General features: G+C 33.1%; 117 protein-coding genes and 2 tRNA genes (1 of these 119 running past the window's edge). 78 read left to right on the forward strand and 41 right to left on the reverse strand.

Annotated elements, in window-relative coordinates; genetic code table 11:
• Nucleotides 1-330: 330 nt before the first annotated feature.
• The 10 genes from ABD859_RS19260 (at nt 331) to ABD859_RS19305 (ending at nt 7,188) form a co-directional block, all read left to right on the forward strand.
• Nucleotides 331-894 (forward strand): Crp/Fnr family transcriptional regulator, encoded by a 564-nt coding sequence (locus tag ABD859_RS19260; protein ID WP_345146276.1) that lies wholly within the window; start codon nt 331-333, stop codon nt 892-894.
• Between the two features lie 66 nt (nt 895-960).
• Complete coding sequence (gene lpxA, locus ABD859_RS19265; protein ID WP_345146277.1) at nt 961-1,752, forward strand: acyl-ACP--UDP-N-acetylglucosamine O-acyltransferase; 792 nt, start codon at nt 961-963, stop codon at nt 1,750-1,752.
• 117 nt (nt 1,753-1,869) lie between these two features.
• Entirely contained in the window at nt 1,870-2,463 is a 594-nt protein-coding gene (locus ABD859_RS19270; protein ID WP_345146278.1) for a YdeI/OmpD-associated family protein, read from the forward strand.
• A gap of 42 nt (nt 2,464-2,505) precedes the next feature.
• Nucleotides 2,506-3,069, forward strand: coding sequence for a DUF4256 domain-containing protein (locus ABD859_RS19275; RefSeq protein WP_345146279.1), 564 nt, complete (start codon nt 2,506-2,508; stop codon nt 3,067-3,069).
• Nucleotides 3,070-3,086: 17 nt separating this feature from the next.
• Nucleotides 3,087-3,587 (forward strand): endonuclease V, encoded by a 501-nt coding sequence (locus ABD859_RS19280; RefSeq protein ID WP_345146280.1) that lies wholly within the window; start codon nt 3,087-3,089, stop codon nt 3,585-3,587.
• Between the two features lie 105 nt (nt 3,588-3,692).
• Nucleotides 3,693-4,499, forward strand: a complete 807-nt coding sequence (locus ABD859_RS19285) for an SDR family oxidoreductase (protein WP_345146281.1) — start codon at nt 3,693-3,695, stop codon at nt 4,497-4,499.
• A gap of 11 nt (nt 4,500-4,510) precedes the next feature.
• Nucleotides 4,511-4,816: a hypothetical protein gene (locus ABD859_RS19290; RefSeq protein WP_345146282.1), complete on the forward strand. Its 306-nt coding sequence runs from the start codon at nt 4,511-4,513 to the stop codon at nt 4,814-4,816.
• A gap of 1 nt (nt 4,817) precedes the next feature.
• Complete coding sequence (locus ABD859_RS19295) at nt 4,818-5,732, forward strand: helix-turn-helix domain-containing protein (RefSeq protein WP_345146283.1); 915 nt, start codon at nt 4,818-4,820, stop codon at nt 5,730-5,732.
• A 68-nt stretch (nt 5,733-5,800) separates the two neighbouring features.
• Nucleotides 5,801-6,370: a Crp/Fnr family transcriptional regulator gene (locus ABD859_RS19300; protein WP_345146284.1), complete on the forward strand. Its 570-nt coding sequence runs from the start codon at nt 5,801-5,803 to the stop codon at nt 6,368-6,370.
• An 80-nt stretch (nt 6,371-6,450) separates the two neighbouring features.
• Nucleotides 6,451-7,188 carry an SDR family oxidoreductase gene (locus ABD859_RS19305; protein ID WP_345146285.1) on the forward strand — a complete coding sequence of 246 codons (738 nt, stop codon included), beginning with the start codon at nt 6,451-6,453 and terminating at the stop codon, nt 7,186-7,188.
• Nucleotides 7,189-7,255: 67 nt separating this feature from the next.
• On the opposite strand, the gene ABD859_RS19310 is transcribed toward ABD859_RS19305, so the two are convergent.
• Together ABD859_RS19310 and ABD859_RS19315 are read right to left on the reverse strand one after the other, a co-directional pair.
• A complete protein-coding gene (locus ABD859_RS19310) occupies nt 7,256-9,679 on the reverse strand; it encodes an ABC transporter permease (protein ID WP_345146286.1) in 2,424 nt (807 codons plus the stop codon).
• Between the two features lie 4 nt (nt 9,680-9,683).
• The gene (locus ABD859_RS19315; protein WP_345146287.1) at nt 9,684-10,394 is read right to left on the reverse strand and encodes an ABC transporter ATP-binding protein; all 711 of its coding nucleotides are present in this window, start codon (nt 10,392-10,394) and stop codon (nt 9,684-9,686) included.
• Nucleotides 10,395-10,673: 279 nt separating this feature from the next.
• Here ABD859_RS19315 and ABD859_RS19320 point away from each other — a divergent pair, with 279 nt between their 5' ends.
• Together ABD859_RS19320 and ABD859_RS19325 are read left to right on the forward strand one after the other, a co-directional pair.
• Nucleotides 10,674-12,023, forward strand: coding sequence for a sigma-54-dependent transcriptional regulator (locus ABD859_RS19320; protein WP_345146288.1), 1,350 nt, complete (start codon nt 10,674-10,676; stop codon nt 12,021-12,023).
• 1 nt (nt 12,024) lies between these two features.
• Nucleotides 12,025-13,359, forward strand: coding sequence for a sensor histidine kinase (locus ABD859_RS19325; RefSeq protein ID WP_345146289.1), 1,335 nt, complete (start codon nt 12,025-12,027; stop codon nt 13,357-13,359).
• Between the two features lie 205 nt (nt 13,360-13,564).
• Here the strand turns inward: ABD859_RS19325 and ABD859_RS19330 are convergent, their stop codons facing one another.
• Nucleotides 13,565-14,308, reverse strand: a complete 744-nt coding sequence (locus tag ABD859_RS19330; protein ID WP_345146290.1) for a hypothetical protein — start codon at nt 14,306-14,308, stop codon at nt 13,565-13,567.
• 330 nt (nt 14,309-14,638) lie between these two features.
• Between ABD859_RS19330 and ABD859_RS19335 the strand changes: the two genes are divergently transcribed.
• Nucleotides 14,639-15,001: a MerR family transcriptional regulator gene (locus ABD859_RS19335; protein WP_345146291.1), complete on the forward strand. Its 363-nt coding sequence runs from the start codon at nt 14,639-14,641 to the stop codon at nt 14,999-15,001.
• Between the two features lie 33 nt (nt 15,002-15,034).
• Here the strand turns inward: ABD859_RS19335 and ABD859_RS19340 are convergent, their stop codons facing one another.
• From ABD859_RS19340 to ABD859_RS19360, 5 genes are all read right to left on the reverse strand, one after another.
• On the reverse strand, nt 15,035-15,934 hold the full coding sequence (locus ABD859_RS19340; RefSeq protein WP_345146292.1) for an alpha/beta hydrolase family protein: 900 nt from the start codon (nt 15,932-15,934) through the stop codon (nt 15,035-15,037).
• Between the two features lie 232 nt (nt 15,935-16,166).
• Complete coding sequence (locus tag ABD859_RS19345; RefSeq protein ID WP_345146293.1) at nt 16,167-16,574, reverse strand: helix-turn-helix transcriptional regulator; 408 nt, start codon at nt 16,572-16,574, stop codon at nt 16,167-16,169.
• A gap of 107 nt (nt 16,575-16,681) precedes the next feature.
• Nucleotides 16,682-16,759: transfer RNA gene (locus tag ABD859_RS19350), tRNA-Val, on the reverse strand.
• Between the two features lie 155 nt (nt 16,760-16,914).
• Nucleotides 16,915-16,989 (reverse strand) — tRNA-Val (locus tag ABD859_RS19355).
• 178 nt (nt 16,990-17,167) lie between these two features.
• On the reverse strand, nt 17,168-18,394 hold the full coding sequence (locus ABD859_RS19360; protein WP_345146294.1) for a bifunctional folylpolyglutamate synthase/dihydrofolate synthase: 1,227 nt from the start codon (nt 18,392-18,394) through the stop codon (nt 17,168-17,170).
• 131 nt (nt 18,395-18,525) lie between these two features.
• On the opposite strand from ABD859_RS19360, the gene ABD859_RS19365 reads away from it, so the two are divergent.
• A complete protein-coding gene (locus ABD859_RS19365) occupies nt 18,526-19,221 on the forward strand; it encodes a MotA/TolQ/ExbB proton channel family protein (protein ID WP_345146295.1) in 696 nt (231 codons plus the stop codon).
• 3 nt (nt 19,222-19,224) lie between these two features.
• A complete protein-coding gene (locus ABD859_RS19370; protein WP_345146296.1) occupies nt 19,225-19,620 on the forward strand; it encodes an ExbD/TolR family protein in 396 nt (131 codons plus the stop codon).
• Nucleotides 19,621-20,010: 390 nt separating this feature from the next.
• Here the strand turns inward: ABD859_RS19370 and ABD859_RS19375 are convergent, their stop codons facing one another.
• From ABD859_RS19375 to ABD859_RS19385, 3 genes are all read right to left on the reverse strand, one after another.
• Nucleotides 20,011-20,916 (reverse strand): energy transducer TonB, encoded by a 906-nt coding sequence (locus ABD859_RS19375; RefSeq protein WP_345146297.1) that lies wholly within the window; start codon nt 20,914-20,916, stop codon nt 20,011-20,013.
• 329 nt (nt 20,917-21,245) lie between these two features.
• Nucleotides 21,246-22,472: a Glu/Leu/Phe/Val dehydrogenase dimerization domain-containing protein gene (locus ABD859_RS19380; RefSeq protein WP_345146298.1), complete on the reverse strand. Its 1,227-nt coding sequence runs from the start codon at nt 22,470-22,472 to the stop codon at nt 21,246-21,248.
• Between the two features lie 142 nt (nt 22,473-22,614).
• Nucleotides 22,615-23,190, reverse strand: coding sequence for a chalcone isomerase family protein (locus ABD859_RS19385; RefSeq protein ID WP_345146299.1), 576 nt, complete (start codon nt 23,188-23,190; stop codon nt 22,615-22,617).
• A 485-nt stretch (nt 23,191-23,675) separates the two neighbouring features.
• Here ABD859_RS19385 and ABD859_RS19390 point away from each other — a divergent pair, with 485 nt between their 5' ends.
• From ABD859_RS19390 to ABD859_RS19405, 4 genes are all read left to right on the forward strand, one after another.
• Nucleotides 23,676-24,818: an acyl-CoA dehydrogenase gene (locus tag ABD859_RS19390; RefSeq protein ID WP_345146300.1), complete on the forward strand. Its 1,143-nt coding sequence runs from the start codon at nt 23,676-23,678 to the stop codon at nt 24,816-24,818.
• 142 nt (nt 24,819-24,960) lie between these two features.
• The gene (locus tag ABD859_RS19395) at nt 24,961-25,935 is read left to right on the forward strand and encodes a M20/M25/M40 family metallo-hydrolase (protein ID WP_345146301.1); all 975 of its coding nucleotides are present in this window, start codon (nt 24,961-24,963) and stop codon (nt 25,933-25,935) included.
• A gap of 35 nt (nt 25,936-25,970) precedes the next feature.
• Complete coding sequence (locus ABD859_RS19400; protein ID WP_345146302.1) at nt 25,971-26,648, forward strand: SDR family NAD(P)-dependent oxidoreductase; 678 nt, start codon at nt 25,971-25,973, stop codon at nt 26,646-26,648.
• Between the two features lie 81 nt (nt 26,649-26,729).
• Nucleotides 26,730-27,326: a SprT-like domain-containing protein gene (locus ABD859_RS19405; protein WP_345146303.1), complete on the forward strand. Its 597-nt coding sequence runs from the start codon at nt 26,730-26,732 to the stop codon at nt 27,324-27,326.
• A gap of 97 nt (nt 27,327-27,423) precedes the next feature.
• Here ABD859_RS19405 and ABD859_RS19410 read toward each other — a convergent pair whose 3' ends face one another.
• The 6 genes from ABD859_RS19410 to gcvP all read right to left on the reverse strand — a co-directional run bounded on the left by ABD859_RS19410 (nt 27,424) and on the right by gcvP (nt 35,074).
• Nucleotides 27,424-28,188 carry an ABC transporter ATP-binding protein gene (locus tag ABD859_RS19410; protein WP_345146304.1) on the reverse strand — a complete coding sequence of 255 codons (765 nt, stop codon included), beginning with the start codon at nt 28,186-28,188 and terminating at the stop codon, nt 27,424-27,426.
• Nucleotides 28,188-28,934, reverse strand: coding sequence for an MlaE family ABC transporter permease (locus ABD859_RS19415; protein WP_012022541.1), 747 nt, complete (start codon nt 28,932-28,934; stop codon nt 28,188-28,190). Before ABD859_RS19415 ends, ABD859_RS19410 begins: the two co-directional genes overlap by 1 nt.
• 81 nt (nt 28,935-29,015) lie before the next feature.
• Nucleotides 29,016-29,864 (reverse strand): glycosyltransferase family 2 protein, encoded by an 849-nt coding sequence (locus tag ABD859_RS19420; protein ID WP_345146305.1) that lies wholly within the window; start codon nt 29,862-29,864, stop codon nt 29,016-29,018.
• Nucleotides 29,865-29,983: 119 nt separating this feature from the next.
• Entirely contained in the window at nt 29,984-30,505 is a 522-nt protein-coding gene (locus ABD859_RS19425) for a methyltransferase (protein WP_345146776.1), read from the reverse strand.
• A 283-nt stretch (nt 30,506-30,788) separates the two neighbouring features.
• Nucleotides 30,789-31,847, reverse strand: a complete 1,059-nt coding sequence (locus tag ABD859_RS19430) for a 3-oxoacyl-ACP synthase III family protein (protein WP_345146306.1) — start codon at nt 31,845-31,847, stop codon at nt 30,789-30,791.
• A 377-nt stretch (nt 31,848-32,224) separates the two neighbouring features.
• Nucleotides 32,225-35,074: an aminomethyl-transferring glycine dehydrogenase gene (gene gcvP / locus ABD859_RS19435; RefSeq protein ID WP_345146307.1), complete on the reverse strand. Its 2,850-nt coding sequence runs from the start codon at nt 35,072-35,074 to the stop codon at nt 32,225-32,227.
• A gap of 196 nt (nt 35,075-35,270) precedes the next feature.
• On the opposite strand from gcvP, the gene ABD859_RS19440 reads away from it, so the two are divergent.
• Entirely contained in the window at nt 35,271-36,083 is an 813-nt protein-coding gene (locus ABD859_RS19440) for a UbiA prenyltransferase family protein (protein ID WP_345146308.1), read from the forward strand.
• A 274-nt stretch (nt 36,084-36,357) separates the two neighbouring features.
• On the opposite strand, the gene ABD859_RS19445 is transcribed toward ABD859_RS19440, so the two are convergent.
• The 5 genes from ABD859_RS19445 to ABD859_RS19465 all read right to left on the reverse strand — a co-directional run bounded on the left by ABD859_RS19445 (nt 36,358) and on the right by ABD859_RS19465 (nt 40,135).
• Entirely contained in the window at nt 36,358-36,810 is a 453-nt protein-coding gene (locus tag ABD859_RS19445) for an SRPBCC family protein (RefSeq protein WP_345146309.1), read from the reverse strand.
• Nucleotides 36,811-37,015: 205 nt separating this feature from the next.
• On the reverse strand, nt 37,016-37,921 hold the full coding sequence (locus ABD859_RS19450) for a TIGR01777 family oxidoreductase (protein WP_345146310.1): 906 nt from the start codon (nt 37,919-37,921) through the stop codon (nt 37,016-37,018).
• Nucleotides 37,922-37,984: 63 nt separating this feature from the next.
• A complete protein-coding gene (locus tag ABD859_RS19455) occupies nt 37,985-38,803 on the reverse strand; it encodes a thiol-disulfide oxidoreductase DCC family protein (RefSeq protein WP_345146312.1) in 819 nt (272 codons plus the stop codon).
• A 29-nt stretch (nt 38,804-38,832) separates the two neighbouring features.
• The gene (locus ABD859_RS19460) at nt 38,833-39,570 is read right to left on the reverse strand and encodes a YqjF family protein (protein WP_345146314.1); all 738 of its coding nucleotides are present in this window, start codon (nt 39,568-39,570) and stop codon (nt 38,833-38,835) included.
• Between the two features lie 61 nt (nt 39,571-39,631).
• Complete coding sequence (locus ABD859_RS19465; protein ID WP_345146315.1) at nt 39,632-40,135, reverse strand: GbsR/MarR family transcriptional regulator; 504 nt, start codon at nt 40,133-40,135, stop codon at nt 39,632-39,634.
• A 298-nt stretch (nt 40,136-40,433) separates the two neighbouring features.
• Between ABD859_RS19465 and ABD859_RS19470 the strand changes: the two genes are divergently transcribed.
• From ABD859_RS19470 to ABD859_RS19490, 5 genes are all read left to right on the forward strand, one after another.
• The gene (locus tag ABD859_RS19470; RefSeq protein ID WP_345146316.1) at nt 40,434-41,993 is read left to right on the forward strand and encodes a hypothetical protein; all 1,560 of its coding nucleotides are present in this window, start codon (nt 40,434-40,436) and stop codon (nt 41,991-41,993) included.
• A 102-nt stretch (nt 41,994-42,095) separates the two neighbouring features.
• Nucleotides 42,096-43,655, forward strand: coding sequence for a hypothetical protein (locus ABD859_RS19475; protein ID WP_345146317.1), 1,560 nt, complete (start codon nt 42,096-42,098; stop codon nt 43,653-43,655).
• Nucleotides 43,656-43,926: 271 nt separating this feature from the next.
• Nucleotides 43,927-44,340: a DUF1842 domain-containing protein gene (locus tag ABD859_RS19480; RefSeq protein ID WP_345146319.1), complete on the forward strand. Its 414-nt coding sequence runs from the start codon at nt 43,927-43,929 to the stop codon at nt 44,338-44,340.
• Between the two features lie 316 nt (nt 44,341-44,656).
• On the forward strand, nt 44,657-45,919 hold the full coding sequence (locus tag ABD859_RS19485; protein ID WP_345146320.1) for a cation:proton antiporter: 1,263 nt from the start codon (nt 44,657-44,659) through the stop codon (nt 45,917-45,919).
• Between the two features lie 461 nt (nt 45,920-46,380).
• On the forward strand, nt 46,381-46,731 hold the full coding sequence (locus ABD859_RS19490; RefSeq protein ID WP_345146321.1) for a type II toxin-antitoxin system HicB family antitoxin: 351 nt from the start codon (nt 46,381-46,383) through the stop codon (nt 46,729-46,731).
• A gap of 17 nt (nt 46,732-46,748) precedes the next feature.
• On the opposite strand, the gene ABD859_RS19495 is transcribed toward ABD859_RS19490, so the two are convergent.
• The 9 genes from ABD859_RS19495 to ABD859_RS19535 all read right to left on the reverse strand — a co-directional run bounded on the left by ABD859_RS19495 (nt 46,749) and on the right by ABD859_RS19535 (nt 56,360).
• Nucleotides 46,749-47,408 (reverse strand): SanA/YdcF family protein, encoded by a 660-nt coding sequence (locus ABD859_RS19495; RefSeq protein WP_345146322.1) that lies wholly within the window; start codon nt 47,406-47,408, stop codon nt 46,749-46,751.
• Between the two features lie 142 nt (nt 47,409-47,550).
• Nucleotides 47,551-49,578: a M3 family metallopeptidase gene (locus ABD859_RS19500; protein ID WP_345146324.1), complete on the reverse strand. Its 2,028-nt coding sequence runs from the start codon at nt 49,576-49,578 to the stop codon at nt 47,551-47,553.
• A gap of 120 nt (nt 49,579-49,698) precedes the next feature.
• Nucleotides 49,699-49,968 carry a type II toxin-antitoxin system RelE/ParE family toxin gene (locus tag ABD859_RS19505; RefSeq protein ID WP_345146326.1) on the reverse strand — a complete coding sequence of 90 codons (270 nt, stop codon included), beginning with the start codon at nt 49,966-49,968 and terminating at the stop codon, nt 49,699-49,701.
• Complete coding sequence (locus ABD859_RS19510) at nt 49,969-50,196, reverse strand: hypothetical protein (protein WP_345146328.1); 228 nt, start codon at nt 50,194-50,196, stop codon at nt 49,969-49,971. It abuts the gene before it with no gap.
• A 136-nt stretch (nt 50,197-50,332) separates the two neighbouring features.
• Complete coding sequence (gene purE / locus ABD859_RS19515) at nt 50,333-50,818, reverse strand: 5-(carboxyamino)imidazole ribonucleotide mutase (protein WP_345146329.1); 486 nt, start codon at nt 50,816-50,818, stop codon at nt 50,333-50,335.
• An 85-nt stretch (nt 50,819-50,903) separates the two neighbouring features.
• Complete coding sequence (locus ABD859_RS19520; RefSeq protein WP_345146330.1) at nt 50,904-52,061, reverse strand: 5-(carboxyamino)imidazole ribonucleotide synthase; 1,158 nt, start codon at nt 52,059-52,061, stop codon at nt 50,904-50,906.
• 145 nt (nt 52,062-52,206) lie between these two features.
• Entirely contained in the window at nt 52,207-52,767 is a 561-nt protein-coding gene (locus ABD859_RS19525; protein ID WP_345146332.1) for a hypothetical protein, read from the reverse strand.
• Nucleotides 52,768-52,791: 24 nt separating this feature from the next.
• The gene (locus tag ABD859_RS19530; protein WP_345146333.1) at nt 52,792-54,882 is read right to left on the reverse strand and encodes a TonB-dependent receptor; all 2,091 of its coding nucleotides are present in this window, start codon (nt 54,880-54,882) and stop codon (nt 52,792-52,794) included.
• Nucleotides 54,883-55,085: 203 nt separating this feature from the next.
• Nucleotides 55,086-56,360: a PQQ-dependent sugar dehydrogenase gene (locus tag ABD859_RS19535; protein WP_345146334.1), complete on the reverse strand. Its 1,275-nt coding sequence runs from the start codon at nt 56,358-56,360 to the stop codon at nt 55,086-55,088.
• A 186-nt stretch (nt 56,361-56,546) separates the two neighbouring features.
• Here ABD859_RS19535 and hpt point away from each other — a divergent pair, with 186 nt between their 5' ends.
• The 4 genes from hpt (at nt 56,547) to obgE (ending at nt 60,204) form a co-directional block, all read left to right on the forward strand.
• Nucleotides 56,547-57,077 (forward strand): hypoxanthine phosphoribosyltransferase, encoded by a 531-nt coding sequence (gene hpt, locus ABD859_RS19540; RefSeq protein ID WP_345146335.1) that lies wholly within the window; start codon nt 56,547-56,549, stop codon nt 57,075-57,077.
• Between the two features lie 74 nt (nt 57,078-57,151).
• Nucleotides 57,152-57,724 (forward strand): adenylate kinase, encoded by a 573-nt coding sequence (locus tag ABD859_RS19545; RefSeq protein ID WP_345146336.1) that lies wholly within the window; start codon nt 57,152-57,154, stop codon nt 57,722-57,724.
• A gap of 68 nt (nt 57,725-57,792) precedes the next feature.
• Nucleotides 57,793-59,067 carry a hemolysin family protein gene (locus ABD859_RS19550; RefSeq protein WP_345146337.1) on the forward strand — a complete coding sequence of 425 codons (1,275 nt, stop codon included), beginning with the start codon at nt 57,793-57,795 and terminating at the stop codon, nt 59,065-59,067.
• A 135-nt stretch (nt 59,068-59,202) separates the two neighbouring features.
• Nucleotides 59,203-60,204, forward strand: coding sequence for a GTPase ObgE (gene obgE / locus ABD859_RS19555; protein WP_345146338.1), 1,002 nt, complete (start codon nt 59,203-59,205; stop codon nt 60,202-60,204).
• Between the two features lie 115 nt (nt 60,205-60,319).
• Here obgE and ABD859_RS19560 read toward each other — a convergent pair whose 3' ends face one another.
• Nucleotides 60,320-60,850 (reverse strand): outer membrane beta-barrel protein, encoded by a 531-nt coding sequence (locus ABD859_RS19560; RefSeq protein WP_345146339.1) that lies wholly within the window; start codon nt 60,848-60,850, stop codon nt 60,320-60,322.
• A 313-nt stretch (nt 60,851-61,163) separates the two neighbouring features.
• Between ABD859_RS19560 and ABD859_RS19565 the strand changes: the two genes are divergently transcribed.
• Nucleotides 61,164-63,308, forward strand: coding sequence for a S46 family peptidase (locus ABD859_RS19565; protein WP_345146340.1), 2,145 nt, complete (start codon nt 61,164-61,166; stop codon nt 63,306-63,308).
• A 94-nt stretch (nt 63,309-63,402) separates the two neighbouring features.
• Here ABD859_RS19565 and ABD859_RS19570 read toward each other — a convergent pair whose 3' ends face one another.
• Nucleotides 63,403-69,915, reverse strand: a complete 6,513-nt coding sequence (locus ABD859_RS19570; protein WP_345146341.1) for an alpha-2-macroglobulin family protein — start codon at nt 69,913-69,915, stop codon at nt 63,403-63,405.
• A 131-nt stretch (nt 69,916-70,046) separates the two neighbouring features.
• Here ABD859_RS19570 and ABD859_RS19575 point away from each other — a divergent pair, with 131 nt between their 5' ends.
• From ABD859_RS19575 to ABD859_RS19595, 5 genes are all read left to right on the forward strand, one after another.
• Complete coding sequence (locus tag ABD859_RS19575; RefSeq protein WP_345146342.1) at nt 70,047-70,733, forward strand: tetratricopeptide repeat protein; 687 nt, start codon at nt 70,047-70,049, stop codon at nt 70,731-70,733.
• A gap of 64 nt (nt 70,734-70,797) precedes the next feature.
• Complete coding sequence (locus ABD859_RS19580) at nt 70,798-72,153, forward strand: UDP-N-acetylmuramate--L-alanine ligase (protein ID WP_345146343.1); 1,356 nt, start codon at nt 70,798-70,800, stop codon at nt 72,151-72,153.
• 140 nt (nt 72,154-72,293) lie between these two features.
• Nucleotides 72,294-72,983 carry a RadC family protein gene (radC, locus tag ABD859_RS19585; protein ID WP_345146344.1) on the forward strand — a complete coding sequence of 230 codons (690 nt, stop codon included), beginning with the start codon at nt 72,294-72,296 and terminating at the stop codon, nt 72,981-72,983.
• A gap of 3 nt (nt 72,984-72,986) precedes the next feature.
• On the forward strand, nt 72,987-73,673 hold the full coding sequence (locus tag ABD859_RS19590) for a YjjG family noncanonical pyrimidine nucleotidase (protein ID WP_345146345.1): 687 nt from the start codon (nt 72,987-72,989) through the stop codon (nt 73,671-73,673).
• A gap of 2 nt (nt 73,674-73,675) precedes the next feature.
• Entirely contained in the window at nt 73,676-74,413 is a 738-nt protein-coding gene (locus ABD859_RS19595) for a hypothetical protein (protein WP_345146346.1), read from the forward strand.
• Nucleotides 74,414-74,527: 114 nt separating this feature from the next.
• On the opposite strand, the gene ABD859_RS19600 is transcribed toward ABD859_RS19595, so the two are convergent.
• Nucleotides 74,528-75,805, reverse strand: a complete 1,278-nt coding sequence (locus ABD859_RS19600; RefSeq protein ID WP_345146347.1) for a replication-associated recombination protein A — start codon at nt 75,803-75,805, stop codon at nt 74,528-74,530.
• Nucleotides 75,806-75,965: 160 nt separating this feature from the next.
• Between ABD859_RS19600 and ABD859_RS19605 the strand changes: the two genes are divergently transcribed.
• Together ABD859_RS19605 and ABD859_RS19610 are read left to right on the forward strand one after the other, a co-directional pair.
• Nucleotides 75,966-76,727, forward strand: a complete 762-nt coding sequence (locus tag ABD859_RS19605; RefSeq protein ID WP_345146349.1) for a rhomboid family intramembrane serine protease — start codon at nt 75,966-75,968, stop codon at nt 76,725-76,727.
• On the forward strand, nt 76,724-77,296 hold the full coding sequence (locus ABD859_RS19610) for a hypothetical protein (protein ID WP_345146350.1): 573 nt from the start codon (nt 76,724-76,726) through the stop codon (nt 77,294-77,296). The genes ABD859_RS19605 and ABD859_RS19610 overlap by 4 nt, the downstream gene beginning before the upstream one ends.
• 8 nt (nt 77,297-77,304) lie before the next feature.
• On the opposite strand, the gene ABD859_RS19615 is transcribed toward ABD859_RS19610, so the two are convergent.
• From ABD859_RS19615 to ABD859_RS19640, 6 genes are all read right to left on the reverse strand, one after another.
• Nucleotides 77,305-78,105, reverse strand: a complete 801-nt coding sequence (locus ABD859_RS19615; protein ID WP_345146351.1) for a DUF2490 domain-containing protein — start codon at nt 78,103-78,105, stop codon at nt 77,305-77,307.
• Between the two features lie 41 nt (nt 78,106-78,146).
• Entirely contained in the window at nt 78,147-78,881 is a 735-nt protein-coding gene (gene rlmB / locus ABD859_RS19620) for a 23S rRNA (guanosine(2251)-2'-O)-methyltransferase RlmB (protein ID WP_345146352.1), read from the reverse strand.
• 99 nt (nt 78,882-78,980) lie between these two features.
• Nucleotides 78,981-79,799, reverse strand: a complete 819-nt coding sequence (locus tag ABD859_RS19625; protein ID WP_345146353.1) for a hypothetical protein — start codon at nt 79,797-79,799, stop codon at nt 78,981-78,983.
• Between the two features lie 17 nt (nt 79,800-79,816).
• Complete coding sequence (locus ABD859_RS19630) at nt 79,817-81,283, reverse strand: SusD/RagB family nutrient-binding outer membrane lipoprotein (RefSeq protein ID WP_345146354.1); 1,467 nt, start codon at nt 81,281-81,283, stop codon at nt 79,817-79,819.
• 3 nt (nt 81,284-81,286) lie between these two features.
• Complete coding sequence (locus tag ABD859_RS19635) at nt 81,287-84,538, reverse strand: SusC/RagA family TonB-linked outer membrane protein (RefSeq protein ID WP_345146355.1); 3,252 nt, start codon at nt 84,536-84,538, stop codon at nt 81,287-81,289.
• 475 nt (nt 84,539-85,013) lie between these two features.
• Nucleotides 85,014-86,714, reverse strand: coding sequence for a ShlB/FhaC/HecB family hemolysin secretion/activation protein (locus ABD859_RS19640; protein ID WP_345146357.1), 1,701 nt, complete (start codon nt 86,712-86,714; stop codon nt 85,014-85,016).
• A 181-nt stretch (nt 86,715-86,895) separates the two neighbouring features.
• Between ABD859_RS19640 and rpsL the strand changes: the two genes are divergently transcribed.
• From rpsL to ctlX, 37 genes are all read left to right on the forward strand, one after another.
• Nucleotides 86,896-87,279: a 30S ribosomal protein S12 gene (gene rpsL, locus ABD859_RS19645; RefSeq protein ID WP_007136570.1), complete on the forward strand. Its 384-nt coding sequence runs from the start codon at nt 86,896-86,898 to the stop codon at nt 87,277-87,279.
• A 24-nt stretch (nt 87,280-87,303) separates the two neighbouring features.
• Nucleotides 87,304-87,780: a 30S ribosomal protein S7 gene (gene rpsG / locus ABD859_RS19650; RefSeq protein WP_024981505.1), complete on the forward strand. Its 477-nt coding sequence runs from the start codon at nt 87,304-87,306 to the stop codon at nt 87,778-87,780.
• 10 nt (nt 87,781-87,790) lie between these two features.
• A complete protein-coding gene (gene fusA / locus ABD859_RS19655) occupies nt 87,791-89,947 on the forward strand; it encodes an elongation factor G (RefSeq protein ID WP_345146358.1) in 2,157 nt (718 codons plus the stop codon).
• 10 nt (nt 89,948-89,957) lie between these two features.
• The gene (gene rpsJ, locus ABD859_RS19660; RefSeq protein WP_007803605.1) at nt 89,958-90,263 is read left to right on the forward strand and encodes a 30S ribosomal protein S10; all 306 of its coding nucleotides are present in this window, start codon (nt 89,958-89,960) and stop codon (nt 90,261-90,263) included.
• A gap of 404 nt (nt 90,264-90,667) precedes the next feature.
• The gene (rplC, locus tag ABD859_RS19665; RefSeq protein ID WP_057124294.1) at nt 90,668-91,285 is read left to right on the forward strand and encodes a 50S ribosomal protein L3; all 618 of its coding nucleotides are present in this window, start codon (nt 90,668-90,670) and stop codon (nt 91,283-91,285) included.
• Nucleotides 91,285-91,914, forward strand: coding sequence for a 50S ribosomal protein L4 (gene rplD / locus ABD859_RS19670; protein ID WP_057124293.1), 630 nt, complete (start codon nt 91,285-91,287; stop codon nt 91,912-91,914). The genes rplC and rplD overlap by 1 nt, the downstream gene beginning before the upstream one ends.
• A 7-nt stretch (nt 91,915-91,921) precedes the next feature.
• Nucleotides 91,922-92,212 (forward strand): 50S ribosomal protein L23, encoded by a 291-nt coding sequence (gene rplW / locus ABD859_RS19675; RefSeq protein ID WP_345146359.1) that lies wholly within the window; start codon nt 91,922-91,924, stop codon nt 92,210-92,212.
• A 9-nt stretch (nt 92,213-92,221) separates the two neighbouring features.
• Nucleotides 92,222-93,046, forward strand: coding sequence for a 50S ribosomal protein L2 (rplB, locus tag ABD859_RS19680; protein WP_035650459.1), 825 nt, complete (start codon nt 92,222-92,224; stop codon nt 93,044-93,046).
• Nucleotides 93,047-93,052: 6 nt separating this feature from the next.
• Nucleotides 93,053-93,331, forward strand: coding sequence for a 30S ribosomal protein S19 (rpsS, locus tag ABD859_RS19685; protein ID WP_008464288.1), 279 nt, complete (start codon nt 93,053-93,055; stop codon nt 93,329-93,331).
• 8 nt (nt 93,332-93,339) lie between these two features.
• A complete protein-coding gene (gene rplV, locus ABD859_RS19690) occupies nt 93,340-93,753 on the forward strand; it encodes a 50S ribosomal protein L22 (RefSeq protein ID WP_007803631.1) in 414 nt (137 codons plus the stop codon).
• Between the two features lie 5 nt (nt 93,754-93,758).
• Nucleotides 93,759-94,517, forward strand: coding sequence for a 30S ribosomal protein S3 (gene rpsC, locus ABD859_RS19695; RefSeq protein ID WP_012022487.1), 759 nt, complete (start codon nt 93,759-93,761; stop codon nt 94,515-94,517).
• Between the two features lie 19 nt (nt 94,518-94,536).
• The gene (gene rplP / locus ABD859_RS19700) at nt 94,537-94,962 is read left to right on the forward strand and encodes a 50S ribosomal protein L16 (protein WP_008464295.1); all 426 of its coding nucleotides are present in this window, start codon (nt 94,537-94,539) and stop codon (nt 94,960-94,962) included.
• 12 nt (nt 94,963-94,974) lie between these two features.
• Nucleotides 94,975-95,166: a 50S ribosomal protein L29 gene (gene rpmC, locus ABD859_RS19705; protein ID WP_008464297.1), complete on the forward strand. Its 192-nt coding sequence runs from the start codon at nt 94,975-94,977 to the stop codon at nt 95,164-95,166.
• A gap of 17 nt (nt 95,167-95,183) precedes the next feature.
• Nucleotides 95,184-95,444 (forward strand): 30S ribosomal protein S17, encoded by a 261-nt coding sequence (gene rpsQ / locus ABD859_RS19710; protein ID WP_007803646.1) that lies wholly within the window; start codon nt 95,184-95,186, stop codon nt 95,442-95,444.
• A 2-nt stretch (nt 95,445-95,446) separates the two neighbouring features.
• A complete protein-coding gene (rplN, locus tag ABD859_RS19715) occupies nt 95,447-95,815 on the forward strand; it encodes a 50S ribosomal protein L14 (RefSeq protein WP_007803649.1) in 369 nt (122 codons plus the stop codon).
• Between the two features lie 12 nt (nt 95,816-95,827).
• On the forward strand, nt 95,828-96,142 hold the full coding sequence (gene rplX / locus ABD859_RS19720) for a 50S ribosomal protein L24 (RefSeq protein ID WP_008464300.1): 315 nt from the start codon (nt 95,828-95,830) through the stop codon (nt 96,140-96,142).
• Between the two features lie 2 nt (nt 96,143-96,144).
• A complete protein-coding gene (rplE, locus tag ABD859_RS19725; protein ID WP_345146363.1) occupies nt 96,145-96,696 on the forward strand; it encodes a 50S ribosomal protein L5 in 552 nt (183 codons plus the stop codon).
• Nucleotides 96,697-96,699: 3 nt separating this feature from the next.
• The gene (gene rpsN, locus ABD859_RS19730) at nt 96,700-96,969 is read left to right on the forward strand and encodes a 30S ribosomal protein S14 (protein WP_008464305.1); all 270 of its coding nucleotides are present in this window, start codon (nt 96,700-96,702) and stop codon (nt 96,967-96,969) included.
• Nucleotides 96,970-97,047: 78 nt separating this feature from the next.
• On the forward strand, nt 97,048-97,446 hold the full coding sequence (gene rpsH / locus ABD859_RS19735) for a 30S ribosomal protein S8 (RefSeq protein ID WP_008464306.1): 399 nt from the start codon (nt 97,048-97,050) through the stop codon (nt 97,444-97,446).
• 18 nt (nt 97,447-97,464) lie between these two features.
• Nucleotides 97,465-98,007, forward strand: coding sequence for a 50S ribosomal protein L6 (gene rplF, locus ABD859_RS19740; protein ID WP_012022483.1), 543 nt, complete (start codon nt 97,465-97,467; stop codon nt 98,005-98,007).
• 11 nt (nt 98,008-98,018) lie between these two features.
• Nucleotides 98,019-98,369 (forward strand): 50S ribosomal protein L18, encoded by a 351-nt coding sequence (gene rplR / locus ABD859_RS19745; protein ID WP_083572173.1) that lies wholly within the window; start codon nt 98,019-98,021, stop codon nt 98,367-98,369.
• A gap of 3 nt (nt 98,370-98,372) precedes the next feature.
• Nucleotides 98,373-98,897, forward strand: a complete 525-nt coding sequence (gene rpsE, locus ABD859_RS19750; protein WP_085949269.1) for a 30S ribosomal protein S5 — start codon at nt 98,373-98,375, stop codon at nt 98,895-98,897.
• 11 nt (nt 98,898-98,908) lie between these two features.
• Nucleotides 98,909-99,091, forward strand: a complete 183-nt coding sequence (gene rpmD, locus ABD859_RS19755; protein ID WP_012022481.1) for a 50S ribosomal protein L30 — start codon at nt 98,909-98,911, stop codon at nt 99,089-99,091.
• Between the two features lie 11 nt (nt 99,092-99,102).
• Nucleotides 99,103-99,555, forward strand: coding sequence for a 50S ribosomal protein L15 (gene rplO / locus ABD859_RS19760; RefSeq protein WP_012022480.1), 453 nt, complete (start codon nt 99,103-99,105; stop codon nt 99,553-99,555).
• A 13-nt stretch (nt 99,556-99,568) separates the two neighbouring features.
• On the forward strand, nt 99,569-100,915 hold the full coding sequence (gene secY / locus ABD859_RS19765) for a preprotein translocase subunit SecY (protein ID WP_012022479.1): 1,347 nt from the start codon (nt 99,569-99,571) through the stop codon (nt 100,913-100,915).
• Nucleotides 100,916-100,923: 8 nt separating this feature from the next.
• Complete coding sequence (gene infA / locus ABD859_RS19770; RefSeq protein ID WP_007136545.1) at nt 100,924-101,139, forward strand: translation initiation factor IF-1; 216 nt, start codon at nt 100,924-100,926, stop codon at nt 101,137-101,139.
• A gap of 12 nt (nt 101,140-101,151) precedes the next feature.
• Nucleotides 101,152-101,268 carry a type B 50S ribosomal protein L36 gene (ykgO, locus tag ABD859_RS19775; RefSeq protein WP_002987490.1) on the forward strand — a complete coding sequence of 39 codons (117 nt, stop codon included), beginning with the start codon at nt 101,152-101,154 and terminating at the stop codon, nt 101,266-101,268.
• A 2-nt stretch (nt 101,269-101,270) separates the two neighbouring features.
• Nucleotides 101,271-101,645: a 30S ribosomal protein S13 gene (gene rpsM, locus ABD859_RS19780; RefSeq protein WP_012022478.1), complete on the forward strand. Its 375-nt coding sequence runs from the start codon at nt 101,271-101,273 to the stop codon at nt 101,643-101,645.
• An 8-nt stretch (nt 101,646-101,653) separates the two neighbouring features.
• Nucleotides 101,654-102,037 carry a 30S ribosomal protein S11 gene (gene rpsK / locus ABD859_RS19785; protein ID WP_012022477.1) on the forward strand — a complete coding sequence of 128 codons (384 nt, stop codon included), beginning with the start codon at nt 101,654-101,656 and terminating at the stop codon, nt 102,035-102,037.
• Nucleotides 102,038-102,128: 91 nt separating this feature from the next.
• Nucleotides 102,129-102,734 (forward strand): 30S ribosomal protein S4, encoded by a 606-nt coding sequence (rpsD, locus tag ABD859_RS19790; protein ID WP_008464326.1) that lies wholly within the window; start codon nt 102,129-102,131, stop codon nt 102,732-102,734.
• A gap of 21 nt (nt 102,735-102,755) precedes the next feature.
• Nucleotides 102,756-103,748 (forward strand): DNA-directed RNA polymerase subunit alpha, encoded by a 993-nt coding sequence (locus tag ABD859_RS19795; RefSeq protein ID WP_008464329.1) that lies wholly within the window; start codon nt 102,756-102,758, stop codon nt 103,746-103,748.
• A gap of 63 nt (nt 103,749-103,811) precedes the next feature.
• The gene (gene rplQ / locus ABD859_RS19800; RefSeq protein ID WP_345146365.1) at nt 103,812-104,303 is read left to right on the forward strand and encodes a 50S ribosomal protein L17; all 492 of its coding nucleotides are present in this window, start codon (nt 103,812-103,814) and stop codon (nt 104,301-104,303) included.
• A 238-nt stretch (nt 104,304-104,541) separates the two neighbouring features.
• Nucleotides 104,542-105,660: a glutamine-hydrolyzing carbamoyl-phosphate synthase small subunit gene (gene carA, locus ABD859_RS19805; protein ID WP_345146366.1), complete on the forward strand. Its 1,119-nt coding sequence runs from the start codon at nt 104,542-104,544 to the stop codon at nt 105,658-105,660.
• 102 nt (nt 105,661-105,762) lie between these two features.
• Nucleotides 105,763-107,055, forward strand: a complete 1,293-nt coding sequence (gene eno / locus ABD859_RS19810) for a phosphopyruvate hydratase (RefSeq protein ID WP_184165573.1) — start codon at nt 105,763-105,765, stop codon at nt 107,053-107,055.
• A gap of 155 nt (nt 107,056-107,210) precedes the next feature.
• Nucleotides 107,211-108,488, forward strand: coding sequence for a citrate synthase (locus ABD859_RS19815; RefSeq protein WP_345146367.1), 1,278 nt, complete (start codon nt 107,211-107,213; stop codon nt 108,486-108,488).
• 62 nt (nt 108,489-108,550) lie between these two features.
• A complete protein-coding gene (locus ABD859_RS19820; RefSeq protein ID WP_345146368.1) occupies nt 108,551-109,465 on the forward strand; it encodes a dimethylarginine dimethylaminohydrolase family protein in 915 nt (304 codons plus the stop codon).
• Between the two features lie 76 nt (nt 109,466-109,541).
• On the forward strand, nt 109,542-110,477 hold the full coding sequence (ctlX, locus tag ABD859_RS19825) for a citrulline utilization hydrolase CtlX (protein ID WP_345146370.1): 936 nt from the start codon (nt 109,542-109,544) through the stop codon (nt 110,475-110,477).
• 76 nt (nt 110,478-110,553) lie between these two features.
• Here the strand turns inward: ctlX and ABD859_RS19830 are convergent, their stop codons facing one another.
• The gene (locus ABD859_RS19830; protein WP_345146372.1) at nt 110,554-111,183 is read right to left on the reverse strand and encodes a MarC family NAAT transporter; all 630 of its coding nucleotides are present in this window, start codon (nt 111,181-111,183) and stop codon (nt 110,554-110,556) included.
• 151 nt (nt 111,184-111,334) lie between these two features.
• On the opposite strand from ABD859_RS19830, the gene ABD859_RS19835 reads away from it, so the two are divergent.
• The 4 genes from ABD859_RS19835 to ABD859_RS19850 all read left to right on the forward strand — a co-directional run.
• Nucleotides 111,335-111,700, forward strand: a complete 366-nt coding sequence (locus tag ABD859_RS19835; protein WP_345146777.1) for a CoA-binding protein — start codon at nt 111,335-111,337, stop codon at nt 111,698-111,700.
• Nucleotides 111,701-111,868: 168 nt separating this feature from the next.
• Complete coding sequence (recR, locus tag ABD859_RS19840) at nt 111,869-112,489, forward strand: recombination mediator RecR (protein ID WP_073409060.1); 621 nt, start codon at nt 111,869-111,871, stop codon at nt 112,487-112,489.
• 71 nt (nt 112,490-112,560) lie between these two features.
• Nucleotides 112,561-113,346 carry a polysaccharide biosynthesis/export family protein gene (locus ABD859_RS19845; RefSeq protein WP_345146374.1) on the forward strand — a complete coding sequence of 262 codons (786 nt, stop codon included), beginning with the start codon at nt 112,561-112,563 and terminating at the stop codon, nt 113,344-113,346.
• Nucleotides 113,347-113,360: 14 nt separating this feature from the next.
• Nucleotides 113,361-115,343: the 5' portion of a polysaccharide biosynthesis tyrosine autokinase gene (locus ABD859_RS19850; protein ID WP_345146375.1), read on the forward strand. 468 nt of this gene lie beyond the right edge of the window; the window shows 1,983 of its 2,451 coding nt (coding positions 1-1,983); the start codon lies at nt 113,361-113,363; the stop codon falls past the right edge of the window.

A 115,343-nucleotide genomic window follows, 5' to 3' on the forward strand; every position in this document is an offset into this window, starting at 1 on the left:
TGTGGGAGAGTATGTCGTCGCCTTTCTTTTTAAAAACCCTATCCAATTCGGATAGGGTTTTTTGTTTTAGACAAATTCCTTAGATCCTTTTTCTAAATCGATTCTTCTGTATGATTTATAAAATGATTTATTGTTTTCAGTTTATAATATCATTTTAAACTGTTTTCATTGTTTATTTTGTGGTTTTTTAAAGCTGGAATGTTTCTGGTCGTATTTTTAAATTTAACTGCTTAAAAATGCTTATTTATTTTAGTACTTTCTGTTTCTAGTTTTTATAGTTGTTATAATCATTTTAATTATCGGTAAATTTGCTTTATAATCATTCATTTTATGCAACAGCTTATCGATGTCATTAACGATTTTCAGAAATTAGATTTAGAAACGGAAGAAGCAATAAAGAAATACTTCATTATTGAAAAATTTAAAAAGAATGAATTTATTGTAAAGCAAGGTAAGATTTGTAATAAAGTCTATTTTATAAAATCAGGAACCGTGCGCAGGTTTTGTTTTGAGAATGAAATAGAAATTACAAAATGGATTTATACCGATAATCAATTTGTAACTTCTCTCAGCAGTTTTTTTGAACAAAAACCTTCCTTTGAAAATTTTCAGGCTTGTGAATATACAGAGCTTTATTCTTTATCTTATTCAGATGAACAAATTTTGTTAGATTATCCTCTTTTTTCACAGTTTCATATTAAGCAGCTCCGCCTTTATCTTTCTAAGATTAATGAATTTCATCATTTATTTAGGGTAATGACTGCACAGCAGAAATATGAATTTCTTCTAAGCTCTTTTCCTCAGATTATTATTAAAGCTAAACTAAAACACATTGCATCATTAATAAATGTAAGCCAGGAAACTTTAAGCAGGATTCGTGCTTCAATTTCTTGATATTACATCAAATAAAATCAATATTTTTTTTTCAAATTTTGCTGTCTATTTTATAAAAGTTAAAAATTGAGAAATTATATTATTAAAAAGGGTGCTATTATTGGTGAGAATGTTCACATTGGAAATTTTACCACAATCGAAAGCGATGTTACAATTGGAGCTAATACTTGGATTGGCAATAACGTTACTATTTTGAATGGAACAAGAATTGGACAAAACTGCAAAATACATTCAAATTCTGTTTTAGGCGGTATTCCTCAAGATCTTAAATATGATAATGAATACACAATCCTGGAAATAGGTAATAATACTATTATTCGTGAGTTTGTTACCATAAATAAAGGTACTAAATCAAAGTATAAAACTTTAATTGGGAATAATAATCTAATTATGTCTAATGCTCATATTGGGCATGACTGCATTATTGGAAATAATTCTATTATTGGTTTTAGTGTTGGAATTGCCGGCGAAGTTATAATTGGTGACTGGGTCAATATTAGTGGTTTAACAGCTATTCATCAATTTTCGTTAATTGGCGATCATACCATGATCAGCGGGTTAAGCAGGGTTGTTAAAGATATTCCGCCCTATATTACAGCGGGACGAGAACCTTTAAGTTATGCAGGAATAAATACAGTTGGATTAAAACGCAGAGGTTTTCAGTCTGATAAAATTGATGAGCTAAAAATGATTTATGGGATGTTATTTCAACAAAAGAAAAATATTAAAATAGCATTAAACTTAATCGAAACGCAATTTGAGCAAACATTTGAAAGAGATGAAATTTTGAAGTTTGTTCGCGATTCTAAAAGAGGAATTCTAAAAGGTTTTGGATCAGAATCGGAAAATGAAGTTTAAATATCTTTAAACTTTAATTTGCTTTTGTAAGATTTGTTAAATTTGAAGTAAATAAAAATCTATCCCAATTAGATTTTGATGTTTAAATTGCTTCAATATTAATTAAAAGAAAATATTATGTCAGAAAATATGAAAAATCCAAAAGTTGATTTCTTTTTTGATAAAGCAAATAAATGGAATGAAGAATTAGTTTTAATGCGAAAAATTGCTCTTGAATGTCAATTAACTGAGGAATTAAAATGGGGGAGTCCCTGTTATACTCTTCAAAATGCAAATATTGTTTTAATTCATTCTTTTAAAGAATACTGTGCATTTTTATTTTTCAAAGGAGCTTTATTAAAAGATACAGATAATATTTTAGTGCAGCAATCAGATAATGTTCAGGCAGCTCGTCAAATACGATTTACAAATCTTAGAGAAATTACTGATTTAAAAGCTGTTTTAAAAACTTATATTTATCAGGCAATAGAAATTGAAAAAGCAGGTTTGAAAGTTGATATGAAGAAAACTTCTGAGTTTCCTGTTTGCGATGAATTTCAAAAAAAACTGGATGAAATGCCAGAACTTCAAAAATCTTTTTCAGCATTAACTCCCGGACGACAAAGAGCTTATCTTTTAAACTTCTCACAGCCTAAACAGGCTAAGACAAGAGAATCAAGGATTGAAAAAAATATCCCAAATATATTAAACGGAAAAGGACTTAATGATTGATAAATATAAAAAGGTTTAATTTATTGTAAAATAAAACTAAGTATGACTCAGAAAAATAAATTATCGGCAGATCAGCAAGAATCTTTATTAAATGTTCTTGAAACCCGTTTTGAAAATAATATGCATCGCCATAAAAACATTGAATGGAGAAAAGTTCAGTCAAAACTCGAAGCTAATCCTGAAAAACTTTGGTCTTTAGATGAAATGGAAAGAACTGAAGGAGAACCAGACGTTGTAGGCTTTGATGAAAAAACAAACGAATATATTTTTTATGATTGTTCTGCAGAAAGTCCAAAAGGGCGAAGAAGTATTTGTTACGATCACGAAGCTTTAGAAAAAAGAAAAGAAAATAAACCAAAAGACAGTGCCATTAATATGGCTTCTGAAATGGGAATTCAAATTTTGAATGAACAAGAATACCGCGAACTTCAAAAACTTGGAAAATTTGATACCAAAACGTCGAGCTGGATTTTAACGCCTGACAATATTCGAAAATTGGGAGGCGCAGTTTTTTCGGATTTTCGTTATGATACTGTTTTTGTATATCATAACGGCGCGGATTCGTATTATGCTGCAAGAGGTTTTCGAGGTTCCTTAAGAGTCTAAAATAGTAAAATACAAAAATGATATTAGCCTTTGATACTTATTATTTCGATAATAAAGCAAAAACAGTTTGTCTTGAATTTAATGAATGGAATGAAAGCAAAAACTTTAAAGTTCATACTGAAATAATCGACAATGTTGCAGAATATATTCCAGGAGAATTTTACAAAAGAGAATTACCTTGTATCATCAGTTTATTGAATAAAATTGATTTAAAGAATATCGAAGCGATTATAGTCGATGGATTTGTGTATTTGGATGACGATAAAAAATACGGTTTGGGCGGTCATTTATACGAAAAGCTAAATAAAGAGATTCCAATAATTGGAGTTGCCAAAACTAACTTTGCCAGTATCGAAAAAGATAAAAAAGCATTATTTCGAGGTGACAGTATTAAACCATTATACATAACTTCTATTGGAATTGATTTGGAAGAAGCTTTTCAAAAAGTTGAAAACATGGCTGGCGAATTTAGAATGCCGACTTTATTAAAAGAATTAGACCGTCTAACGAAAGAATAATTTATTTTTCTGATCGTCATTTTGACTAATCAATTGTCCAAAATGGCTAAAGGCAACTTCACACTTCAGCTGATCTTTGCATTATAATTTTAAAACAATTAAAAAATGCAAAAGACAATTTTTATTACAGGAGCTTCTACAGGTTTAGGGAAATCAACAGCAAAATTATTTCAAAGTAAAGGCTGGCAGGTAATTGCCACAATGCGAAATCCCGAAAGAGAAACAGAATTAACGTTACTAAATAACGTTATTGTTTTACCGCTTGATGTTACAGATTCGGAACAAATTAAATCAACCATTCAAAACATCATAGAAAATTATTCTGTAGATGTTGTATTAAATAATGCTGGTTACGGATTAATAGGTGCTTTAGAATCGTTAACCGAAGTGCAGATCGAACGCCAGATTGTAACGAACTTGTTTGGAGTTATTAGAGTTTCAAAAGCTTTTACATCTTATTTCCGTGAGAAAAAAAGCGGTACTTTTATAAATGTCACTTCTACTTTTGGATTAATCGGATTTCCAACTTGTTCTATTTACAGTGCAACAAAATTTGGTGTTGATGGTTTTTCAGAAAGTCTGGCTTCAGAATTAACTCAATTTGGAATTCAGGTTAAGGTTGTAGCGCCTGGCGGAATGAAAACTGATTTTGCTATTCGTTCTATGGAAGTTGGACAGCACCCAGCTTATGAACAATTAATCGCAGAAGTCAGTAAAGGATACAGCCCGGAACAATTAGAAAATTATACAAATGCAGATGATGTTGCTCAAATTATTTATGAAGCAGCAACAGATAATAAAAATCAATTGCGATATATTGCCGGAAACGACGCCAATGCTTTATATAATGAAAGATTAAAAAATGGTGCTGAGACTCAGGTTCAGAATATTAAAGCAATGTTTACTTTTTAATTTAAATCAAGATGAAAAATCAAGCGATAGAATTAACGACTTTTAAATTAAACGGTTATACAACACAGCAATTTATTGAAGCTAATGCAGCAATCGACGAATTTTTAAAACGTCAAAAAGGATTTTGTTCCAGAACTATTTTTGAATTAAAAAAAGGAGTTGTTTACGATATGTTAGTCTGGAATAGTGCAGCAGAAGGTACTGATGCCATGCATAAATTGATGACAGAACTCAGTGATTCTGTTGTACACGATATGATTGACCAAAGTATTGTGAGCTGGAATATTGCACCTGTAGAACATTTTATAAATTTGTAAAATGAAAAATCAGCCTAAAAATTTCAAAAGTATTTCAGAATTGCACAAAGCTATGGGACAGCCAAAGCCGGCGCATCCCCTTATTAGTATTTTGAATTATGGCGAAGCTGTATTTGATCCCAAAGATTTTGAAAACGGAATTATTCTAGATTTTTATAAAATCTCTTTTAAAACTCATTTTTCTGGAAAACTTCGTTACGGACATGGTTTTTATGATTTTGAAGAAGGAGGAATGTCATTTGTTTCGCCGGGCCAGATTTTAAAAATGCAGGATGAAGAAGCGGATTACAGCGGAATGTCGTTAAATATTCATCCGGATTTTATTCGGCCTTATACTTTAAATTCGAATATAAAGAAATACGGATTCTTTTCCTACTCAGCATCAGAAGCTTTGTATTTATCAGAAAATGAAAAAGAAACCATTTTAGGCATTTTTGCTAATATTCAAAATGAGCTCAAAGAGCGAATTGATAATTTTAGTCAGGATGTGCTTATTTCTCAAATTGAGCTTTTGCTAAATTACAGCAACCGTTTTTACAACAGACAATTTATTACCCGAAAAGCAGTCAATAATGATGTGCTTTCAAAATTAGAAATTGTATTGGAAGATTATTTCAACAGCGAAAAATCTCTTGAAAATGGTTTGCCAACCGTTCAGTTTTTGGCAGATGAACTGGGTTTGTCTGCCCGATATTTAAGTGATCTTCTTCGTAATCTTTCGGGACAAAACACACAGCAGTTTATTCATGATAAATTGATAGAAAAAGCAAAAGAATATATCACAAACGGCAGTTTATCAATATCTGAAATCGCTTTTAAATTAGGTTTTGAGCATCCGCAGTCCTTTAATAAATTATTTAAGAAAAAGACCAATTTAAGTCCGGTTGCTTTTCAGGAATTATTTTATAAAAATTAAAATTACGAGACCGATAAAATTTGCCAAATGGCAAATGCCGCGCAAATAACTTTGCTTAACTTTCCTCTATGAAAGAATTTATAGATTATATATTGCAATTTGGGAGTTTGAATCAGCAGCAGCTGGATTTAATTTCAAGTAAAGCCACAGAATTAGAACTGCGAAAAGATGAATATTTTTCGGAAGCGGGAAAAATTGCGCAGCAAGTAGGTTTTGTTTTAGACGGAATTATTCGCGTTTGTTATTATAACAATAAAGGCGAAGAAATTACCAAGTATTTTATCGACGAAAATAATCTCGTTGTTGATCTTGAAAGTTTTGATAATGATATTTGTTCGAACGCTTATGTGCAGGCGATTACTGATTGTAAATTACTTGTTTTTTCTAAAAAAGACTGGAAAGAACTTTTAGAAACCATTATTGGCTGGGATGCTATTGTGCATAGAATTATATCAAAGGCATTGAGACAAAAAGTAGAAAGAAGAAGTCCTTTGGTTTCTGAAGATGCAACAACTCGTTATTTAATGTTTCTCAAAATTTATCCTAATGTAATCAATAGAATTCCGTTATCGTATGTTGCTTCTTATTTAGGAATTACACAATCATCCTTGAGCCGAATTAGAAAAAATATTAAGTAAAAAATGCTTTTTGCCAAATGACAAATGATTTCATTTTTAAAGTAAGCAACTTTGCTGTAATAATTTAAAACAATAGAAAAATGGATTCAGTATTAATAACAGGCGCAAATAGAAGTATAGGATTAGAGTTAACAAAACAGCTTTCAAAAAAAGGATTATTTGTTTATTTAGGAACACGTGATCTTGAAAAAGGAAATGAAGTTGTAAAAGAATTAAATGAAAATGGATTTCAAAATATCAAAGCCATTCAAATTGATGTTACCAATTCAGATTCAATTTTAGCAGCAAAAAATATTGTTGAGAAAGAACACGGAAAATTAGATATCCTGATTAACAATGCAGGAATAAGCGGTGAATTACCTCAAAATGCTTCTAACACAAGTATTACCCAAATTAAGAAAGTTTTTGAAACGAACTTTTTTGGTGTAATAAGCGTGACACAAACTTTTCTGGAACTGCTTAAAAAATCAGAAAAACCAAGAATCAGCAACATTACTTCGGGATTAGGATCTTTGACTTTGCACAGCGATCCAACTTGGAAATATTATGATTTTAAAACAGCTGCTTACGGAACTTCAAAAACAGCTTTAAATGCTTACACTGTTACATTGGCTTATGAATTAAAAGATCTTCCGTTTAAAGTAAACGCTATCGATCCGGGTTATACAGCTACAGATTTTAATCATCATAACGGACCAGGAACTGTAGAAAGTGCCGCATCTTTCATCATAAAACATACAGTAACCGATGAAAACGGACCAAGTGGACAATTTTTCAGCAATGATATTGAAGATGAAACTGGAATAAGTCCTTGGTAAAAAGTTTCAAAATAAAATAAAAAAGACTCCAGTAATTCTGGAGTCTTTTTTATTTTAAGACATTTTATTACTCATATTTTAAGTACTTTAAAACATCAACTTTTGTTGCCTGATAGGCTCTGCTCAGCACAACTAAAAGCGTTAAAGTAAGTAAAGCGATAAATCCAATTATAAAAGGAGATACAGAAATGGTGATTCTGTATGCAAAATTTTCCAGCCATTTATTGAGCAGATAATAAACAGGAAGCAGCGCAATTAAAAAACCAATAATGCTGAAAAACACATATTGTTTGCAGAGTTCCTTTAGTAAAACGTTGGTTTCGGCGCCTAATGTTTTTCGAATAGCGATTTCTTTCATTCGTCTTTCTATAGAATACGAAGCCAAAGCAAATAACCCGAAAAGTGCAATTGTAATGACAATAATATTTAATAAAGAGAAAAGATTTTTTTGCTTGACATAATCGCTGTATGACTTTTTATATTCTTTATCTACAAAATCATATACAAACGGATAATCCGGATCTACTTTTTTTGTCCAAAGATCTTTTATATCTGCAATAGTCTGCTGCATGGTTTTGGCATTGGCCGTAATATAAATATTGTTTAAAAGACTGTTAAACCAAAGAACCGTTTTAAAATGTAAAAAAGACATAGGCGGTATTGGTTCTCCCGGATTTCCTGAATTAAAATCTTTTACAATTCCTACGATAATAGATTCGTGGCCATTCCAGTCTATTTTTTTGCCTATCGGATCTTTTTCATTCAACAGTTTTAAAGCGGTTTCATTAATTAATATGGAATTAATTGTATCCTGAGCAAATTTTGGATCAAAATAACGGCCTTTTACCATTTTTATTTTCATCATTTCGAGCAGTCCAAAATCAATAGGCATATTATTTCCATCAACACTTATGTCTTTATATTGATATGATATAACTGATTTTGCACCATTTCCAAAAACAAAACCTCCGGCAGAAACCTGCTGCACACCTTTTATTCGCTGTAAATCATTTTTAATAGTCGTGTATCTGTTATAACGGTCAAGATCCGTAATTCCTTCACCAAAAACATTTCGGTAAGAAATATTCAAAACCTGTTTACCGCTAAAACCTAAATCCTTTTCATTCATAAGGTTTATTTGCTCATACACAATGTAAGATCCAATAATAAAGAAAGACGCTACGGCAAATTGAAAAATCAGCATACCGTTTCGAAGCCAGATACCGCTTTTACTTCTTCCAAAATTTCCTTTTAAAACTTTTAGCGATTCAAAATTAGAAACATAAACCGCCGGAAAAATTCCTGCCAGTATTACGGTTATTATAAATATCCCAATAAGCTGTAAGTAAAACTGACCGCTTTGCAATACAAGTGTTTTTCCTAAAAACACATTATAATACGGCAGCGAAAGCTCGACAATAACAAGTGAAATCAAAATTGAAATCAACGAAATAACGGCAGTTTCAAAAATAAACTGTTTAATTATATCTGATTTTGAGGCTCCGATAATTTTTCGCACACCAACTTCTTTGGCTCTTTTTATGGCATTTGCCGTTGCAGAATTGACATAATTAACAATTGAAAGACTTAGAATTAAAACAGACAGTCCGACCATGATAAGTAAAAACTGAAAATTACCTTTTGGTTCTGCCAAACCGCCTGTGTTTGTATGAAGATGAACCGATGATAAGGGTTCTAAAACAGGTTTAACCTGTCCGAATTTTTTAATAAATTCCTGCGGATCCATTCCTTGCGCTTTTGCTCGGCGAGCCACCATATTTTCAAAATACAGATTTTTAAGTTTGTCTGTTACCGCTTTTTGGTCATTCACATTTTTTAATTTCAGCATCAGGACAAATTGAAAATTTCCCCAAAACTGAATGTTTCCCTTTATTCGCTCATCCATAAAATTAATAACGCACGAAGGATTGTAAACCGATTTTTTATCGAGTTTGTAAACACCTCTTACAATCAGACTTTTATTTTGAAGAATAATCTGTTTACCTAAAGCAGTTTCATTTCCAAAAATACGTTCGGCTAAATCTTCAGATAGACAAATACTGTTTACATCCGGCAAAGCTGTTTTTGAATTTCCCTCGATAAACGTATACGGGAAATAATCGAAAAAGTTTTTTTGAGCAACGATAATTTTATTCGTTTGCACTTTCTTGTTTTTAAAACGAATAATTTCATCGCCGTAATCACCGCTCAAATAACAATAAGATTCAACCTCAGGACTTATTTCTTTTACCGCACTTCCAACCGGTGCCGAACTTGAAGACCAATAAGTAGTTGGATCCATTTGATTGGTGAGTAAAAATATATTGTCTTTATTTGGATTCCATTGGTCATAACTCTGCTCGTCGTTCCAATATAAAATGGCAAAAATTAAACCCGCAATTCCAATACTCAACCCCAAAACATTCAAAGCCGTAAAGACTTTGTTATTTTTAATATGGTAAATAAATATGTTTATCCAGTTTTTCAGCATCACCTTAGTTTTTAGCAGTTACTAAAACATCTACATTTTTATGATTTAATTTTTCAGAAAGAATCATTCCGTCTTTCATCAAAATGGTTTTCTGCGAAAAAGAAGCATCATAATCAGAATGCGTTACCATTAAAATTGTGGCGCCGCCGGCATGAAGATCCGTTAATAATTCCATTACTTCATTTCCGTTTTTACTGTCCAGATTTCCTGTAGGCTCATCGGCAAGAATAATTTTCGGACTATTGATTAATGCTCTTGCAACTGCCACACGCTGCTGCTGACCTCCTGAAAGTTGCTGCGGAAAATGTTTCAAACGATGTGAAAGACCTAATATATTGGCCATATCTTCTACTTTTTTCTTTCTTTCAAAAGCATGAATTTTGTTGTAAAGCAGCGGTAATTCAATATTATCATAAACCGATAATTCATCGATTAAATTAAAATTCTGAAATATGAAACCAATATTCTTTTTTCGGGCTTTTGATTTCAGGTTTTCTTTTAATCCAACCATTTCCTGATCGAGTAATGTATAGCTTCTGTCTGTAGCACTGTCTAATAATCCAATAATGTTTAATAAAGTTGATTTTCCGCTTCCGGACGGACCCATAATCGAAATAAAATCGCCTTCGTTTATGGTTAATGAAATGCTGCTTAAAGCTTTTGTTTCTACTTCTTCGGTTCTAAAAACTTTTGAAAGATTTTTGATGTTGATCATGATTGATGTTTTAAAATTTGATTGATGTTCGTTTTTTGATCTCTCAGAAGTAAAAGAAACACAGCCGAAAATTAAGATAATTAATAATGCGATTGTTAGATAATTATTTTGTTATTTTTACTTCTGAAAGGCTTTAATAATTAATGATTTACACATAGAAATGTGATTTTCGTGCCAAAAATTTAAAAACTTGTAACTGCCTTATTTTTACATTTTTATTTTTTGAGATTTACAAAGAGTGTCCAAAAATGGACAGCTTTCGTCCAAAACCGAACAACAATGAAAAAAACAAATGCTTCGATATTAATCATCGACGATCAGGAAGACATACTTTTTGCGTCGAAAGTGTACTTAAAAAAGTATTTTGAAGAGATTTATACACTCAATAATCCTAAAAATATTGTCGAATTATTATCGCAAAAAAAGATTGATGTTGTTTTGCTCGACATGAATTACAGAATAGGTTTTGAAGACGGAAGAGAAGGTTTGTATTTATTAAAAGAAATAAAAACGCTTTCGCCAAAAACCGTTGTGATTTTAATGACCGCTTTTGGAAAAGTAGAAACAGCTGTTGAAGGTTTAAAATCCGGCGCTTTTGATTATATCCTGAAACCGTGGGAAAACAAAAAACTTTTAGAATCTGTAAAACAGGCCGTAGACAAAGCTCGTAAGGAACAAAAGAAAAATAATGAAGTTGAAATTGAAAATGACTTTTTTATTGGAACTTCAGATAATATAAAAAAAGCATATTCGCTGGCAGATAAAGTAGCAAAAACCGATGCTAATGTTTTGATTCTGGGCGAAAACGGAACAGGAAAATTTGTTTTGGCACATCATATTTTTAAACAATCAGAAAGAAAAAACAATCCATTTATTGCCGTTGATTTAGGTTCGCTGAATTCGAATATTTTCGAAAGCGAATTATTCGGTTATGCAAAAGGTGCTTTTACCGATGCTAAAACAGATACGCCCGGACGTTTTGAAATGGCACAGAACGGAACTATTTTTTTAGACGAAATAGGAAATGTGCCCTTGCATTTGCAGTCAAAATTATTGCAGGTTATTCAAACCAAAACCGTAACAAGATTAGGCGAAACAAAACCAAGACCTTTAAATGTGCGCATTATTACGGCAACGAATTTGAATTTAAAACTAGAAGCAGCCGATAAAAATTTCAGGGAAGATTTGTATTATCGAATCAACACAATGGAAATTGTTCTGCCTCCGCTTCGAGAACGAAACGAAGATAAAATTCCGCTTGCCGAATATCTTCTTGAAAAAATGACTGAAAAATACGGAAGAAGTGAAATTACTTTTGACAAAAAAGTTTTAGAACAAATTGAAAAACATGCCTGGAACGGAAACATCCGCGAAATGGAAAACAAAATAGAACGTGCTGTCATTCTATGTGAAAATAATAAAATCACGGTTTCAGATCTGGATTTAGAAATCATAACGCCTTATGATGAAAATCCGGATGATATTCAGCTTTCTTCTGTAGAAAAAACTGCGATCGAAAAAGCACTTCTTAAACATGGCAGTAATATCAGCAAAACTGCCGAAGAATTAGGCTTGTCACGAGGTGCTTTGTACAGACGATTAGAAAAATATAATATAAACATTAATTAGTATGTTTAAAACACTTCAAACTTATAAACTGCTTTTTTTTAGATTGCTGGCCATTGTTGCGGCGATAGAAATTTCGATTTATGTTTTTAAAATCGGATTGTTGTTTACAGGAATATTTGGGCTTTTTATAGTGTTTCTGCTTATTCGCGAAATGTATTTTTATGTCCGAAATTTTGTTTTGCTTTACGATAAAACAATTGCTTCGATACTTCAAAACGACTTTTCATCAGATTTTACAAAACATAAAACAAATAACAGCTACCGTGAATTATTTCAATTGTACGATACTTTAAAAAGCAGACAAAACGAACAAATTTCAAAAGATATTATTTACCGTTCTATTTTAAACAATATCGAAACCGGAATTGTCATTTTGCAAAAGCAAGACAATGACTGGGATATTTTTTTAATGAACGAATATTTTTCTTCTCATTTTAATGTTCCAAAAGTATCGAAATGGAAATATCTTAAAAATCAGCTTCCGTCGCTTTGCGAAATTATCGAAGCAGATGATTTTCATGAAACAAAAACATCCGTTGAAATCAGTATTAACGAACAAAACAAGCAGACATTTGTTTTACAGGCTTCAAGAACAGAGATTTTTGAAAAAGATTATTATATCGTTTTAATCGATTCGATTCAAAATGTAGTCGAAAAGAAAGAAAAAGATGCGTGGGTAAATTTGATGAAAGTGATTTCGCATGAACTTTTAAATTCAATAACACCTATTCGTTCCATTTGTCAGAATCTGCAGGATTTGGTAGAACAAGATTCTTTGTCTGCAGAAGATTTAGAAGATATTAAAAACAGCGTTATTACGATGTTAAGGCGAAGTGACCATTTGCAAAAGTTTGTAGAAGGTTATAGAAAACTGGCAATGCTTCCTTCTCCAAAAAAAGAAAAAACAGAATTATCGCATTTAATTGATAACTGCTTGCAGATCATGAATCCGTTATTCAGGAAAGACGATATTGAAGTTGTAAACTCAATTTCTTTAAAACGCTTAATAAACGTCGATCAGCAGCAAACAGAACAGGTTATTATTAATCTTTTGACCAATTCAATAAATGCTCTAAAAAACACAGTCCAAAAACAGATTTTAATTTCGGCGGAAGCCAAAGAAAACCGAATTTTTATAAGAATAACCGATAACGGAAACGGCATTGAAAAGGAAATCGAAGACAAAGTTTTCCTGCCATTTTTTACCACCAGAAATGAAGGCGCCGGAATTGGTTTAACCTTATCCAAAAATATTATTGAAGCACACGGCGGTTATATTTCTTTTAAAACCGAAAATGGAAAAACAGTTTTTGAGATTTGTTTAATTGAAGGATAAATATTTAGCTTTAATTAGAGTTAAAATAAATTTAGACTATTTCTTATATTCGTTTAAAAAAGCTAATACTGAGAAATTCAAAAATGAGGCAAGATTTATTGAATACGATTTATGAAACAATTTTGAAATAAAATCTATTGAAGTTAATCAAAAAAACTCTTTAAGAAATTAAAGAGTTTTTTGATTTTTTATAATAGTCTATAAATTATTTTTCTCGATAAATTATTTCCCATTCCGGTTCAAATACTAATTCGTTAAAGTCAAAATCATGTATGTTTTTGTCTTTATATATACCACTTGCAAAAGTGTCCTGAATACCATTTCTAAAAGTCCAGTTTCCTGCTTTTTCAGGTTTATTCCATCTTCTTGTTTTTAATATCGTTGCTTTTGAATTTATTTTTTCTGAAAACTCTTTTACAATGGTTTTAGAATCAATTTTTGAATCTTTTGCAATCGCAATAACTATAAAATAATCAAATTGAATGTTAGTTTTGTTTTCAAAATCTTGTTGATTTGATATTGTAATGTAAATATCCGGCGGAGATTGTTTTTTCTCGCAAACAGTCCATACAGGCGTCCAAAGTTCAAAATTTTGAAAGTAAATTTCAGTATTATCCGGTATTGTCCATTTCTCGTGCGACTTTTCGTCCCATTTAAGTCGGCCGAGTTTAACTTCTGAATGATATATAAATTCTTCGTTGTTTTTAGAAATTCTTTTTTCAGGTATATATTTTAATGCTCTGATTCCAGTTTCTTTACTGTTTTCCGTTTTTTTAATCAGTGCATCAAAATAAGTTTCAAAATCAGATTTCCAATTAGAAGTTATCCAGGGAAATTTGTTTTCGTCAGTTTGTCCAAAAATCAAATAGAAATCATAGATTCTGTTCCAGCCGGAATCGGTTTTTGTTAAACTGTTGTAGAGGTTACTAAATTTGTTTAGTAAATTCATATTTAATTGATTTTGGATTCTTAATGCCTTAAAAAAAACAATAAATGCTTCACGATATTTTGAGTGAAAATTATACTTGACTATTTTTATTGAGGGTGTTTGACAAAAATACAATTTTCAGATAATTTTTTCATTTTTGAATGGAAAGCCTTAAATCGAAAGTAATAATCTCAAGTTTTTTATTCAGGCTGTTTGTTTTATAATTTTCACGGTTGCTCATTTCGAGTGTTTTAAAAATTTAAAATGTAAAAATAATTATTACATTTGCAACTCATAAGTATAGACTATGCTCTATACTTTGTTGTTTTTTTGTGTTAAAAAATAAAAGCTATGCTGATAAACGAATTATCTAAGAAAACAGGACTGTCAATCCATACCATAAGATACTATGAAAACCTAGGGATGATCGAGGGATTATCGAATGAAAAGGTGAAATCTAACAACTACAAACATTATAATGATAATGTGGTTGAACGTTTAGAAATAATTATAGAAGCAAAAGAAGTAGGTTTTACTTTAGCAGAAATAAAAAAAATATTGACTGCCTGGTTCGAAAGCATCGATTCGAAACCAGAAACACTGGAACTTTTTCAAGCCAAAATAAAAGAGATTGATGATAAACTTAAATATTTCAAGCAGACCAAGAAACTTCTTGAAAAAGTTTGTGAAAAACTACAGAATGATGAGTCGTAGACTTTTTTAGAATAAGAAAGTGCTTTCTCCTAATTATTTTGATGCTTTAGTTTTCTTGCTGTTAAAAACATGCTGCTTTATCCATTGAACTGAAATATCGAAAGGTGTTGTGTCGTTGTCAGAAACAGTATTGTGTCCTAATTTGGGAAACAAAGTGTATTCAAAAGGTTTGCCTTGAGCTTTTAATGTGTTTAATTGTTCAATGCATAATTTTACTGGTATCTGTATGTCTTTTTCTCCAAAAAGCCAAAGACCGGGAATAGAAAGCGTGTTTAAAGAAGTTTTTGGATCGGTGGCAGTAAATTGATATTTGTCCGGATCATTTTTAGTGTGTTCGCGGGCATCTGAATCTGTATGATTTTCCCAGAAATTATTGTTTCCATTGGTGTAAAACTGAAAACGGAGCTGTTCTAGAGTTGTAATAGTTGGACAGCTAAATAAAACCATAAAATTTATTTGTGGATTATTACTTGCGGCAATTGGCATTATCCATCCCGCTTGACTAAAACCAACTAACCCAATTGGTAGTTTTTTGTTTTTCAATTGAGATTGAAATGTTTTTACTGCCGAATTTGCATCTTGAGATAATAAATTAAGATTAGTAGTATCAATATTATTTGTGCCAACAGTTGGACCTACATATACACCTTCAGATTCTCCCACTCCGCGTTTGTCATATGTCAATACAGCGATGCCTTCTTTTGCAAGACGTTTTGCGAACTCCATTTCTCGTTTTACAGGATCAGATCCATGAACTATTACAACTGCTGCAAGTGTTTTTTTAGGCATTAAAATTGAACCTGCAAGAGTGATTCCCTGACTTTCAAATTTTACGTCCTGAATAGTAAAGTCAGAAGACTGAGGAAATACCATTTCTGGTAAAACTATTAAAAATAAACAAAGAAAGAAGTTGGAGAAAAAGTTATTGTTCATTTGAGTTTAATATAAAAACGTTTTGAATGGTTCTTGGGGTAGTGTTTCCATGTGTAATTACTACAGCGGATTTAGAACTAAATTAGCTTGTATTTTTTTATTTGCAAAATTAAATCAAAAGTTAGTTTAATTTTCTGATTTAAAGTATTTTAAAAAAACGATAGACATGTGTCTGAATCAAAAGCATAAAAAAACTCCATTAGAAATAATGGAGTTTTTTTACTTAAAAAGGTTATTTTCCTTTTATTATTTTTTCGAGATATTCAACTTTATCTTTTTCGGCTTGGATTAAGCGTTCGTAAAGTTTTATTTGTTCTTCGTGAGCCTGAATTAATTTATCTAAAGGATTGAAAGTGCAGCCATAATTTACAGCGGAAGAATTATCTACATTATAAGTATTGCCAATAATATTTAAAACAGCTTCCTCTGAAAAATTTTTAATAGCTTCAACGCTTACTCCAAGTACTTTTGCAACTTCGGCTAGTTTTACATCATCAATTGTTTCGCTGTTTTCCATAATCGAAATTGCCTGCTGATTCGTTCCTAATGCCAGTGCCAATGCTTCCTGCTTCATATCACGAAGTTCGCGAATACGACTTATTTTTCGCCCTATATGATTTGGTCTTGTTTGTGTGCTCATAATCCAAAGATATTTAAAATTTATGAGATTTTTTTAGATTTTGTGATTTACAGTATTGTCGAAAAGAAAAAACTCCAAAATCAAATGACTTTGGAGTTTTTGGAAATTGGTGGGCGATGAGGGGTTCGAACCCCCGACCCCCTCGGTGTAAACGAGGTGCTCTGAACCAGCTGAGCTAATCGCCCTATTTTATTAGGCTGCTATCGTTTGTGATAACGAGTGCAAATATACGTTTGTTTTTGAGTTCTGCAAAGAAATTTAAACTTTTGTGAGTTTTTAATATTCTTTTTAGCCTTCATATTTAAAAGAAAACTCCTTAATTTCTTAAGGAGTTTTTTTGTGGGCGATGAGGGGTTCGAACCCCCGACCCCCTCGGTGTAAACGAGGTGCTCTGAACCAGCTGAGCTAATCGCCCTATTTTACTAGGTTGCTATCGTTTGTGATTGCGAGTGCAAATATACGCTAGTTTTTGAGTTCTGCAAAGAAAAACGAAGAAAAGATAAAACTTTTCTAAAAATAAATTATATCTATTTGTTTATGAATTTGTTATTAAAAATGATTTTTTAGAGTTTTTTCTAAATCTAAAGAGTATTTTAATCTAAAGGCAATTCGGCAACGACAAAAGTGCTTCCGCCAACGTAAATAAAATCATTTTTTGAAGCGTTTTGCTTCGCTTTCGCGAAAGCGCTTTCAACAGAATTGTATTTTTCTCCAATTAAACCGAATTTTTCAGCAGCATTTTGCAATGTTTCAGTCGGAAGACCTCTTGAAGAATTAGGACTGCAGAAATAATATTGAGCTTCTTTTGGAAAAAGCGGTAAAATAGAATCCAGATCTTTATCGTTTACAACACCTAAAACAATATGCAGTTTTTCATACTTTTCGTTTTTCAGCTGATTCATTACAACCGATAAACCGTGTTTGTTGTGCGCCGTATCGCAGATAATTTTTGGGTTTTCTCCCAATTGCTGCCATCTGCCTTGTAAACCGGTATTTTTTACAACATGCAGCAAACCTTCTTTTAACTGCTCAGTCGAAACTTTAAAATCAGTTTGATTATTCAAAATTGCAATCGTCTGCTGAACGGTTTTTTTATTATGAAACTGATAATCGCCAATTAAATCCGACAAATAAATCTGATCGATTAAATCAGACGCAAAAGAAATAGGCGCATTGTTTTCTTCGGCTTTAGCCAAAAATACAGGCTGTGTTTCAGGAGTATATTCGCCAATAACAACCGGAACATTTGGTTTTATAATCCCTGCTTTTTCGCCTGCAATAGCTTCAAGCGTATTTCCTAAAAATTGCGTATGATCTAAACCAATATTAGTAATTACAGAAACTAATGGCGTAATAATATTCGTGGCATCTAATCTTCCGCCTAAACCGACTTCGATTATCGCAATGTCGACTTTTTCTGAAACAAAATAATCAAAGGCCAAACCAACTGACATTTCGAAGAAACTCATATCATTGGCTTCAAAAAAATCTTTATGTTTTGCGATAAATTCACACACAAAATCTTCGGTGATTTCCTGACCGTTTATTTTAATTCTTTCTCTAAAATCTTTTAAATGCGGCGATGTGTACAAACCCACTTTATAAGCTGCTTCCTGCAAAACCGAAGACAACATGTGTGAAGTAGAACCTTTTCCGTTAGTTCCCGCAACATGAATCGTTCGTAAATTTTTCTCTGGATTACCAAGATGTTCTGCCAGTAACTTGATGTTTGTCAGGTCTTCTTTATAGGCCGAAGCACCCTGAAGCTGATACATTGGTAATTGATTAAACATCCAGTTTGTTGTTTCCTGATAGTTCATTTTATTTGGATAAAATAGTTGGTAATTGAAATAATTTTCGGTTTTTTTAGTTTAATATTACAATGAAAATTATCTTTATTGCAAAATTGGAATATTTTTTAGAATTAATTATTAAAAACCAGAATTAAAATATGTTTAGCTACATTCAACTACAAGCTGATACTCTCGCAAATGCTTCTAATGTGGTAATCGAAAAGGTTGCTCATCCTGAAACTGAAATTTCTGTTTTAGGATTTATCTTAAAAGGAGGTTTCTTTTTAATACCAATCGCGCTTTTATTGTTTTATACGATTTACGTAATTTTCGAACGTTACTTATATATTAAAAAAGCATCCAGAATCGATTCCAGATTAATGCAGGATGTGGGCGATAAATTAAATGCCGGAAATATCGAATTGGCCAGAACTATTGTAGAAAGAAGCGATACAGCTGTTGGAAATATTTTAAAAGAAGGTGTTCTGGTTATTGGAAGACCAATTGCTGAAATCGAATCAAACATGGACCGAGCTGCCGATATTGAAATTGGTGAAATGGAAAGACGTTTAGGTCATTTAGGACTTATTGCCGGTATTGCACCAACTCTTGGTTTTATTGGAACAATTTCCGGGGTTATCAAAATTTTCTACAGCATTTCGGTTACAGAAAATATTAGTATTGGAAACATTTCAGGTGGTTTATACGAAAAAATGATCAGCTCTGGTTCTGGACTTATCGTGGGAATTATTGCCTATAGTGCTTACCACTTATTAAACGGAAAAATTGATGATTTTGCTTTAAAAATTCAGAAACAGATATTAGAATTTGTAAACATAATTCAAAGATCATAAGGTATGTCAATTAAAAGAAAAAGAAGATTTCATGCTGAGGTTGCGACTTCATCATTAAGTGACATTATGTTTTTCCTGCTGTTGTTTTTCCTGATAATCTCAACACTGGCAAATCCAAATGTTATTAAGATGACGCTTCCTAAAGCAAAATCTAATGAAAAAACAAACAAGCAGTTAATCAGTTTATCGGTTACAGAAGATAAACAGTTTTATATAGACAAGCAGCCCGTAGCTTTTGAAGAATTGGAGACCACTTTAATGAACAAAATGGGAGCCGACAAAACACAAACTGTTGTCGTTCGAATTCCGTTTAATCTGCAAGTTCAGGATTTAGTAGATGTTTTGCAGATAGGAGTGAGGAATAATTTAAAATTTGTAATTGCAACGAGTCCTAAATAGATTTATTTTTAGGGCGTGACCACAATAAAAAAATGGGCAGATCAGCATAACGTTGATTCGCCCATTTTTTTATTGCGGTCGGGCTATCCATGCTACTTCGGTAGCTTATTCCTATCCCTCACGCGAGCAAAAGCATATAAAAATTCCAACTTTTTAAATTCCAAATTCCAAATCGAATTTTGCGTATAGTTTGTCATTTTGAGGAACGAGAAATCTCCGCGAGTTACTCTACAATCTGAATCAAACTTTACGGAGCTTCTTGCGAAGATTTCTCGTTCCTCAAAATGACAAATCATACTGGAAATAGATAAAAAATAAAAAAGCTTTCAGATTTCTGAAAGCTTTTTTTATGAGAATAGGATTCGAGTAAATCCATGAAATTCGTGTTTTTTAATCCAAACTAAAATTATAAATAATTTTTCCTGTTTGTTTCGCAGGAGCATCATTGTCAGATTCCCATTTGGTATTCATTGCAGCTAATTTTGCCTGATCTAGTAAACATCTAGCCGTGTTAGTTGTGCCTTTTACACCAGGAGTAGCGCTGATTGTTTTTCCATTTTGATCTACCGTAACTTCTACAACAACTTTTCCTTCTTCGTTACAAGTATATTTTGGAGCTGGTTTAGAAAGTGCTTTTCTGTTTCCTAACGAATATCCGGTTCCACCGCCTGAGCCTCCACCGGTTCCGGCTCCGTATCCGCTTCCTGTGCCAATACCATTTCCGGTTCCGTTACCGCCTCCGGTTCCTCCGCCGGAACCTCCCGATCCATAATAGCCGTTTGAGTTTAAATTTCCGTTTGCTTTTCCTTTATTTCCGGAAACTTTATCATCGCCATCTCCGCCTTTGTTTGATCCTTTTAAAATGCTTGATAAAGCATCGTTGGTAGAATTAGAAACTTTAGGTTTTTCCGGAACAGGTTTTTGTGTCGGTTTTTCAACAGGAGTTGGTTTTTTAGGTTTTTCTTTAGTCGGAATCACCACATCTGTTTCGTCAGCCGCCGAGTTTTCCTGAGAAAGAATAGATTCTTCCGGCGCTGCTTTTGCAGGTGCTTGTTTTACATCGTTTTTTACATCCAGAACTTCGCTTTTATAATTCGCTCCTGATCCTAAATCACTGTCGCCAAAATTTACCGTTACACCGCCGCCGCCACCGCCGCCTTCTGCAAGAGCAACATTATTTTCAGGATTATATGGAGGCCAAAAACGGATAAAAAACAGCAATAGAATAATTACCGCATAAATTGCAGTAGTGAATAAGAGTGATTTCTTTTGGTCTGAAGAAATAGAAGAACTCATTTAATTCTGAATTTTGAAATGTATTATTTAAAAACGTTTAAAAGTAGTAAAAATTGTTTAGAATGAAAGAGTACGGCAGAATTTAACCGCAATCCCGATAGTTATCGGGAGCAAAGGTTTACGCAAAGAGCGCAAAAAGTTTTTTATAAGATTTAAATAAAATTCAAAAGTTCGCAAAGCTTTATACTGAAGCTTTGCGAACTTAATATTTAAATATTGATTACGCTCTAAATTAAAATAACTTAGCGTGCTTTGCGGTTGAAAAAACAATTCAAAAAAAAATGAGTCAAATATTAATCTGACTCATTTTAAAATTGAATATTATATGTTTATACCAACTGTTTCAATGCAATTTCAAAAGCTGTTGCGCTGATATTTGTTTTTGATGAACTTAAAGAATGCGCTTTTACAATGGCATTTTTAATAGTTTCTGATGTGTCATTAAAAATTGCCTCATCTGTCATTTGTACTTTTTTCTCCATGAAATAAGCAAAAACTCTGGCCATTCCGCAGTTTGAAATAAAATCAGGAATCAAACTTACTTTTTGGTCAACTTGCTCCATAATAGATCCAAAGAAAATTTCTTTATCAGCAAAAGGAACATTTGCACCGCAAGAGATAACTTCTAATCCGTTTTCAATTAAGTTGTCAATTTGTGCCTGAGTTACTAATCTTGAAGCTGCACAAGGCGTGAAAATCTCAGCACCAATCGTCCAGATTTTAGAATTAATTTCTTCAAACGGAATCATATTGTCAGCAACTAATTTGTTTCCGTCTTTGTTTAAGAATAAAGTTCTGATTTCTTCAAAAGAAAAACCTTCTTCTTTGATTAATCCGCCGTCGCGATCAATAATTCCGACAACTTTTGCTCCCATTTCTGCTAAATAAAAAGCAGCTGCGGAACCTACGTTTCCAAAGCCCTGTACAATTGCTTTTTTACCTTTGATGTCTCCGCCGTAAGTTGCATAAAAATGACGAACTGCTTCTGCAACGCCATAACCGGTAATCATATCAGCAACTGTATATTTTCTGGTAACATCTGGTGAGAATTTTGGGTTTTCGATAACTTTAATTACACCTTGACGCAACTGACCGATTCTGTTAATTTTATCAGCTTCTGTTGGTTTAAAGTGTCCGTTAAAAACACCTTCCTGCGGATGCCATACACCACATTCTTCTGTCATTGGGATTACTTCATGAATCTCATCAACATTTAAATCTCCTCCAGTTCCATAATAGCTTTTCAATAACGGAGAAACGGCTTTGTACCAACGCTGCAAAACACCTTTTTTGCGAGGATCGTTTGGATCAAAGTTAATTCCAGATTTAGCTCCTCCAATTGCAGGACCAGAAACTGAGAATTTAACTTCCATTGTTTTTGCCAATGACAAAACTTCATTCATGTCTAAGCCTTTTCTCATTCTTGTTCCTCCACCCGCAGCTCCTCCACGAAGTGAATTAATAACAGTCCACCCTTCGGCTTCTGTTTCTGAATCTTTCCAATTGAAAACAATTTCAGGTGCTTTGTTTTCAAATTGTTGTAATAAATCTTTCATTTTGTTGTGATATGTTTATTTTGCGTAAATGTATAAAATAGAATAATGCGAATAATGTATTTTGCATCAAATTTATAAAACAAAAAAGAAAAGCCGAAAACTATTTGGTTTTCGGCTTTCGGTATATTCAAAAAATTAAGAATTATTGTCCTAATAAATGTTTTTTCAAAGTTTCGTCAACTGGTTTATCAGAAAGCCAGATTCCAAACAAAGCTTTTTTGAAATCAAATCCCTGGATTTTTCCTTTTAAAACTTCGTTTTTAGAAACGTAAACATTTTGATCAAGCGGATTGTATGCTAAAACAAAAACATCTTTTTCTGTAATGACATCGCTTAAATAGCTTTTGAGCTGTTCGATTCTTGGGCGAAGTTCTTCAAGATTGCTTCCTGCAGATTTTTCAAACCCGGTATTCATTGCTTTTGTTAATTTGTTTGATGAAACCATAGATGAGGTAATCTCAATACGAATGGCCATTTCTGTATCGCTGTCAATAATAAATTGCGGATCCTGACTTAATTGTGATAAGTACAATGCCTGAACATAAACTTCTAACCACATTTTAGATCTTCCGCCAGCACCATTAAGCTGCAAAGTTTTGCCTTGAAACTCTATTTTTCGCGGAACAGTAACTCCGTTTACTTCTAAGTGAGTTTGTGCAGAAACTTCAGAAAACAGTAAACTTAATAGGAGTGTAAGTACTAGTAAAATCTTTCTCATACTCTGTCAATTATTTAATTTTTGGTCAAAAATAATGTTAATTTATCAATTTTGTCGTCATTTTAGTAAAGTTTTTTTCTGTGACTTTTTTAATTTTTTTCTTCTATTTCTTTAATAATCAAATTAGTAAGACTTGTTTTACGTAGATTTGCTCGTTTTGGGAATTGTTTAATCTTTTACTGATAAGAATTGTCTTAGAAAAAATAATTTTTGAGATCAATTTTAGTATTTTTTGAATGTTGAATTTTAGAAAAATCGCTGCAGGATTATTGCTTCTGTATTGCAAAAGGTGAATATTTACGAAAACGTTATCGTTATTATTGACGATCTATTAAATTTGTATGCATGCATTGTAAATTACGCTTTTAAAAATTATCTTTGAAAGCCTTTTGAAGTAAAATTGGCATTTCAAAAAAACAAAAAATAAAAAACCACGTAAACTGGATTTGAAATTCGGTTTAGAAAAAAACAATAAAATAAAAACTATGGATTTTAATCTTACCGAAGAACATTTAATGATTCAGCAGGCAGCTAGAGATTTTGCTCAAAATGAATTATTGCCAGGAGTTATTGAACGCGATGAAAAACAAATTTTTCCAGCGGAACAAGTTAAAAAAATGGGTGAACTTGGATTCATGGGAATGATGGTTGATCCAAAATACGGCGGCAGCGGTCTTGATGCGATTTCATATGTAATTGCTATGGAAGAAATTTCTAAAGTAGATGCTTCGGCTTCTGTAGTAATGTCGGTAAATAATTCTTTAGTTTGCTGGGGATTGCAGGAATTTGGAACCGAAGAACAAAAACAAAAATATTTACCGGGACTTGCTTCCGGGCAAATTCACGGAGCTTTTTGTTTAAGCGAGCCAGAGGCAGGAAGTGATGCTACATCTCAAAAAACAACTGCAATTGATATGGGAGATCATTATTTAGTAAACGGTACTAAAAACTGGATTACTAACGGAAACACAGCTTCTGTATATTTGGTAATTGCGCAGACACATCCAGAATTAAAGCATAAAGGAATTAATGCTTTGATTATGACCAAAGATATGCCGGGTTTCGAAGTGGGACCAAAAGAACAAAAAATGGGAATCCGCGGTTCAGACACACATTCATTAATGTTTACTGATGTTAAAGTTCCAAAAGAAAACCGAATTGGAGAAGATGGTTTCGGATTTAAGTTTGCCATGAAAACTTTAGCAGGAGGTAGAATTGGAATTGCTTCTCAGGCTTTAGGAATTGCTTCTGGAGCTTACGAACTAGCTCTAAAATATTCTAAAGAGCGCAAAGCTTTTGGAACAGAAATCTGCAACCACCAAGCCATTGCTTTTAAACTGGCAGATATGGCTGTAAATATCGAAGCGGCGCGTCATTTGTGTATGAAAGCGGCTTGGGATAAAGATCAGCATAAAAACTATGATGTGAGTGGTGCAATGGCAAAATTATTTGCTTCGCAGGTTGCTATGGACACAAGTGTTGAAGCAGTTCAGATTCACGGTGGAAATGGTTATGTAAAGGAATACCACGTAGAGCGTTTTATGCGTGATGCAAAAATTACCCAGATTTATGAAGGAACTTCAGAAATTCAAAAAATCGTAATTTCAAGAGCTGTTATCGCAGGATAAATTGTCTTTAAATATATTTGAAACCCTTTCTTACTTTTTAGTTTGAAAGGGTTTTTTTATGAATATTCTATTACTTTTCATAAGTTTATAGTTTCAAGGAAAATTATACTTTCTACCATCAATAAACTAACCACAAAATACTATGAAAAAACTATATTTTTTACTTCCGTTTGTTTTTCTAGCTTGTAAGTCAGGAACGTCAACAGTAGCCGTAAAAGAGTCAAAAGCTGAATCGAAACCAGTTGAGATTACTTATAAGGTCGAAGAATCTGAGGTGTCAGATTTTTTAAAATACCTTTCTTCAGATGAATTAGAGGGACGTGATACGGGAACAAAAGGAATTGAAAAAGCGGCTGTTTTTTTAGAAGATTTTTTTAAGAAGAATAATATCAAACCTTATTTTAAAACATACCGCGATACACTGACTAATTTTAAATTACCGGCGTTTAACATTGTTGGTGTTTTAGAAGGAACAGATCCTGAACTTAAAAACGAATTTGTTGTTTTAAGTGCGCATTACGATCATATTGGGATTGAAAAGAAACAACAGCCGGATCAAATTTACAATGGTGCAAATGATGATGCATCTGGAGTAACTGCTGTTGCACAGATGGCGAAATATTTCAGCGAAACAAAATCAAATAAAAGAAGTATTTTGTTTGTGTTTTTTGCCGGAGAAGAAAAAGGTCTTTTAGGATCAAAAAGCATGGCTCCTAAACTTAAAGCAAAAAACTTCAATTTATATGCCCAGCTAAATATTGAAATGATTGGTGTTCCTATGAAACGTGATTATTTGGCATATATAACTGGTTTTGATAAATCGAATATGGCCGATAAAATAAATGAATATACAGGAAAAAAGACAATCGGATTTTTACCAAAAGAAGCCGAGTATAAATTATTTTACAGATCTGACAATTACTCGTTTTATGATGTTTTCAAAAAGCCATGCCAGTCTATAAGTACTTTTGATTTTGAAAACTTTGATTTTTATCACCACGTTTCAGATGAATTTAAAGTAATGGATATTCCGTTTATGACTTCGTTTATTCAGGAATTACTTCCGGCTGTGACTAAAATAAGCACTACGCCGACACAGGAAATTACAATGAAATAACGGTTCTTTATTTTGGTTTTCCTTATTTTTGCTTTATGAAAAATATTATAGTTACCGGAACAAGCCGAGGTATTGGTTATGAATTGGCTTTGCAATTTGCCAATGCCGGAAATCAGGTTTTAGCGATTTCGAGAAAAATTCCAAAATCACTTTTAGAACATCAAAATGTTACCTGTCTGTCTATTGATCTTGCAGATGAATCTGCTTTAAGCGAAGTAGAAAGTTTTCTTTCGTCAACATGGAAAAAAGTAGACGCACTTGTTCATAATGCTGGAGCTTTATTATTAAAACCTTTTGCAGAAACAACTCAGGCAGATTTTGAAAGTATTTATAAAGTAAATGTTTTTGCTGTTGCAAACTTAACCCGAATTTGTCTGCCGTATTTACAAAAAGGAAGCCATGTTGTAACCATTAGTTCAATTGGCGGTGTACGAGGCAGTTTAAAATTTGCCGGATTAGCAGCTTACAGCTCAAGTAAAGGTGCTGTAATTACTTTAACTGAATTACTGGCAGAAGAATATAAAGAACGCGGTATTTCGTTTAATGTTCTGGCTTTGGGTTCTGTTCAGACTGAAATGCTTAATGAAGCTTTCCCTGGTTATCAGGCTCCAATTTCGGCAGAAGGAATGGCAGCGTATATTTATGATTTTACGCTTAACGGAAATAAATATTTTAACGGAAAAGTGTTGGAGGTTTCTTCTACGAATCCGTGATTAAATTCCAATATAAAAATTCCAAATCACAAATTGACAGTAGAAGGCATCTAACTTTTTACAAATAACATTTAACTTAAATTGAGCGCAACATTAGCTAAATACATTCCTGAGCATGCGGTAAAACCCGTTTTTGATTTGATTGTGACCAACCAAGTTCACTTGAAAATTGTAAACGAGCGTCAGACACGTCATGGTGATTACAGGCGCGGACCAAGCGGAAAGCATGAAATTACAGTTAATGCGAGTTTAAATAAATATCGTTTTTTAATTACGCTGATTCATGAAATTGCACATTTGGTTGCTTTTGAAAAATTTGGACGTAATATAAAACCACATGGAAACGAATGGAAATTTACTTTTCAGCGTTTGATGGTTCCGTTTATAAGACCGGAAATTTTTCCGAGTCAGATATTGCCTTTATTAGCCAGACATTTTAAAAATCCGTCGGCAAGCAGTGATACTGATACAACTTTGTCTTTGGCATTAAAACAATACGATGCCGACAGCGATAAGAGTTATGTTTTTGAAATCCCGTTTGGAAGTGTTTTTAAGATACAAAACGGAAAAGTTTTTAAGAAACTGGCCGTAAGAACCAAACGTTTTGAATGTATCGAAATAAGCTCTGGAAAAACATATCTTTTTAATCCAAATGCAGAAGTTGAACTTCTGGATTAAAATTAAGCCTCAGAGAGATTTACAAATAATAAAAAATCCCAAATTCCAATTATATATATTTTGGAATTTGGGATTTTTTATTTTAGAATTTAAAAAATTACAAGCCTTTTAAATAAGCTTCACGTACTTTTTTAAATAAGTTTGAAGAATAAACGAACTTAACGATGGCTTCATTATCAGTTCTAAAGATTTCTTCTTTAGTTCCCTGCCATGCTTTTACTCCTTTTTTTAAGAAAACAATATTTTCGCCAATCTCCATAACCGAGTTCATGTCGTGAGTATTGATTACAGTTGTAATATTGTACTCTTTTGTAATTTCCTGAATAAGGTTGTCAATTAAAGTCGAAGTGTTTGGATCTAAACCAGAGTTTGGCTCATCGCAAAATAAATACTTCGGATTGTTTACAATTGCACGGGCAATCGCCACACGTTTCTGCATACCTCCGGAAATTTCAGAAGGCAGTTTTTTATGTGCATCTACAAGATTTACTCTTTCTAAAACAAAATCAACACGTTCTTTGATTTGTGCCTTAGTATTGTTAGTAAACATTTTTAGCGGGAAAGCCACATTTTCTTCAACCGACATCGAATCAAATAAAGCGCTTCCCTGAAATACCATTCCAATTTCAGTTCTCAAGTCACGTTTTTCGTCCTTGTCTAAATCAGAATAAACTCTTCCGTCAAATTCAATTGTTCCTGAGTCCGGGGTGTGAATTCCTAATAACGTTTTTAATAAAACTGTTTTTCCAGATCCACTTTGTCCAATAATCAAGTTGGTTTTGCCAGTTTCAAATACCGTTGAAACGCCTTTTAAAACTTTGCTGTCACCAAATGATTTTTCTATATTTTTTACTTCTATCATTATCCTAGTAATAATTGAGTTAATATATAATTTAGGAGAATGATAGTCACAGATGTCCATACAAACGATGTTGTACTTGCTTTACCAACTTCTAATGCGCCGCCTTTCATATAATAACCATGAAAAGACGGGATTGTTGCCAATAACATGGCAAAGATTAAAGTTTTGATAAATGCATAAGTAATATGAAACGGTATGAAATCTTTCTGAGCTCCCATAATAAAATCGGCACCGGTTGAAAATCCTCCGTAAGCACAAGCAAGCCATCCTCCAAAAATTCCTAAAAACATACTGATACCAATTACAAAAGGGTACATTAATAAAGCTATGATTTTAGGGAAAACAAGATAGTTTACAGAGTTAACTCCCATAACTTCTAAAGCATCAATTTGTTCTGTAACGCGCATTGTTCCAATACTTGAAGTAATGTAAGATCCCATTTTTCCGGCCATAATTACCGAAATAAAAGTAGGGGCAAACTCCAAAACTACAGATTGGCGTGTCGCGAAACCAATTAAATATTTTGGAATTAAAGGATTGGTTAAATTTAAAGCGGTTTGAATGGCAACAACTCCTCCAATAAAGAAAGATATAAAGCAGACAATTCCAAGGGAGTCAATAATTAAGTCATCAATTTCTTTGAAAATTAAATTTTTCATAACAGGCCATTTAGTCTGTTTATTGAAAATTTCTTTCAGCATTAAAAAATATTTTCCTATTTGGGATAAATAACGAATTAGCATCATAAGTTTTACAAATATTGGCTAAGGTAAAAATAAGTTATGAGTTTTGGGTAATGAGTTCCGGTTTTTCGAGTGTTTTAGCAATCAAATTAACTTTTGTTTCATTTTTTCAAAACGATATTTCCTAATAAATTTAGCCTGTTCGGGTGTAACTAATAAAGGTGTTTTGGCTTTTTTTGCTTTCCAGAAACCTTTTATATAATCTAAAAAAAGAAATGGTTTTTTCTTCATCATTGCCAGTTTTGCAGAGGCAATTGCTGTAATCCAGAATCCATATCCTAAAGTGTAAAAAGCTTCGCCTTGTTTATAACGAGCTGTCTTGTTGTAATTTGCTCCGGTTGGTTTTAGATGTTTTACGTGTAAAGATTCATCGGTTACAATTTTCCAGTCGTAATATTTACAAAGTAATTCATCAACCGTATCCCAGCCCATTGCAGGGCGTAAACCCCCAATTTGCTTAAATGTTTCTTTTCGATACGCTTTTAAAGCGCCGCGAATGTGATCTTTATCGGTTAGATTTTCTAAAATCCATTCGCCATTTTTATCAATATAACAGAATCCACCAACCATTCCAACTCTTGAATCCGATTCGAAATGTTTGATAATGGTTTCGAAATAGTTGGGAGGGAAAATTAAATCACCATCGATTTTTACAATAATATCGTAATCGGAATCCAGCGTTTCAAAACCTTTCTGAAAAGCCTGAATTACCTTGCTTCCCGGCATGTGAATTGCATCTGAAGTTTTATTTACAACTGAGATGTACGGATTCTCTTTTGAAAAGCTCAAAACTACTTCTTCTGTTTTATCAGTCGAATTATCATTTACAACCACAACTTTTGCAGGTAAAACAGTTTGAGTTACCAAAGATTGCAAAGTAAGACCAATAAGATCTTGCTCGTTGTGTGCGGGTATAACAATGTAATATTTCATAAAATTTCAATTTAAATTCCAATCCCTAAGTCTCGGAATAAATTCCAAATTCCAATCAAACTGGGTTCAATTGGAATTTGGAATTTATTTTTTGAGCTTTCCAAAGTTGGAATTTGCCGTTAGGCTCTTTCAGCCACAACAATATAATATCTTGGAGTGAAATATCTTAATAAAGGTCTTAATCCAAACTTTTTTACCGGATGTGTAAATTGTAAACGGTCGGTAATTTTCCAGCCTGTTTTTTCTAAAAGCCAGTCTAACTGCCAGTCTTCAAATTCATGGTAATGTCTGTCCCACATATCAGTTTTAGAACGATATGCCGGCGAAAACCATAAACGCAATGGGATTGAAATTAAAAGTTTATCACATTTTACGTTTTGTAAAATTGTGTATGGATTTAATAAATGTTCGAAAATTTCAAATGCGGTAAAAACAGTATATTCTTCCGTTTGCAATGCCGTCTGATCGTTGTCTAAATCTTCGCCTTTTGTGTTTTTTACGGTATAGCCATTTTCTTCCATTATTTTAGAAAACGGATTTGGAACTCCAAAATCAAAAATGGTTTCTGATGTGCTAACGTGCTTTTGTAGAAACTCTAAGGTAAGTTTAAATCTTTTATTCGGAAACGTTTTTTCGTACATAGTCATTGCGAACGAATCAATCTCTCGTTCTTGATTTTAATTAGGTCGCAAATATACTAAAAAAGTAATCAGTGTTCAGTTTTTAGTGTTCAGTTGTGGAGCTAGTTTAAAATGAATTTCTTCCAATGACGTGAAGTCATAAAGTATTGATCAAAAAAATAAACCATATAAGTAATATAAGTTCAATTAAGAGAAAACTTAAAAATATCTTATATACTTATATGGTTAAAAAAACTTTGCGATTTCGCGCTTTTTGCGAGATTATTTTACTCGGCTTTAAATTTTAATATCTATAAACAAAAGCATTAATGTTCATTCCGGCTCCAACTGAAGCAAAAATGATTACATCGCCTTTGTTGATTTCCTGGTTTTCTATTTTACCTTGTAAAATCAAATCGTATAGAGTAGGAACGGTTGCAACACTGCTGTTTCCTAAATCATGAATACTCATTGGCATAATATCTTTTGGAGCTGTTTTATCGTAAAGTTTGTAGAAACGTTCGATAATGGCTTCGTCCATTTTTTCGTTTGCCTGATGAATAAGGATTTTTTTCACTTCGTCAATTGAAATACCGCTTTTATCTAAACAGCTTTTCATTGCACACGGAACATTGCTTAAAGCAAATTCGTAAATTTTACGACCATACATTTTGATGTATTTAATATCCGGATCTAAATCTGGATTGTATGATTTTCCGAAGAAAAGATAATTGGCTTCATCATTTGCGTAAGTAGCACTTTCGTAAGATAATAATCCGGCTTCATCAGTCGAGGCTTCTAAAATTGAAACTCCGGCTCCATCAGAATAAATCATGGAATCGCGATCATGGTCATCTACAACTCTTGATAAAGTTTCGGCACCAATTACCATAACTCTTTTTGCCATTCCGGATTTAATGAAAGCATTTGCCTGAAGTACGCCTTCAATCCAGCCAGGACATCCAAAAAGAATATCGTAAGCCACACATTTTGGATTTCTGATTCCTAATTTGTTTTTTACACGTGTTGCTAAACTTGGTAAAATATCGGTTTGATGCGTTCCTGTTTTTACATCGCCAAAATTATGGGCGAAAATAATATAGTCTAGAGTTTCGGCATCGATTCCTGCATTTGCAATTGCTTTTTGAGCTGCAAAAAAAGCCAAATCAGAAGCAGTATATTGAGGTTCTGCATAACGACGGTTTTGAATTCCGGTAATGCCTTTAAATTTTTTAATTACAACTTCATTCGGATAACCAAAAGGAGTTCCGTCCTCATTTAAAAAAACATGTTTATCAAAATCTGTGTTTTTTACTTCTAAATTAGGAATGTAACTCCCAATTCCAATAATTTTTATTTTCATTTTTGCCCGTTATTTTCCGATAAATTTCATGCTAAAGTATAAATAAAAATATGATAACTATCATAAAAAATACTATGCACGCATATAATTATGAAATAACGATTTTTTGAAAGATATATTGTTTATTTTCTAATGATTTTTTGCTTTTACCGAGATTTCAAACGTTTGAGATTGCTTAAGGAACTTATTTTTATTTCATTACTATATTCTTAAATGTTATAAAATTGAGTCATAATTTTAAGAATGTTATAAAATTAAAAAGCAGTTATTTAAGTCAAAAACAATTGAGTGAAGTTTATTCTGCTCAACTGTCAAATAAAACAAAACCCGGCAGATTTTAAAATCTACCGGGTTGAATATGTAAAGAAAACTTATTTTTAGTTTTCCATGTAAGCTTCGATAGGAGCACAGCTGCAAACTAAATTTCTGTCTCCATAAGCATCGTCTACGCGACGAACAGATGGCCAGAATTTATTTTCGGCGATGTAATCTAATGGATACGCTGCTTTTTCTCTTGTATAAGGGAAATCCCAGTTATCTGTAGTTAACATTGCTAATGTATGCGGTGCATTTTTCAATACGTTGTTTTTATCATCTGCTTTTGCTTCTTCAATCTCTTTTCTAATTGAAATCAATGCATCACAGAAACGATCTAACTCTGCTAAATCTTCAGATTCTGTAGGCTCGATCATTAAAGTTCCAGCAACTGGGAAAGAAACCGTTGGAGCGTGGAAACCGTAATCCATTAAACGTTTTGCGATATCACCCACTTCGATTCCGTTTTCTTTAAATGCACGGCAATCTAAAATCATTTCGTGAGCTGCTCTTCCGCATTCTCCTGTGTAAAGAATTGGGTAGTGACCTTCGAAACGTGCTTTCATATAATTCGCATTTAAGATCGCGTGCTCTGTAGCGCTTTTTAATCCTTCAGCTCCCATCATAGTGATGTAACCGTAAGAAATTAAACAAACTAAAGCAGATCCGTAAGGTGCAGAAGAAATAGCGGTAATTGCCTGCTCACCACCAACATTTAAGATTGGGTTTGTTGGCAAGAACGGAACTAATTTTTCGTTCACACAGATTGGTCCAACACCAGGTCCGCCGCCTCCGTGAGGAATCGCGAAAGTTTTGTGTAAGTTTAAGTGACAAACGTCGGCACCAATTGTAGCCGGATTTGTTAATCCAACTTGCGCGTTCATGTTTGCACCATCCATATATACTAATCCGCCGTTATCGTGGATTAATTTTGTGATTTCAATAATAGAAGATTCGAAAACTCCATGAGTAGAAGGATACGTTACCATTAAGCAAGATAAATCATCTTTGTGCTCAATTGCTTTTTCTCTTAAATCTTCTACGTCGATGTTTCCTTCCGGAGTAGTTTTCGTAACGATGATTTTCATTCCGGCCATCGCTGCAGAAGCAGGATTTGTTCCGTGAGCCGATGATGGAATCAAACATACATTACGGTGTCCTTCGTTTCTTGACATGTGGTAAGCACGAATCGCCATTAAACCAGCATATTCTCCCTGAGCTCCAGAGTTTGGCTGTAAAGTTGTTCCGGCAAAACCTGTAATTACATTTAATTGTTGCTCTAATCTTTTTAGCATTGTTAGGTAACCTTCAACTTGGTCAACTGGTGCAAACGGGTGAATGCTGTTCCAGTTTGGCATAGATAAAGGCAGCATTTCTGAAGCCGCGTTTAATTTCATTGTACAAGAACCTAATGAAATCATCGAATGATTCAACGATAAATCTTTACGCTCTAATTTTTTGATGTAACGCATCAACTGGCTTTCTGAATGATGATTGTTGAAAACATCATGCGTTAAGAAAGAAGATGTTCTTTCTAAAGAAGCCGGTAATTGACTTGCTGCACTTAATTCAGAAACTGTGAAAGTTTCTTTTCCTAAAGCTTCAGCAAAAATCGAAATGATTTGGTTGATGTCTGCAACAGAAGTTGTTTCGTTAAATGAAATCGAAACACTTTCAGCATCAGGATAGAAGAAGTTTACTTTGTTTTTCTCAGCAGCAGCTTTTACTTTTTGAGCGTCAGCTTTTACTAAAATAGTATCAAAGAAAGCTGTGTTAGTTTGGTAAACTCCTAATTTATTTAAAGCTTCAGCAGCAGTAACTGCAGATGCGTGAACTTTGTTTGCAATATATTTCAAGCCTTTTGGTCCGTGGTAAACCGCGTACATTCCGGCCATAACAGCTAGTAAAACCTGAGCCGTACAAATGTTTGAAGTCGCTTTTTCACGTTTGATGTGTTGTTCACGAGTTCCTAACGCCATACGTAAAGCGCGGTTTCCATTTGCATCAACAGAAACTCCAATGATACGACCCGGCATAGATCTTTTGTATTCGTCTTTAGTTGCAAAATAAGCAGCGTGTGGACCACCGTAACCCATTGGTACACCAAAACGCTGTGTAGTTCCAACTACAACTGCCGCTCCCATTTCTCTTGGAGAAGTTAAAGTTGCAAGTGATAAAATATCAGCAGCAAAGGCCACTTTGATTTCGTTTTCTTTTGCTTTAGCAACAAAAGCGCTGTAATCATTTACCTGACCGTATTTTCCAGGATATTGTAAAATCGCTCCGAAAAATTCTGTAGAAAAATCAAAGTTTTCGTGGTTTCCAACAACCAATTCAATTCCAATTGGAGTTGAACGTGTTTGAAGTACAGATAAAGTTTGTGGTAAAATTTCTTCAGAAACGAAGAATTTGTGTGTATTGTTTTTCTTTTGGTCGCGAGTACGAACGTCAAATAATAACGCCATAGCTTCTGCAGCAGCCGTTCCTTCATCTAATAAAGAAGCATTTGCGATTTCCATTCCAGTTAACTCGATAACGGTAGTCTGGAAATTTAAAATAGCTTCAAGACGTCCTTGAGCAATTTCTGCCTGATAAGGAGTATAAGCTGTATACCATCCCGGGTTTTCAAAAATGTTTCTTTGAATTGGAGCCGGAACGATAGTTGGGTGATAACCCAAACCAATGTATGATTTAAATGTTTTGTTTTTCTTCCCTAATTCGCGAATATGATTTGCAAATTCGAATTCTGTCATTGCAGAATCTAAATTCAACGGCGCTTTTAGACGAATATCATCTGGAAGTGTTTCATAAACCAGTTGTTCAATAGAGTCAACTCCAATAGTCTTCAACATAAATGGAAGATCGGTTTCTCTTGGGCCAATGTGTCTTAAAGCAAAAGCATCTGTTCTCATTTGTAGCTATCTAAATTTTTAGGTCAATGCAATCAGCCTCAGTTTTATGGGCAAATCACATTTGAAAGTAAATGTGTTGTTTTTTTGTGGCGCAAAATTAAGTATTATTAATAATTTAATAGGTATTTTTAACTTCATTTTTTATCAAATTTCTAACTAATGATATGATTTGTTAATAAATGATTAGATTTGAGAGATGAAACTTCTAAAGCAAATTTTTGATTTTTATTTAAACAGCAGTATTCACGTGGCTTTGTCGTGTTTCGCTTTGGTGCATATTACTTTCCATGTGTTTCATATTCAATATGATGAACCTATGGCGCTTTTTGTTTTTTTCGGAACTATTGTAGGATATAATTTCGTAAAATATGATGCGCTTGTTCGTGTGAAGAAAAATCCAATCTCAACACAGTTAAAAATTATCGCTGTTTTGAGTTTTATTTCGGTTGTTTTGGTTGGCTATTATTTTTTTCAATTAAAAAGAGTTACACAAATCGTCTCGTTCGGAATTTTTGCTGTAACAGCTTTATATACTTTACCCTTTTTCCCGAATAGAAGAAATGCCAGAAACTGGGCGGGCGTAAAAATCTATATTGTGGCGATTTGCTGGGTCGGTGCGACTTTGGTTTTGCCTTTAATAAATGCCGAAATTCCGTTTACAACAGATTTCTTTATAAAATGTATTCAGCGATTTGTTTTGGTTTTTGTGCTCATTTTGGTTTTCGAAATTTTGGATTTAGCCAATGACGATCCGCATTTACAAACTGTTCCGCAGACAATAGGAGTGAAGAAGACTAAACTTTTAGGGTTTTTACTTTTAATTCCGTTTTGGTGTTTGGAAATCTTTGTTTCAACGTTTAATTATCATGATGCGATTATAAATTTGATTATGGTAATCATGTTGATGCTTTTCATCTTTTTTGCAAACACTAATCGCTCCAAATATTACACTTCCTTTTGGGTAGAAGCCGTACCGATTTTTTGGTGGCTGATGATTGTTTATTTTTAGTAATAAGTATATTTTGGGCGTGACCCCGATCTGGTAAACGGGCAAACATTCTTTGCGCTTATACGCCCGCTTCCCAGATCGTGGTCGGGCTATCCGCGCTACTTCGGTAGCCAGCTCCTATCCCTCACGCGAACCGTAATATGAGAAAATTCAATTTCAAAAGAAAGTCAATCAATTGTCTCCAGCTTTAGCCAAATTTAGTTTTTTGGCTAAAGCCATCAATTATTCCTAATTACATTCCTCCAGCTAAAGCTGAAGGCAATTGAAACTTTGTTTACTGTATTTCCGAAACCTCTTTCAAAACCTTATTTCTTTCCAGAAGAAAATTCGTCAAATGCTTTTCTAAAAACAAAGCATCAAACAGCTTTCCGAAAATTCCATACGGAGTTTCATATTTTAAATAATCCTTCATAATTGTAACTCCGTTTATTTCTTTAAAATAATGTTTATGTCTAAACGATTTGAATTTTCCTTCTTCCATTTCATCCAAAAAATAATCGTAGAAATTCATGACGGTAATTCGGCTTTTGTGCGTCAAATAAAACCCGAAATGTTTTCCGCGCCACGTTACCGTTTCATTTAAATTAATTAAACCGGAAGTTGTTCCATCAATTGCTTTTTCTTTTGATTTACTAGCCGATTTTTGATGAACATCTATATTTCTTGATGCATCAAAGACAGTTTTTATTGGAGCGTTTATTTTGGTTACGATGTGAATTGTGGTCATGATTAGGAAAATTAGTTTTAAAGAATAAAGCTCCAGCGGAGCTAAATATTTATAGAATATACAATTGATAATCGGAAAAGAGCCCTGGAAGGGTGACATATTTATAACAGGGAAATGTGTCGCTCCGCTGGAGCTTAAATTCTGGATGTGTATTTCTTCTCTATAAATATTGAGCTCCTCCGGAGCTTTTAAATTATTACTTTTATTATGCTAAATCCTGAAAAGCCTCATCAATATTTCCAAACTTAAATTCAAATCCATTTTCTAAAAGTCGTTTCGGAATCACATTTCTACTTTTCAAAACCAATTCAGTTTCGGTTCGAATAAAAAAAGAGCCAATTTCCAAAAGTGTTTTACTTAACGGAATTCCGAATGGAAAATTAACTGCTTTTCTCAATTTAGACATAAAATCGACATTTCGAATTGGTTTTGGAGAAACGATATTTATTTTTCCCGTAAGTTCCTTTTCAATAATAAAATCAACTGCACGAGCAAAATCTTCTTCATGAATCCAGCTCACAAACTGATTTCCTTTTCCTTGTTTTCCGCCAAAGCCGATTTTAGCTAAACGCTGCAACGGAATAAAAGCACCGCCATTTTTCCCTAAAACAATAGAAGTTCGCAAAGCCGTTTTTAAAGTTTTCGGAGTTTCGGTTTTAAAAAAGGCTTTTTCCCAAGAAAGTGCCACATTTATAGAAAAGTCATTCCCGATTTCACCTTCAATTTCATCCATTTTTTTATCCAAAGAAAATCGATAAATAGTTGCTGTTGAAGAATTCAGCCAATGTTTCGGCGGATTTTGACAGTTTAAAACGGCTTCATTTAAGATCTTCGTACTTTTAATTCGTGACCACAAAATATCTTGTTTGTTCTTTTTTGTGTAACGACAATCCACAGATTTTCCAACAAGATTAATTAAAACATCGGCGTTTTCTAATTCTTTTTCCCAGCCAGAAAAAGTTTTGGCGTTCCAGTTTACATATTTTATTCTGTCGATTGTTTGAGATTTTCCTCTGGTCAGAATTACAATTTCGTCAAATTTGTTTTTAAAATGATGGACTAAAACCTGTCCTAAAAATCCAGTTCCGGCTGCTATGATGAGTTTGCTCATTTTTTTAGTTTTTCGAGTTAAACCTGACAGGTTTTTAAAACCAGTCAGGTTTCCGTAAAGTGATTAATTTAAAATTAAAAACAACGCGATAATTCGATACAAAATCCAAGTGAAAGTTAGGTAAAAAGGAAGTTTTAAAATTTTAATTCTTCGAGTATGTTCTAAAAACATTATGCAAACTGTCGCTGTAAACCAACCTAAAATTATCGTTTGCGGGACATTAACTAGCTGACTCAAAATCAAAATCGGACTTAATATTAAACTTCCCATTAAAGAAACTGTCATTAAATTTCCGGCGTAATTCAGAATCGTTTGTTTGTCCACTTTAATTAGAAACAAACTTTGAAAAACAATTTGTCCGAAAGCTAAAGCAAGTTCTCTTGTAATGTTGCTTTTTGGAAAATTCAGAATCAAATTAGAATACCCAAACAAAATGAAAGTCGTTACAGTCAAAGCAAATCCGATAAACAGAAATCTATATTTATAATTGAAATCAGGTGTGCATTGCAATTTGTTTTCTTCTTTTGCATTTCCAGGGATAATTACTTTTCGGTTATAAGAAACAAAAGAATACATTTTTTTGAGTATAAAATGAATTGGTTTTAAAGTCGCGATTTTTTCAATTAACGGAAAAGAAAAACCAATGACTTTTATTAAACTATCAATTCCGTAAGTTACCGTTTTGTTTTTATTGTCGACTAAAGCAATTTCGTTTGGAGCGCGTTTTAGGTCTACAAAGTTTTGTTCTTCGGCAGATAATTCGCAATATGATTTTCTTCCGTTTTCGTCTAACATGCCGCTTTTTACAAAACCAGTTGTGTACAAACTGCAAAGCGGACAATCTTCATCATAAAGTAAAGTTTGGTTTTCGAGCGTTTTCATAATTTTGGTTTTTTTGATTAAAAAATAGCTTAATACATTTCTTCTAAAACGGGTGTTATTTGTAGTTTTCTTTTATTCTTGACTCCAATTTTTGAACCTTTAGCCAGAAAAACAGAAGTTGGTTTTAGGTTTTGAAGAAATGCAAAATCGCTTCCGTATGTGTTTTGAAAATCAATATCGATTTGATGATTTAAAACTTCAAATTGTTCCCATCTTGGATGTGTAACTTCGTATTCAAAAGTGCTGTCTTCATCAATTTTAGTATATCCGAAATAATGTTCTGTAATAAATTCAGCTTCAGAATTGACTTCGATCTCACTTAAAATATTTTTGGTTTCTATTTGAATGGTATTCCAGTTTTTATCATTTTTCCATTGATACATAAAAGTGTTTGTATTTTTATTTTCAATGATTTCATGTTTCATTTTTAGTGTTTCGTAATGTTCCTGATACCAGGTATTTGCAATAAAAGTGATGGCTTTTTTAGGAACAATTTCTTTTATGAAAACCACGCCTCGTTTCCATTCGCCGTTTTCAAAACGTTTTACATAGAATCTCAAATTGACTTCTTCAAAATCGACATGAAACGGCACTTTCAATCCTAAAACTTTTGTTTCTTTAAAAAGAAATCCAACTAAACTCACGTAACATTTGCCATTCCAGATATCAATTTCGGTTCCTGCAGGAACATATTTTTCCAGAACTTCACGATTAACCTCATAATTAAATAAGGCTAAATTTTTCCATTGTGCATTTAAGAAATTCATGTCAATTATTTTTTAAAGTTTTAAACTTTCAGAAAAAATTGAAAGTATTGATTAAATTTTTTTACTTCATCATTTTGATAAACAATTTTCCAAGCCAGTTATCATTTAGTTCAGTCATTTTATCCAAAACATTATCAGCTTTTAAAACAAAATCATATAATTTGGAAGTTTGATCTACAAAGTGTTTTTCTTCAGCAGAATCTTTAGCTTCAATTGTCGAAACTTCTTTTAGAATTTTAAGTGCCGGTTTGATTTCTCTTTTACTTCTTTCTCTAGAAATTTTTACGGCTAATTCATCTAAATCTTTTTCGGCTGTAAAGAATTCTTTTCTTTCTCCAGCTTTAAATTCTTTGTAAACAATTCCCCAATCCATTAAAGCACGAAGATTCATACTGGCGTTACCGCGGGAAATTTGTAATTCTTCCATAATGTCTTCCATAGAAACAGCTTCGTTTGAGACCATTAATAACGCATGAATCTGTGCCATGGTTTTATTAATTCCCCATTGAGAACCTAAAGCTCCCCAAGTCTGAACGAATTTATTTTTTGCTTCTTTGAATTCCATGGTTCAAATGTAAGTAAAAGTTTTTAAACTTTCAAAAATAATTGAAAGTTTGTTTTTATTTTGAATTAATTGTGTGTAGGAATATTTCTATGATATACTTTTAACTGTTTCATTACTAATATTTTGCGTTCTGTGACATTTTTTCGGCTAAGGGAATTGTTCTAAGGTAAATTTGACGCTGAAAATTTAAAAAGCTAGCAAAGTTTATTTTCAATTTTAATGTGGAGCAGAACCCACTATAAAAAACGAGGCGGAATCTGAAAAGCCTTACGAGTAAGAACCCAAAAACAAATTTATCATGGAAACTTTACAAGAAATTCTAAAAGAGAATGCAACTTTGAAAACTATTGGTACGCCTGCAGAATATGAAGTTTATGCTGAATATATGTCAAATATCATTAAGCAGCTTCCAAATCCAGGTAAGTTGAAATTATTAACCAATACTTCGAGCGCACAAGCTTCATTTTATTTTTTAGATGATGCAACTAGTGCAGTTAATTCGACTTTGTACAATAATGTATTGAATCAAAGAATTGAAGGAGAAGGTACTGTAAATGGAATCGATCAGGTTGGACTGGCACAAGATTCTTTTACTAACAGTTATCTGAGTGTTTTTACAAAATTAAGATATCAATTATCTCCAAATGACAAAGCTACTCAACAAAGAGTTAATGCTGATGTTGCTTCTACAGTAAGAGCACTTATTCCTGTTTGGAATGCATGGTATGAAGCAATTGAGCCAAAGGATGTTAAAAAGTTAAATGCTACTAATACAGACATCGCTTTGATTCAAATGACTAATACTTTAAATACGGTTTGGCTTAATCCAAAATTTAAAGAAATTATACAAAAAGATTCGTCTTATCCTTATACTCACTTAAACGACTTTAATACCATTTATAGTAATATACCGGTATCTGTATCTAAACAAATGAGAGACTATATGATTGAGGTGTTTAATAAATCCGGGGCTGCCGGGGCAATTACTGCAGATATTGCTAACGCAACTCAAACTCTTGCGGGTATTATTGACAATATTCAAAAACCAACCACAGGGGACGATGGTAATGGCGGAATGACTATTACAGGATCTGATAAAGCAGTTCCGGGATTGGTATTTGAGCCAGCCAGACCAAATGCAATTGTAGAACAGTTAAGTACTAATCCGCCTTCTTCAGTTTTTAAAGTATCAAAAAGAGTAACTAAATCTACTGAAACTACATTAAATGTACAGGCTTCTGTAAGTGGCGGAATATCTATTCCTATTTTATCTTTCTTTTCAGTAGGAGTAAACGGCGGTGCTAAAACGAGTATTTTTGAAAGAGACTATTCTGGTTCAAACTTTACTGTTGATGTAGTGGTTAATAATGCTACTGTTAGTCCGCTTATGAGCAGCAGTCCATTACTGTATAATATTTCAACAAGACAAGGATGGATGTCAACTTCTCCGGTAAAAGATGCTATTAAAAACGGATATCCGGCGCCAACAGGTATTACAGGTTACGTATTTAACAGCAATCCAAATTTTGATTTTAGAGAAGGAGCCGATTTTGGATATGTTAATTCATTAATCTTTAGTCAATTTCTTGAAATAAATATTGGTTTTGATAAATGTGACAGTAAACAGGTTAGAAAGTATTTTGAAGAGCACACAGACATGGGGGTATATTTCTTAGGCATTCGTTTAGGAGGAGCAAGCCAGTCAGCAAGCTACAGCTATTCTTTCAGTGATGAAACCGCGACTTCAATCAGAGTTACTATAAAACCAGAAGCGCCTGGTTATGTTCCTGGTACAGATAGTATCAATCAATCATTGTCTCAACTAGTTGCTGTAGGAGTTGTATATCCTTTTGCTTAAGCATCTAGATTAAATAACAAAAAGAGGGTTGTTAATTATAATGATTAATAACCCTCTTGTTTTATTGATTATCAATTTTACTCTTAATTTAAATAAGCAATAATGGAAAATCTTATATCGAATGCTGATGATGGAATATTAATTGAAAATGAAACTGATAATTCTGTCGAAAACCAAACGTATGCCGAATATATGTCGAACATTATTCTACAGTTGCCAAATGCTGAAAAATTGCAGTTTCTAACCGGAACATCCAGCAGTCAGGCTTCTTTTTATTTTATGAATAATAGTAGAGAAGTTAATGGCAGTTTATATAATAATTTTTTAAACCAAAGAGCAGCGGGACAAGGAATTCAATATGGAGTTAGGCAGGTGGGCTTAACATTAGATTCTTTTGTGAATAGTTATTTAAGTGTTTATCTCAAATTAAGATATCAATTATCTCCAGACGATAAAGCTAAACAATTAGAAATAAGCAGTAAAACAGCATCTGCAGTAAAGGATTTGATTCCTTTATGGAATGCTTATGTAGACAAGTATCTTCCGGGAAATATTAATAAGTTACATGAAACCAATACCGATATTGCTTTAATTCAGGTTACAGATACCCTAAATACCGTGTGGATTAATCCTGAATATATGTTAGTTTTAAAAGATGAACCTTCATATCCGTACACTCATATTGATGATTTTTCCAAAATTTACAACAGGATTCCTAATCAGGAGGAGTTTATTCCTGATATGAAGAAATTAATGGAGGATATCTATCGTTTATCTGGCGCGTCTGGCGCTGTCACGGCAGAAATTGCTTATGCGGTTCATACTTTAGCAATTATAATTTATAACCTTCTTTATCCTAGTGAACAAAATAAAGGACTTTCATTAACCGGATCAGAAAATTTAATTCCCGGATTACAGTTTAATCCTTCTAATCCTGAGGAAGTTTTGAATCAATTAAGCAGAGTTCCAGTAGATTCATACAGCAACAATAATAACGTACTTAAATTATCTTCGGAAGTCTTAAAAATAAAAATTTACGATTCGGAAGAAATTACGATTTCACCATTACAATTATTATCTAATGTTTTAGAAGACGGCAGGATAAATAGTGTTTTTAAAGAGACATTTTCTGGAACCAGTTATGTAGTCGAAGCCATTGTTAATAATCCTGTTATTAATCCGCAGTTAATGGTAAATCCAGTTCCGTTTGATATTATTACAAATACGGGCTGGATGCTTTCTGAACCGGTAAAAAATGCGGTAAAAAATGGATATCCGCCTCCATCGAATATTACGGGATATGTTTTTAACAGCAAGCCAAATTTTGATTTTACCGAAGGCGGAGATTTTGGATTTATAAGCTCTCTTGTTTTTAGTCAGTTTCTTGAATTATATATAACCTTTACTAATTGTGATACAGGAAAAGTAAAAAACTACTTTGAGAAGAATAAATTTTCAAATTTTAATTTTCTAGGACGTTCAATAGGAAACCCATCTCAACCAACTTCATATTCCTGTCAGGTTGTAAATAAAAACACTAATAATAATTCTACTTCAGTGGTGGTAAAACCTAATCCGCCCGGATATATACCGCCAACAGCTGATATTACAGATTCTTTGTGCCAATTAGCAGCAGTTGAAATTATTTATCCATTTGCATAATCTTTTCCAGGTGTTTTTACCCGCCTTTTTTTCTTATGTCAGTTTTTGTTCGATTCATGTCATAAAATTGGCATTTCATATCATTTTTTCAATTACGCCTGCTTATCTGCTATAGTTTTGATATAGAAATAAACCATGAAATTATTATTTAAAATGTTGGTTAAAAAAACAATTAAATAATAAAAAAATCAAATAAGTGGAGCAGAACCCACTAGAAAAAACGAGGCGGATCCGAAAAGCCATACGAGTAGGAAACCAAAAACGAAAAGTTATGTCAGATTTATTAGCAGGTGCTTACTTAGCAAAAGGCACAATCGGAAATGTAGGAACACCAGGTGCTCCAATCGCAACATTTAGTTTAGTAGTTGTACCATCACAACATTCTGTTACTGGTACAGTTATAATTACTCAGGCAGTACAAGGACCGGACAGTCATATTGTGGTTCCTGTAACAGGTAAAATATACGCAGCTGGATTAGGTAAATTTACACAGCTGGTAAGCTTAAAAGGACAGTATGTACATTCTGTTCCACCTCCTGCGATTGGTTCTTTTTTAGCAGAATTCAATGCTCATTTCGCAATTGATAATGCCTGGAACGGAGTAGGCGGGTTTTCATACTATCAACATAATGTTGAGAATGTACCAGTTGCTGCTGCAAAAAATTTACAAACAGAGTTGGCATAAAAACTTGCCCCAGATTTTAAACAACTCAAAGAAAAATATAATTAGGATTAATAGATCTCCTGATTTGGTTACTGCTTTGATTTAAAGGGTCGTCTGGTGTAGACGGCCTTTTTTTTACCAAAAACAAAAAAATCACAAAGAAATTAAAAGCTGAAGATTCTTTCAGCTTTTTTGTTTTCGTTTTATTCTTTTTAAAAATTGAAGAAAAGTTAGAAACTTAACGAATCTTGTTCTAAGAATTATAAAGTTATGTTAATTCAGGTCTAAAAATTTTAGATTAAATAATGAGAAAGATATTTTTGTAAAAATCACTTTTATGGAATTATACTACACTTTTTCAGTACTCATTGTACTGGCCTCTTTCTTCGCCTATTTGAATTTACGATTTTTAAAACTTCCGGGAACAATCGGAATCATGATTATTGCCATGCTGGTTTCAGTAGGAATACGCCTTTTAGGAGATTCTTATTTTCCGGCAACTACCAAGCATTTTTTCGATTTAATAAAACAATTCGATTTCAATGAAATATTAATGGGAGCAATGCTAAACTTTCTTTTATTTGCCGGTGCACTGCACGTAAATATGGCAGATCTTAAAGAACAAAAAGTTCCTATTATGATTTATTCTACAGTTAGTGTAGTATTATCAGCACTGATTATTTCTATGCTTTTGTATTACATTGCGCCACTTTTAGGAATTCATATCCCTTATGTATTTTGTTTAGTTTTTGGAACTTTAATTTCTCCAACAGATCCCATTGTAGTTTTGGGAGTTTTAAAAGAAGCGAAAGTGCCTAAAAGAATTGAAACCAAAATTGTTGGTGAATCTTTATTTAATGATGGAGTAGCGGTAGTAATGTTTGCCGTGGTCCTGAAAATGGCAACTGATCCAACTTTTGATGTAAGTTTTGGTTCTATCGCCTGGCTTTTTGCGAAAGAAGGAATTGGCGGACTTTTATTAGGGGCTGTTTTCGGATTTACGGCGTCAAAAGTTATGAAGAAAATCGACGATTATAAAGTTTCGGTTCTAATAACGCTTTCTATAGTAACAGGAGGGTTTTTGGTTGCACAAAGTTTACACGTTTCTAGTCCGCTGGCAATGGTTGTTGCCGGATTAATTATTGGAAATTATGGTAAAAAAGTTGCCATGAGCGAAGTTACTAAAGATTACTTGGGGAAATTTTGGGAACTTATTGATGAGATTTTGAATGCCGTTTTATTCCTTTTTATCGGTTTCGAATTGTTACTGCTTCCAGATTTGAATAAACAATTATTAACAGGTTTTGTAGCCATTTTTATTGTACTGTTTTCAAGATTAACTTCTATCGTTTTACCTTGGAAATTCTTTGATATCTTTAAATTCTTCGGAATCAGATCGGCTTATAACAAAGGTTCTTTAATGGTTTTGGTTTGGGGAGGAATCCGGGGTGGAGTTTCGATCGCACTGGTGCTTTCTATGCCAGAAGGAGAATATAAAAATCTATTATTGGAGGTAACCTATATTGTTGTTTTATTTTCAATCGTAATTCAGGGATTAACCGTTGGAAAATTAGCCAAACGAGTTTTAGAAAAAGAGTAAGACAATATAGAGAAATAGCAAAGAAGCAAGATTTCTTTTTTGTTTTTTAATTATGTATAAAGAGCCTGTAATTTGTTTTGCAGGCTTTTTTATAATCCGTTTGTGATCATGCACCTTTTAAAATTTGTATTATTTGAGAGATTTTTCCTAATTTTGAAGTGTAATTTAGTATGTAACTAAGATGTAGTTGCAAGTTAAATGTTTAATGATAAATTTGTATGAGTAAAATTGATAAACTTATTGAAAGGTTAAAATCAAAACCAAAAGATTTTTCTTGGGATGAAATGCTGAAAGTTCTAAAACATTTGGTTACGAACAAATCTCACAAGGGAAAACAGGTGGTCAAGAAGGAAATTTGTAAATGAGAATAAGCGGATTATAAGTCTGCATGAACCACATCCTCAAAAAGTTTTTAAAGGATATCAGCTTGATATTATTATTGAACATTTGGAACAGTAAAGATGAAAAACTATTTAGAATATAACGGATATATTGGAACATTAGAATTGTCTGCAGATGATAAAATATTCTTTGGAAAAATTCAAGGCATAACTGATTTAGTAACTTTTGAAGGTGCTTCGGTTACCGAATTGGAGGAGTCTTTTAAAGAGGCTGTTGAGGACTATTTAGAAACATGTAAATTATTGAATAAAGTTCCAGAAAAAATCTATAAAGGATCTTTTAATGTGAGAGTATCACAGGAGTTACATCAAAAGATTGCTCTTTTGGCTGTTAAAAAAGGATTGAATTTAAATGAAATTGTAAAAGAAGCAATATCTTATATTGTAAAACATGAGGAGGTTTTAAACTAAAAAGTTAAAGATTATTTTTATCGCTTATCGTCTTTCGAATAATTTGAATCGCCATTAATATTAATTTCAGTTCCTAAAAACTTAGGCTCACGATTTCTTAAAACATCAAAAAAGGATTTAAAAATCGAAAGATATTCTCTAAAACATACATATTTATAACCCAAATATTCGCCTTGATTAGCAGAATAACCAGCAGATTTTATTCCCATTTGATTTCCAATATAAATCGCACGATTCAAATGATATTCCTGTGAAATCAAAGTAGCTCTTTTAATTTTGAAAATATGTTTTGCACGATACATTGTCGAGTAAGTATCAAAGCCTGCATAATCAACAAAAATTTTTGTGGTATCAACACCATGGCTGTAGCAGTAATTTTTCATAACGGTTAGTTCATCATATTCGTCACGGCCGTTATCTCCGGAAAGTAAAATTTTATTGATACGTTTTGCTTTATACAATAAGATTCCGGCATCTAATCTGTCTTTTAAGTATTTACTTGGCTGGTTTCCATTTATTCCGGCACCAAAAATAATTCCCACATCATTCTTAGGGAATTTTTTTATCGAATAATAAATCTTGGTTTTGGTTGAAGATTTTACGTAGTAATTCACCGAAATAACGGCAATCAATCCAATAATGATAAGATAAAATGCTATTTTAAAATATTTTTTCACAGCGTATTTTTGTAAGATTAAGATTTAAAAAATGCGAAGATAATTAAATTTACTTTTAGACAAAATACAATAAAAAAACCGAAGCGGAAAACTTCGGTTCTGGTATCTCTAAGATGCTTAGTAGCTTAGTGTCTTAGCAATTTTATAATAATCCTGCTCTTTTTAATAAAGCTTCCGGTTTTGGTTCCTGACCTCTAAAACGTTTGTACAAAGTCATTGGATGTTCTGTTCCTCCTTTAGAAAGTACATTGTCTTTAAATTTCTTCGCCACTTCTGCATTGAAGATTCCGTTTTCATGGAAATATTCAAAAGCATCTGCGTCAAGAACTTCTGCCCATTTGTAACTGTAATATCCAGAAGAATATCCGCCTTGGAAAATATGAGAGAATGCTGTACTCATCGCATTTTCTTTTACATCAGGATACAATTGCGTGTTCGCGAATTGTTCAGTTTCAAAAGCTTTTAAATCTGTAATGCTTGTTGGGTCTTGTCCGTGCCAAGCCATATCTAATAATCCAAAACTTAACTGTCGCAATGTTGCCAAACCTTCTTGGAAACTTGCACTTTCTTTAATTTTTTGCACATATTCAATCGGAATAATTTCTCCCGTTTCATAATGATTTGCAAACAAAGCCAAAGCTTCTGGCTCGTAACACCAGTTTTCCATAATCTGACTTGGTAATTCTACAAAATCCCAGTAAACCGAAGTTCCGGATAAACTTGGATAAACCGTGTCAGCCAACATTCCGTGTAAACCGTGTCCAAACTCGTGAAATAAAGTCGTTACTTCATTAAAAGTTAATAACGAAGGTTTTGTTTCCGTTGGTTTTGTAAAGTTGCAAACGTTCGAAATATGTGGTCTTTCGTTTATCCCGTCTTTTACATATTGTGATTTGAATGAAGTCATCCAGGCACCGTTTCTTTTTCCTTTTCTTGGGAAGAAATCTGCGTAGAAAATCGAAACTAATTTATCATCAGCATCGCGTACTTCGTAAGTTGTAACTTCTTCGTGGTATTTGTCAATATCAAAAACTTCGGTAAAAGTTAAACCGTATAGTTTTTTAGCAACTGTGAAAGCACCGTCTAAAACTTTTTCTAATTGAAAATAAGGTTTTAGTTTTTCGTCATCTAAATTAAAAAGCTGTTGTTTTAATTTTTCAGAATAATACGCGCCGTCCCATTTTTCTAATTGTTCGATTCCGTCCAGCTCTTTCGCGAAAGCAGTTAATTCAGCAAATTCTTTTTGAGCGGCAGGTTTTGCTTTTGCTAATAAATCATTCAAAAAAGAAAAAACTTTCTCCGGACTTTCGGCCATTCTTTCTTCCAAAACAAAATGTGCGTGGGTTTTATAACCTAAAAGATTGGCTCTTTCGTGACGAAGTTTTGCAATCTTTAAGACATTTTCCTGATTGTCAAATTCGTTTCCTTGAAAAGCTTTTGCACCAAAAGCAATCGCCATTTTTTTACGCAGTTCGCGATTATCAGCATACGTCAAAAACGGAACGTAACTTGGATGATCTAAAGTGAAAATCCAGCCTTCTTTTTCCTGATTTTTAGCTAATAATCTTGCTGCTTCGATGGTTCCTTCCGGCAAACCAGAAAGATCTTTTTCGTCAGTTAAATGCAATTCGAAATTGTTGGTTTCTGCCAAAACATTTTCGCCAAACTGCAAACTCAGTTTTGATAATTCTTTGTCAATTTCTCGTAACTGATTTTTTTTGTCTTCCGGAAGATTGGCTCCGTTTCTAGAGAAACTTTTGTATTTTTTATCTAATAAAGTAGTTTGTTCAGGGTTGAGGTTCAAACTTTCTTTTTGGTCATAAACTGCTTTTACACGCGCAAATAAATCGGCATTTAAACGAATATCATTTCCGAATTCTGAAAGCCAAGGCGAAACTTCCTGCGCAATTTTCTGCATTTCGTCATTCGTTTCAGCTGAATTTAAATTGAAGAAAACACTGGAAAGACGATCTAAAATATCGCCAGAAAAATCCACCGCTACAATGGTGTTTTCAAAAGTCGGTGCGTCTGGATTATTTACAATGGCATCAATTTCAGCTTTAGCCAATTTGATTCCTTCCTGAAAAGCCGGAACGTAATCTTCTATTTTGATCTGCGAAAAAGGCGCTGTGTTATGTTTGGTGTTGAAATATTGTGTTAATACGCTCATGATTTATGTTTTAGTATTCAGTGTTCAGTTTTTTAGTATTCAGTTTTATTGCGACCAAGGCTGATCACTAAAAACTGACAACTGACCAATATTTTATTTGTTTTTATAATTTGAAATTTTCTAAATCCTGAAAATTATTCCAAAACCGAAGTAATTCAATTTATTGTTTTCGATTCTGTAGTAAAGTGAAATATGTTTAGTAATGACAACTTTGTAGACATTCTTGTAGTTTGTTTTTACAAATAGTACGCTGTCATTTTTTAAAAAATCGATCGTGGTATTTACTTTTTCAATGAAATTTAGAACAATTTTTTCAGACCATTCGGCTTCAAGGTAATCAATATTGTTCCAAAAGTCTTTTTTAGCTTGTGGAGACCAGATCACATTCATCTATTTAAAGTATTTTGAATAACGATTTTTGGTTTCTTCCATAACCTTATCATGAGAGATTCCTTCATTATTATCTAAAGAATAAATGGCTTCGTCTATTTTTTGTTTTTGAAGTTTCGAAAGACCTTCTTTAGACGAAATTAAATCGGCTATTTCCTGAATAAGATCAGGATTATCGATGTCTAAAACAATCTTAGCCAATTCTATTTTAGAAGTTTGAATATTCATTTTTTTACTTTTTCTCAAAGTTAAGTTTTTCTTTCAAAAAAGAATAATAAAGATAAGTTAAGTATTCAGTGGTTGTTTTTTAGTGTTCAGTCTGAATTAAAACTAAATACTAAAAAACTGACCACTGATCACTAATTTATTTTTTAAGACCTTCAGCCGCTTTATTAACCGCAGCTTTCAATTCTTCTTTATAAGCAATTATAGAATCTAAAACAGTTTTATCAGAACTTCCAATAATTTGTGCCGCTAAAATTCCAGCATTTTTTGCTCCGTTTAAAGCTACAGTTGCAACTGGAACCCCGCCCGGCATTTGAAGAATTGATAAAACAGAATCCCAGCCATCAATAGAATTGCTTGATTTTACAGGAACTCCAATTACAGGAAGCGGAGACATAGATGCTACCATTCCTGGTAAATGCGCAGCACCGCCCGCTCCGGCAACGATAACCGAAATTCCGCGATTGTGTGCATTTTTACTGAAATCGAATAATTTTTCCGGAGTTCTGTGTGCCGAAACAATATCTACTTCAACTTCAACATTAAATTGTTTTAATATGTCGATTGCATCCTGCATAACTGGCATGTCTGAGATGCTTCCCATTATAATAGCTACTTTGCTCATTTTTTTTATTTTTGTTGTGTTGGTTTCATGTTTAAAGTTTCAAGTTTTGGAAACTGTAAACTGTGACTAAAAACTGATCACTAAATTACTGATGACTGATGACTTTAATTGTATTTTTAACCTGTTCAGCAATTTTTCTCGCTTCAACCATATTTTCGTTTACGATAGTTACGTGACCCATTTTTCTAAAAGGACGCGTTTGTTTTTTACCGTAAATATGAGGTGTAACGCCGTTCCATCCTAAAATGGTTTCGATGTTTTCATAAACAACGTTTCCTGAATAACCTTCGGCGCCTACTAAATTTACCATAACTCCGGCAACTTTACTATCTGTATTTCCTAACGGAAGACTTAAAATAGCGCGTAAATGATTTTCGAATTGTGAAGTATAACTGGCTTCGATAGAATAATGACCAGAATTGTGCGGACGCGGTGCAACTTCGTTTACCAAAATCTCATCGTCCTGAGTTTGGAACATTTCAACAGCCAAAAGACCTACGTGATTAAATTTTTCTGAAACATTCAATGCAATTGCTCTTGCTTTTTCGGCAACTTTTTCATCGATTCTTGCCGGGCAGATTACATATTCTACTTGGTTAGCTTCTGGGTGAAATTCCATTTCTACAACCGGATAGGTTTTGATTTCGCCTAACGGACTTCTGCAGACAATTACCGCAAGTTCGTTTTTAAACGGAACCATAGTTTCGGCAATGCATTCTACATTTGGAAGATTATCTAAATCTGAAATCTGACGGATTACTTTTACTCCGTTTCCGTCATAACCAAATTCAGTGCATTTCCACACAAACGGAATTGTGATTTCGTTATTTCCAACTGATTTTTGCAAATGTTCCGGACTTTCAAATCTTAAATATGAAGCCGTTGGAATATTACTTTGAGTATAAAAATCTTTTTGAGTTCCTTTATTTTGAATTCCTTTTAAAGTTTTTGGAGACGGATATACTTTTACGCCTTCGTTTTCTAATTGCGTTAAAGCTTCAAGGTTTACCAATTCGATTTCAAAAGTCAAAACATCGACTTGTTTTCCAAAGTTGTAAACCGTTTCATAATCCATTAAATCGCCTTGGAAAAACTTGTTGCAGGCAATTTTACTCGGCGCTTCGTCACTTGGATCAAGAACGTAAGTTTGTATATCAAATTTTCTGGTGTCAAACAAAAGCATTTTGCCTAATTGTCCGCCGCCTAATATTCCTAATTTAAAATCAGAAGAAAAATAATTCATTTTGCGTTGTGTTTTTGCAAAGATACTTTTTAATCTTTTTTCAGCCAAAATTTAGTTTTTTGCCACAGATTAAAAGGATCAAAATGATTGTATGTTTTTCTTTTTTGCCTCTCTAATTCTTTTAATCTGTGGCAGACCAAAAAAATTATTTCTCGATTTTTTTTAAAACTTCGCGGGCAACAGCTTTGTATGCCGCTGAGTGATCTCCGTAATCTTTGTTTAAAATAACCTGTAGTTCCGGATGAATCCAGTCAAAGTGATTTCCTAAAACATATAAAGTTCGTATCGAATAGGCTTTTGTAGCCACTTTTACATCATTAATCAGCCAGTCAAAACTTGCTTCTATGCAATCCTGCAGGTTTTCTTCGGATAGAGAAATGCTGTTTTGATCTTTTTTATAATGAGATTTTACTAAAAGCTGCACTACTTTTGCAATGGGCCGAATGGAACTTTCATCTTTTAAAACTTTTAGATTTGAAAAGAAAAAATCAAGGTGAGGCTGAAGCCAAAGTAATTCTTCATACGATACAAATTCTAAAATCCAGCAGGCTTTGTGATTGTTTTTATCTTCTGGTGAAAAACATATTGAAATCAATTCTTCAAATAAATACGGATTTTCAAGAACATCCTGAGCACACTTTAAACGGTTTTCCCGATAAGCACTTACATAATCCAGTTTTTCCTGCAGTTCAGAAATTGTTGTCATTGAATTTGATTTGGTTTCGAGCATCTAAAATAGATAATTTAATGAAACAGTTCCATAATAATTTACAGGAAGTCCGGGATAATAATATCTTGGCGATGAGTTTCCTGCCGGCACTGCATTTGGCAGAATCAGCGAAGCATATTTTTCGTTTGTGATATTATTTACTCCAAAAGAAAAATGGCTGGTTAAATCACGCAGAATCTCAAATTTGTAACCTGTTTTTAAATTGATAATATTGTAAGCATCTGAATAAGCGGTATTGGCATCATTCATTTGAATTTCGCCTGTAAATTGATAATCGGCACTTAGGTAAATGCCTAAATCTGTGTTTAATGTTATTCCAGCATTAATTTTCTGCGGAGGAACTCCTGTTAGTTTATTTCCTGAGAAATCATTGCCGCTGTCAATAAATTCATTGAATTTGTAATTTCCTATAGATCCCGCCAAATAAGAGTTCAACGCCAAAAAGCGATTAATGGGCCAATTGTGATTTAGAGTAATTTCGATTCCTTCGTGAATTGTTTTTCCGGCGTTTACACCCACATATTGATCATCGCCGACTCTTTTGGCAACCAGTAAATCTTTAATTTCCATTCGGTATAAGGAAATCTCGGTATAGAGTGTTTTGTTGAAAAAATAGAATTTTCCGCCAGCTTCAAAATTATATCCATTTTCTGGTTTTATATCAGGATTAATCGTGCCTTGGCTTGTTAATGTTTCTTCGGTAGCCGGAAGTGAAAATCCCCGGCTGACAGAAAAATAAAGTGTTTTTAAAGAACCCGGTTTGTAAAGAAATGAAATTTGAGGCGAAAAAATACCATCATAACTATATTTCTCATCGATGTTTTCTGTGTAATTGTGAAGGCTGAATTGGGTTTTGTTATAATTTAAACCTGCCTGAATTTCAAAGTGTTCAGAAAGCAAGGTTCGCAATTGAGAAAAAATATTGTAAAAATGCCTTTTTTGGTCAGTTTCTGTAAGCTGATTTCCCTGCAGACTTCCCAAACCATTGTTTTGCTGATACAAGTTTTGAAATGTATTTCCGTTATAAGTATCTGTAAAATATTCAGCCCCCGCAATAAACTGATTTTTGATTTTTCCAATTAAAAAATCTCCCAAAAATTGAGTTCTGGCACCTGTTGCAAAAGTATATTGACGAAGAATATCAAACGGGCGCGGTTCGTTGCTGTCTTTGTAATTGATAAAAACTGAAGTTGAGTTTTTTAGATTTTCATTAATCCTGAAATCATATGCTAATCCGCCCAAAACTGATTTGTATTCTTTATATCCTTTTGAAGCAGCCCATGTTGGTGCCGCAGCTTTTGGGTTTGTATTAAAAACTTCTTTACTGATAGAACTCGGAATAAAAGCGTTTAAATACGTATAGTTTGAAAAATAAGTCAGTTTGCTGTTTTCTTTTCTAGATAATTCTCCTGCAAGCGTAATTCCTTCGCGCTTATAAGCACTGTTTTCACGCCAGCCATCGGCTTTTAAATTGTGATAGCTGATATTTAAACTTCCCTGCTTTTTATCTAAACTAAAATTAACGCTGTTTTTTAATAAACCATATGAACCAAACACAGAACTTATACCAGCACTTTGATTTCCATTTTTAGAAAGCTGTGGTGAAATTAAAATAGCACCGCCCAGACCTGCTCCATAAATGCTTGAAAGCGGACCTTTAATAATTTCAATCTGGTTGAGGTTTTCAAGATCGATATCATCAATTACAGTTTCGCTGTTTCCGGAAGTGAGCGGGATACTGCCGTAAAATGCCCTGATTTTATTGGTTCCGTAAGGCGTTCTGGCACCAATACCGCGAATTGAAATTCGGGTTGTGGTAAAGTTTGAAGACTGCATAAATACACCCGTAATAGTATTTATGACTGTTGTAATATCGGTTGTACTGTTTTGGAGTAAATCTTTTTTTGAAAGAATTCCTATTGAGGCTGGCGTGTTTAATAAATTAGTATCAATATGAAGCGGACTTATAACAACTTCTTTTAGTTTTTCTGTTTTAAGGGAATCAATGGTTTTGCCTTCTTTTTTTTGTGCCGATATAGTTTGGAAAATTAAATAGAGAAAAAACGAAAAACAATATTTTCTTAAGATCATAAAATGCGATTAAGGCGTCATAATTTTAACACATAGAAATATAGTATTGATTGAGGCAAAAAAGGCGTTTCAATTATAAAAGCCACACCGGAAAAACCAGTGTGTGAAAAACGAGTTTTCTATTATCAAACTTCTTTTTAAGCAAAAATCTATATTTCTATGTGTTTAAATTTCTTTTTAGCTTGGATTTGAAAAGTTGGCGTTTATTTATTGGCTGTTACTTTCCAAATAGTATTACTGCTGTCATCGTTTACTAAAAGAGATCCGTCATTCATAACTGTTACGGCAACCGGACGTCCGTAAACTTCAGCCTTATTTTGATCAGAAATAAAACCCGTTAAAAAATCTTCTGGTTTACCTGAAGGTTTTCCATCTTTAAACGGAACAAAAAGGACTTTATAGCCCGAAATTTTAGAGCGGTTCCAAGATCCATGCTGACCAACAAAAGCTCCGTTTTTATATTTTGCAGGGAAAGCATCTTTTGTGTAAAAAGCCAATCCTAAAGATGCAGTATGTGAGCCAACCGGAACATCCGGAACAATGGCTTTTTCAACTAAATCTTTTCTTTCGCCTTTCATTCTTGGATCAGGAATACTTCCAAAATAAGAATACGGCCATCCGTAAAAACCATCTTTTTTTACACTTGTAATATAATCTGGAACTAAGTCGTCGCCCAGTTCGTCGCGTTCGTTTACAGCTGTCCAAAGTTCTTTTGTTATAGGATTCCAGTCCATTCCAACAGGATTTCGTAATCCCGAAGCATAAATTTTTTCACCCGTTCCGTCAGGATTTATTTCCAGAATTCCGGCACGGCGTATTTCTTTGTCAACACCATGTTCGGCATTGTTACTTCCTGAGCCTACAGAAACATAAATTTTGCTTCCGTCGGCACTAGGCAATAAATTTCTTGTCCAGTGATTGTTGTAACCTCCGGCAGGAAGTTCAAGAATTTTTTCGCCTTTTGTTTCCAGTTTCAACGGATTGTTTTTATACGGATAACGGTATAATCCATCGGTATTGGCAATGTAGAAAAAGTCTTTTAAAACCAGCATTCCAAAAGGTTTATTTAGACCCGAAATAAAAACTTCGCGGGTTTCAAATTTTCCGTCTTTGTCTTTATCTCTTAAAACTGTAATTTGATTTTTACTATTTCTGGTGCCGCTTTCAACAACAAAAATATCCTGATTTGGCGCAATATAAGTCCAACGCGGATTTTCAAATCCGTCAGCAAATTTAGTTACGGTAAAACCTTCGGGTGCTTTGGGTGTTTTGTCTTTTGGCCAGCCAATAACTTTACTATTGTTTGTTTTCGATTCAGTTGCATAGGGTGCAGGAAGTGTAATATCTCCAATAGCAGTTTTTACAACATTGCCCGGCTGTTTAGCAAGGGCTTCTTTTTCTTCTTTTTTTACTTGTCCATTACAAGCAGTCATTAATGCAAATAAGGGTATTGAAAACAGGACTAAGGATTTTTTCATTGGTTTTTTGGAGTTAAATAATTATATAACAACAATTTACTTAAAAAATGATTACTGATAAGAAAATATTTGTAAACATTAACTGATATTTAACATTCTTAAAAAATATGCCGCAGGAGCTTATTTTGATATAAACTGTTAAGTTCTAATTCTGTATCTTTGTCCATTATTTTAAAAAGAAAAATAATGATACAACTTCACGATAAACAATTTGTTCCGTTTATTTCGGCTAAAGAAATTGATTTCGCTTTAACTAAAATCGCAGCTCAGGTAGAAGACGATTTTGGAGATGATACGCCAATTTTTATTGGAGTCTTGAATGGAGCTTTTATGGTAGTGTCGGATTTTTTAAAAAAATACAAAAAACCGTGCGAAGTTTCATTTATCAAAATGGCATCGTATGAAGGAACAGAAAGTACTAATTCCGTTAAAGAATTAATAGGAATCAATCAGGATCTTTCGGGAAGAACTGTTGTTATTATCGAAGATATTATTGATACCGGAAATACAATCGAGGAACTGAAACATTTGTTTAAAGCACAAAATGTAAAGCATTTTAAAATTGCAACATTATTCTTTAAACCAGAAGCCTATAAAAAAGATATTAAGATTGATTATGTTGGAATTCGTATTCCAAATAAATTTATCGTTGGTTATGGTTTAGACTACGATGGTTTAGGCAGAAATTTAACCGAAGTTTACAAGTTAGCAGAATAAAAAAACAAAACACAACTATATATTCATTTAAAACTTCTTAAAAAAAATAAGAGGTCACAACACGTACATTCATTATGATTAACATCGTTTTATTTGGAAAGCCTGGTGCAGGAAAAGGAACTCAGGCAGAATTTTTAAAAGAAAAATACAATTTAACACACCTTTCAACAGGAGATATTTTTCGTTTCAATTTAAAAAATGATACTGAACTAGGAAAAAAAGCAAGAGTTTTTATGGATAATGGAGAATTGGTTCCATGCGAAGTAACAACTGCAATGTTAATTGATGAGGTAAAAAAACATCCTGATACGGCTGGATTTTTATTCGACGGTTACCCAAGAACTTTAAATCAGGCAGAGGCTTTAGATAAATTTCTTCCAACAATTGGTTCAAGCGTAACGGCAACAATTGCTTTAGAAGCAGATGATGAAATTTTGGTTAAGCGTTTACTTGAAAGAGGAAAAACAAGTGGAAGAGCTGATGATCAGGATGAAGATAAAATTCGTGTAAGATATCAGGAGTACAACGAAAAAACAGCTCCATTAATTGGATATTATAAAGAACAAAATAAATTTTACGCTGTAGACGGTATCGGAACTATCGATCAAATTACAGAGCGTTTAACATCAGTTATAGATAATTTATAAGCGTTTAAAGAATCCTCATATCTCAATTTATAATTGAAAAACCAAATAAATAACGAATCTACTAAACATTGGAAATACTAATAATATTTTTTCTAATACTATTAAACGGAGTTTTTTCTATGTCTGAAATTGCCCTTATTTCGGCTAGAAAAAATCGACTGGAAACAGTAGCAAAAAAAGGAAATAAAAGTGCTAAAACTGCGCTGGATCTGGCTAATTCTCCAAACAAATTTTTATCAACGGTACAAATTGGGATAACCTTAATTGGAATTTTAACGGGTATTTATTCCGGCGATAAAATAACTGCCGATGTTGAAATATTCGTTGCCGGTTTCGCTGCTTTAAAACCTTATGCACATTCAATTGCTGTGGGGATTGTTGTTGTTGTTTTAACGTTTTTCTCTTTAGTTTTAGGAGAATTACTGCCAAAACGAATTGGATTAAATTATCCTGAATCGATTGCTAAAATGGTTGCAATGCCAATGAAAGTAATTTCGATTATTACAGCACCTTTTATTTGGCTGTTGACTTCTTCAACAGACTTTTTACTGAATGTCCTGCAGATAAAACCAACTGCTGACGGAAAAGTTACAGAAGAAGAAATTAAAGCCATTATTAAAGAAGGAACAGAAGTAGGTGAGGTTCAGGAAATTGAACAGGATATTGTGGAACGTGTTTTTCATATTGGAGACCGAAAAGTAAGTTCGCTTATGACACACCGCAAATCTGTAGATATGCTGCCACTCAATGCTGATCAAACTAAAATTAAAGAATTAGTGGTTCAGGATCTGCATGGCGTTTATCCGGTTTACAATGATAATTATGATGATATTGCCGGTGTTGTAACCTTAAAAAATATTTTTGCCAATATAGAAAATGATAATTTCGATTTGGCATCGATAATGTCTGAAGCTCCGTATTTAATGGAACAGACAACAGCTTATAAAGCTTTGGAAAACTTCAAAAAAACAGGAGTTCATTACGCTTTAGTTTCAGATGAATATGGTGTTTTTCAGGGAATGATTACGCTGAATGATATCCTGGAGGCTTTAGTGGGTGATGCTGCCGAATTCTATAAAGATGAATTTCAGCTTATAGAAAGAGAAGATGGCTCATGGCTGGTTGATGGACATTATTCGTTACACGATTTCTTAACATATTTTGAGTTAGACGAATTAACAAACGATTACGAAGTAAACACTGTAAGTGGTATGATCATGACAGAGCTTTCACATATTCCAAAAGAAGGTGAAAAACTAATCTGGCAGAAATTCGTTCTGGAAGTAGTCGACATGGATGGTGTTAAGATTGATAAAGTTCTTGTAAAGGCACTTAAGGAGTAATAATAAATAGTTTTCGGCCTCAGTTGCAATTGTACTGAAAACTGAGACTGAGACTGAAAAATAATAAATATAGAATTTAGAAATAGAATCTGGAATAATCTAAGATCTAAAATCTAAAATCTGAAATTCAGAAAAATGACAGAAGGAAATTTTGTAGATTACGTTAAGATATATGTTTCTTCCGGAAAAGGAGGAAAAGGATCAACGCATTTACATAGAGAGAAATTTATTGAAAAAGGTGGTCCGGACGGTGGAGACGGTGGACGAGGCGGACATGTGTATTTAGTGGGAAATAAAGGACTCTGGACATTATTTCATTTAAAATTTGCACGTCACATTAAAGCTGGTTATGGTGGTGACGGAGGTTCTGACAGAAGTACAGGCGCTGATGGTGAGGATAAATTTATTGAAGTACCGTTAGGAACTGTTGTAAAAGACAAAGAAACCGGAGAAACACTTTTTGAGGTTACGGAACACGGCGAAAAAAAGATTCTGGCAAAAGGAGGAAAAGGAGGTTTAGGAAACTGGCATTTTAGAAGTTCGACAAACCAAACGCCTCGTTATGCACAGCCGGGTTTACCTGGAGTTGAAATGGATGTTATTCTGGAACTTAAAGTTCTGGCAGATGTTGGTTTAGTTGGTTTTCCAAATGCAGGAAAATCTACTTTATTATCTGTGTTAACTTCTGCAAAACCAAAAATTGCTGATTATCCGTTTACGACTTTAAAACCAAATTTAGGAATTGTAGCGTACAGAGATTTTCAGTCTTTTGTAATTGCTGATATTCCCGGAATTATTGAAGGAGCTGCCGAAGGTAAAGGACTTGGACATTATTTCCTGCGTCATATTGAACGTAATTCGACTTTGTTGTTTTTAATTCCTGTTGATACAGCAGATATTAAAGCCGAATATGATATTTTGGTAAATGAATTAACGAAATATAATCCAGAGATGTTAGATAAAGAACGTCTTGTAGTGATTTCAAAATGCGATATGCTGGATGATGAATTAAAAGCAGAACTGAAAGCAGAATTAGATGTTTCTTTTAAAGGTGTTCCGTATATGTTTATTTCGTCTGTAGCACAGCAAGGTTTGACAGATTTAAAAGATAAACTTTGGAAAATGCTTAATAACTAAAAGCATTTTAATTATATAAATATAAAACCCGACAATATTCTTGTCGGGTTTTTTACTTTTTGCGCGAAAAAACAAAAAGTATAGGATTTTACTTTTTAACAGAAATCCTTAAAAATTATAGTGCAAAGTTTTTAGAAATTCCAATGTTTAATGTTTTTCCAAAATTGAAATCTAAATTATTTTGTCTAGGATCATTTTTGCCATCAAGATTATTGTAATTTATTCCGCCTATAGAAAAGTTTAAACCAAATCCGTTTTTCATATTAATAAACAATCCCGGATCTATACCAGCGTAAATGCCTTTAGCATTGTTTAAAGATGTATTTTGGTATCCCGCGCCTAAATCCATATAAAATGAAAATAAATTTGAAAACGGTGTTGAATAACGTACAAAACCTCCAATTTTATATTTTTCAGTTTTGTCTTCTCCGGTTGTTTTTACGTTCATAATAGAACCTTCAACCCCAGCAGTCCATTTTTCAGCAAATTGATATCCTACCTTTGGAGAAAATTCAAAATTTTCAACTTTTGATTCACCATCTTTATCTGATGAAAATCCAATATTTCCACCTAATAAAACAGAGTTTTTCTGTGCGTTTACCATCGTCGCAGTAATTAGCATAAGAGCAAGTAATAATTTTTTCATTGTAATTTTTATTTATTGGATGACAAATTTATAATAAATAAAATTGTAAGAAATATTTTAGGTTATTATTTTATAAAAGAAAGTATATTTTTACAAATAGTTTATGATTTTAATTTTTAAAATCATTTTAAAATAGGATTTTAATCGTTTTTGTAGTTTTTAGTTTAAACATTTAGCAATAAAATTTAATTAAGGTTAAATTGTAAAATTCGAAAAATCAGCAAATAATCCTTTTAATAGGTTTTGTTTTTTGCTGTAATGTTTAATTTTTCTTTAAAAATGAGTTATATTCGCAGAACTTAAACAAAATAACATGAAAAAAGTAATTTTATTCTTGACCATGTGCTTGATGGCTTTTCCTGTAAGAGCCGATGAAGGTATGTGGTTTTTGATGTTTATCGAAAGATTGAACCATAGAGATATGGAAAAAATGGGCTTGCAATTAACAGCCGAAGAAATTTACAGTATCAATCATCATAGTTTGAAAGATGCAATTGTACAATTTAACGGAGGCTGTACGGCAGAGATTGTTTCTAACAGCGGATTAGTTTTAACAAATCACCACTGTGGATACAATGCCATTGCAGAACTTTCTACTGCAGAACAAAACTATTTAAAAGATGGATTTTGGGCTAAAGAAAAAAGCGCCGAAATGAAACCAAAATCTTTATACGTTCGTTTCTTCGTACGCATGGATGACGTTTCAAAAAGAATCTTGTCAAAAGTAAACGATCAAATGACAGAAACTGAAAGAAACAAAATCATTCAGCAGGAAATTAGCCTGATTGAAAAAGAAAACAGCGAAAACGGAAAATACACAGTTTCTGTTCGTCCTTTCTTTCAAGGAAATGAATATTACTATTTTGTTTACCAAGATTACACAGATGTTCGTTTAGTAGGAACTCCGCCGGAAAGCGTTGGTAAATTTGGTGGAGATACAGACAACTGGGAGTGGCCTCGTCAAACAGGAGATTTCTCTATGTTTAGAGTATATGCTGATAAAGATGGAAATCCTGCAGCGTATTCTAAAGACAATGTGCCTTTAAAACCAAAACACTATTTACCGGTAAGTATTAAAGGTGTAAAAGAAAATGATTTTGCAATGATCTTAGGTTATCCTGGAAGAACAAACAGATGGATGCCTGCCGGAGGAATCGAGCAAAACATTAAATATGCTTATCCTGCGTGGGTTGAAGGTGCAAAAACCGGAATGGATGTAATGAAAAAGTATATGGATAAAGATGCAACTGTGCGTTTACAGTATGCTTCGAAATATGCTTCGACAGCAAACTACTGGAAAAACCGCCAAGGTATGATCGATGCTTTAACAAAAGCAGGAACTGTAGATACAAAAGCAGAACAGGAAGATAAGTTTTATGAGTGGGCAAGTAAACCTGCTAACAAAGAAAAATACGAAAACGTAATTCCAACGATCAACGACTATTACAGAGAAACAAACTTAAAAGCACGTCATGATAATTATTTAATGCAGCTTTTACGTACATCAAGTTATGCAACAGGTCCTGCTAATTTAGGAAATGCATTGATTGCATATTTCAATGAAAATGATGCTAAGAAAGCAGAAATGCTTCCTAAAATTAACGCCATGATTGAAAATATTTATGGTGAATTTTATGAGCCGTTAGAAAAAGATATTTTAATTGCGCAATTAAACTTATATGCTTCAAAAGGTTCTGAATATGGTTTAGCTACTCAAATTGCTGCAATGAAAGCCGCTAACAATGGTGATTTTACTTCTGATGTTACCAAAGGAGCTGAAATGAGTTATTTCTCATCTAAAGAGAAAATACAGGCATTTATGGCTAATCCAAAGCCATTAGCGATTGTTCACGATCCATTGTATATTATTTCTAATGATTTATTAACTAAATACCGTTCTAAAACAGACGATCAGGCAAAAGCTGATGATGGTTTTGCAACGGCTTACCGCAAATTAGTTGAAGGTTTAAGAGAATCAAAACTGAACGCAATTAAATATCCGGACGCTAACTCGACTTTGAGATTAACTTACGGAAAAGTTCGCGCTTTACCTGCTGATCCTCGTAATGATGCAGCGATTAACAACTATACTACTATGGAAAGTATGGTGAAAAAATACAAAGCAGGAGATCAGGAATTTGATTTACCAAAACGTTTGTTAGAACTAAATAAAGCAAAAGATTTTGGGCAATATGCTGATAAAGCGGGTTACATGCCGGTAAATTTCTTGACAGATAATGATATTACAGGAGGAAACTCTGGTTCACCGGTTCTTAACGGAAAAGGAGAATTAATTGGTATTGCTTTCGACGGAAACATCGAAGCAATGGCAGGAGACGTAATTTTCGATTCTAAATTACAAAGAACTATCAATGTTGATATTCGTTATGTACTTTGGATTATCGACAAATATGCAGGAGCAAAAAATATTATCGACGAATTGACGATTGCTAAATAATCTCAATTTCTTTATAAAATTAAACCCGACAGTTTTTAAGCTGTCGGGTTTTTTATTGCATTTATTGGAATTTGGAATTTTCTTTCTTGGAATTTTAATTCACTTTTACTCGAATTCCTTTTGTATGACTTGTAAATTCAGGAGCATACATACTTTCAATTGTAGTAATCCCGTTAGAGAATTCACCGCTGTTATTTACACGAATATCATATTCTATAACATAAGTTCCTTTATTAATTCTGTCAAAGAATAAATGTGTTGTAGCATCTTTTGTACTCATATAAAAACCTAAATGATCTTTGTACTGATATTCTGAAAGTACATTTACAGGTTCAAAACAAGAAGCACGCATATCTTTTAAATGCACATATTCAGTATCTTCTTTAGAAGTAATAATCAATCTTACTGTTACCAAATCACCAATTTGTAATGGACTTTTAGAAGTTATTTTCTCTAATTCCTTTCCTTTCAAAGTGCTTTTTTTGAGATACAATTCTTTTGAAACAGATAAAACAGCTCCGGTATTATTGTTGATTTTATCCAGATCTTCAAAATACTGCCAGTAAATACCGCCAAATCCCGGAACTTTAGATTTGTTTTCGATACTTATTGACGCCATTTCTTTTTTAATTTCTTCAGCTTTCCAATTTAATTTAATGTAACCTGTTTCTGCTTCTTTTTGGTTTTCATCCAATTTTTTGGTTAAGATTTTTTGATCTCCCATTTTTATAACCGTATTATCTTTTACCGAAAGCCAGTCGGTTCCCTGCATCAATAAAGCGTAAACGGCTTCTGTTGTAGATTTTGTTGAAGGCCAGTTTTTAGTTTGTTTGTTTTTTAACAGCCAGACTTTCATCGCATCGACAGATTTTGTGTCATTACTTATTTCGGCGAAAGCCTCAATTAATAATGCCTGCGTTTCAATTGGTGCCTGATACCAGTACCAGCCTGATTTATTGGCAATCCAGTACATTCCCCAATCTTCATTATTTGAAGAAGTTTCTTTTAAACTTTCTAAAATTGTGTTCGCTGCCGCTTTTTCTCCAAAACGATTTAATACTAATGCCGCTAATCCTTTTTCATAAAGTGTATAAGTAAGCCAGTTTTTCTTAGCGATTTCCAAATACAATTTTGATGCTTTTTTTACAGTATCAGAAAGCGGATATTTCTCTAAATAGAAACTTCTGGCATATAAATAATGTAAATCAGAATTTGGATTTACCCAGATAAGCTTTTCAGCTGGTTTTAAATTCTTGTTTCTGGCTTTGTAATATTCAAGAAACTTTTGATCTAAATACGGAATACCGGTTTCAGCAATTTCATCAATTTTAGCAATCTCACTTTCTGTTTTGCTTAATTTTGATAAATGACCCAATCCAGCCAAAATGTGCCTTGTAATATATTCGCTTTCTTCACCGCCGTCAAACCAGGCAAAACCTCCAGAAGATTTTTGTTTTTGTTTTAGTTTTTGAAAAGCACTTTCCTGAGCGTTTTTCATTTTTTCTAAATCAAATAAAAGCGCCAGATTTTTTTTCTTTTCATCTTCACTTTTTGCATCATTCAGCCAAGGCGTTTCTGCCAGAATCATCGATTTTAATTCTTCGTTTTCTTCCAGCTTCGAATTTAGTTTACCATTTTTACGCCAGTTTTCAAAAACGGCCGCCATTTTAGGATTGCTTGTAATTATTTCCGAAGCCAAAGAATTAGCATAAAATCTTGCAAATGTCTGCTCGGCACATTCATGTTCGAATTCCATTAAATAAGGCAGAGACTGAATCGCAATCCAGGTTGGGTTTGATGTATATTCTAATGTAAACTGATGATTTCTTAAAGAGGTTGAATTATTGTTTTTAAGATTGTCAAAAGTGTATTCTTTCTTGGAATTTTCGCGTACCCAAACCGGAATACTTTCTGTAACCAGCATATTGTTGGTCAGTACAGGAAGAATGTTTTCTTCTCCATCTGAAAAGTTTCCTGCTTTTGCCAGAATTCTGTATTGTACGCCTTGTAAGCCTTCTGGAATTGTAATTGTCCAGCTTGCAGTTGTATTTCCAAATGCTGTAATGGTAAAGTTTTTCACATTTTTTGTATTCAGCATTTTAGCGTCTATTGGTTCCATTGTCGCGGCATCAAAAAACTCTAAAATTGCGATTCCAGTTTTGGCTTCATCAGTAAGATTTGAAATTTTAGTAGTAATAACAATGGTATCTTTTTCTCTTAAAAATCTTGGAAAATTAGGCAAAACCATTAATTCCTTTTGAGTAACAACACTTTTTTCTAAGTAGCCTGAAACTGCTTCTTTGTTATGTGCCAACAAACGAAGTTTCCAAGCCGTTAAAGCTTCTGGAGAAGTAAAATTAAAACTTACTTTTCCTTTAGAATCGGTTCTTAAATTCGGGAAAAAGAAAGCTGTTTCAGATAAATTTTTTCTCGCTTTTACCTGTGTTAAAGCTTCAAGTGATTTTTTAGTTGTAATGATAAGTGCTCCATTTGCGCCTTTGCTTCCGTAAAGTGCTGTTGCTTTATCAGCTTTTAAAGTTTCTATAGAAATAATATCTGAAGGATTAATATTTTCTACTTCTTCTTCTGTTGCAATTTCTCCATCAACTATGTATAATAATTTTTGATCAGGATTTGAAGCTTTACCGCGAATCAATATCTTATTAGTATCACTAATTTGAAGTCCGCCTGCAGCACTTGCTAAAACCGGAGCCGGAGCGCCTGGATAAATACTATTATCTTCTTCAGCCATCATTTCAGATGATACATTTCTTGTCGCATACGAAAGTGATTTTTTCTCTTTTTTCATGCCATAACCCGTAACTACAACTTCTTGTAAATACTGATCATCTTCTTCAAGCGTAACATCGATAGTTTTCTCGTCTGAAATAACAATTGATTTCGTGGTAAAACCTATAAAAGAAAAGTTTAATTCTTCTCCCTTCGCTGCTTCAATTTCGTAATAACCGTCAAAACCAGTTACGGTTTGTCTTTGTGTTCCTTTAACTAAAACAATGGCGCCAGGCAATGGAAGTCCCGAAGCATCATAAATTACGCCGGCAATCATTTTTGCATTAGCTGGTTTTTTAGCTTTTTTACTAATTTGTCTGATATATTCGCTTTGTCTGTGTACATAATTAGGATCGTTAAAATCAAACCCAAACCAGATTAAACTTGTCTTTTCTTTGGTTAACTGAAGCCCGGACAGATTTCTATTTAAATTTCTAAATGCCGTATGAATGTTTTCAAAACCCAGAGCTGTTTTAGTATTTGCTCCGTTATAATTATATTCGTTAACGGCCAAAATATTCCAGTTTTCTATGGTAAACTGATCCAAAGAGCTGTCGTACATAGAAGCCAAAACTTCTGCTTCTGTTTTAGTATTATCTGATTTTAGCTGAAATGACCAGTTTTCAGTGCTTCCCGGCTGAATTTTATTTCTAAAACTTTCTACTTTCCATTCTAATTTTGGCTGTGTGCTTTTTAATACTATTTCAATTTCATCATTAAATGCCTGATTTTCAAAAATACTTTCGAAACTTATTTTTATGCTGTTTTCAAATTCGTCTTTTATCGGAATTTTTACAATTGCTTCATTGTTTTTCAAATGAGTTGTGGTTTCAAAATAAACTTTAGAGTTGTAATTGCCAATATTTACGATGTATATTTCTGGAATAACTGATGCAATTTTTATGAGTGCAAATCCGTCTTTTTTTGCATCTTCATTTACTTGTACAGCAGTAAATAATTTTCCGGGATTAAATTTGTCTTTACTCTGCGTAAGCTCAAAATTTTCTGTGGTTTCAATTGGATTATTAAAACTGTCTTTGGCAGAAAAAACAAGTTTATAATGTCCGGATTTGTAATCAGATATAAAATCTAAAGCGATTTTTTTATCTTTTTCAGTGTCGATTTTTCTGGTAAAAACTAAAGTTTCTTCAAGTGTAATTCCTTTTTCATTGTTTTCAAAAGGAAATAATTTTTCAAAATCAGAATCTGTAATGCCTTCGATTTCTGGTCTCTGCCAAAGTCTTGATTTAAATTTGTTTAAAAACGGACGCAGATAATATATTTTTAATTCGCCTTTTGCAGCCAGAAATTCTCCGTTTAAATTCGTGCTGTTTAGAATAACCGAGTTTTTGTCTTTTGTTGCAATTTCGTTTGGAATTTTAGCACTTAAAACCAAATCATGATATCCTACTTTTACCGTAGTTACGGTTTGATGTGTTTCGCCGTTAATATCGGTTACAGAAGCTTCGATTTCGTAATTAAAAACAGGAAGTTGCTCTTTATACGAGTTTTTAGTTGGAACGGCTTTAAAATCAATTACAAATTTTCCTGCAGCATCGGTTTTGGTTTCGCCGGAAACTAAAACTTCATTTTCTTCACGTCCGTAATAATGTCTAAAATAGCTTACATATCTTGTTACCGTATAAGTTACTTTGGCATCAGAAATAGAACTTCCTGCAAAAGCTTTGGCGGTTCCGTTTACTTTTACATTTTGATTAATCTGATAACTTTCTTTTTTAGGATCAAAAGTGACTTCAAATTTTGGACGTTTGTATTCTTCAACTTTAAAATTTAATTCTGAATAATCAAAGTCTACATGATCCCAAAAGGCATGTTCTGCTTTTTCTTTGTCATAAAGATTGTCTTTTTCATATTCAGATGATTCTTTTGCAGAAATTCTAAAATCTCCGGTTAGTCCACTTTTTGGCAGTACAAATTCACCAGAAAAAGAACCAAATTCATTTGTTACAACTTCAAATTCTTTAAAGTCATTATAATTGGCATCTTCAACAACAATTTTAAAAGATGTTTTAGGTACAACACTTGTTTTGTTTTCTTTTTTCTGAATGGCAATACCTTTAAAATATACAGTTTGTCCCGGACGATAAATGGCTCTGTCTAAATAAAATTCAACTTTTGCTTTTGCCCTGTTTTCAGAATATTCATTAATACTAGAATTATACTGAACATAGTTTCTGTCAATATGTACCGAATCATTTTCTAATGATACTTGTATATTTTCATTATTGTAATTATAATAATCCTCTGTTTTTTTTAAAAATGCTAAACCATTTGCATTTGTTTTAATTGTAAATTTTGGAGATTTAATGGTTACATTGTTTAAAGGTTTTCCAGTTTTTCTGTCTAAAACCTGATACGATATTTCTTTACTGTTTTGTGATGCTAAAACAGATAAATTAGTTACAGTAATGGTTTCAAAAGTGAAAGCTTTTTTGTCTTTAGAATCGGCTTCACTTTCAAAATACGCGATATAAGAACCAATTTTTAGATTTGGTAAAAGGATTTCTGTTGAGTATTGAAAATAATCTTTTTTGTTTTTAAAATCATAAGATTGAGAAACAGCAGGTTTTGTATTTTTTACGATTTCTTCTACTATAGTTTCTCTTTTATTGTAGTTGCTTTGAAAATCGACTAATTGCTTTTGATTGATTTTAAAGAATGAAACTTTTACCTGATCTACATTTTTGTATTCAACAAAAGCGCGGGTATTTTGATTATCATAAATATATTTTTGCAGCTGAATCGAAATAGATTTAGAAACAATGTTTTGTTTTTGCTGTAATGCAGATTTATAGGCATTTGATTTGTTTTCAACTTTAATTATGCTGTCAAGAACTTCAATTGCTTTGATGAAATTGTCAGGATACATTTCTTTTGATGCCTGCTGACTTAGAATTGTAGCTTTTTCTAATTGAATTTTCTGAATTAAAATTTCATCTTTTGTGCTTTTTTGGATGCTGTTAATTGCGTTTACAAAACTATCGTTATTATCCAATAAATAGTTTTTGACAAAAATAATGCGGTCAAACTGATTGTTTAAAGTTGGATAATTGGTTTCTATTTTTTGATAAAAAGAAAGCACTTTTTTGAGGTTTTCTTCTGTAACAAAATCAAAATTAAGTTTTATAAAACTATCTGTTTTGCCCAATAAACTTTCCTGATGGTCAGTAAAAGTCCATTTTTGAATTTCCCACGAATTAATTTTTTGTTTATAGAACTCAATATTTTCATTTAAAACATATTGAAATAAATTTTCGTTTTTGAAATCGTCTTCAGATGAATAATCAAAAATAGGTTCGTATGTAGATAAAGACGTGTTCTTTAAAACAGATTCGTTTTCGGTAGTCTGTTTTAAAGCCGCATTTATTTCGTTGTCAAAATTGCTTGTTGTCCAGGTTAAAAAATCAGTAGCAACCTCCGTAGTATTAGTTCTTTGCTGAATATAATATCTTTTTTGGGAGAAGTAATCGTTTAAGCATTTAGCATAAACCAGATTTAAAATCGCTTTTGAAGGAACTGAAACAATCGCAATATTTGATTTTAGGTTGTTGATGATTTTTGTTTGTGCATTTTCTTCAAGAACCATCATGTATTTCGATTGATAAAAGAAACATTTTATCATTTCGATTTCGTCTTTTCTGGAAACTGCTTTTTTGTAGATTTTATCGACAATTTCGTTAGCAGATTTTATTTTGCCTTCATTTTCAAAGGCAATTACCTTAACCCAGTTTTTATCTGTTTTTTGAGCAAAAAGTGCCGTAGAAAACAAAAAGAGTCCAAATACTATTTTTTTCATAAGTAAGTTTTAATCTATAGAGATGCTTTTTTGTAAAAAGGTTGGAAACACGTTAAAAAAAAATTTCGTACAAATTACTAATTTATATCAAAATGCAAATTGTGCATTCTATATTTCGTTATTTTTGAGTTATGAAACAACTAACAGCCCTTTTTTTGTTTTTGCCATTCTTATTGTGGCCACAGTCGAATATGGAGAAAGGCGAAAAGCTTTTTCAGGCAAAAAAGTACGAGGAAGCACAAATTGTTTTTGAAGAAATTCTGAAATCAAAACCTTCTGATGCCAAAGTAATTGAATATTTAGGCGATATTGCTTCTCATAATAAATCCTGGCAAAAAGCGGTTGATTATTATAAAAAGCTGAAAAAATTAAAACCAAGCGAAGCTAATGTGTATTTTAAATACGGCGGTGCTTTGGGAATGCGTGCTTCGGAAGTAAATAAAATTAAAGCTTTAGGATTGGCTTCGGAAGTAAAAGAATCTTTTGAAAAAGCAATTGAATTAAATCCCAAACATATTCAGGCCCGCTGGGGATTAATAGAATATTATCTTCATCTGCCGGGTATTTTAGGCGGAAGTGAATCGAAGGCAGTTTCATATTCTAATGAATTATTGAAGTTATCGCTTGTTGACGGTTATTTATCCCGAGGAAGAATTGAAGAGTATTTTGACAGATATACCGAAGCCGAAAAATATTATATAAAAGCAAACGAAATTGGTAAATCAAAAACGACATTTCAAAAATTATATAATTTATATTTGAACAAATTAAAAGACGCTAAAAAAGCGCATGAATTAAAACAAAAATTTGAGTCATAACCAATTCAATTACAGTATTTTTTGATGTTATTTGAATTTGGCATTCATAAAAATTGGAATTTAAATGAAAACACATTTCATCGCCATTGGCGGAAGCGCAATGCATAATTTAGCTTTGGCATTGCATAATAAAGGTTATCAGGTTACAGGAAGCGACGATGCAATCTTTGAGCCGTCTAAATCGAGATTAGAAAAAAAAGGAATTCTTCCTGCCGAACTGGGCTGGTTTCCTGAAAAAATAACAGCCGATATTGATGCCATTATTTTAGGAATGCATGCAAAAGCTGATAATCCTGAATTATTGAAAGCGCAGGAACTGGGATTAAAAATTTATTCATATCCTGAATTTTTATATGAACAGTCTAAAAATAAAACGCGTGTAGTTATTGGTGGTTCTCACGGAAAAACGACAATTACTTCGATGATTTTGCATGTAATGCATTATCATAATATTGAAGTTGATTATATGGTGGGAGCTCAGTTAGAAGGTTTTGACACGATGGTGCATCTTACAGAAGAAAATGACTTTATGGTTCTGGAAGGCGATGAGTATTTATCATCTCCTATAGACAGACGTCCTAAGTTTCATTTATATCAGCCAAATATTGCTTTGATTTCTGGAATTGCGTGGGATCATATTAATGTTTTTCCGACTTATGAAAACTATGTAGAACAGTTTGAAATTTTTATTTCTAAAATTACCAACGGAGGAATTTTGGTTTATAACGAAAATGATCCTGAAGTAAAACGTGTGGCCGAAGCAGCAACAAATCCAATTCGTAAATTGCCGTATAGTACTCCAGAATATTCTGTTGCCGATGGCGTAACCTTATTGAAAACTCCGGAAGGCGATATGCCAATTGAAGTTTTTGGAGCGCATAATTTAAATAATCTTGCCGGAGCAAAATGGATCTGCCAAAATATGGGCGTTGACGAAGAAGATTTTTACGAAGCTATTGCCAGCTTTAAAGGCGCTTCTAAACGTTTAGAAAAAATCGCCGAAGGAAAAGGAAAAGTAGCTTATAAAGATTTTGCTCATTCGCCAAGTAAAGTCGCTGCAACTACAAAAGCGGTTAAAGAACAATATCCAAACCGAACTTTAGTTGCTTGTTTAGAACTGCATACTTACAGCAGTTTAAATGCCGAATTTTTAAAAGAATATGAAGGCGCTCTTGAATATGCAGATATTGCGGTTGTGTTTTATTCGCCGGATGCTGTAAAAATCAAGCAGCTGGAAGAAGTTACTTATGAGCAAATTGCAAAAGCTTTTAATAGAAAAGATTTGATTATTTACACAAATCCAACTGAATTTAAAGAATATTTATTCAACTTAAATCTGGATAATTCTGCACTCTTATTAATGAGTTCAGGAAATTACGGAGGTTTAAACTTTGATGATGTAAAAGGATTGATTGAGTAATTAATCAATTTGAAAATTATAGAATGTGCCAATTGTTTTTACAGTTGGCACATTTTTTTTAAAGTTAATTTTAAATGACTAAACTTAATTGAAAGATTTTTCTTCTTTTTAATTTATATTCGCGTTTTAAAAATTTTTATATGAAAGGAGATCATTTTGCAATAAAAGATTGGTCTGATGATGATAAACCACGCGAAAAATTAATTGTAAAAGGTAAAGATGCTTTAAGTGATGCGGAATTAATGGCAATTTTAATTGGTTCCGGAAGTCGTAATGAATCTGCTGTTGCACTAAGCCAGCGAATATTGGCTTCTGCAAAAAGTTTAAATACTTTAGGAAAAATGACTATTTCTCAATTAATAAAATTTAAAGGAATAGGAGAGGCAAAAGCGGTTTCTATTGTCGCGGCACTAGAATTAGGCAGAAGGCAAAGAGCAGAAGATACATTGAAGTTAAAAAAAATAACTTCGAGTAAAGCAGCTTTCGAAATAATGCAGCCCATTATTGGCGAACTTCCACATGAGGAGTTTTGGGTGCTTTTTCTTAATAATTCAAATAAAGTAATTTCTAAATCGCAATTAAGCAAGGGCGGGATTGCCGGAACGCTTGTAGATATACGCCTGATTTTTAAATTAGCATTAGAAAATGGTGCTACTGGTTTGATTTTGTGCCATAATCATCCTTCGGGAGATTTAAATCCAAGTCATGCAGACAAACAGATTACAACTAAAATTAAAACAGCAGGGGAGATATTAGATGTTAAAATTTTAGATCATATAATCGTTACTGAAACAAAATATTATAGTTTTGTAGATGAAGGAATTTTTTAATCTATGAATACTAATATAACTGACATTTTTTTTGATCTGGATCATACTTTATGGGACTTTGATAAAAACTCTCAAATGGCTTTTGACCGCATTTTTAAAACCAATTTTGGAACCATTAAAATTGAAGATTTTATTGAAAAATATATTCCAATAAATCAGGAATGCTGGAAATTGTATCAAACCGATCAAATTACACATCAGGAATTACGTTATAATAGACTAAAGCTTTCTTTTGATGCGTTAAATTATGCAATGTCTGACGAAAATATTAATCAGATTGCCAACGATTACATTGAATTTTTGACTGATAATAATTATCTTTTCGATGGCGCAATTGAAGTTTTAGAATATTTAAAACCTAAATACAGACTGCATATCATTACAAATGGTTTTGCAAATGTTCAGGATAAAAAAATTACTAATGCCGCGCTTGGAGGATATTTTACTACGATTACAAATTCTGAATCAGCGGGAGTAAAAAAGCCAAATAGTATTATCTTTGATTATGCTGTTAATCTGGCTCAATCGTCAAAAGAGAATTCTATTATGATTGGCGACGATTTTGATGCTGATGTAAACGGAGCTTTAAATGCAGGTATGGATGCTATTTTTTTTAATATAAAAAATGTTGAAACGCCTAAAAACTATAAACAAATTAACCATTTATTAGAACTTAAAAACTATCTATAATTATGAAATTAAAAGTTTTATTGACCTTACTTCTTTGTTCTGTACTTGGATTTTCGCAATCCATTAACGATTATAAAGCGGTTATAATACCTGTAAGGTATGATTTTATGAAAACCGATAATCAATACAGATTAGCTACAATAACCAAAACAAATCTTCTTAAAGCTGGATTTAAAGCTTATTATGCCAATGAAGAAATACCGGCAGGAACAGGCGAAAGATGTGAATTGCTTTATATTGATGTTAAAAAAGATAATGCTTTTTTAGTAACTAAACTTTATGCGGAGTTTAAAGACTGTTACGGAAAAGTAGTTTACACTTCTGAAACCGGAAAAAGCAGAGAAAAAGATTATGAGGCTGCATATAAAGAAAGTCTTGATAACGCTTTTATTTCTGTTATCGCACAACACTATAAATACAACGGAAAAACAATCGCGACGACTCAGCCTGCACAAACAAGTGCTCCTGTAGTTTCTGCTGCAACAGTAACAACGACAATACCAGTTGCTGATGTTTCAGATCCGAATTTATTATATGCACAGCCAACAGAAAATGGTTATCAATTAATTGATAAAACACCAAAAGTGGTAATGAAATTACTTAAAACTTCCCGTGCAGATTCTTTCATTGCAATTAAAGACGGCGTTCAGGGTTCATTAAATGCAAAAGATAATGGCTGGTATTTTGAATACTACCAAAACGATAAATTAGTTTCAGAAAAAATTTCTGTTAAGTTTTAGATTTTAGATTTTAGATTTTAGATTTTAGATTTTAGATTTTAGATTTTAGATTTTAGATTTTAGATTAAGAAGTTTAAACATCTCTATAAAACAATAAACAATAAACAGGTTAACTTAATAACCATATTTATCTTTCCAACGGTTCTTTAAGAATTCACGGTTGCTGTTCTCTCTGGAATTGCTTCCTGGATTGTAAAGAACCGTTTCTTTTATGGCATCAGGCAAAAACTCTTGTTCGGCAAAATTATTGGCGTAATTATGCGAGTATTTATAATCTTCGCCATAACCTAATTCTTTCATCAGTTTTGTCGGTGCATTTCTTAAATGAATTGGAACCGGAAGATCACCGGTTTGTTTTACTAATTGCTGGGCGTTTCCAATTGCCATATACGATGCATTGCTTTTTGGCGATGTTGCGAGATAAATTGCGCATTGGCTTAAAATAATTCGGCTTTCTGGATAACCAATAGTCGAAACAGCCTGAAAAGTATTGTTTGCCATTATAAATGCCGTTGGATTTGCATTTCCAATATCTTCGCTTGAAAGAATAAGCATTCTTCGGGCAATGAATTTTACGTCTTCACCACCTTCAATCATTCTGGCAAGCCAATAAACAGCTCCATTTGGATCGCTTCCTCGAATCGATTTTATAAAAGCAGAAACAATGTCATAATGTTGTTCTCCTGTTTTATCATACAAAACCGTATTCTGCTGTACTAGTTCTAGAACACGATCATTAGTAATTATTATTTCGTCACTGGCAGATGCGTTTACTACTAGTTCAAAAATATTCAGCAGTTTTCTGCCGTCGCCTCCGGAAAGTCTTAATAAGGCTTCGGTTTCTTTTAGTTTAATATTTTTGGCAGATAGTTCTGTGTCGATTTTTATGGCGCGATATAATAAGGCTTCTAAATCGTCTTTTGTAAAAGCATTTAGTATATATACCTGACTTCTGGATAATAATGCGGGAATAACCTCAAAACTTGGGTTTTCTGTGGTTGCGCCAATAAGCGTGATCCAGCCTTTTTCGACAGCTGCTAAAAGTGAATCTTGCTGTGATTTACTAAATCGGTGAATCTCATCAATAAATAAAATTGGATTTTTAGCGGTAAACAAGCCTCCGCTTTGTTTCGCTTTCTCAATTACGTCTCTAATATCTTTAACTCCGGAATTAATTGCGCTTAGTTCATAAAACGGACGTTTAGATTCTTGCGCAATAATTTGTGCCAGTGTAGTTTTTCCTGTTCCGGGTGGTCCCCAAAAAATTAAAGAAGGAATTATTCCTTTCGAAATTTGCTGCGTTAAAGAGCCGTTTGGTCCTACCAAATGACTTTGACTAATGTAATCTTCTAATTTCTTTGGGCGAATACGCTCTGCTAAAGGTGCTTCCATTTTGTAAAATTACTATTTTCAAATTAATTTTATTTGTTTAGAAAGATATATGCCGGCTCGTTTGTAAACATTTAACACATAATTGCGATGCTGACAAAATATCAGTAGATTTTATTTGGATAGTTTTTTGATGTCGTATTTAAAAATAGATCTGAATTGTATGAACGATAATCACTTTAAATTTTCAAATGCTGTAATTGGACTTCCAGTATTGTTTGTGCTTTTATTATGGGTAATTTATTGGATTCAGATTCGTTTTGATTTTGATTTTTATCAAAACGGAATTTATCCGCGGGACTTTTCTGGTTTACAAGGTATATTGTTCAGTCCGTTCATTCATGAAAATTTAGAACATTTGTATAATAATTCTATTCCGCTTTTAGTGTTATTAGCTGCTTTGCAGTTTTTTTATCCTAAACAGTCATTTTCAGTAATCTTTTTTGGAATTGTATTTTCCGGATTAATAACATGGATTATTGGCAGGGCAAATTTCCATATAGGAGCAAGCGGGCTGATCTATGTTTTGGTCAGTTTTATTTTCTTTAAAGGAATTCAAACCAAATATTATCGATTAGTTGCTCTTTCGTTATCTGTTATTTTGCTTTACGGCGGCATGATTTGGTATGTATTTCCTGATATAGATAAAACAATTTCGTGGGAAGGTCATTTGGCGGGATTTATAACAGGATTTGGACTTTCATTATATTACAAAACTCCCGAATATACTAAACCTATAATTTATGATTGGCAGAGGCCAGATTTTGATCCTTCAGAAGATCCTTTTATGAAACATTTTGATGAAAATGGAAATTTTGTAAATACCGAAGTTGATGAAGAAGTTGAAAACCCGGAATCGTTTTTTAATTCAAATATTACGGTGAATTATATTATAACAAAATCAGAATCAGGAGATAAAGTGTGAAAATTGGATTGGTGTTATTAAAATGTCTAAATTTGTTAGAGGTCATTTTAATTTTATTCAGTCGTATCATGAAAAAGTTTTCCGCTGCAATTTTGACTTTATTGATTTTAGGCTGTGCTAAATCTTTTGCGCAGTGTGAGATAAAAAACAGGGTTTTGGCAGATGGCTCTATGGTATATTATTCTAATCCTGAAGTTTTTTACACAACTAAATCAAAATCGCTAAAAATAAATATAGTAACCGATAAAGAAAATTATTTTGTTGCGTTACAGCCAACTCCTTTTCCAGAGAAAAAAACGGGTAAAAAAATCACAGATGATTTGATTATATATCTTGCAGATAAAAAATCTTATAAGCTGGCTCATTTTGACACTCAATATATAGCAAACGATTCTGTAATGCAGGTTTTATATTTAATAGATGCAAAGGATTTAGATGCTTTTTCTAAATTCGAAGCAATGACTGCCGCTATAAATATGAAAGGAACGGAATTTATTCGTGATTACAACTTTAAACTCCACAAAGATGAGATTGTAAAACAATTAGCTTGTTTTTTAAAGAAAGATTAGAATTGAATTTACTCATCAGTTTCCGGTTGAGGATGATGAAGTTTTTTGCTTATATTTTTAAAAAGATTGTTGAAGGTGAGGGTTAATGATCCTGCATTTACAATTTGATTTCCATTGTCTCTTGGCAGGTAATCATTTGCATAAGTTATTTCAAGCTGTATATCATCAGTAAATAAATATCCGGCTCCTACATTTAATCTGTTTCTGTCAAAAAAACTTAATCCGGTTACTTTGGTCCCGGATTTTAAAAATATTTCATCCGAAGCTACTCCATAAACCACACCACGACGCAGGACTTTACTATTTATAGGTTTTAAATATTTGATTTGATGTCGGTACCGAAAAACATTTTCATAAGTATCATCTTCATTTTTCATGTGCCGAAGTTCTGCACGCATTCTTGTGCTAAGTGTATATCCAGTTTTATGAAAATAGTAAATACCTTGTAAAGCAAAACGCCATTCCGGCGATTCGAATTGCCCAATTTCAGGAACATCTTTATTGTTAAAATAAGCAATAAATGAGGAAAGTTTCCAGCGTGGAGTTAGATAATAATGTCCCCAGCCGCGAAAAGATCTTTGGGTATTTTGTTCAAAAATATTAGGTGATGATTCTGTGCTGCTGTAACTGGTTCCCAAATTTAATTCGGTTGACCATTTTTCATTTATAGTTCTGTTAAACTGAACCTCACCCCAAAATTGATTGTAGTGTATGGTTTGTCCATGAGAAGTAATACTTGTAAAGATTGTCATTACAAGTATTGAACTTATCTTTTTGAATAATATGTTATGATTAGGGGATAAAGACATAATTTTTTTTTAATTAATTGTCATTCCTAATTCTATATATTCTAACTTCTCTGGCGTACAGTTTCGTATAAAAATGCCCCGCAGGCTACAGATACATTTAATGATCCTATAGATCCAAACATTGGCAGTTTTGCTTTTTCATCAACAATTTTAAGAACTGATGGATTTATTCCTCGGTCTTCAGAACCCATTATAATCGCTAACGGCTCATTTAATGATATGTCGTAAATATTTTGATCTGTTTTTTCAGTGGCAGCTACTGTTTTAATTCCTGAACCCTGTAAGTAGAAAATAGCATCTTTAATATGCTCAACTTTACAGATAGGTACATTGAAAACGGCTCCGGCTGAAGTTTTAACTGTATCTCCATTCACTGGTGCCGATCCTGCTTTTTGAATAATGATTCCGTTTACGCCAGTACACTCTGCTGTTCTAATTATAGCACCAAAATTTCTAGCATCAGAAATTTGATCTAAAATTAAAAATAATGGTTTTGAACCTGAAGCAATAGTTGATTCTACAAGATGTTCGATGTCGATAAATCCAATTGGTGAAATGGTTGCAACAGCTCCCTGATGATTATTCGGTGTTAACCGATTTAGTTTTTCAACAGGAACGTATGAAAAATTAATGTTGGCACGTTTCATTACCTTCATTAAGTCCTTCATTAATTCACCAGAAATCTCTTTTTGTATAAATACTTTGTCAACTTCCTGACCCGCTTGTATTGCTTCTATAATAGCTCTAATGCCAAATATTTGATGTTCTTTTTCCATGGGACAAATATAGGTATATTGTTTATATAAAAAAACCGCTCTGAATTAACAGAGCGGTTTTGGATTTATTAAGAAGTTTTATGTTTCTTCTTTTTCGAACTAGATTGCGTCAGTATCAAATGTAACTGTTGTAGAAATCTGATCTGTTTGACCTCCTGTAGCAGTTATAACGAATCTGTAAGTAATTTTGTCTCCAGCAACAAGTCCTCCGTAAGTAGCGTAAGGAATTGCAGCTAAATCTACAGATTGTGCAGTAGTCTTTAAAGTTAAAGGTAATTCAGCAAATGTAGTGCTGTCATTTTTAGCCCAATATCCAACTATACTAGTTATTGTAGTAGTAGATTTTTTAACTGGAGCAATGTATACTAATGCAGGAGTTGTATCTCCGTACGTTATTTCTGACACACCACTTGCAGTAGTGTTTGCAAGTTTTCCTTCATCATTGAAACCTTGCCAAGAAATTCCTTTTCCAACTGTAAGTGTCCATGGAGCTCTTGTTGTTGAACCATCAGAATAAGTTGCAAGAATTGCTAATGAGTAAGAACCTGTTTTACCAGTAAGAGTTGTTACTCCTCCAGAAGTTACAGGGAATACATCAAAACTTCCTAAAACAGAAGTGTTGAATGTACCTTTTCCTTCACTAAGAGTTAAGTCTGTAACTTTGTCACCAAATATAATTGGGTCAGAAGTTACTTTAGCAGTGTTTTTGAAAACTTCTACTTTAGTAACAGTTACTCCTTCTTGAGTAAATGTATTAAAAGGAAGAACAAAATTATTATCCAAACGACTAATACTTGATGTCGTTGGAACTGCATTTCCGCCTACAGATGTCAAATTTACATTGTCATCTGCTGAATCACAAGAAGCTAATACCGCAATTAATGCGAACGCAGCTATTTGTTTTATATATTTTTTCATACTTGTATTATTAAATATTAGAATTTATCCCAGAAAAGTTTAGTAGTTACAGCATTGTTACCCAATTTTGCAACTGCAGCTTCTAGATTTGCAGCATTTAATGTTTGCTCGATTCCTGGATAAGAGTAACGTTTAGGAACTTCAGTGATATCACCAAAAGTTACAGCAGGAGCTACTAATGCAGGGAAATCTAATCTTCTGTATGATGTCCAAGCTTCGAAACCTCTATTGTAGTAAGAGATCCATGCTTGTTCTCCAATTTTTTGTTTCCAAGTTCCAGCAGCAGTTGCATAAGCAACATCAGTTCTTGCTAAATAAGTAGCAGCATCGCTTGAGCTAACTCCCCAATCAGCTAACGAAGCAGTAATTGCAGCGTTGTAGTGAGATTCAGCAGAACCTCCAACAGCAATTCCTCTTTCTACAGCTTCAGCTAATAAGAATTCTACTTCAGAATAAGTAAATAATACACCAGGATAAACTGGATCTTTAATAGTTGGAGTTAAGTGAGAGAAATCTCCATAAACGTTAACTGTTCCGTAAACTCCACCTTTGTATTGTCCTGAACCAGCTGGGTATTCTGTAAAGTATTTAGCTCTTCTAGGATCAGAAAGTGCATTCATTTTGTTTACAAATGTATTAGCAGGCAAGAAATCATCACGACCGCTAGCCACTAAATCAAGGTATAATGGGTTGTTGTTTGTCGTGTTAGTTGTATATGGCATGTAAGCTCCATCTGTACTAGTTAAGATTAAACCATCAGCTTGTGCTGCTAATGCTTCTGTAGTAGCATAAGTTAAGTCTACATCAGCCATTGTGATAGCCATTCTAAAACGAAGAGAGTTTGCGAATTTAGCCCATTTTTGAGTGTCTCCACCGTAAATAAGGTCAGCTGAATCAAAACTTCCTTCACTATGATCTAATTTGTGAGATGCAGCTGTCAATACAGACAAAAGATCTTTGTAGATTGTTTGAGCATCGTCATATTTTGGTTGTGGATGTCCTTCAATATCCAAAGCTTCAGTATAAGGAACATCACCAAAAGTGTCAACTAAGATGTTGTAGCAGTAAGAAGATAAAATGTCAATAATAGCAATTTTGTTTTCTATTACAACTAAGCCATCAGGAGTTCCTGCAAAATTTGCTTTTTGAGTAAGTAAAAGTTGTTTAGCTTCTTTAAAATCTCTTAATACATCACGGTAGTAAGTTGCCCAGTGACGATCTGGAATTGTACGTCCAGTAAGGTCATATTGAGTTTCTTGTGGATACTGAACCTCTGTCCATTGTTGTGCATACAATCTGAATACGTTAAAGTTTACAGATGTACTTGTAACTTGGTCCACCATAAATTTCTCTGCATTTGTGAATAAAAATTCAGGAGTACTTACGGTTGGGTTTTTTGTGTCTTGGTTCATGTCCCCAAAATCATCAGAGCATGATGAAAATAAGGCAATGAATGATATTAATATTATTAGTCTATTTTTCATAGCTTAGAATTTTATTGTTAAGTTACAACCAATATTTCTAGTTGTTGGTAAAGAACCGATAGAAAGACCTTGCGATCCTATGTTAGATCCTAATCCACTTTCTGGGTCTGCATCCGGAAGATTTTTTTGGATTATCCATAAGTTAGAACCAATAAGTGAAATTTTAGCATCTACTAATTTCATTTTTTGTACTAATGAAGATGGTAAGCTATAAGTAATGTTTACCTCTCTTAATTTGATAAAACCAGCATCATAAACATATTGACTTCTTGGACCGTTAGTGTAAGCATTTGTTATTGCTCCACCTGTAGAATAAGCAGTTCTTGTAGTGTTTGGAGTTCCGTCAGCATAAACGCCTTCAAGAATTACACCACCACCATTAACAAGAGGATTTCTCTTAGGAAGTCCTAAATCATTGTTTCCTGCTGTTTCATTAGTTAAACCAGTTCCTACACCATACCATTGGTCAGTAGAGAAAATATCACCACCATGCTTAGTGTCAATTAAGAAACTGAAAGATAAGCTTTTGTATGTGAATTTGTTTCTAATACCTCCAATCCAATCTGGATTGATGTTTCCAATGATGTTGTTAGTAGAAGTATTGATTACATATCTACCAGTTGCTGGGTTGATAACTCTTTGCCCATCTGCTGTATAAGTGTAATCAGTTCCTTTTAATACTCCAAATGGTTGTCCAACAACTGCATTTAAAGTTACTGTACCAGGGAAAGAAGAAATTTGTAAGTTAGTTACACCATCAGCTAAAGCTGTAACCATATTTTCGTTTTTAGACCAGTTTACGTTAATATCCCAAGAGAAATTTGTTGTTTTAACTGGAGTTGCATTAAATTGAACCTCAATACCTTTGTTTTCAATTTTTGCAGCATTTACATATTGAGATGTGTAACCTGTTGCAGTAGAATAAGGTACTCTTACAGCTTCACCATCGTTGATGTTTTTGTATAAACTCACGTCGAATCCAACTCTTCTGTTTAAGAATTGCATCTCAAGACCAACCTCAGTAGTGTTTGTTTTAATTGGTCTTAGACCTGGATTGTTTTTGAATGAGTTAACAGAATACATTTGGTTGCCATTAAATGGATCGTATTTTGTGTAAGTGTCAACCAATGCTAATGAAGGAGTTCCAAGAGGGCTCTCAGAATATCCTCCTCTTAATTTACCAAAACTTAACCAGCTTGCATCAATATTTTTAGAGAAAACCCAGCTTCCAGAAATAGATTTGCTATAAAGATTGTTATCGTCTGCAGGTAAGTTTGAGAATGCGTCTCTACGAATTGTTGCATCGATGAAATAAGAATCTAAATATCCTAATGAAGCAGAAGCGTAATAACTGTTAACAGATGTTTTAGTTTCTCTTTCGTATGGATATGGGCTAGCTGCTCTAGAGTTAGCTAAGCTGTAAATTCCAGGAATAATTAAACCTCCTTGTGTAGAAGCAGTAATTTGGTTGAAATAATTGTTTCTAATTGTACCCCCAGCTACTCCAGTTAAACTTACGTTCTCACCAAAGTTATGTTTGAAGTTAAGAAGTAAATCGTAGTTTTGCTCAGAGAAGTTACCATTGTAACGTTGGTATCCAGATGTTTCGTCAAGAGCATTGATACCGAAAGTTTTTGCTACAGAACCTACAGCAACTCTTTCTTCACGGATTTCAGAATATGTATCTGTAGAGATTTTTGCAGTTGCAGAAACCCAGTCAGCAATTTTGTATGTAAAGTTTGCATAACCGATGAAACGATTTCTGCTGTCATTTTGATAGTTTTGGTAACGCTCAAAATATGGGTTGTTCCAGTAAGCAGGAGCTCCATTAGCAACAGATTTTCTGTTCCAAGTAATGTTTTCTCCACCTGAATTGTTGTATGCTTGCTCAAGTTGTTTAATGTCAACGTTTGTCTGCCACCACTGACGGAAACCAGAAATTAAGTTGTCACTGTATCCAGTCATGTTTCTACCTAAAGTTTCTTGCGCAGAGAAGTTAGCGAAAGTACTAAGAGATAATCTGTCTGTAAATTGGTGATTCAATTTTAAACTGAAGTTGTTTTTTCTTAATTCACTGTTTGGTAAAATACCAGTTTGTTTTGTATTAGTATAGTTGAAAACAACGTTAGTTTTTTCGTTTCCATCTTCGAAAGAGATGCTGTTTACTAATGAAAGTGAATTTTTGAAGAATTTAAATGGGTCGTTTGCTGCTGCTGTCCAAGGAGTAGCTTTACCATAATTGTTGTTTCCTGGGTATAAAGAGAAAGCATCCCATTGGTAAACATTTAATGTAGGATCAAAAGCATCTCCTACAGAAGCGTCATCTCCCATAGCAACTACTAAGTCTGGAGTTCCATCACCATCGATATCTTGTTCTCCGAAAGAACCTCCGTAACCAGCACCATATTGTTTTTGGTATTTTAAGAATGTGTCTTTGTCAGGGCTTCCAGTTACTACTTCAGATGAAACTGTAATACCTAATCCTCTTTTAGCTTTACCTTTTTTAGTAGTAATCATTAAAACTCCATTACCTGCTAAATAACCATATAAAGCAGATGCAGCAGCACCTTTCAATACGTTAACACTTTCAATATCCTCTGGATTAATATCCATTGCATTGTTACCGTAGTCAAAACCTCTACCTCCTGATGATTGAGCAGTTGTTCCGTCGTTAGTATTGTTTCCGTTATTAATTGGCATACCGTCAATAACGATTAACATCTCATTACTTTGTCCGATAGCTTTAACCCCTCTGGAAATAGCACTTGTAGAACCTCCAAAGTTCGTGTTTCTTGTAATGTTAACACCGGCAACTTTTCCAGAAAGTTCATTTAAGAAGTTTCCACTTGAAGTACCATTTCTTAGGTCTCCTCCTTTTACTTCTTGAGTAGCGTATCCAAGAGATTTTTTCTCTCTTTTAACACCTAAAGCTGTTGTTACAACAACGCTTTCAAGTTCCTGTGCATCTCCAGCTAATTTTACGTTAACTGTTGATGAAGTTGCAGCTATTTCTTGAGTTTTCATCCCAATGTAGCTAAATACCAAAACTTGGCTTGAAGATGCTTTGATAGAATATTTACCATCAAAGTCTGTTTGTGTTCCTGCTTTAGTTCCTTTAACTAATACACTAACACCTGGTAAAGGCATTCCTGCATTGTCAGAAACTGTTCCAGAAACAGCTCTTTCTTGCGCAAAAGAAAGTTGCGCAACTAGTACTAATAAAAGCACTAAGAATCCATTGAACTTTAGTTTCATTTTTAAATATTTTGAATTAGTATCGCAAAACTCTTAATAATTTGTTAACTTTCCTAATATTAAAAGCTTTTTTTTTAGTTAAATTATGATTTTGCTATGTGATTTTGTTTTTTTATTGTTAATAAAAGCATCTGATTTAATAATTCTCAAAATTTAAAGCGAATTATGATAATAATTAAAAATATTTTGAATGGAATAAATGTTAAATTTATTAATACTTAGTGTTTTATTGTTTTTTTTATAACTTTTATACTATAAAAATTATCCTTGTTATGATAGCCTTTTTGTTAAAAATAGCTTCCTTTTGTAAAAAAAGCTTCAGTTGGGTGTAAATAATGCAGAAATGAAATTGCAGGTTTTTTGTTAAAAAATGACTTTATGATAATTTAACAATGTGGATGTTTTATGATTGGTTTTTGATGTTGAAGATAATTTCTGTGAACTAGAAATTTGTAATATTTTTGAAAGTCTTTCGTTAGAATTTTACATTATAAGATAGACTTAAAATGCTATTATAGAATTTAATATCACTATTGTTTGTTGTGCCATTTGCTATTGTTAGTTTTAATAGTCCGCTGGATGTTAATATTCCGGCTCCAATTCCAATAGATAACAGATTGTTGAATTTTTTGTTTTCTGGTGATGTCTGGTCTTGGTAAAGACCATAGTCTAAAATTGAATGCAGGTAAAGATTTTGATTTGCTAAGAAACGATATTCGGTTAGTAATAGATTTACACTGTTTCCTTGTAAACTGTTTTCAGAAAAACCTCTTATAGAGTTCATTCCTCCAAAACGAAATAATTCATTGCTTATATAATTGTCACTTTTTAGGTAAAATAGCTGTGGACTTATATATATGTAATTCTTTTTATTGAATTCAATATTATATGCGAAATTTATATTTGTGTAAAACTGACTACTTGGTTCTGCTGTTTCGGGAGAATTGTTTGTGTTTCTTTTTCCATAGCCAATTATAGAGTGTATTAATGATTTTTGAGGAAAAAGATTGTTTTCGTAATCAGTTTTTTTATACTCATAATTTGTGGTGATGAATGAATTTTTGAAATCACTGATTTTTGAGTTGTTCGTGTTTTGGATATCGCTCGATTCTGTTTCTTGATAACCTAAGTATATTTTTGAATTATAGTTTAGAAGATATCCTAAGTCAATAGCGGTTTTTGTGTTTTGAAAAGTGCTGTCCTGTTTAAAGATGTTTAATTGTGCTTTTATGGCAAGAGGTGTTTTAAAAATATAAGGAATTTCTAGTCTTGTATTAAAAGTTCTTTGTTGGTTGCCGTCGCTTTTCCAATACAGTGAAAACTGTTCTCCGGCATGAAGCGTGTTTACTAGTAAAATGTCTAAGTAGCCGTTAAGTGTTACTTTTTTATCTTCATTATTAGAAAATCCAATAAAACCATCAAAAGTATTTGCTTTTCGTTTTTCTATATAAGTGTAAATTTTTGTAGAATCATTTGTAAAGAGTATTTCTGGATACTTTATCTGTGAAACAAACTCGAAGCTGTTGATGTCTTCATAAAGCTGTTTTAGGATTTCTTGGTTAAATGTTTTGTTTAGATATTTTTTGTTAAGTTGTTTTAAATGTCCTTTAGGGAAAAAATCTGAAGAAGCTGGATTCGCATAATTTAAAATGATTGAATTTACCGCTCGTTTTTTTTCTTTATCAATATTTAAGTCTGCATAAATAGTAGAGTTTTTTCTCTGAATGTTTTCAAGTTTAATTTTGCTGAGGGCGAAACCTGATTTTTCGACATTTGAAGCTTCTTTTTTTAGGTAGTTTTCAATTTCGTTATATGGTATTGCTATAGTATCGTTTTGTTCTTTTGTATTGTTTAAAACAGAATTATTTTTACCTATATATATATGTATGCGTTTTATTTTGTTTTTTAATTCGAAAGTTGAAATGTATGTGCTGTCATTTGCTTTTTTTGTTTCAACTATTTTATTGTCTATATAGCCTTCTTTTGAAAGTTTTTCAGAAAGAATTTTGATTTCATTAAATAAAGATTTTGTATTTGGGTGAATTGTTGTATAAGATATTGAATCTATGGTTTTGTTTTCTAAAGCGTTTGATCCGTTTATTTTTAGATATAAGTTTTGGGTATAAGCAGATGTGCTTAATAAGATGAAAAATAATGTTTGTATAAACGGCTTCAAGAATAAAAGTTTGTTTAATTAAAAGTCTTGCAAATATCTATTGTTTGTTTGTAAAAACATACGATTAAATAATGTTGTTGAAAATTAATAGATTAACGTTTGTATAGTGAAATTTATTTTATACATTTGCAACCCCGTAAAAAGCGGGAATTTAATATCATATTAATTTTTAGTATTAATTATGCCAACAATTCAACAATTAGTAAGAACAGGAAGAACTCAGATCACTAAGAAGAGTAAATCGGTTGCTTTAGATTCTTGTCCTCAAAGAAGAGGGGTTTGTACGCGTGTTTACACTACTACACCAAAAAAACCAAACTCTGCAATGCGTAAAGTTGCGCGTGTGCGTTTGACAAATGGTAATGAGGTGAATGCTTACATCCCAGGAGAAGGACACAATCTACAAGAGCACTCGATAGTATTAGTGCGAGGTGGAAGGGTAAAAGATTTACCAGGTGTTAGATATCATATCGTTCGTGGAGCGCTTGATACGTCAGGTGTTGCAGGAAGAACGCAAAGAAGATCTAAGTACGGTGCTAAACGCCCAAAAGAAGCAAAAAAGTAATTTAAAAACTTTTAAGAAAAAGACATGAGAAAAAGAGCGGCAAAGAAAAGACCACTTTTACCGGATCCTAGGTTTAACGACCAATTAGTAACACGTTTCGTGAATAACTTAATGTGGGATGGTAAGAAATCTACAGCTTTTAAAGTATTTTATGATGCTATTGATATCATCGAATCTAAAAAGCAAAATGATGAAAAAACTTCATTAGAAATTTGGAAAGATGCTTTAACAAACGTTATGCCTCACGTAGAAGTACGTAGCCGTAGAGTGGGTGGAGCTACATTCCAAATCCCAATGCAGATTCGTCCGGACAGAAAAATTTCTATGGCTATGAAGTGGTTAATACTTTATGCTAGAAGAAGAAATGAAAAATCTATGGCACAACGTTTAGCATCTGAGTGTTTAGCTGCTGCTAAAGAAGAAGGTGCTGCAGTTAAGAAAAGAATGGATACTCACAAAATGGCAGAAGCTAACAAAGCATTCTCTCACTTTAGATTTTAATTCGTAAGAAATGGCTAGAGATTTAAAATATACAAGAAATATCGGAATCGCTGCTCACATTGATGCTGGTAAAACAACAACAACTGAGCGTATTCTTTTTTATACTGGAAAGTCACACAAAATTGGTGAGGTACACGATGGTGCTGCAACAATGGACTGGATGGCTCAAGAGCAGGAAAGAGGTATTACAATTACTTCTGCTGCTACAACTTGTACTTGGAACTTCCCAACAGAACAAGGTAAAGTTATTCCTCAATCATTGCCTTATCACTTTAATATTATTGATACTCCGGGACACGTTGACTTTACTGTAGAGGTAAACCGTTCTTTACGTGTACTTGATGGTTTAGTTTTCTTGTTTAGTGCTGTTGATGGTGTTGAGCCTCAATCGGAAACTAACTGGAGACTTGCAGATCAATATAGAGTTCCTCGTATGGGATTCGTAAATAAAATGGACCGTCAAGGTGCTAACTTTTTAGCTGTATGCGGACAGGTTAAAGATATGTTGAAATCGAATGCGGTTGCAATTACTTTACCTATTGGTGATGAAGCAGATTTTAAAGGTATTGTTGACTTGGTGAAAAATCAGGCTATTGTATGGCATGATGAAACTCAAGGAGCTACTTTTGATGTTGTGGATATTCCTGCTGATATGGTTGATGATGTAAAGCATTACCGTTCTATTCTTATCGAAGAGATTGCAACTTATGATGAAAATCTTTTAGATAAATATATGGAGGATGAAAACTCTATTACTGAAGAAGAAATCAATAATGCTTTAAGAGCAGCTACTATTGATATGGCGATCATTCCAATGCTTGCTGGTTCTTCTTTCAAAAATAAAGGAGTTCAGTTTATGTTAGATGCTGTTTGTAAGTATTTACCATCTCCGTTAGATAAAGAAGGTATTGAAGGAATTCATCCTGATGATGCTGATTTATTAGAAGAAGATCAAAAGAAAATTTTACGTAAGCCAGATGTAAAAGAGCCGTTTGCTGCTTTAGCATTTAAAATTGCTACTGACCCATTCGTAGGTCGTTTAGCTTTCTTCCGTGCATATTCTGGGCGTTTAGATGCTGGATCTTATGTTTTAAATACTCGTTCTGGTAATAAAGAAAGAATTTCTCGTATTTACCAAATGCACGCAAACAAACAAAATCCAATCGAATTTATTGAGGCTGGAGATATTGGAGCTGCTGTAGGTTTTAAAGATATTAAAACTGGAGATACTCTTTCTGATGAAAAGCATCCAATTATTTTGGAATCTATGAAATTCCCTGATCCGGTAATTGGTATTGCTATTGAGCCTAAAACAAAAGCTGACGTAGATAAAATGGGTATGGCTTTGGCTAAATTAGCTGAAGAAGATCCAACATTTACAGTTAGAACTGATGAGGCTTCTGGTCAGACTATTATTTCAGGTATGGGTGAGCTTCACTTGGATATCTTAGTAGATCGTATGAAACGTGAATTTAAAGTTGAAGTGAACCAAGGTGAGCCTCAGGTTGAATATAAAGAAGCGTTTACAAGATCTGCAACACATAGAGAGACTTATAAAAAACAATCTGGAGGTCGTGGTAAATTCGGTGATATCGTATTTACAATTGAGCCTGCTGATGAAGTTGATGGTAAAGTTCCAGTTGGATTACAATTTATCAATGCTGTAAAAGGTGGTAACGTTCCTAAAGAATATATCCCTGCTGTTGAAAAAGGATTTAGAGAAGCTATGAAAACTGGTCCATTAGCAGGATATGCTGTGGATAGTTTAAAAGTGACTTTAACAGATGGATCTTTCCACCCTGTGGATTCTGATGCATTATCTTTTGAATTAGCTGCGAGAATGGGTTATAAAGAATCAGGACGTGCTGCTGGAGCTGTTATTCTTGAGCCAATCATGAAAATCGAAGTTATTACTCCGGAAGAAAATATGGGTGATATCGTAGGTGACTTGAACCGTCGTAGAGGTCAGGTTAATGATATGGGTGATAGAAATGGTGCTAAAACTATTAAGGCTGATGTGCCTTTGTCAGAAATGTTTGGATATGTAACAACATTAAGAACATTGTCTTCTGGTAGAGCTACTTCAACAATGGAGTTTTCTCACTATGCAGAAACACCTTCTAATATTTCAGAAGAGGTAATCAAAAAAGCAAAAGGTAACGCTTAATTTTAAGAAAATGAGTCAAAAAATCAGAATAAAACTAAAATCTTACGATCACATGTTGGTAGATAAATCTGCTGAAAAGATCGTAAAAACAGTAAAAACTACTGGTGCGGTTGTAACAGGTCCAATTCCGTTGCCAACTCACAAAAAACTTTTCACTGTATTACGTTCTCCGCACGTTAACAAAAAAGCGAGAGAGCAATTTGAAGTAATGTCATACAAGAGATTGATTGATATTTATTCATCTTCATCTAAAACTATTGATGCTTTAATGAAACTTGAATTGCCAAGTGGTGTTGAAGTAGAGATTAAAGTATAATTTTATTATATTTTTTATATAAAAAGCGAGTCAGAAATGTCTCGCTTTTTTTTGTTTTTAAATAACGCTTTTTTTGTGTTGAATAAAGGGTTTTTAAGTCTCATGTTTCTTTGTTGATTTTTCTAAAGTCCTTTGTTTTAAAGAGGTGGGGGAGTGTTTTGTTGTGATTGGATTAATTAATTGTTAAGTGTGAGTGAGTTATGGAAAAGAAAAATCGCCTTAAAATCTTAGGTATAAAAAGTTGTTTTTAATGGTGGTTTTGTGCTTGGATTTTGATAATGAGCGATTTAATTTTTCTAACTGTTTGGTATATTCAATTTTAATGTCTACTTTTGCACTCCCTGTTTGGAAATTTCTGTTATTTTCAAATTGAAGGGAATTTTAGTAATTAATAATTAATATTTATGTCTGGGTTAATTGGTAAAAAAATCGGCATGACTAGTATTTTCGACGAAAACGGGAAAAACATTCCTTGTACAGTAATCGAGGCTGGGCCGTGTGTTGTTACCCAAGTCAGAACCAAAGGTGTTGACGGGTACGAAGCGTTGCAACTTGGTTTCGATGACAAAAACGAGAAACATTCTACTAAAGCTGCTTTAGGGCACTTTAAAAAAGCTGGAACTGTTGCTAAGAAAAAAGTCGTTGAATTCCAAGATTTCGCAACTGAACAAAAATTAGGAGATCTTATTGATGTTTCTATTTTTGAAGAAGGAGAATTTGTAGATGTACAAGGTGTGTCTAAAGGTAAAGGTTTCCAAGGTGTTGTTAAACGTCACGGTTTTGGTGGAGTTGGACAAGCTACTCATGGTCAGCACAACCGTTTAAGAGCGCCAGGTTCTGTAGGAGCTTCTTCTTATCCATCTAGAGTATTCAAAGGAATGCGTATGGCTGGAAGAATGGGTGGAGATAATGTAAAAGTACAAAACCTTAGAGTTTTAAAAGTGGTTGCTGAAAAGAACCTGCTTGTTGTTAAAGGGTGTATTCCTGGACACAAAAACTCTTACGTAATCATTCAGAAGTAATGGAAGTAAAAGTATTAGATTTCAACGGAAAAGATACTGGAAGAAAAGTTCAACTTTCTGATTCAGTATTCGCAATTGAGCCAAACAATCACGCAGTATATCTTGATGTTAAGCAATATCTTGCTAATCAAAGACAAGGTACTCACAAAGCTAAAGAAAGAGCTGAAGTAACTGGTAGTACTCGTAAGATTAAAAAGCAAAAAGGTACGGGTACAGCTCGTGCAGGAAGTGTTAAAAATCCTTTATTTAAAGGTGGAGGAACAGTTTTTGGACCAAGACCAAGAAGTTATTCATTTAAATTGAATAAAGGTTTGAAAAGATTGGCTAGAAAATCAGCTTTCTCAATCAAAGCAAAAGAGTCAAATATTATCGTTCTTGAAGACTTTAATTTTGATGCGCCAAACACTAAAAATTTCATTAACGTTTTGAAAGCTTTAGGGTTAGAAAATAAAAAATCTCTATTTGTGTTGGGTGAGTCAAATAAAAATGTATATTTGTCGTCACGCAATTTAAAGGCTTCTAATGTCGTAACTAGCTCAGAATTAAGCACTTACGCAATATTAAACACTAATAATTTAGTGCTTTTGGAGGGTTCTTTAGAGTTAATTGAAGAAAATTTAAGTAAATAATAGGAGTATGAGTATCATAATTAGACCTATAGTAACTGAAAAAGTAACCAAAGAAAGTGAAGTTCTAAACCGCTTCGGATTTGTTGTTGATAGAAAAGCGAATAAAATTCAAATTAAGAAAGCTGTTGAGGCTGCTTATGGAGTTACTATCGTTTCTGTTAATACAATGAATGTGAGACCAGATAGATCTACTAAATACACTAAAAGTGGTTTAATCAGTGGAAAGACAAATGCAATTAAAAAAGCAATTGTTCAAGTACAAGAAGGAGAAACAATTGATTTTTACAACAATATCTAAGATAGAAAAATGTCAGTAAGAAAATTAAAACCTATTACCCCAGGTCAGCGATTTAGAGTTGTGAATGGTTATGACGCCATTACAACTGATAAGCCGGAACGCTCTTTGATAGCACCGATAAAAAACTCTGGAGGTAGAAATAGTCAAGGAAAGATGACCATGCGTTATACGGGTGGTGGTCACAAGCAGAGATATCGTATTATTGATTTCAAAAGAACTAAAGACGGAATTCCGGCTACAGTGAAATCAATCGAATACGATCCAAATCGTACTGCATTCATTGCTTTATTAGCTTATGCTGATGGAGAGAAAACTTATGTAATTGCTCAAAACGGATTGAAAGTTGGTCAGAAATTAGTTTCTGGTCCGGAATCTCAACCTGAAATTGGTAATACATTGCCTTTAAGCAGAATTCCTCTTGGAACTGTTATATCTTGTATTGAGTTACGTCCAGGACAAGGAGCTGTAATTGCTCGTTCGGCTGGAACTTTTGCTCAGTTAATGGCAAGAGACGGGAAATATGCAACAATTAAAATGCCATCTGGAGAAACAAGATTAATCTTGTTAACTTGTTCGGCTACAATTGGAGCTGTTTCTAACTCTGACCACCAATTAGTTGTATCTGGAAAAGCAGGTAGAACAAGATGGTTAGGAAGAAGACCTAGAACTAGACCAGTAGCGATGAACCCAGTTGATCACCCTATGGGAGGTGGTGAAGGACGTTCTTCTGGAGGGCACCCACGTTCAAGAAACGGATTGCCAGCTAAAGGTTACAGAACTCGTTCTAAGAAAAACCCGAGTAACAAGTATATCGTAGAACGTAGAAAGAAATAATAAGATATGGCACGTTCATTAAAAAAAGGACCTTTCGTTCATTATAAATTAGATAAGAAAGTTCAAGAAAACGTAGAGAGTGGTAAAAACGCAGTAGTTAAGACTTGGTCTAGAGCTTCTATGATTACTCCGGATTTTGTTGGACAAACAATCGCAGTTCATAACGGTCGTCAATTTGTACCAGTTTACGTAACAGAAAACATGGTAGGTCACAAATTAGGAGAGTTTTCACCAACTAGATCTTTTAGAGGTCATGCTGGAGCAAAAAATAAAGGTAAAAAATAAAAGAAGCAATGGGAGTTCGTAAAAGAGAAACAGCAGATGCGAGAAAAGAGGCTAATAAGTCTATCGCTTTCGCAAAATTGAATAACTGCCCTACTTCACCTAGAAAAATGCGCTTAGTAGCGGACTTGGTAAGAGGTCAGAAGGTAGAAAGAGCACTTAACATTTTAAGATTCAGTTCTAAAGAAGCTTCAAGAAAATTGGAAAAACTATTATTATCTGCAATCAATAACTGGGAGCAAAAAAATAGTGAAGGTAATTTAGAAGAGGCTGGATTATTTGTTAAAGAGATCAGAGTAGATGGTGGAATGATGTTAAAAAGACTTCGTCCAGCTCCACAAGGTCGTGCACACAGAATAAGAAAACGTTCTAACCACGTAACAATCGTGCTTGGAGCTATCAATAACACACAAAGCAATTCTTAAGCAGCATGGGACAAAAGACAAATCCAATTGGAAATAGACTTGGTATCATCAGAGGATGGGACTCAAACTGGTATGGTGGAAATGATTACGGCGATAAATTAGCTGAAGATCACAAAATCAGAAAGTATATCCACGCTCGTTTATCAAAAGCTAGTGTATCTAAAGTAATCATCGAGAGAACTTTAAAGCTTGTAACCGTTACTATCACTACTGCTAGACCTGGTATCATTATTGGAAAAGGCGGACAAGAGGTAGACAAGTTAAAAGAGGAACTTAAGAAAGTTACTGATAAAGAGGTTCAAATTAACATCTTTGAAATTAAAAGACCTGAGTTAGATGCTTATCTTGTGGCGACAAGCATCGCTCGTCAAATCGAAAGCCGTATTTCTTACAGACGTGCAATCAAAATGGCTATTGCTGCTTCTATGCGTATGAACGCTGAAGGTATCAAAGTTTTGATTTCTGGTCGTTTGAATGGAGCTGAGATGGCACGTTCTGAAGGTTTCAAAGAAGGTAGAATTCCTCTATCAACTTTCAGAGCTGATATTGATTATGCTTTGGCTGAAGCTCACACTACTTACGGTAGAATGGGTATCAAAGTATGGATCATGAAAGGTGAAGTTTATGGAAAGAGAGATCTTTCTCCACTTGCTGGAATGGATAAAAAACAATCTGGTACTGGCGGTGGTAAAGGTGGAGATGCCCCTAGAGGTAAATCTAACTTTAATAAAGGTGGAAAACCAGACGCTCGTAAAAGAAAGTAAATTTTTAAACTAAAGAAAAATGTTACAGCCTAAAAGAACAAAATACCGCAAGGTACAAAAAGGTAGAATGAAGGGTAACTCTCAAAGAGGGCATGAACTTTCAAATGGAATGTTTGGTATTAAATCTGTGCATGAAGATGGAATGTTCTTAACTTCACGTCAAATCGAAGCTGCGCGTATCGCTGCAACTCGTTACATGAAGAGAGAAGGACAATTGTGGATCAAAATTTTCCCAGACAAACCTATCACTAAGAAACCTCTTGAAGTACGTATGGGTAAAGGTAAAGGAGCAGTTGAATATTGGGCTGCTGTTGTTAAACCAGGAAGAATTATGTTTGAAGTTGGAGGGGTTCCATTGTCAGTTGCAAAAGAGGCTTTACGTCTTGCAGCTCAAAAACTTCCAGTAAAAACTAAGTTCGTCGTTGCTAGAGATTTCGAAGCATAATTTATATTTATTATGAAACAATCAGAAATAAAAGATCTTTCTGCAGCGGAGTTGCAAGAAAAGCTTAGTCAAACTAAGAAAGTATATGCTGACCTAAAAATGGCTCACGCTATTTCTCCAATTGCTAACCCACTTCAAATTAGAAGCGTTAGAAGAACAGTTGCTAGATTAGCTACAGAGTTAACTAAAAGAGAGTTACAATAATTGTATTCTGCTGAAAGATGGAAGAAAAAAGAAATTTAAGAAAAGAAAGAATAGGTGTTGTTACTTCAAATAAGATGGATAAATCTATCGTTATTGCAGAAGTAAGAAAAGTAAAACACCCATTATACGGTAAGTTCGTGTTAAAAACAAAGAAATATGTTGCGCACGACGAAACAAACGACTGTAACATTGGTGATACTGTAAGAATCAGCGAAACGCGTCCTTTAAGTAAAACAAAATGTTGGAGATTAGTTGAAATCTTAGAAAGAGCTAAATAATTATGGTACAACAAGAATCAAGACTAAAAGTAGCAGATAACACGGGAGCTAAAGAAGTTTTAACTATTCGTGTTTTAGGAGGTACTAAAAGAAGATATGCCTCTGTTGGTGACAAAATTGTAGTTTCTATCAAAGATGCAACTCCAAACGGAAACGTAAAAAAAGGAGCTGTTTCAACTGCAGTTGTTGTACGTACTAAAAAAGAAGTGAGAAGAGCTGATGGTTCTTATATCCGTTTCGATGACAATGCATGTGTTCTTTTGAATGCTGCAGGGGAAATGAGAGGAACTCGTGTTTTTGGTCCGGTAGCAAGAGAACTTCGTGAAAAACAATTCATGAAAATTGTATCATTAGCACCAGAAGTGCTTTAATTCGTTTTTAAGATGATAAAGCTAAAAATAAAATCAGGAGATATCGTAAGAGTTATTGCTGGAGACCATAAAGGTGCTGAAGGTAAAGTTTTACGTGTTTACCGTGAGAAAAACAAAGCGATAGTTGAAGGTGTAAACTTGGTTTCAAAACACACTAAACCAAGTGCTAAAAACCCTCAAGGTGGTATCGTTAAGAAAGAGGCTTCTATTCAAATTTCTAACATTGCTTTAATTGATCCTAAAACTAAGGAAACAACTAGAGTAGGTATTAGAGTAGAAGGAGATAAGAAAGTAAGATTTTCAAAAAAATCTAATCAAGTACTATAGTAATGGCATATACACCTAGACTAAAAGAAGAATATAAGAGTAGAGTAATCTCTGCTCTTAAAGAAGAGTTCGGATATACAAACGTAATGCAAGTTCCTAAACTTGAAAAAATCGTTTTGAGCCGTGGAGTTGGTGCAGCTGTATCTGATAAAAAACTTATTGACTATGCAGTTGATGAGTTAACTAAGATCACTGGACAAAAAGCAGTATCTACAATTTCTAAGAAAGACGTTGCGTCTTTCAAATTAAGAAAAGGGATGCCTATTGGAGCAAAAGTAACTTTACGTGGAGAAAGAATGTATGAGTTTTTAGATAGACTTATTACTTCTTCTTTACCACGTGTTAGAGATTTTAGTGGTATTAAAGCTACTGGTTTCGACGGAAGAGGTAACTACAATCTTGGAGTTTTAGAGCAAATCATTTTCCCAGAAATTGATATTGACAAAGTAAACAAAATTTCAGGAATGGATATTACATTTGTTACTACTGCAAAAACAGACAAGGAAGCAAAGTCATTATTGACTGAATTAGGATTACCTTTTAAAAAGAATTAAGACATGGCTAAAGAATCAATGAAAGCCCGCGAGGTGAAAAGAGAGAAAACGGTAGCTAAGTATGCTGAAAAAAGAAAAGCTTTATTAGAAGCTGGAGATTATGAAGGCCTACAAAGATTACCTAAAAATGCTTCACCAGTTCGTTTACACAATCGTTGTAAATTAACAGGTAGACCTAGAGGTTATATCCGTCAATTCGGTATTTCACGTGTAACTTTCCGTGAAATGGCTAACAATGGGTTAATTCCTGGTGTAAAAAAAGCCAGCTGGTAATTTAAAAAAGTTTATAAATTGATTAAAGGTTCAGGAAGCAGAGTGCTTCCTGAAAACCATAATCGCAATCAAATACATATGTATACAGATCCTATTGCAGATTATTTGACGAGAGTTCGTAACGCTGTGGCTGCAAACCACAAAGTTGTTGAGATTCCAGCTTCTAATCTAAAAAAAGAAATAACTAAGATCTTATTCGATCAAGGTTACATCTTAAGTTACAAATTTGAGCAGAACACAGTTCAAGGTTCTATCAAAATTGCTTTGAAGTATGATAAAGATACTAAAGAGCCTGTAATCAAAGATATCCAAAGAATTAGTAAACCTGGTTTACGTAAGTACGCAGGTGCTGCCAAATTACCAAGAATCCTTAACGGATTAGGAATTGCTATTGTTTCTACATCAAAAGGTTTGATGACAGGAAAACAAGCTAAGCAATTAAATGTAGGTGGTGAAGTAATTTGTTACGTATACTAATTTTAAACACTAGAAAAGATGTCAAGAATAGGTAAAAGCCCAATTGTAATCCCTGCTGGTGTAACTGTAGAAGTTAAAGACGGTATTATTACAGTAAAAGGAAAAAAAGGTCAACTAGTTCAAGAGTTTTCGGACGTAAATGTAACTGTTGAAGGCGATCAAGTTTTAGTTGAAAGATCGTCTGATCATAAAGACCACAGAGCAAAACACGGATTATTCAGATCTTTGATCAGTAATATGGTTGTTGGTGTTTCTGAAGGTTTCACAAAAGAACTAGAATTAGTTGGAGTTGGTTATAGAGCTTCAAACCAAGGTCAAAAATTAGATTTAGCTCTTGGATATTCTCACAATATTGTTTTAGAAATTGCTCCAGAAGTATCTTTAGAAACAATATCTGAAAAAGGTAAGAACCCAATCGTAAAATTAACATCATTTGATAAACAACTTTTAGGACAGGTTGCTGCGAAAATCAGAGGTTTCCGTAAGCCTGAGCCATACAAAGGAAAAGGTGTTAAATTTGTGGGTGAAGTATTAAGAAGAAAAGCAGGTAAATCAGCTTAAAATATAAGATTATGTCATTAACAAAATCTGAAAGAAGACAGAGAATTAAATTCAGAATTAGAAAAACGATTAGTGGTTCTGCTGCTAAGCCAAGATTATCTGTATTTAGAAGTAACAAAGAAATTTACGCTCAACTTATTGACGATGTAAATGGAGTTACTATATTAGCTGCATCTTCAAGAGAAAAAGAAATAGGAAAAGGTACTAACGTTGAAATCGCTGCTGCTGTTGGAAAATTAGTTGCAGAGAAAGCGTTAAAAGCTGGGATTGATACAATCACTTTTGATAGAGGTGGTTATTTATATCACGGTCGTATTAAATCATTAGCAGAAGGCGCAAGAGCCGCTGGACTTAAATTCTAATATATTATGTCTAAATACAAAAATGTAGAATTGGTAAAACCTAGTGGTCTTGAACTTAAAGATCGTCTGGTAAGTGTAAATCGTGTTACTAAAGTTACAAAAGGTGGTAGAGCTTTCGGTTTTTCTGCTATTGTAGTTGTAGGTGATGAAAATGGAGTAGTTGGTCACGGATTAGGAAAATCTAAAGACGTTTCTGAAGCAATTGCGAAAGCAGTAGAAGATGCTAAGAAAAACTTAGTGAGAATTCCTTTAAATGGTCAATCTGTTCCTCACGAACAAAAAGGTAAATTTGGTGGTGCACGTGTATTCTTAATTCCTGCTTCTCATGGTACAGGAGTTATTGCTGGTGGAGCTGTTCGTTCAGTTCTTGAATCAGTAGGTATTCACGACGTATTATCTAAATCTCAAGGATCATCAAATCCTCATAACGTAGTTAAAGCAACTTTTGATGCTTTATTACAAATGAGAAGCGCTCATACTGTTGCAAAACAGAGAGGAGTTTCTTTAGAAAAAGTTTTTAAAGGTTAATCAAGGAAATTATGGCTAAATTATTAGTAAAACAAGTAAGAAGCAAGATCAACTGTCCTCTTTCTCAAAAGAGAGGTTTAGAAGCTTTAGGTCTACGTAAATTAGGACAAGTTGTGGAGCATGAGTCAAATCCTGCTATCCTTGGGATGATAAACAAAGTTAAACACTTAGTTTCTGTTGAAGAAGCTAAATAACAAATACTGTTATGAATTTAAGTAACTTACAACCTGCTGAAGGATCAACGCACAATCAAAATAAAAGAGTAGGTAGAGGAGAAGGTTCTGGAAAAGGTGGCACTGCTGCAAGAGGTCACAAAGGAGCTAAATCTCGTTCTGGTTATTCTAAAAAGATTGGTTTTGAAGGAGGGCAAATGCCACTTCAAAGACGTGTTCCTAAGTTTGGTTTCAAAAACATCAATCGTAAAGAATACGAAGGTGTTAATTTAGATACGCTTCAATTATTAGTAGACAATGGTGTGATTACTGATTCTGTTTCTATGACAGATTTCGTAGCAAATCGTCTAGCTTCAAAAAATGAAATCGTTAAGATTTTAGGTAGAGGTGAATTGAAAGCAAAATTAAAAGTAACTGCCCACAAATTTACTGCTACTGCAAAAGCTGCTATTGAGGCTGCTGGTGGTGAAGCTGTAACTATATAACTTATCTATTAAGATGAAGAAATTTATTGAATCACTAAGTAATGTTTGGAAAATCGAAGAACTGAAAAACAGAATCTTAATTACATTAGGATTGCTTTTAGTATATCGTTTTGGTGCACACGTTACGCTTCCTGGAATTGACGCAACTCAATTAACAGGTTTAGCGGGACAAACTAAAAATGGTTTAGGATCTATCCTAGACATGTTTACTGGGGGTGCTTTCTCTAAAGCTTCAGTTTTTGCTTTAGGTATCATGCCTTATATTTCTGCATCTATTGTTGTTCAGTTAATGGGAATTGCTATTCCTTATTTGCAAAAACTTCAGAATGATGGAGAAAGTGGTAGAAAAAAGATTAATCAAATCACTCGTTGGTTGACTATAGCTATTACACTGGTTCAAGGTCCAACTTATATCTATAATTTATACAGAACATTGCCTGGTAGTGCTTTTCTACTAGGCTTTAATTCTCCTGAATTTTTGTTCTCGTCAGTTATCATCTTAGTTACAGGTACAATTTTTGCTATGTGGCTTGGTGAAAAAATTACAGATAAAGGTATTGGAAATGGAATTTCATTATTAATTATGGTTGGTATCTTAGCTCGTTTACCACAAGCTTTTATTCAAGAGTTTACAACGAGAGTTACCAATAACAATGGAGGTCCAATGTTGTTAGTTATTGAAATTATTGTGTGGTTATTAGTTATCATTTCTTGTGTATTGCTTACAATGGCAGTACGCAGAATCCCAGTTCAGTACGCTCGTCGTACAACAACTGGTGATTATGAGCAAGATTTGGCAGGAGGTAATAGACAATGGATTCCTCTTAAGCTTAATGCTTCTGGGGTTATGCCAATCATTTTTGCTCAGGCAATTATGTTTATCCCTGCAGCTGTAGCTGGACTGTCTAAGTCAGATACATCACAATCAATTGTTGGTGCATTTAGTAATATGTTTGGTTTCTGGTATAATTTTGTATTTGCAACTTTAATTATTGTATTTACATTCTTCTATACTGCAATCACTGTACCTACTAACAAAATGGCTGATGATTTAAAAAGAAGCGGCGGTTTTATTCCGGGAGTTCGTCCAGGAGCTGAAACTTCAGATTTCTTAGATAAAGTGATGTCTTTAATAACTTTCCCAGGATCTTTATTCCTTGCTTTGATTGCTGTGTTCCCAGCTATTGTTGTAAGTATTATGGATGTACAACAATCTTGGGCAATGTTTTTTGGAGGTACCTCATTAATAATTATGGTTGGGGTTGCAATAGATACTATTCAACAAATCAATTCATACTTGTTAAACAAACATTATGATGGTTTAATGAAGACTGGTAAAAATAGAAAAGCAGTAGCTTAATATTATTTATGGCAAAACAATCAGCAATAGAACAAGACGGATCAATCATTGAAGCATTATCAAATGCTATGTTCCGTGTGGAGTTAGAAAATGGACATATTGTAATTGCTCATATTTCTGGAAAAATGCGAATGCATTATATCAAATTATTACCTGGTGATAAAGTGAAATTGGAAATGAGCCCTTACGACTTGTCAAAAGCAAGAATTACTTATCGATATTAAAAGATATTCAGTATGAAAGTTAGAGCATCAGTAAAAAAGAGAAGTGCCGAGTGCATTATCGTGCGTAGAAAAGGAAGATTGTACGTGATAAACAAAAAGAATCCTAGATTTAAACAAAGACAAGGATAATTATGGCAAGAATAGCAGGGGTAGATATCCCAAAAAACAAAAGAGGTGTTATTGCACTTACCTACATCTTCGGATTAGGAAAAAGTAGAGCTATTGAGATTTTAGAGAAAGCTCAAGTTAGCCAGGATAAAAAAGTTCAAGATTGGAATGATGACGAGATCGGAGCGATTCGTGATGCTGTTTCATTTTACAAAATTGAAGGAGAATTACGTTCTGAAGTTTCTTTGAACATCAAACGTTTAATGGATATTGGTTGTTATAGAGGTATTCGTCATAGATCTGGTCTTCCATTAAGAGGTCAAAGAACTAAAAACAACTCTAGAACAAGAAAAGGAAAAAGAAAAACTGTTGCTAACAAGAAAAAAGCAACTAAATAATAAGTAATATGGCTAAAGCAACTGCAAAAAAACGTAAAGTTATCGTTGAATCAACGGGTGAAGCTCATATTTCTTCGACTTTCAACAATATTATCATTTCTTTGACAAATAAGAAAGGTGAAGTTATTGCTTGGTCTTCAGCTGGTAAAATGGGTTTCAGAGGTTCTAAAAAGAACACTCCGTATGCAGCTCAAATGGCAGCAGAAGATTGCAGCAAAGTAGCTCTTGAGGCAGGACTTAAAAAAGTAAAAGTTTATGTAAAAGGACCAGGAAACGGACGTGAGTCTGCTATTCGTTCTATACATAACGGTGGAATTGAAGTTACTGAAATTATTGATGTTACTCCAATGCCTCACAACGGATGTCGTCCTCCAAAAAGACGTAGAGTTTAATTTTTTATTTTTATAGTATAAACAAGGTAGAACATAGATTATCGAAGGATTAGACCTGAATTCATAATTTCTACCTTAAATTTTTTTTAAAATGGCAAGATATACTGGTCCTAAAACCAAAATCGCTCGTAAATTTGGCGAAGCAATCTTCGGAGATGATAAATCTTTCGAAAAAAGAAATTACCCACCTGGACAACACGGGATGGCTAAGAAAAGAGGAAAAAAATCTGAGTACGCTGTTCAGTTAATGGAAAAGCAAAAAGCTAAATATTCTTATGGAATTTTAGAAAAACAATTCAGAAATTTATTCGAAAAAGCATCAGCTACAAAAGGTGTAACTGGTGAAGTTTTATTACAACTATGTGAAGCAAGATTAGATAATGTTGTTTTTAGAATGGGAATTGCTCCATCTAGAAGAGGTGCTCGTCAAATTGTATCTCACAGACACATTACAGTAAACGGAGAAGTTGTAAACATTCCTTCTTACCACCTTAAGCCTGGTGACAAAGTTGCAGTTCGTGAAAAATCTAAATCTTTAGAAGCTATCGAGCGTTCTTTATCAAATTCAAGTCATGTTTATGAATGGATTACTTGGAACAATGATCTTAAAGAAGGAACTTTTGTTTCTGTACCTGCGAGACTTCAAATTCCAGAAAACATTAAAGAACAATTAATCGTAGAGTTGTACAACAAATAATAATTGACTTAGTCGAAATTTATGGCAATATTTAATTTTCAAAAGCCCGATAAAGTTATCATGATCGATTCAACCGATTTTGAAGGTAAATTCGAATTTAGACCTTTAGAACCTGGTTACGGATTGACAGTTGGTAATGCACTTAGAAGAGTTTTGCTTTCAGCGTTAGAAGGTTATGCAATTACATCTGTTCGTATCGAAGGTGTAGATCATGAGTTTTCTACTATTTCAGGTGTTGTTGAGGATGTTACCGAAATTATCCTTAATCTAAAACAAGTACGTTTCAAGCGTCAAATTGAAGATATCGATAATGAATCAGTTACTATTTCTGTTTCTGGTAAAGATCAATTAACAGCAGGTGATTTTCAAAAATTTATTTCAGGTTTCCAAGTTTTGAATCCAGACCTTGTAATCTGTAATTTAGATTCTAAAATCAAATTGAACTTCGATTTAACAATCGAAAAAGGTAGAGGATACGTTCCTGCTGAAGAGAACAAAAAACAGAATGCTGCAATTGGAACAATTTTTACAGATTCTATTTTTACTCCGGTAAAAAATGTAAAATATGCAATCGAAAATTTCCGTGTAGAGCAAAAAACAGATTACGAAAAATTAGTTTTTGAAATCAAAACTGATGGATCTATTAATCCAAAAGATGCCCTTACTGAAGCTGCTAAAGTTTTAATTCACCATTTCATGTTGTTTTCTGATGAAAGAATTACACTTGAGGCTGACGAAATTGCACAAACAGAATCGTATGATGAAGAGTCATTGCATATGAGACAATTGCTTAAAACTAAGCTTGTTGATATGGATTTATCTGTAAGAGCATTAAATTGCTTGAAAGCGGCTGAAGTTGATACACTTGGTGATTTAGTATCGTTCAATAAAAATGACCTAATGAAATTCCGTAATTTCGGTAAAAAATCTTTAACTGAACTTGATGAACTTGTTGCAGTAAAGAATTTAACTTTCGGAATGGATTTAGCTAAATACAAATTAGATAAAGAATAAACCACTTCGTATTTTGCTCTCCAAAGAGGATAGAAGCAAGATGAAGGTTTTAAAAAACACGTCATGAGACACGGAAAAAAAATCAATCACTTAAGCAGACAGACTGGACATAGAAAAGCTATGTTGGCTAATATGGCTTGTTCTCTTATCGAGCACAAACGTATTAACACTACTGTTGCTAAGGCTAAAGCGCTTAAACAATTCGTTGAGCCTTTAATCACAAAATCAAAAGAAGATACGACTCACAATCGTCGTGTTGTTTTTGCATACTTACGTAGCAAATATGCTGTAACTGATTTGTTCAGAGATGTAGCTGCTAAAGTTGGAGACCGTCCAGGAGGATACACTCGTATCATTAAAGTTGGAAATCGTTTGGGAGATAACGCTGATATGGCGATGATCGAACTTGTAGATTTCAATGAACTTTACAACGGAGGTAAAAAAGAAGTTAAAAAAGCTAAAAGCCGTCGTGGTGGTAAAGCTAAAAAAGCTGAAGGAACTGCTCCTGAGGCTCCTGCAGCTGAATCAGAAACGTCAACTGAAGCTTCTGAATAATTATGAAAGTAATGATTCTATAAAAATCAAGGATAAACTAATTTTTAGTTTATCCTTTTTTTTTGATTTTTTTAGAAAAGTAAAATTTAACTTTTTTGAGTGTAAGGGTTTTATTTTTATGAATGAAAATTTTAAAAAATCTTGTAAGCCCTCTTTTAAAGAAGTAAATTTGCAAAATATCTAATTACAATGAAACCTAAAAGTTTCTAAGACGATTAAAAACAATACAAATTAAAGAATGAAATACACAACACGACAAAGCGCCATTTTATTACTAAGTGATGGAACTATTTTTCATGGTAAATCTATCGGTATTAGCGGTAAAACTTTTGGAGAGGTTTGTTTTAACACTGGAATGACAGGATATCAAGAGATTTTTACAGATCCTTCTTATTTTGGGCAAATAATGGTAACTACTAATCCTCATATTGGTAATTATGGTGTAAATGATCTTGAGGTCGAATCAGAAGATGTAAAAATTGCTGGTTTGGTTTGTAAAAACTTTAGTTTTAATTATTCAAGAGCGGGTGCATCAGGAAGTCTGGAAGATTATTTTGCAAAGCAGAATTTAATTTGTATTTCTGATGTCGACACAAGAGCACTTGTTAGTTACATTCGTGATAATGGTGCCATGAATGCTGTAATCTGTACAGACGGAACTTCAATTGAGGATTTGAAAAAGGAATTGGCAAATGTTCCTAATATGGAAGGTTTAGAATTGGCTTCAAAAGTTTCAACTACGGAACCGTATTTTGTAGGGGATGAAAATGCAACTTATAGAATTTCTGCACTTGATCTTGGAATTAAGAAAAATATTTTAAGAAACTTTGCTAAGAGAGACTGCTACATTAAAGTTTTCCCATACGACGCTAGTTATGAAGATTTAAATTCATTTAATCCTGATGGGTTTTTCTTGTCAAATGGACCTGGCGATCCAGATCCGTTGCACGGAGTAATTGAAGTGGCTAAAAAAATCATAGCTGATGATAGACCGTTATTTGGAATTTGTTTAGGACATCAAATTATTGCTCTGGCTAATGGTGTTCAGACTTATAAAATGTTTGGCGGACATAGAGGTATTAATCATCCGGTGAAAAATCTTTTGACTGGTAAAGGTGAAATTACTTCTCAAAACCATGGATTTGCTGTAAAAAGAGAAGCATTAGAAGGCCACCCTGAATTAGAGCTTACTCATATACATTTAAATGACGATACGGTGGCAGGAATGAGAATGAAAAATAAGAATTGTTTTTCAGTACAATATCACCCAGAAGCTAGTCCGGGACCACATGATTCGTCATATTTATTTGATCAATTTGTTGAGAATATAAAATTAGCTGTGTCTAAAACGATGTAGTTAATAAATAAAGGTGTTTGGTAGAGAAAATTCGTTTTTAATATTAAATATTTTTATAATTTCGAAAAAAAATCTATAATCTATTAATAAAAAACAAAAATAATGAGTATTATAATTAAAGTTCACGCAAGACAAATTTTGGATTCCAGAGGAAATCCTACGATCGAGGTTGATGTAGTAACTGAAAACGGAGTTTTAGGTAGAGCAGCGGTTCCATCTGGAGCATCAACTGGAGAGCACGAAGCTGTTGAATTACGTGACGGAGGTAAAGCTTATCTTGGAAAAGGAGTTTTGAATGCAGTGAACAATGTAAATACTGTTATTGCTGAAGAATTGGTTGGAACTTCTGTTTTTGAACAAAATACAATTGATCAGTTAATGATCGATTTAGATGGAACTCCAAACAAATCTAAATTAGGAGCTAATGCAATTTTAGGTGTTTCTTTAGCTGCTGCAAAAGCTGCTGCTAATGAACTTGGATTGCCATTATACAGATATGTAGGTGGTGTTTCTGCTAACACATTGCCGGTTCCAATGATGAATATCATCAATGGTGGTTCTCACTCTGATGCACCTATTGCATTTCAGGAATTTATGATTTTCCCAGTAAAAGCAACTTCTTTTACACATGCTATGCAAATGGGAACTGAAATTTTCCACAGCTTGAAAAAAGTTTTACACGATAGAGGTTTAAGTACTGCTGTTGGTGATGAAGGAGGTTTTGCTCCTAACTTGGCTGGAGGAACTGAAGATGCTTTGGATACAATTAAATTAGCTGTTGAAAAAGCAGGTTATACTTTCGGTGACGAAATTATGATTGCTCTTGACTGTGCTGCTTCTGAGTTTTATGTAAACGGTAAATACGATTATACTAAATTTGAAGGTGAAACAGGAAAAATCAGAACTTCTGCTGAGCAAGCTGAATATCTAGCTGAACTTGCTGCTAAATATCCAATTATCTCTATCGAAGATGGTATGTACGAAGATGACTGGGATGGATGGAAAGCTTTAACTGAAAAAATTGGTGATAAAGTACAATTAGTAGGTGATGATTTATTTGTTACTAACGTTGCTCGTTTATCAACTGGTATCGAAAAAGGAATTGCTAACTCAATCTTAGTAAAAGTAAACCAAATTGGAACTTTAACAGAAACTATTGCTGCTGTAAACATGGCTAAAAACGCTGGTTATACATCTGTAATGTCTCACCGTTCTGGGGAAACTGAAGATAATACAATCGCTGATTTAGCTGTTGCATTAAACTGCGGTCAAATTAAAACGGGTTCTGCATCACGTTCTGATCGTATGGCAAAATACAACCAATTATTAAGAATTGAAGAAGAACTAGGAAGCACTGCTTATTTCCCTGGTTTAAACGCTTTCAAGATTAAATAATTATAAGAGTTATATTAAGATAAACCATTCGTTTTCTAACGAATGGTTTTTTTTTGGACTTTTAACAAATTCATAGCAGTATTCTTTTTTTAATTAGTCTTAAATTCCTTAGATTTGGTAAATTATTATTTTATAGAATTATTTCCAATTATATTATGTCAAAAATAGCCACATTAGAAATAGATGGTAAGAAAATTGAACTTCCAATAATCACAGGGAGCGAAAATGAATCAGCTATCGATATTAACAAATTACGTGATTTAACTGGTATTATTACTCTTGACCCGGGATATAAAAACTCAGGATCTTGTAAAAGTGAAATTACTTTTTTAGATGGAGAAGAAGGTATTTTACGTTACAGAGGATATTCAATCGAAGACTTAGCTGAAAAAGCTAACTTTTTGGAAGTTTCTTATCTTTTAATTTTTGGAGAATTACCAACTGCTCAACAATTAGAGCAATTTGAAAATGGTATTAAAAAGCATACTTTGGTAAATGAAGAGATGAAGAATATCATCGATGGTTTTCCAAAAACAGCTCACCCAATGGGAGTTCTGTCTGCTTTAACAAGTGCATTGACAGCATTTAATCCAAAAGCAGTAAATGTGGACAACGAAAAAGAAATGTACGAGGCCATTTGTAAAACAATGGGTAAATTTCTTGTAATTGCAACATGGACTTATAGAAAATCTATGGGGTATCCTTTAAATTACTACGACAATACAACAGGTTATGTAGAGAATTTTATGCAATTGATGTTTAAATTGCCTACAGGACCTTATTCAGCAAATCCTGTTGTGGTTGATGCTTTAGATAAATTGTTTATTCTTCATGCAGATCACGAACAAAACTGTTCAACATCTACAGTAAGAATGGTTGGTTCATCTCATGCAGGTTTATTCGCTTCTATATCTTCTGGTGTGTCTGCTTTATGGGGGCCGCTTCATGGTGGAGCTAATCAGGCAGTACTTGAAATGCTTGAAGAGATTAATAAAGATGGAGGTGATACTGATAAATTCTTAGCGAAAGCAAAAGATAAAAATGATCCATTCCGTTTAATGGGATTTGGTCATAGAGTTTATAAAAACTTTGATCCAAGAGCAAAAATTATCAAAAAAGCAGCTACAGAGGTATTAGAAACATTAGGTGTTGAAGATCCAATTTTAGATATTGCAAGAAAACTAGAGAAAGCAGCTCTTGAAGATGATTACTTCAAATCAAGAAATTTATATCCAAACGTTGATTTCTACTCTGGAATCATTTACAGAGCATTAGGGATTCCAACAGATATGTTTACAGTTATGTTTGCAATTGGAAGACTTCCTGGATGGATCGCACAATGGAAAGAAATGCGTGAAAACAAAGAACCAATTGGAAGACCAAGGCAAATTTATACAGGACATCCTCTTAGAGAGTTTAAGTCTAACAAATAAAAAAAGAAAGCTTCACTTAACTGTGAAGCTTTTTTTATATTTGCTCAAAATATAATATTGTTATGTTGCAATTAAATGTAAAGAACGAAACATCTCGTCTTCGTGCGGTTGTTTTGGGTTCTGCTATTCATAATGGGCCGACTCCAAAATTAGAAGAAGCTTATGATCCTAAATCATTGGAACATATTAAAGCTGGAACTTATCCAATCGAGAAAGATATGGTTGCAGAAATGGATGCTTTTAATGCTGTTTTTCAAAAGTATGATGTAACAGTGTATCGTCCTGAAATGATTGAAAATTATAATCAGATTTTTGCCAGAGATATTGGATTTGTAATTGATAATGTCTTTGTAAAATCGAATATTCTGCCTGATCGAGAACGTGAACTAGACGCTATTCAATATGTAATTGATCAAATTGATCCTGTTAAAGTTGTACGCCCGCCCGAAGAAGTTCATATTGAAGGCGGTGACGTAATGCTATGGAATGATCATATTTTTATAGGAACTTATAAAGGAAGCGATTATAAAGATTATATTACTGCCAGAACCAATATGCATGGCGTAAACTATATAAAAGAGCTTTTTCCGAATAAAATTGTAAAGGAATTTGATTTAGTAAAATCAAAATTAGAAGCAAGAGATAATGCATTGCATTTAGATTGTTGTTTTCAACCTGTTGGAAAAGACAAAGGAATTATCTATAAAAGAGGATTTCGTGAAGAAGCAGATTATTTATATTTGGTAAACCTTTTTGGAAAAGAAAACTTATTTCATATAGAAAGAGATGAAATGTATAATATGTTTTCAAATGTGTTTTCAATTGATACAAATGTTGTTGTTTCTGAGAAAAACTTTACTCGTTTAAATAACTGGCTTCGCGCAAAAGGTTTTATTGTAGAGGAAATTCCATATGCAGAAATCGCAAAGCAAGAAGGATTATTAAGATGTTCAACCTTGCCATTAATTAGAGATTAAAAATAAAGTTTCAAGTTTTGGTCATTACATTTTTAAATGTGAAACCTGAAACTTAGAAATTGAAACAATATAAAATATGAAACAAACAACAAATGCAATCGTAATGATTCGTCCAGTTGCTTTCAGAATGAATGAGCAGACGGCTGTAAATAATTATTACCAAAAAGTATTGGATGGATTATTGCCAAGTACAGTAAATGCAAAAGCTCAGCAAGAGTTTGATGCTTTTGTTGAAAAACTGAGAGCAGTAGGCGTTGATGTTACAGTAATTGAAGATACTTTGGAAACTGATACTCCGGATAGTATTTTTCCGAATAACTGGGTTTCATTTCACGAAAATGGAGATGTAGCTCTTTATCCAATGTTTGCAGAAAATCGTCGCCAGGAACGTCGCGAAGATATTTTAGATACTCTTGAAGAAAAAGGTTTCGAGATTTCTAATATTATGGATTACACATCTGCAGAAGATGACGGTTATTTCTTAGAAGGAACTGGAAGTTTGCTTTTAGATCGTGCTAATTCAAAAGCATATTGTGCCTTGTCACCTCGTGCGGATGAAGAATTATTCATTGAGTTTTGTGAGGATTTTGATTATGCGCCAGTAATTTTTGAAGCATTTCAAACTGTTGATGGCGAGCGTAAACTAATTTATCATACCAATGTAATGATGTGTTTAGGTGAAACTTTTGCTGTTATTTGTGCGGACTGTATTGATGATAAAAAAGAACGTAAAATGGTTCTTGATAATCTAAAAGACGATAAAAAAGAAGTTATTCTGATTACAGAAGATCAGGTAAATAATTTTGCCGGAAATATGTTAGAAGTTCGAGGAACAAATGATAAAAAGTATATTGTTATGAGTGCATCGGCACATCAAAGTCTTACTCCAAAACAAATTCAGCAATTAGAAAAGCATGCTGAAATTTTAAGTTCAAGTTTAGATACTATCGAAGCTTGCGGAGGTGGAAGTGCGAGATGTATGATGGCTGAAGTCTTCTTGCCAAGAAAATAATAATATTTGCATAAAACAAAAAAAGGAGGATACAAACATTAGTTTTTATCCTCCTTTTTATTTTACTAAAGATACATTACATTAAGTTTCCTTTGATGATATTTACAATGGAACTAACAATGTATTGAATTCCAATTGAAATTACGATAAATCCAACAATTCTGGAAATAGCTACAATTCCAGATGCGCCTAAAATTCGGGCTAAATAATGTGCGCTTTTTAAAATAACATATATTACTACAGCTATTGCTATTATCGCTAGACAGGAAAAAATAATCTCTTCCATTTCATGATGTTCTTGATAGAAAGCTATTAGTAAAGAAATTGAGCCGGGTCCGGCAAGCATTGGAATTGCCAACGGAGTTAAAGCTATATCATTTCTTTGTTGTACTTCATTTTCAATCTTTTTATTAATTCCTCGTTTTTTGTTGAACTTGCCAGAAAGCAGAGAGAATCCGGAATTTACAATTACAATTCCACCGGCAATTCGCAGAGCATCAATACTGATTCCGAAAAATGTCAATACATATTGGCCTATAAAATAAGAAACCAATAAAATGATTCCAACATTTATAGCTGTCCACAATGAAATTCTTGAACGTTCTTTTTGAGAGTCATGTTGTGTAAGTCCAACAAAAATAGGGACAGTTCCAATGGGGTTAAGTACTGAAAAAAGTGCCGCAAACAGGTATATAAATAAATCCATAAAATATTGGTTAGTGAAGTAAAAATAGTCAAATTTTAATATTTGAATGCAAATAAATATTATGATATTGTTTTTTACAGTCAATATTATCAATCAATAAGACAAGCTAAGTAAGTGTATTTTGACTATTTTTGTAGAATATTTTATGATGATGAAAAACAAAAAAACATTGTTGCTGGGTGCAACAACAAAAACAGATCGTTATGCTTTTAGAGCTATAAATGCATTAACTCAAAAAGGACATACCGTTATTGCAATTGGGCAAAACACTGGAGAAGTAGCCGGCGTAAAAATACATACAAAAGCAATTCCTGTAAAAAATGTTGATACTGTAACTTTGTATCTAAATCCTACTCGTCAGCGTGATTACTATAACTATATTATCGAAGCACAGCCAAAAAGAGTAATATTTAACCCTGGGACTGAAAATCCCGAATTATATCAGTTGTTAGAATTGAATAATATTGAAGCAGAAGTTGCCTGTACCTTAGTGTTGTTAGCAACAAATCAATATTAAATTTTTAATGATTTATTTTGATTGTTTTGTGTATTTAGATGTCTTAAAATGATATTGTTTTTAGTTTGAATTTAAAAATAATACAAAAATAACATTTTGTCTTTCTAAAGTATTGATTTTGGATGTATCAAAACTTCTGATACCATTAAAAGTATTACTTTTGTCGTCATGGAATTTTCATCAAAATTAATAGAAAAAGCTGTCAACGAAATGTCGCAGTTACCAGGAATTGGTAAGCGAACAGCATTGCGTTTAGTACTTCATTTATTAAAACAGCCTAAGGAGCAAACAGGTTTTTTATCGCAAGCACTTTTAAACATGCGTGAGGATATTAAATTTTGTGAAAATTGCCATAACATTTCAGATACTAAAGTGTGTGAAATTTGTGCAAATTCGGTAAGAAACCATCAAACAATTTGTGTTGTTGAAGATATTCGAGATGTCATGGCAATTGAAAACACCGGACAGTATAAAGGAATTTATCATGTTTTAGGAGGTAAAATTTCTCCAATTGAAGGTGTCGGTCCAAGTCAGCTGAATATTTCCAGTTTAGTTGAGAAAGTAAAATCTGGAAAAGTGATTGAAATTATCTTTGCACTAAGCTCTACAATGGAAGGAGATACAACCAACTTCTATATTTACAAGCAAATTGCTGAATCTGAAATTATAATTTCGACAATTGCAAGAGGAATCTCTGTGGGAGATGAATTAGAATATGCAGACGAAATTACACTCGGACGTAGTATTTTACATCGAGTTCCATTCGAAAAAACTTTCAAGAACAATTAACTACAATCAAATAAAACATAGATTTTCTGGAAACTAAAGGAAAAGCTATATTTGCGGTAAAATTTTCATAAATGACAAAAAATAGCTTTTTTATATTATTGCTGATCAGTACATTTTTTACATCTTGTATTCCTATAAAAGACCTTACTTATTTACAAGATAAAAATTCTTCCAGCGAACAGAATAATATTGCTGTTGTAGGATCTAAACCGTATAGACTTCAGGTAAATGATGTTTTAAGTATCAGCATAAAAGCAATTGATCCAAAATTGGTGTCAATTTTTAATACAACAGAAAGTAATACCGGAAAATCAGAATCAGCATTATATTTTGATGGTTTTACTGTTGATGACCATGGTAATATAAGGATGCCAATATTAGGTGAAATGAATGTCATTGGTTATACTCTTGAAGAGGTTAGAATTAATATTGAAAAAAAATTATTAGGAGAATACTTTAAAAGTGAAGCTAATATATTTGTGATAGTAAAGTTAGCAGGCTTTCGATATACTATAAATGGAGAGGTTGGAAGTACTGGTACTAAAACATTATTTCAAGAACGTGTAAATATAATGGAAGCGATCGCGAATTCTGGAGATATTACTACTGTTGGAAATAGAAAAGCAGTAACAATCATTCGTCAAACACCAACTGGTGTACAAATGCATGATATCGATCTTACAGATGTAAATGTGATGAAATCTCCATATTATAATTTACAGCCAAATGATTATATATATGTTAAGCCTTTGAGGCAAAAAACCTGGGGAACTGGACAAACAGGTATACAATCTATAGGGACTATTATAACTTTGTTGTCATTAGCAACAACGGTTTATTTGATAATCAAAAATTAAAACCTTATACATAGATGTTAGATATAAAAGATTTTTCCATTTTTGAGAATCAATCAAATTTTGATTTTAAAGGGTTTTTACTAAAAATTTTAAGTTATTGGAAATGGTTTTTGGCTAGTTTAATAATAGCCTTTACTATCGCATATCAGGTAAATATTCGAAAAGAGAAAATTTATGGAATGCAGACAATGATTTCCATAAAAGAAGAAAATAATCCTTTTTTTACATCTAATACAAGTTTAGTATTTAATTGGGGCGGAGTTTCAGATCAAGTTAACGGAATTTCTACAATATTACAGTCAAGATCTCATAATGAACTTGTTGTAGATAAACTGCAGTTTTATATTGATTATCTAGAACAAGGAAAATATAATTTAATAGATTCTTATGGAGCGGTTCCTTTTTATGTAAATATTGACAAAACAAAAGGTCAAATTGCAGGGGCTTTAATTAAGATTACTTTTTTGACTGAAAGTGAATACCAAATAGAAATTCCATTTGAAACTAATTCGGTGTCTCTTATAACATATTCAAATAATAGTTATAGTAATACTTCTGTACAACCAATAACTTTTACAAAAAAATATAAAGTTGGAGAACAGGTTTCTTTGCCGTTTATAAATTGGAAATTGCAAATTAATGACAACCCTGGTTTTTATAAAGGGAAGGAATATTTTGTTCGATTTAATGATTTTGACGGAACTGTTGCTCGTTATAGAGGAATAAGTGTTGATGCAGATAAAGGTTCAGGCTCCTTGTTGACTTTAGGAATGCAAGGAACAAATAAAGCCAGAATGGTTGAATATTTGAACTCGACAGTTAAAATGTTAATGAAGCTTCAGCTAGATGGTAAAAACCAATTCGCTACAAATACAATTCGTTTTATAGATAGTACTCTTGTTGCTATGGAATCTCAGTTAAAGCAAACAGGAAATGAATTAAAAACCTTTAGAAAAGATAAAAACATATATGAGGTTGAAGACGGTGGTGCAAAATTCTCAGAGAAAATCATGGACTTTGATGTTGAAAAAGATCAGGTTACAAGAAAAATAGCGTATTATAATTCTTTAAAATCCTATTTAAATAATAGTGTTGATTATTCAAGACTTCCGGCACCCTCGGTTGCGGGTATTGAAGATCCTAATATCGTAACAAGTGTTTCGAAACTTATTGCTTTGTCAACACAAAGATCTGAAATGGCTTATGCGGTAAAAAGTGATAAAATCTTCAAAGATTTTGATAATCAAATGCAAGCGGTCAAAAGTGTTTTGTTAGAAAATATTGCTTCAGCTAAAGCTTCTTTATTATATGATTTATCATTGGTAAATGCTAAAATTGGTCAAGCAGAAAGTACTGTAAAAAGATTGCCTGAAGAACAGCAGGAGCTTTTGAAAATTAAAAGAAAATATGATTTAAGTGATAATATTTATAGTGAATTTCTTCAAAAAAGAAATGAAGCAGAAATTGTAAAAGCTTCAAATCTATCAGACATTCATTTTATAGATCCTGCGAAAGATATTGGTGGAGGATTAATTGGTCCAAAAACTTCAGCAAACTATGTATTAGCTTTATTTTTAGGAATATTAATTCCTTTAATTTTTGTATTTGCTATTTTCTTTATAAATGATTCGATACAAAATACAGATGATATTAGTAAACTGACAGAAATACCAATAATAGGAGTTGTGGGAAATAACAAAGATGCTGGAAATCTTGCTGTATTTGATAAGCCAAAGTCTGCACTTTCAGAAGCCTTTAGAGGTATTCGTTCGTCTTTACAATTTTTGTATAAAAGGCAGCAATTAAGCGGTTCAAAAACTTTGATGATTACTTCTTCTATTAGTGGAGAAGGAAAAACTTTTTGCTCAATAAATATTGCAACCGTTTTTGCTTTAAGTGAAAAGAAAACCGTAATTGTTGGTTTAGATTTAAGAAAACCTCGTTTAGCAGATGAATTTTGTTTAACTAATAATCAACTTGGAGTTGTTAATTATTTG

This window comes from Flavobacterium ginsengiterrae (assembly GCF_039539785.1).
In the GTDB taxonomy this organism is placed as follows: domain Bacteria; phylum Bacteroidota; class Bacteroidia; order Flavobacteriales; family Flavobacteriaceae; genus Flavobacterium; species Flavobacterium ginsengiterrae.

Bases quoted from the DNA above. Each gene is read 5' to 3' on its own strand.
- ABD859_RS19260 (WP_345146276.1), top strand. From the start codon at position 331: ATGCAACAGCTTATCGATGTCATTAACGATTTTCAGAAATTAGATTTA.
- ABD859_RS19270 (WP_345146278.1), top strand. From the start codon at position 1,870: ATGTCAGAAAATATGAAAAATCCAAAAGTTGATTTCTTTTTTGATAAA.
- ABD859_RS19275 (WP_345146279.1), top strand. From the start codon at position 2,506: ATGACTCAGAAAAATAAATTATCGGCAGATCAGCAAGAATCTTTATTA.
- ABD859_RS19280 (WP_345146280.1), top strand. From the start codon at position 3,087: ATGATATTAGCCTTTGATACTTATTATTTCGATAATAAAGCAAAAACA.
- ABD859_RS19285 (WP_345146281.1), top strand. From the start codon at position 3,693: ATGCAAAAGACAATTTTTATTACAGGAGCTTCTACAGGTTTAGGGAAA.
- ABD859_RS19290 (WP_345146282.1), top strand. From the start codon at position 4,511: ATGAAAAATCAAGCGATAGAATTAACGACTTTTAAATTAAACGGTTAT.
- ABD859_RS19295 (WP_345146283.1), top strand. From the start codon at position 4,818: ATGAAAAATCAGCCTAAAAATTTCAAAAGTATTTCAGAATTGCACAAA.
- ABD859_RS19300 (WP_345146284.1), top strand. From the start codon at position 5,801: ATGAAAGAATTTATAGATTATATATTGCAATTTGGGAGTTTGAATCAG.
- ABD859_RS19305 (WP_345146285.1), top strand. From the start codon at position 6,451: ATGGATTCAGTATTAATAACAGGCGCAAATAGAAGTATAGGATTAGAG.
- ABD859_RS19310 (WP_345146286.1), bottom strand. From the start codon at position 9,679: ATGCTGAAAAACTGGATAAACATATTTATTTACCATATTAAAAATAAC.
- ABD859_RS19315 (WP_345146287.1), bottom strand. From the start codon at position 10,394: ATGATCAACATCAAAAATCTTTCAAAAGTTTTTAGAACCGAAGAAGTA.
- ABD859_RS19320 (WP_345146288.1), top strand. From the start codon at position 10,674: ATGAAAAAAACAAATGCTTCGATATTAATCATCGACGATCAGGAAGAC.
- ABD859_RS19325 (WP_345146289.1), top strand. From the start codon at position 12,025: ATGTTTAAAACACTTCAAACTTATAAACTGCTTTTTTTTAGATTGCTG.
- ABD859_RS19330 (WP_345146290.1), bottom strand. From the start codon at position 14,308: ATGAATTTACTAAACAAATTTAGTAACCTCTACAACAGTTTAACAAAA.
- ABD859_RS19335 (WP_345146291.1), top strand. From the start codon at position 14,639: ATGCTGATAAACGAATTATCTAAGAAAACAGGACTGTCAATCCATACC.
- ABD859_RS19340 (WP_345146292.1), bottom strand. From the start codon at position 15,934: ATGAACAATAACTTTTTCTCCAACTTCTTTCTTTGTTTATTTTTAATA.
- ABD859_RS19345 (WP_345146293.1), bottom strand. From the start codon at position 16,574: ATGAGCACACAAACAAGACCAAATCATATAGGGCGAAAAATAAGTCGT.
- ABD859_RS19360 (WP_345146294.1), bottom strand. From the start codon at position 18,394: ATGAACTATCAGGAAACAACAAACTGGATGTTTAATCAATTACCAATG.
- ABD859_RS19365 (WP_345146295.1), top strand. From the start codon at position 18,526: ATGTTTAGCTACATTCAACTACAAGCTGATACTCTCGCAAATGCTTCT.
- ABD859_RS19370 (WP_345146296.1), top strand. From the start codon at position 19,225: ATGTCAATTAAAAGAAAAAGAAGATTTCATGCTGAGGTTGCGACTTCA.
- ABD859_RS19375 (WP_345146297.1), bottom strand. From the start codon at position 20,916: ATGAGTTCTTCTATTTCTTCAGACCAAAAGAAATCACTCTTATTCACT.
- ABD859_RS19380 (WP_345146298.1), bottom strand. From the start codon at position 22,472: ATGAAAGATTTATTACAACAATTTGAAAACAAAGCACCTGAAATTGTT.
- ABD859_RS19385 (WP_345146299.1), bottom strand. From the start codon at position 23,190: ATGAGAAAGATTTTACTAGTACTTACACTCCTATTAAGTTTACTGTTT.
- ABD859_RS19390 (WP_345146300.1), top strand. From the start codon at position 23,676: ATGGATTTTAATCTTACCGAAGAACATTTAATGATTCAGCAGGCAGCT.
- ABD859_RS19395 (WP_345146301.1), top strand. From the start codon at position 24,961: ATGAAAAAACTATATTTTTTACTTCCGTTTGTTTTTCTAGCTTGTAAG.
- ABD859_RS19400 (WP_345146302.1), top strand. From the start codon at position 25,971: ATGAAAAATATTATAGTTACCGGAACAAGCCGAGGTATTGGTTATGAA.
- ABD859_RS19410 (WP_345146304.1), bottom strand. From the start codon at position 28,188: ATGATAGAAGTAAAAAATATAGAAAAATCATTTGGTGACAGCAAAGTT.
- ABD859_RS19415 (WP_012022541.1), bottom strand. From the start codon at position 28,934: ATGATGCTAATTCGTTATTTATCCCAAATAGGAAAATATTTTTTAATG.
- ABD859_RS19420 (WP_345146305.1), bottom strand. From the start codon at position 29,864: ATGAAATATTACATTGTTATACCCGCACACAACGAGCAAGATCTTATT.
- ABD859_RS19425 (WP_345146776.1), bottom strand. From the start codon at position 30,505: ATGTACGAAAAAACGTTTCCGAATAAAAGATTTAAACTTACCTTAGAG.
- ABD859_RS19430 (WP_345146306.1), bottom strand. From the start codon at position 31,847: ATGAAAATAAAAATTATTGGAATTGGGAGTTACATTCCTAATTTAGAA.
- gcvP (WP_345146307.1), bottom strand. From the start codon at position 35,074: ATGAGAACAGATGCTTTTGCTTTAAGACACATTGGCCCAAGAGAAACC.
- ABD859_RS19440 (WP_345146308.1), top strand. From the start codon at position 35,271: ATGAAACTTCTAAAGCAAATTTTTGATTTTTATTTAAACAGCAGTATT.
- ABD859_RS19445 (WP_345146309.1), bottom strand. From the start codon at position 36,810: ATGACCACAATTCACATCGTAACCAAAATAAACGCTCCAATAAAAACT.
- ABD859_RS19450 (WP_345146310.1), bottom strand. From the start codon at position 37,921: ATGAGCAAACTCATCATAGCAGCCGGAACTGGATTTTTAGGACAGGTT.
- ABD859_RS19455 (WP_345146312.1), bottom strand. From the start codon at position 38,803: ATGAAAACGCTCGAAAACCAAACTTTACTTTATGATGAAGATTGTCCG.
- ABD859_RS19460 (WP_345146314.1), bottom strand. From the start codon at position 39,570: ATGAATTTCTTAAATGCACAATGGAAAAATTTAGCCTTATTTAATTAT.
- ABD859_RS19465 (WP_345146315.1), bottom strand. From the start codon at position 40,135: ATGGAATTCAAAGAAGCAAAAAATAAATTCGTTCAGACTTGGGGAGCT.
- ABD859_RS19470 (WP_345146316.1), top strand. From the start codon at position 40,434: ATGGAAACTTTACAAGAAATTCTAAAAGAGAATGCAACTTTGAAAACT.
- ABD859_RS19475 (WP_345146317.1), top strand. From the start codon at position 42,096: ATGGAAAATCTTATATCGAATGCTGATGATGGAATATTAATTGAAAAT.
- ABD859_RS19480 (WP_345146319.1), top strand. From the start codon at position 43,927: ATGTCAGATTTATTAGCAGGTGCTTACTTAGCAAAAGGCACAATCGGA.
- ABD859_RS19485 (WP_345146320.1), top strand. From the start codon at position 44,657: ATGGAATTATACTACACTTTTTCAGTACTCATTGTACTGGCCTCTTTC.
- ABD859_RS19490 (WP_345146321.1), top strand. From the start codon at position 46,381: ATGAAAAACTATTTAGAATATAACGGATATATTGGAACATTAGAATTG.
- ABD859_RS19500 (WP_345146324.1), bottom strand. From the start codon at position 49,578: ATGAGCGTATTAACACAATATTTCAACACCAAACATAACACAGCGCCT.
- ABD859_RS19505 (WP_345146326.1), bottom strand. From the start codon at position 49,968: ATGAATGTGATCTGGTCTCCACAAGCTAAAAAAGACTTTTGGAACAAT.
- ABD859_RS19510 (WP_345146328.1), bottom strand. From the start codon at position 50,196: ATGAATATTCAAACTTCTAAAATAGAATTGGCTAAGATTGTTTTAGAC.
- purE (WP_345146329.1), bottom strand. From the start codon at position 50,818: ATGAGCAAAGTAGCTATTATAATGGGAAGCATCTCAGACATGCCAGTT.
- ABD859_RS19520 (WP_345146330.1), bottom strand. From the start codon at position 52,061: ATGAATTATTTTTCTTCTGATTTTAAATTAGGAATATTAGGCGGCGGA.
- ABD859_RS19525 (WP_345146332.1), bottom strand. From the start codon at position 52,767: ATGACAACAATTTCTGAACTGCAGGAAAAACTGGATTATGTAAGTGCT.
- ABD859_RS19530 (WP_345146333.1), bottom strand. From the start codon at position 54,882: ATGATCTTAAGAAAATATTGTTTTTCGTTTTTTCTCTATTTAATTTTC.
- ABD859_RS19535 (WP_345146334.1), bottom strand. From the start codon at position 56,360: ATGAAAAAATCCTTAGTCCTGTTTTCAATACCCTTATTTGCATTAATG.
- hpt (WP_345146335.1), top strand. From the start codon at position 56,547: ATGATACAACTTCACGATAAACAATTTGTTCCGTTTATTTCGGCTAAA.
- ABD859_RS19545 (WP_345146336.1), top strand. From the start codon at position 57,152: ATGATTAACATCGTTTTATTTGGAAAGCCTGGTGCAGGAAAAGGAACT.
- obgE (WP_345146338.1), top strand. From the start codon at position 59,203: ATGACAGAAGGAAATTTTGTAGATTACGTTAAGATATATGTTTCTTCC.
- ABD859_RS19560 (WP_345146339.1), bottom strand. From the start codon at position 60,850: ATGAAAAAATTATTACTTGCTCTTATGCTAATTACTGCGACGATGGTA.
- ABD859_RS19565 (WP_345146340.1), top strand. From the start codon at position 61,164: ATGAAAAAAGTAATTTTATTCTTGACCATGTGCTTGATGGCTTTTCCT.
- ABD859_RS19570 (WP_345146341.1), bottom strand. From the start codon at position 69,915: ATGAAAAAAATAGTATTTGGACTCTTTTTGTTTTCTACGGCACTTTTT.
- ABD859_RS19575 (WP_345146342.1), top strand. From the start codon at position 70,047: ATGAAACAACTAACAGCCCTTTTTTTGTTTTTGCCATTCTTATTGTGG.
- ABD859_RS19580 (WP_345146343.1), top strand. From the start codon at position 70,798: ATGAAAACACATTTCATCGCCATTGGCGGAAGCGCAATGCATAATTTA.
- radC (WP_345146344.1), top strand. From the start codon at position 72,294: ATGAAAGGAGATCATTTTGCAATAAAAGATTGGTCTGATGATGATAAA.
- ABD859_RS19590 (WP_345146345.1), top strand. From the start codon at position 72,987: ATGAATACTAATATAACTGACATTTTTTTTGATCTGGATCATACTTTA.
- ABD859_RS19595 (WP_345146346.1), top strand. From the start codon at position 73,676: ATGAAATTAAAAGTTTTATTGACCTTACTTCTTTGTTCTGTACTTGGA.
- ABD859_RS19600 (WP_345146347.1), bottom strand. From the start codon at position 75,805: ATGGAAGCACCTTTAGCAGAGCGTATTCGCCCAAAGAAATTAGAAGAT.
- ABD859_RS19605 (WP_345146349.1), top strand. From the start codon at position 75,966: ATGAACGATAATCACTTTAAATTTTCAAATGCTGTAATTGGACTTCCA.
- ABD859_RS19615 (WP_345146351.1), bottom strand. From the start codon at position 78,105: ATGTCTTTATCCCCTAATCATAACATATTATTCAAAAAGATAAGTTCA.
- rlmB (WP_345146352.1), bottom strand. From the start codon at position 78,881: ATGGAAAAAGAACATCAAATATTTGGCATTAGAGCTATTATAGAAGCA.
- ABD859_RS19625 (WP_345146353.1), bottom strand. From the start codon at position 79,799: ATGAAAAAATATATAAAACAAATAGCTGCGTTCGCATTAATTGCGGTA.
- ABD859_RS19630 (WP_345146354.1), bottom strand. From the start codon at position 81,283: ATGAAAAATAGACTAATAATATTAATATCATTCATTGCCTTATTTTCA.
- ABD859_RS19635 (WP_345146355.1), bottom strand. From the start codon at position 84,538: ATGAAACTAAAGTTCAATGGATTCTTAGTGCTTTTATTAGTACTAGTT.
- rpsL (WP_007136570.1), top strand. From the start codon at position 86,896: ATGCCAACAATTCAACAATTAGTAAGAACAGGAAGAACTCAGATCACT.
- rpsG (WP_024981505.1), top strand. From the start codon at position 87,304: ATGAGAAAAAGAGCGGCAAAGAAAAGACCACTTTTACCGGATCCTAGG.
- fusA (WP_345146358.1), top strand. From the start codon at position 87,791: ATGGCTAGAGATTTAAAATATACAAGAAATATCGGAATCGCTGCTCAC.
- rpsJ (WP_007803605.1), top strand. From the start codon at position 89,958: ATGAGTCAAAAAATCAGAATAAAACTAAAATCTTACGATCACATGTTG.
- rplC (WP_057124294.1), top strand. From the start codon at position 90,668: ATGTCTGGGTTAATTGGTAAAAAAATCGGCATGACTAGTATTTTCGAC.
- rplD (WP_057124293.1), top strand. From the start codon at position 91,285: ATGGAAGTAAAAGTATTAGATTTCAACGGAAAAGATACTGGAAGAAAA.
- rplW (WP_345146359.1), top strand. From the start codon at position 91,922: ATGAGTATCATAATTAGACCTATAGTAACTGAAAAAGTAACCAAAGAA.
- rplB (WP_035650459.1), top strand. From the start codon at position 92,222: ATGTCAGTAAGAAAATTAAAACCTATTACCCCAGGTCAGCGATTTAGA.
- rpsS (WP_008464288.1), top strand. From the start codon at position 93,053: ATGGCACGTTCATTAAAAAAAGGACCTTTCGTTCATTATAAATTAGAT.
- rplV (WP_007803631.1), top strand. From the start codon at position 93,340: ATGGGAGTTCGTAAAAGAGAAACAGCAGATGCGAGAAAAGAGGCTAAT.
- rpsC (WP_012022487.1), top strand. From the start codon at position 93,759: ATGGGACAAAAGACAAATCCAATTGGAAATAGACTTGGTATCATCAGA.
- rplP (WP_008464295.1), top strand. From the start codon at position 94,537: ATGTTACAGCCTAAAAGAACAAAATACCGCAAGGTACAAAAAGGTAGA.
- rpmC (WP_008464297.1), top strand. From the start codon at position 94,975: ATGAAACAATCAGAAATAAAAGATCTTTCTGCAGCGGAGTTGCAAGAA.
- rpsQ (WP_007803646.1), top strand. From the start codon at position 95,184: ATGGAAGAAAAAAGAAATTTAAGAAAAGAAAGAATAGGTGTTGTTACT.
- rplN (WP_007803649.1), top strand. From the start codon at position 95,447: ATGGTACAACAAGAATCAAGACTAAAAGTAGCAGATAACACGGGAGCT.
- rplX (WP_008464300.1), top strand. From the start codon at position 95,828: ATGATAAAGCTAAAAATAAAATCAGGAGATATCGTAAGAGTTATTGCT.
- rplE (WP_345146363.1), top strand. From the start codon at position 96,145: ATGGCATATACACCTAGACTAAAAGAAGAATATAAGAGTAGAGTAATC.
- rpsN (WP_008464305.1), top strand. From the start codon at position 96,700: ATGGCTAAAGAATCAATGAAAGCCCGCGAGGTGAAAAGAGAGAAAACG.
- rpsH (WP_008464306.1), top strand. From the start codon at position 97,048: ATGTATACAGATCCTATTGCAGATTATTTGACGAGAGTTCGTAACGCT.
- rplF (WP_012022483.1), top strand. From the start codon at position 97,465: ATGTCAAGAATAGGTAAAAGCCCAATTGTAATCCCTGCTGGTGTAACT.
- rplR (WP_083572173.1), top strand. From the start codon at position 98,019: ATGTCATTAACAAAATCTGAAAGAAGACAGAGAATTAAATTCAGAATT.
- rpmD (WP_012022481.1), top strand. From the start codon at position 98,909: ATGGCTAAATTATTAGTAAAACAAGTAAGAAGCAAGATCAACTGTCCT.
- rplO (WP_012022480.1), top strand. From the start codon at position 99,103: ATGAATTTAAGTAACTTACAACCTGCTGAAGGATCAACGCACAATCAA.
- secY (WP_012022479.1), top strand. From the start codon at position 99,569: ATGAAGAAATTTATTGAATCACTAAGTAATGTTTGGAAAATCGAAGAA.
- infA (WP_007136545.1), top strand. From the start codon at position 100,924: ATGGCAAAACAATCAGCAATAGAACAAGACGGATCAATCATTGAAGCA.
- ykgO (WP_002987490.1), top strand. From the start codon at position 101,152: ATGAAAGTTAGAGCATCAGTAAAAAAGAGAAGTGCCGAGTGCATTATC.
- rpsM (WP_012022478.1), top strand. From the start codon at position 101,271: ATGGCAAGAATAGCAGGGGTAGATATCCCAAAAAACAAAAGAGGTGTT.
- rpsK (WP_012022477.1), top strand. From the start codon at position 101,654: ATGGCTAAAGCAACTGCAAAAAAACGTAAAGTTATCGTTGAATCAACG.
- rpsD (WP_008464326.1), top strand. From the start codon at position 102,129: ATGGCAAGATATACTGGTCCTAAAACCAAAATCGCTCGTAAATTTGGC.
- ABD859_RS19795 (WP_008464329.1), top strand. From the start codon at position 102,756: ATGGCAATATTTAATTTTCAAAAGCCCGATAAAGTTATCATGATCGAT.
- rplQ (WP_345146365.1), top strand. From the start codon at position 103,812: ATGAGACACGGAAAAAAAATCAATCACTTAAGCAGACAGACTGGACAT.
- carA (WP_345146366.1), top strand. From the start codon at position 104,542: ATGAAATACACAACACGACAAAGCGCCATTTTATTACTAAGTGATGGA.
- eno (WP_184165573.1), top strand. From the start codon at position 105,763: ATGAGTATTATAATTAAAGTTCACGCAAGACAAATTTTGGATTCCAGA.
- ABD859_RS19815 (WP_345146367.1), top strand. From the start codon at position 107,211: ATGTCAAAAATAGCCACATTAGAAATAGATGGTAAGAAAATTGAACTT.
- ABD859_RS19820 (WP_345146368.1), top strand. From the start codon at position 108,551: ATGTTGCAATTAAATGTAAAGAACGAAACATCTCGTCTTCGTGCGGTT.
- ctlX (WP_345146370.1), top strand. From the start codon at position 109,542: ATGAAACAAACAACAAATGCAATCGTAATGATTCGTCCAGTTGCTTTC.
- ABD859_RS19830 (WP_345146372.1), bottom strand. From the start codon at position 111,183: ATGGATTTATTTATATACCTGTTTGCGGCACTTTTTTCAGTACTTAAC.
- ABD859_RS19835 (WP_345146777.1), top strand. From the start codon at position 111,335: ATGAAAAACAAAAAAACATTGTTGCTGGGTGCAACAACAAAAACAGAT.
- recR (WP_073409060.1), top strand. From the start codon at position 111,869: ATGGAATTTTCATCAAAATTAATAGAAAAAGCTGTCAACGAAATGTCG.
- ABD859_RS19845 (WP_345146374.1), top strand. From the start codon at position 112,561: ATGACAAAAAATAGCTTTTTTATATTATTGCTGATCAGTACATTTTTT.